We start from the raw sequence: 115,343 nt of genomic DNA, 5'->3' as shown, positions 1-115,343 counted from the left end.
CATGGCAAACGAACCTACTTATGGTAACGGCAAGATCTGTTACATCGAAATCCCCGCCAACGATATTGCCGTATCATCGGCTTTTTTTGAAAAAACATTTGGCTGGCAAATCCGGACTAACAACGAGGGTTTTGCATCTTTTGATGACGGCGTTGGCGAGGTAAGCGGCATGTGGGTAACCGGGCGGGAGCCAATGACAACGGCAGGCCTGCTTATTTCCATTATGGTTGATGATGCGGAAGCTACGCTTTTGGCCATAGCAGCCAACGGCGGAACGGTGACCCAACCCATAGGAAAAGATTTCCCGGAGATCACCGCCCACTTTACCGACCCGGCGGGGAATTTATGGGGGATTTATCAGCATAGGGGATAGGAGTTAGGATGCTTAGAAGAGGTTTTTTTTGACGCGGAAGCTTCAATACAACCATTTCTTTTCATCATCTGCACATTTGAAATCTGAAATTTGCACATTTGCACATGCGTTTCGATATCATTTCTGTTTTGCCCGGCTTGCTGGAAAGCCCATTTGCACACTCCATTTTGCAACGTGCCCAAAAAAAGGGCATAGCCGAAATTAATGTGCACAACCTGCGCGATTACTCTACCAGCAAACAAAAAAGCGTGGATGATTACCCCTACGGTGGTGGCAGTGGCATGGTGATGACCATCCCTCCGTTTGCAGCCTGTATTGAAAAGCTGAAAGCTGAAAGGGAGTATGACGAGGTGATATTTATGTCGCCTGATGGCGAGCGGCTTAACCAGGCTATTGCTAACCAGCTATCCAGCAAAGGCAACATTATTATTTTATGCGGACATTATAAAGGGATTGATCAGCGCATCCGTGATATTTATGTTACCCGTGAGATTTCAATCGGCGATTATGTGCTGTCGGGTGGCGAGCTACCAGCTGCCGTTTTGGTGGATGCCATTGTACGATTGATCCCCGGTGTGTTAAGCGATGAAACGTCGGCCCTATCCGACTCGTTCCAGGACGATATGCTTGATGCCCCTGTATATACCCGCCCTGCCGATTGGAATGGCTACAAGGTGCCTGATATCCTGCTAAGCGGGAATACCCCCGAAATTGAAAAATGGCGGTTTGAGCAGGCTTTGGAACGAACTAAAACCCGCAGGCCTGATTTGTTGGAGTGAGTTGGTGAGTAGTTGATTGGGTGAGTGGTGGTTTAGTTTTTACCATTTTATCATCCTGTCAGCAAAGCCAGCCAATCAACCAAAAACCATTCACTTTCCCTAAATTAGATTGCAACCAAATGATGCCTATTGCATTACAGGGATGTTGCAACTATGAACCCCAACCAGGAAGCCCAGCTTATTGAACAATGCCGAACGGAACCGGCTGCTTTTGGGCAGGTGTTTGATGTGTGGTACAAACCTGTGTTTGGTTATGTTATGCGCCGTACCGGCGATTATGATCTTTCAAAAGATATTGCCGCCGAAACTTTTTTAAAGGCTTTCCTCAAAATTGGTAATTTTCAGTGGCGGGGTATTCGCTTGTCGTCCTGGTTGTATCGGATTGCCACCAATGAGCTTAATCAATATTATCGCAGTAGTAAGTACAAACCCCAATCGTTACAGCAGTTGCTGGAGAACCCCCAGATGGAGAAGCTGCTTCATGAAAATGCGGAGAACGAGCGGGAAATAATGGAGCAGGAAATTAAAGCCTACAATGATTATAACGTAATACGCCAAAACCTGCTTAAGCTTGATGTTAAGTACCAGGAAGTGGTGGCGCTGCGCTATTTTGAACAAAAAACCAATACCGAGATCAGCGAGATCCTGGGGAAAAATGAAGGAACGGTAAAATCATTATTGTCCCGCGGCCTGGAAAAATTAAGAAACATGTTGTAGCAATGCAACCAAAATCAATTAATGCATTATAAATGTAATTAACATGAAAAATAACGATGATTTTTTACAGCAAATGGAAAACTTAAAAGTACCGGATGTAAACCCTTCCCAACATCAAAATACGGTGAAAATGGCCATCATGAATGCGGAGCGTTCGGCGGCACTTGGGGTTTGGTTGGTGGCAGTGCCCTGCTATTTTTTATTATGCGTTTTTATGTTCTACTTTTTTCACCTCAGGATGGGATGGTTCGCGGCCATGTTTACCTTAATGTCTGGCCTTGCAAAAACTCCTTTTATAGATTTCCTGGGACCAATAGTATTGTTTTTTCTGCCTATCATCTGCATTATTATTAATGTACTATCCATTTTGCATGTACAGGTTCGGCACATTGATCCCAGCCGGCGTAAGGTAAAGGAGCTCAGCATCACCCTGAAAATAAAACGCTGGAATATTTTGCTCATACTGATCAGCCTGGCTATCGTGTTTGTTTTTATAAGTTATGTTATGACAGAAAGCATCTCCATTAACAATTAAAATCATGAAATTAAACTGGTTCACCCGCAAAGGAATTATTTACCTTCCTGCAGCTGTTGCAGGCTGGGTAATATTGGTTATTGCATTTGCCTATGCTGTTTATACATTTATTGATATAGACAAGCGCTCACATTCGGTAAGCGATACGCTCATTAACTTTGTATTTAATCTGCTTATTATTGGTTTGGTGTACACCCTGGTAGCCTACTTTACCGAAAAAAGGACAGAGGCGGAGATTTTAGAAGAATAATTATATTTGGAAGCAGGTTTGCCAATAATGGAAATGAACGGCTCGCAGAATCAATATAATCACCATCAAATTGTTAACAAAATACAAATTGTGGAAATTTTTAAAATAGACTTTCATTTATAAAAAATAATCCCTATAATTGCAATCCGATTTTTACGGGCTAAAAATCGCTTTAAGAGCTAAAAATCATGGATTTAGTAAAATTTGTTGAAGAGCAATCAATAGAAAAAAGACAGTTTCCTTCCTTTAAGGCTGGTGATACTGTAAGTGTGCATTATAAAATCAGAGAAGGAAACAAAGAACGTATCCAGGTTTACCAGGGTGTTGTTATACAACGTAACAGTGCAGGTAACTCAGAGACATTTACCGTTCGTAAAGTTTCTAATGGTATAGGTGTTGAGCGTATCTTCCCTATTAACTCTCCAAACATTGATAAAATTGAAGTGAACAGTCACGGTAAAGTGCGTCGCTCTAAATTGTACTATCTGCGTGCCCTTACCGGTAAAGCAGCTCGTATCAAATCAAAAAGAGTTTAATTACCCTTCCTCTTTTTTAAGAGGGCATACAAAAGCTTTTAAAAAGGCCTTTTCTGATTTATCGGGAAAGGCCTTTTTAATGGTGAAAATTAGAATATGCTGCTTTTGTAAACTTGCCACGCTGTGTAGGGATTTTCTATGGGGAGTGATTTGTGGTGCTTATGAATGACGTTTGATAGATACGGTGTTGGGTTGCTAAGACATGGTTGTTTTTAAGTGTATAAAAACGCATTCTCATAGCTTGTAAGGCCTCTGTTTCCGTAGTTTGTGTACCCCACAAACCTCTATGCCACATTAGTTGGGCAGCTGTTTGTGAAGACACAAGCAGATGGAATGGAAAGTCGGTTGAGTTTATTTAACTTCTTGATATTAAGAATCTTATTCCATAATTTTAGTTATTAAAATTGATGGCTATGGAATTTTTTAAATTATTTCAGGAAATTACTATAGGGCCATACTTTTTTGTATGGATAGGTTCATTAATTGGGCATGTTTTGTCTTTATATGACAAAAGCTTTCAAGGCTCTAAGGTGTTTTTGCGAGGGGTAATACCAAATCAATCAGATACCTTTTACAATAGGTTAGATTTTATTGTTTTACCGATCATCGGTACAATCCTTGCAGTAGTGCTCATATCTCCGAATGATCCCAAAACAGGTGTTTTTTCTGGTCTTAGTTGGTCAGGCTCCCTATTGGCTATGCTTAAACGTAATCCATCTAATGTAATTAATAATTCATTATAATTATGAAATTACAAGCATTAACAGTGTTGCTAATTATTGTCTTCCTGGCAATTGTAGCGTATATTTTCTTCAAAATAGGCGCCCTTAGCAATAATTTAAAGGAGTCATCAACGGCGGAAAATAAGCTAAAGAAGTACTTCCCGGCGATAATAAGTATAAGCATTCTGGTTTTAGTGTTTGGAGGATCTCTTTATTTCGAGCAAAAAGATGCCGAAAGCAAAAAAGAACTTAACGTACTACTAAAGAACAATATCCCAGGCAAAACAATCTACTTATCAACGGCTACAGATTCCCAGAATCTCGCTACTAACTTTAATCGTATTAAAAAGACCGTTGATAGTAATTATCATGTTGCTGCCGCATTAAACCAATACGTATCATCAACTAATACTTTTAAAAAGGTTGATCCCGGGTTTAAAGATTCTGTTAAATCAACCTTTAAAAGTATTACGAAGAAAAAGGCCTCGATTGATAGCATTCAACGTTTTATTGCAAAACCACAAAAAAGCGGCTATGCATACTATGGGATATATAGTAATGGAAAGTGGTCCGAACAAAATTTTATAACGGAAAATGGTAGTGATTTTCCGGAACGAGGCCAATTAGTCAAATGCATTGTACCTACAAATATCAGAAAGGGAGAAATTCAGTATGTTCCAGGCAAAGGATGGGTTAATCAACCCTGGGTAGGAGGTATTAATAAAGACCAGGTTATTAAAGTTGATAGCGTTATACGCATTGTAAATAATGAAAATTTTATCTGGATTAAGTTCTGATATATAACTCTCTCGAATGAAATTAAGCTGCAATCTAAAATCAAATCGATATGCTTAATGGTGGTTTCCTAAGTATTAAATATTTCACCAACAAAAAAGGCCCCGGTAAACCGGAGCCTCACTAATTCTATTATACGTCAGCTAACCTTAGTTAAGATATTTTGTAATATCGTCTGATAATGGGGTAGTTTGTGACCTGAAGCGGTGGATCAGTTTACCGTTCTCATCTACCAGGAATTTTTCGAAGTTCCATTTAATGTCACCTGTAAACTCTGGGTTTGGTGCTGTTGTAAGGTATTGGAACAATGGATCGATATCCAGCCCTAATACACTTACTTTGCCACTCATAGGGAAAGTAACATTAAAGTTTTCTTTACAAAAGGTTTTGATGTCCTGGTTGGTGCCAGGTTCCTGTCCGCCAAAATTGTTTGCAGGGAAGCCAACTACTACCAGTTTGCCTTTGTATTTCTCGGCAAGGGCTTCCAGATCTTTGTACTGCTTGGTAAAGCCACATTTGGAGGCTGTATTTACAATAAGTACTTTTTTGCCTTTGTATTTGGCAAGTGAAAAGTTTTCGCCATCGATAGATTTAAGTTTGAAATCATAAACCGAGGATGGTGCCGACATTAAAAAGAAGGCGAATATTAACGTAATTAGTTTCATGGTATAAATAATTGATGATTAAAGAAATATCTAAGTAAAATTAGCTAATAAAACTTCTCTTAGCCAAATACTCGTCCTCTTTCTGCGTCATTTTTTTCTTTGTAACAACACTTTTATCTGTGTAGCCTAAAAGATGCAACGCGCCATGGATAATTACCCGGTGAAGTTCCTCTGTTTCGGTTATGCCAAACTTCGCGGCGTTCTCGCGGATGCGCTCAACAGATATAAAAATATCGCCAACTATATCTCCTTCAACCTCGCTGTTATCAAAGGTAATGATATCGGTATAGGTGTCATGATCAAGGTATTGCTGGTTGAGGGGCAGCAGGTATGCATCTGAACAGAATACGTAGGTAAGCTCTTTTAGTTTAAAACCCTCGGCGGTAATAGTATCTTTTATCCATTGCCTTACCTTGGCTTTATCTTTTAATTTATAGCTGATATCTTCTTCGAAAAACTGGATAGTAGGCATTATATTTTAAAATGTAGTTCAATTTCGTTGCCGGCTGTATTAAAAATGCATTGATCGGCAAGGTGTTTTATGATGAACACGCCACGGCCGGTAAGGCTTTCCAGGTTCTCGGGAGCTGTTGGATCGGCCAGGTGATTATAGTCAAAGCCTTCGCCCTCGTCGGTAACTGTCCATATAATGCGCTTTAAGTCAACCTCGGCGTTAATGATTACCTTTTTTGACATATCCAGTTTGTTACCATGTATTATGGCATTAATAGCAGCTTCGTTTAAGCAGGTCATCATATTGGCGAAAGTATCCTCGGCAACATGATATTTGTCAGCAATCTCTTCTATCAGCGCCTCAAGCTGCGTTATGCTCTCCGGGTTTGACGGTAGCTGTAACGTGTATAATTCGCCGGTTTGAACATTTGCCTGTTCCATGTTATTTGGCATTAAGTTGATCAAAGTAAGATTTTATTTTTTGCTTGTAATACAAATTAAGTGCCGGAGATACTGTTCTTATCTGTTCTGTCTGTTTTGCTCTCTGCTGCTGATAATCCTGCAGTGCTTTTATGTACCCCGGTGGTATATCTTTACCGTTATGGCTTTCTCTTTGCTGATCCTGCTCGCGTTCCTGTTGTGCCTTCTCAGCTTCCAATAATCGGCTCTGAATTTGTTGTTGCCTTTTCAGCGCTTCATCTGTAATCTTCCTGTTTACGAGATCATGCTCAGTTTGTTCCATTTCTTTCGAAATTTTATCTAAATTTCCTAAACCGCCCTTTCCGTCCTTGTTTTCTTCACGATTTATTTGCTCTAACTGCTGCCGTATCATCTGCTGCTGGCGGGCCATACGGGCCAGTTGCTCGCTCATATTACCCTGGTTTCCTTGCTGGCCTTTGCCCTGGTTGCCTTGCTGTTGCATCTGCTCGCGCGCTTTTTGCATGTTTTGATTTAACTGCTGCTGCATTTTTGATAGCTGAGACATTGATTGGGGTTTTCCTTTGCCGCCCTTGCCTTTATTCATCATTTTTTGCAGCTGGTCCAATGCTTCGCTCAACATCAAGGCCAGGTTGTTCATGGATGTCATGGCGTATTGCTGGTTGCGGTTGGCTTCGGCAGTACGCCGGTCGCCAAGGTTATCCAGCGCCTGATCTATGTGGGTATTGATACTGCTGATCTCCTGGTTTACGGTTGATTGAATTTGGGGAATGCGCCTGCTGAGTGCATATAAACTGTCTTCGGCTGTTTTTAAGTTATCCTTAATATCCTTTTGGCTTTGCGAAAGGGAAATATAAGATGGATCTGTTGGGTTGGTGCTTTTTAATGTTTGCATTAGCTTCTCCTGGTTAAAAGAGCTGTTCACCAGATTTTTTAGTAGCTCGCGCAGTTGCTGGGCGTCAATAGCATTTTCCTTGCTCTCGCCTTCCTCATCCTGCTGCTGTAGCTTGCCGGCCAGTTGCTGCATTTCTTTAGCGGCCTGCTGTTGTGCTTTGCTTGCCTTGCTCTTATTATTCTTTTGCAGGTCGCCGGCACTTTGATCCATTTGTTGCTCTATACTTTTGGTTTCCTTTTCGGGGTTTTGGAAGTCGTTTTTATGCTCGGCCTGCTCATTTGTTTTCTGCAGATCATCAAGCCCTTTTTTAACCTCCTCAAAATCGTTTTTTAGCTTATCCTGTTCCTGCTGTAATTGCTGCTGATTGGCGCCTTGCTGGTTTGTTTTTTCGGATAGTTTTTGTTCTTTATCTGCCAGCTTGTTAAGTTGATCTATCTGCTGATTGAGCTTTTGATCAAACTCCAGCTTTTTGTAAAGCTCCAGCATACGGTCGAGCTCTTTTTTTAACGATTTATTATCCATCTGCATTTTAGATAGCTCATCCCGAGTGGCATCTTTTTGCTGCTCATTCAATAGCTGCTGCAGATTTTTAAGTAGTTCTTTTGTTTTTTGATCCAGCACGTTGTTAAACAAGTCTTCAATTTGTTTTTGCTTGTCTAATATCTCGTCATTTTGTTGTTGGTTTTCCTGGCGGTTATATAGGTTTTTCTTGTTGTCGTCCTTAATTTCCTTTACGAGGTCTTCCAAATCCTTACGCTTTTGCATCAGGTCTTCCACTTGTTTCTTTTCATCAAAAGAGAGGGTGTTTTTATTAAGCAGTAATTGATTCAGCTTTTGTGAATCATGCTCAATCTGCCCTGCCAGCTTAATGGCCGACTGCATTTTTTGTTTGATAGCTTGTGTGCCCGCGTTTAACTGCTTATTTATCTCCTCGGCGTCGGGAACATTCAGTGTACGCTCGGCGGTGCGGGCTTTTTTAGGTCCGGTTACGGCATCATTATCGGCCACCTCGAAATAATAGGTCACCCTATCGCCGGGATTGATCCCCATGTCCTTTAAATTCCAGAAATAAAAGAAATCGGCCTGTGTTTGTGTCATGTCCGCCTCCACGCGTTTTATAAACGTTTTTGGGTTGTTGTTATTGCCGGACGGCTGGACAGTATAGTGGAATGTTAAAGCCGAAAATCCATGGTCATCCTGTATTTTCCCATTGAAATACAACGACTTCAAGCTAACCGAATCCGGTTTCTCCGCAACGCTGATTGCGGGCACCTCATCCATAATTACATTGATGTGATACGTGGCCGAATCGCTATGGTTTACCTGTGTATTTACGGGGCTAAGCTTATAAATGGCATTTTTGAAAACCTTTTCGCTATGTTCAAAAAAGTCGGTGCCTGAGGGGGCAACCTGGCGGGGAACATTGTTCATTAAAAACTGTAACCCGGTTGCATATTGGGTGTGCAGCAGCCATTTAATATTGGTGCCTGCGGGTATTACAAGGTCGCCGGCGTTTACTAAGGTTTCATTTTTTTTACGCAGATAGGCAGGATAACTCAGCTCCACATCAAAATGCAATAAAGCAGGCTTCTGATTTACTTTAATCTCATAGAGTTCTGACGTAAAGCCGTTCCCGATAAGTTTGAACCGGGTACTTTGCTGAAGATTTGTGAACAGATAATGAAAGCGGCTATTGGTTTCTTTATCCAGCTTAAAGGTATTGCCGGCGGTTTCTACATATATATCGGCAGGCAGTTTATCGCCATCGAGTTTTAAATCGAGCTTAAGATCATCACCCTGAACAACAGCTAATGTTTTATTGAGCACGTTGAATTTAAAGGGTGCCACCGGTACAAAATATTCATCGTGCCTGATCAGTCTTTTTGTGCTTTCGGTTAAAACAGAGGGCGCGGCAAGTGCTATGATGATGATAACAGCAACCGGGGCTAATATCCATTTTAAATATTTAGTGTTTTCGCGGATGTTGATAGCCGATGGAAAGCTTACCGGTTTTAATGATTCTATCTTTTGATCGATACTCGCCTCGATAAGCGCGCTGTGGTTGGCATCGGCAGTTGCTAATTTTTTAAGTTGAAGGGTGTTGAGCAGCTTATCGTTTACATCATGAAAATGCCTGCCAATAATTTCCGCGGCCTCATCGTGCGTTAATGATTTGCCTAATTTAACCCATGATAACAATGGCGGTAATATTAGCCAGCATATTAAACCAATATTAAGGGTGATGAAAAAATAAAAAAGGATGGTTCGGAAAAGTATGTTAAAGTTGCCAAAATATTCGCTGAGTGTGATAACAACGTATGCCGTAAACAAACCGGCTCCTAAAAATATTAATCCGCGCAAAAAATTATTGAAATAATACTTTCTTATAAAGATGTTTATCTTTCCAATTAGCAATTCATAATTTTCAGCAGACTTCATAATTCAGTGCTAAAGTACCAAATACACAATTAAACGAAAAAGGTTGGGTAAACTGTATTTGTCAAGGGTGTTAAGATAAAAAAACCAATTGTATTATCTGCAGCCCATATAATATTTAACAATACTGTGTTAAAATACCGACAATCGATTCAGCAATTAATGCTGAACGCGAATGTAAGTTTAAATAAAAAGAAGATGCTATGTGGCTAAATATCAAAGCTATTTGAAAGAAGATGCCATCACATTTGATTATCTGCTTTGAATTCACCAAACAAATTATATATTTGCACCCCAATCAAGATTAATCGGGATGTAGCGTAGCCCGGTATCGCGCCACATTTGGGATGTGGAGGCCGCAGGTTCGAATCCTGCCATCCCGACAAAAGCGATACCAACCAGTATCAAAAAGCCTTTAAATCATAGATTTAAAGGCTTTTTGATTTATTCCAGCCCAATATATTCAAGTTATATCAAAGAAAATTGTGCTACCTCATAAACAGGCAGTTACGATATAAAATAGCTGCCTTTCTTTTTTCTGTTAACGTATTGTTAACGGTTCTTAGTCGTTTCTTTGGCTTAGTTAAATTTGCGAATAAATAGTGGAATTGCAAAAGATTATCAGGTAGTTATCTGATATGAATCGTCGCCAAGATCAGCGGTTATTGCAGCTTAATTTTGGAATTGGTTTTTCCGGTTTTGCACATTTTTGCAACGTTATCTAATGTAATCATCGAACGCCTCGCCGCCAGTCCACTCAAGCCCTTGCGCCAAGGAGTAGTATTTTCCCCCCCCCTCCAACGTAACAAAACTACCGAGGCTTTTATGTGCAAAATAATCATTCTCAAACGTTACTTCAGCCAACAACATCAACTTCTTGCTATCTTTAGTTTTCTTTCTCAATTCCAAACATATTATATGAACGAACAAGTGCAAACCATTAGTAACGAACAAAAAGAAACATGGAACAAAGTGGCCCATAGCTGGAGAAAATGGGATGAATTTACAATGAACTTTTTAAAGCCAATGGGCGCTGCGATTATAAAAGCGCTGGATGTAAAAACAAAAGATGTAACGCTGGATATTGCATCGGGTACAGGCGAGCCTGCATTTTCAATTGCAGCGATAGCAAAAGGCGGCAAAGTGTATGCGACCGATCTGTCTGAAGAAATGCTTGTCATTGCACAGGCTTATGCGCAGGAACGGGATATAAATAATGTCGAATTTAAAGTGGCGGATGTATCCAGCCTTCCATTCAGTGACGATTTTTTTGATAAAATAAGTTGCCGGATGGGTTTTATGTTTTTCCCTGATATGCAATTGGCGGCAAAAGAGATATTTCGTGTTTGTAGAAATGGTGGAAAAATGGCGGTCAGTGTTTGGGCTGGAGCAGAAAAGAATGATTGGTATACCACAATGACGAAAGCTTTATCAAAACATATTGAAATGCCACGACCGCCCGTAAATGCACCAGGTATGTTTCGGTGTGCCGCACCCGGTTTAATGAAACAGTTGTTTGAGGACGCCGGTTTTAAAAACGTAAATGAAGAAACTATTTTCAGCACAGTAGATTTTGGAACTGCAGAAAATTATTGGCTGAACAGAACGGAAATGTCTGAGTCAGTGGTGCAGTTATTAAGCACCCTGAGTGAAGAAGCGCGTAAAAAAATAAAAGCTGATTTGCTGGCAGATTGCAATGGCACGCTAACCGACGGAAGGCTTATAATGAATTGTTCTTCCCTGATTATATCGGCTGAAAAATGAAAATTGTCAGAACATAAGAAATTGCCTGACATCACAACACGGGATCATATTACTCGATTCAGTTAGTATGTTTTTGACATTTTTCGCATCCTCTAAAAAGTTCGAGAATTGTCCAATTCCGTCTACGGATGGTAGGTAGCCCGAATAGGACTAATCTCGAATCGCCTAATTGATTCAATACGTTTTTTATCAGCCATTTAAATAAGCAAAACCGGTTCGAGATTATGTTAATCTCCTCGATAATTTTCATCAAAAGCCGGTTAATTGCTGTAGCGCTGGGCGGTATTCGAGAATACCCTATAGTCCCTGATTTCTAACAAATTTTTATTATCGCGTAGCCTTCGCCGGGCGGTAATCTTTCCAAAGCCACTCCAGGGCTTCGGGAAGTGTTTGCTGTTTTACTTTATAATCAACATGCCGGGCGTTGCGGGCAAAAATAAACTGGTATTGATAGCCTTTAGCGGCAAGTACTTTTGCCATGTTTTCATTTGCAAGCACCCAATCGTGCATATCGTCGCGCATGATGTTTGGATTAAAAAGGTCCTGATCGCCTACCTCCATCCAGATGCGCAATGGCTTAGGTTTACTTTTCGAGATGATGTGTTCATGAAATCCCCAGGCGCCCTGCGGTGTTTCGGGATTCCAGGGCCATTGCTGGTTTATATAGGTACCAGAGTAGGTGAGCACACGGTGATACCATTCCGGGTGGTACCATGCCATGATCAGGGCGCATGATCCGCCCGAACTACCACCCATGGTAGCACGCCCTGCAGGGTCTTTGGTTAGTTGTACGTGGCATTTGCTTTCTACCAGGGGCAGTATTTCATGTTCAACAAATTCGGCGTATACACCGCTCATCGTATCGTATTCCAGGCCCCGTTCACTGCCTTGTGCATCCCCGCTGCCGTTGCCGATAGAGATGCCGATCATTGCCGGTAACTTGCCTTCGGCAATCAGGTTGTTTAATGCTGTGAAAAGCAAGTCGTCTGGCCCATCGGCCCCAACAATGAACGGTGCTGCAGTACCTGCTACATACTGTTTGGGAACATACACGGCCACCTGGCGGATGTAGTGAGCCGGATGGCTTGTAGTGACGATCAACTTTGCAGGGTTTGCCGGATCTGCCGTGCCAAATGTATTTGGTTCCCGGGCAATGCCGGGATAAATCCGGCTATCCATCGAATCTATGGTAAAGCGGTAAACGGTCCCTTGCGATACATCAATTTGTACCATCGATTCCGGTGCAGGATTATGTGTGGGGCCGATAATAAAATTTCCATTGGAGTCGGGCGAAGGAATGGCGCCATCCGGTAATTCCCTGGCCGATACATAACCGGGCGTATGCGGGTCGCGAATTGGTACCTGGGCCATTGCCGGGTTTAAATTCCATATCATATGGCACAATATACTGAGCGCTATGGTGCGATTAATTATTTTGGTTAGTTTCATTTATTTTGATTTGGGGTAGGTGATCTTTATGCCTGCGTTTTAAATTTAGGATTTATAGCTGCGGCATCAAAATAGGGGATTAATTTTATTTTTGACCGAAAGGCTCTTGAAAGGGTGCCTGGAACGGGCGGGGATTAAATTCGTAAATTAGTCCAATAGCTTCTTCAAATTCTGCAAAAAAGTGCTTCGATAATTCTCCTGCCATCCCGAGTATGCCACAAAAACTCCTGTAAATCATTGATATGCAGGTGTTTTTGGTTTTAACGAAATGTTGTTTACAATAAACGCTGCCCGAAGGTCAGCAAATTGTTATCAGGGTCAAGAATAGAGAACTCTTTTTGTTGCCAGAGTTTATGCTCCAACTTGGTGCTGTTAACGTTTTGGCTTCTGGCAAAATTGTAAAACTCCTCTATATCATCGGTACGGATATATACCTGCCCATAGTTTTCTTTTGGATCAAGGTCTTTAAATTCAAAAAAGTGAATTTGGATGCTATCTTTTTGTACCATAAGGTAACCATCGTAGTCGGCACTACCAAATTCCTGAAATCCCAATTTGTTTAAATAAAAATCCCTGGTAATGGCTTTATCGCGCATTGGTAGTTTCGGATTGATGTCTGTAAGCATATTGATTAGAATTTAACGGGCATTACGAGAGTCAAATGTAGATTAACAACTTGTGAATAGCAAGTTGTTAATCTACTCCGTGCCGCAGACATAGATTTTATCGATAGATATATTCCTTTCATCGACACTTGTACTCATTTAATTGCGGTTATGGTATGTTCGCAGCGCAAAAAAGGCGAAGCCCTTATTGTGATAAGGTTTAGGTAAAGTCCTCCGAGCTGCGATAGCAAGGGGGGCTTTTTTACTTCAATACCACGCCTTCCTTAATTAGCAATATTTTCAATCGATTGTCATCGTACATGTCTTCATTGCGGCTAATCAGGAAAATACTTCGGCGGACACTGTTAAATAAAACAGCATTGATATGACGCTACACTGGAAATAATTCGGCAATTTGTAATTATGAGGATTTAAATTTAAATAGCGTATTGATTATTCTCATATAAGTTTAATTAATATCCAATATCTATAATAGAGTTATAGCCATTTTTCGCCGTTTAAGAGGCATTTTATAATTTTAATAATAGTATTTTCACATTAATAAAAATTCATTTACAGTTGATTGATGTTCTGATCAATTTACTTTTTTAATCCTTTATTGCTAAACCACATCTTGTTATCATAAAACGAATGTGTTTAAATGGGTTGTTCTCATGTTTTCGGGGTGATAACAGCAATGCATAGTGATCGCTTTAAGCGATGTTCAAAGTTATATACACAATTACCTGTTGCCATGAATAAAGGACCGTCTGAGGAGCTTATAATTGCGAATAAAGAATTGCTGTTTCAAAATGGTGAAAAAGAAAAGCGCGCAGCCGAATTAATAATAGCAAATGATGAGTTGGCTTTTCAGAACTCTGAAAAAGAAAAACGGGCCAATGAGCTGGCAATTGCGAATAAAGAGTTAGCGTTTCAAAACTCTGAGAAAGAGAATCGTGCAAGAGAATTGATTATAGCCAATAAAGAGTTGGCTTTTCAAAACTCTGAAAAGGAGAATAGGGCCGCGGAACTTATTATAGCAAATAATGAACTTAAGTTTCAAAACCGGGAAAAACAAGATCGCGCGGATGAGTTAATCATTGCTAATAAAGAGCTCGCTTTTCAAAATTCTGAAAAAGAAAAGCGGGCCGCTGAACTCATCATAGCCAATGAAGAGCTTGTATTCCAAAACCAGGAAAAACAGAAGCGTGCCGATGAACTGATTGTTGCCAACCGTGAGCTGGTGGTTCAAAATGATGAAAAACAAAAAAAGGCCGAGGAGTTAACAAGAGCTTACGACAAAATAAAAAGTACAGAAGTTTTTTTAAAGGAATACATCCAGGGGCTCGAAGAAATGATGTTTATGACACATCATAAAGTAAGGCAACCTGTAGCAAATATATTGGGAATTGCGCAAATGCTTTCTCAATTTATAAGCTCTCCAGCCACATTAAAAAAGCTAATAGGTTATATGGAGGTATCCGCTTTGATTCTTGACGATTTTACAAAAGAGCTTACTTCTTTTATTGAAAACCTTGAAAAAAAGGGAAAAAATAATAAAGGTTGATTTTAAATAAATACTTATCAAAAAGCAGGGGAGGTTTTCCTACATCCTAAATCTTAAAGAAACAGATCTTCCTAAAGCCTGCGCTAATTCAGGATCGATCAGCGGCCCGTCGCCTTGTTGGATCCACACGCTGCGCTCATCTTTTTGAAGGGTGATCTTTTCCCCATTCAACAAAATTTCAAGCTCGCTTGTGCCCTTGTTTATTGGCGATGTATTGATCTGATACACGTGGTCGGTATCATTGTATGTTATTCTTAGTGGCAGTCCCATCTTTGTCTTCTCTCCGGGTAAATATACAAATCCAATATCCTAAAAAAATAAAAAGATGTAATAAACGTACCTTTTTGTGTGTAAGGTATTGCTAAACAGTTGATTAAAGTAAATTATAAAAATGGCGAAAATTAGGCTGCAAGCAGGTATTCAACCTTTTCTAACAGGTTATTTGCGTCAAAAGGTTTGTGCAATACGTCGTTTGGAGCGCCTTTTTGTGATAAAGAGGAATCAATATCATCACCGCCCGAGCAGATGATTACCGGTATGTTACTGGTATTCCTGTTCAGCTTTATCAGCTTACATATATCCAGATCACTCATGCCCGGGAACAAGGCGTCAAGAATAACCAGGTCAGGGTGGGTACTCCTGATATCGTTAAATATGTTATGCCAATCGTTATATGATACCACATCGTAACCATTGCTGGTTAAAATATAGGTCATTACCTCTATCATAAGCTCGTTGTCATCAACAATAAAAATTTTCTTCGCCATATTCTATTCAATCCCTTCGGCTTAAAGTAGTGCAAAGTGCATGCCATTGATTAACTTACAGTTAAAGCCATTTTCAACAGTATGTAATGTGTATGGTTTAGTGTATGATTTATTACGATTAACAAGAAATACAGTTGAATTTTCGGGCTTAAATAAATCAGTTTTCTTACATTTGGCTGAATAAAAATGATTTAGCGGAGCATAATGGATATTGTTAATATAAAGAAACTGGCTAAGGAGCTTAATATATCTACTTCAACCATTTCGAGGGCATTTAATGGCAGCCCTGATATTAACAAGGATACCAAAGAACGTATTCTGGCCTTTGCCAAAGAGCATAATTTTTTACCCAACCATTACGCCAGTAACCTGCGTGATAAAAAAACCAAGACCATTGCAGTTATAGTCCCCGAAATAGCCAACGACTTTTTTTCACAGGCCATAAACGGCATTGAAGAGGTCGCCCGTAAAAAAGGTTTTTATATTTTACTTTATCGTACCGATGATGTTTTTGAAAAGGAAGTATCATTTGTAAATTATTTAAATAACGGCAAGGTTGATGGCATCATCATGTCGGTATCGGGCGAGGCTAACGATCATAACTACCTGCGTCAGCTGGAGTCGAAAAATGTACCTGTTGTTTTTTTTGATAGGGTTTATGAGGATATTGATGCCGCTAAAGTAACCACTAATGACTATGATAGCAGTTTTGCAGCCACAGAACACCTGCTACAAACCGGCTGCCGTAGGGTAGCTTACCTGGTGGTAAATAAAAGTATATCAATAGGGCAGGTGCGGATGCAGGGTTATATGGATGCCTTAAAAAAGCACGATGTTGCTTTTGATGACGAGCTTGTAATAGATTGCAGTAATGACGAAAAAGTAAATTATAAGATATTAACCAAAGTGCTGCAGGAAATTAAACCTGATGGCATTTTTAGTTCCGTTGAACGCCTGGCCTTCGCTACTTATTATGTTTGTAATGACCTGGGAATATCTATTCCCGGAGACTTGAAGATGATTAGCTTTTCGAGCCTGGGCATAGCGCCCTTATTGAGCCCGGCATTATCAACCATTACACAACCAGCTTATGAAATGGGTATAAAAGCGGCCACGCTGCTATTTGAGGCCCTGGAGCAGAAAACATCAAACCTTAAACGGCACATTGTTTTAAAGTCGAAACTGTTTATCAGGAAGAGTTCGGGAGGAGAAAAGTGAGTAGTTGATTAGGTGAGTGGTAAAGTAGTTGCCTGTATGAAGGTTTAACCTAATCAACTACTCACCTAATCAACCATTCATCAATTATACGTGAATAAACAATTCACTTTTTGGCCTGCGTACTTTAATCATTTTGCTATAAACATCATCTTCTGCGCGGAAACCAACAGCAGCGATAACCGAAGTAGTTAATCCTTTTTCTTTCAAACCCAATATTTCATCAAATTGTGCTGCGTCAAAACCTTCCATAGGGGCTGCATCAATTCCTAATTCGGCGGCTTCTGAAACCAATACACCTAAAGCGATGTAAGTTTGTTTGTGCGACCAGGCCAATTTTTGGTCATCGGTACGGCTGCTTAATGTTCCTAAAATCATTTGCTCAAAACCTTCAAGGCTTGCACGGTCAACACTGCGGGTATCGGCAACAAGATCGATAAACTTTTTACCAAAGGCTTCATCTAATGTTGTTAACGAGGCAAAAACAAACAATGCAGATGCATCGGTGATCTGGGCTTGGTTATAACCAGCCGCACGTAATTTTGCCCTGGTTTCCGGATCCTGAACAACAATAACTTTAAATGATTGCAGGCCTAACGATGAGGGAGCAAGCTGGATAGCGCTTTGTAACTGATCTAACTGTTCAGTACTTATTTTTTTAGATGGGTCGAATTTTTTAATAGCGGCCCTCTTTTGTAATTTTTCTACTAATGACATGATTTTATTAATTGCTTAAACAAAAATAGATGTTTAAACATTTAAATAAGTCATGCTATCGTAAACTAAAGCTGAGCCTTATCTTTCAGTTCCTGCTCCTTGTCTTTTTCTTCCTGCTTTAACCTGCGCTTTTCTACCCGGATATCTTTGCGGGTTTTACCAGCAGTGTCAATATGCTCTTCTCTGTTCTTATAATCCAGCTTAAGGGACTCAATTTGTTCTTTTAATTTTTCTTTGGCGGTTTTTTCCTTTTGCTTTTCCTTTTCTTCCTGTTTCTGGGCGGTTGTATCCTTCTTGCCAAATAAACGTTGCAGAAAGTTAGGTTTTTTCACGGGCTCTTCAATTACCGGCAAAACTTCATTGTCATCTCCGCCCTGTTTCATCAGGCTATCTGCTTTTGCGGTATCAATTGGCGCAATGGTTTGCCTCAAGCCCTCCCGCAGGCGTACACCATAAAAGCCATAAGCGCTGGTATCACGTTGTGTAAGCCCTTTGCCAGCCATTAGCCTGCCTATCAGGTTAAAGTAGCCATGGAGTCCCGGCCGCAGCGTTCCATCGGGTTGAAAGGCGTATAAACCACCTTTAGGGTATGGTACAATACTGGCCAGGAAAATACTTTCGCCCAGGTTGAGCTCAGATGGCGATTTGCCAAAGTAAAAATGCGATGCCTCTGATATGCCATATATATTGCGGCCCCATTCAATAATGTTAAGATAAACCTCCAGCATCCTGTTCTTGTTCATGATGTGGTTGTTTTCAATCATCCAAACAATCAGGATCTCCTCAATTTTACGGGCGAGGGTTTTTTCGCGGCTTAAAAAAGCGTTTTTAACCAATTGCATGGAAATGCCGCTACCGCCGCGTTTAAATTTCTTTGTCTTAAAGTCGGTGGCCAATGATTTGCGGAAAGCTTCCTCAACAAAGCCGTGGTTGGTATAAAAGGATGGATCCTCTGCCGTCATCACCGCGTTGCGTAGATCGGGGGCGATTTCATTAAGGGGAGTAAACTCCGGGTTCTCGGGGCCAATCAGGTGCGGAGCCATTGGTTTTCCCTTTTCATAGGGCGTGTGTACAAAAGGGCTGTTCAGCTTGGTTAAATCTGTTTTGCCATATTTCACAATTCTGAAACCATCCTTACTCAGCCGCGAATCAAACTGGAGGTCATCTGGTTTTGATGAATCCATGTAAAAGTTCATGGCGTAATTTAGTTTACCTGCAACCTCTATCCCGTCTAAAGCGTCAAACATTCCATGGGGGAAGGCATCAAAAATATCGGTGGCATTAAGCCAGCCTGTATTTATTTTAAGCTCATAAATTTTAACAGGGTTAAGCGTGTATTTGATAAATGGCCTGGCAGTTAGCTTTTTAATATGTATCATGGATGAGCTATCAACAGATACATAATTACTACCTACAAAAACGTTGGCATCAATGGCTGCGTCAGGAAACACAATATCGCCCGATGATAACGCCGGGTGGTTAATCAATAAATTATGAACCGCCCATGAGCCGTATATTTTAGTTTCGCCGCCGCCATGTTCAACCTTGGTTAGTTTGGTGCTTATGGTATCGAAATTTAACTTAAGCTTTAGCTTTTTCTCAATGATGGGCAGTTCAACCTTGGTGCCATCTGCGTAAAGCTTTACATCTATATTTTTATCTGATGGGTGCATTTTGCCATCAATATGCCAGGTTGCCGCGCCATTATCAACGTCAATGGTCGATTTAAGATTTCCATCTTTAATGATCGCCGTTTTTGCAAGCAGTTTTACCTTGTTGCTGTCATCCTTAAAGCTTATTGAAAAATTATTGAGTGTTAAGTTATCCGGTATTTTGTATAATACTTCGTTAACCAGATTATTAGCCAGTACGCTCAGATCTACTTTTTGTGTTGTTGATGTGGTATCTCTTTTCTTTTTAAACAGAAAATCGAAATTTTTCACTCCTTTTATGCTGGTAAGGTTGATGAATCCATCTTGTAATAAAACATCAGATAATTTTATCTCGCCTATAACCAGGGGCATTAATTTAACACTTACTACAAGATTTTTAATATTAAGCAGGCTATCACGCTGTTCTGGTACTATGCTGACATCTGAAAAGGATACCGTGCTGGTGCCGGTAAAATGGGCCGAACCTATTTTTACATCTAAATTATAATCGCGCTTTGCTTTTGCAGTAGCTTTGTCAATAGCGCTTTTAAGCAGGGCTTCGCGTTTTGAATAGGCAACATATCCGCCTATAATAAATATAAGTAATAAGGGGATCAGGATAAATGCGGCAATACGTATATATTTAGGGTTGAGGCGCTTCATGTGTAAATTTTTCCAAAACTAAACTAATTCTTATCCCCTGCAAACGGTTGTTTATGCAAATTGTTTCCCTGGCAACCACAAAACAATCACCTGTTTTTATAAATTTGTGCGTAATAATATGATAATCACTAAAGAACAAGTTTTACAAGCACTGGGTAATGTTGAAGAGCCAGATCTGAAAAAAGACCTGGTTACCCTCAACATGATACAGGATATACATATTGATGGTAACAATGTTAACTTCTCTGTTATATTAACAACACCGGCTTGCCCGCTAAAAGCATTAATAGAAAATGCCTGCCGTAATGCTATCGCTTACTTTATAAGTAAGGAAGCTGTGGTAAGTATTAACATGACCTCGAGAGTTACTACTCAGAAAAACACAGGCGTGCCCGGGGTTAAAAATATTATCGCTGTAGCATCGGGTAAAGGCGGTGTAGGTAAATCAACCGTTGCGGTAAACCTTGCTCTTGGCCTTGCACATGCTGGGGCAAAAGTAGGGTTGATAGATGCCGATATTTACGGGCCATCAATACCCATTATGTTTGGCCTGGAAGGTGTTCGTCCGCAGGCCAGTGTTGTGGATGGTAAAACCCGTATCGAACCTATTCAGAAATACGGTATCAAGTTATTATCGATAGGCTTTTTTACCGATCCTAACCAACCGGTGCCATGGCGCGGTCCGATGGTATCAACAGCGGTTAAACAATTATTTAATGATGCTGATTGGGGCGAACTGGATTACCTGGTAATTGATCTTCCGCCGGGAACGGGCGATATTCATATCACTGTTACGCAAACATTCCCGGTTACCGGGGCTGTTATTGTAACAACGCCGCAAAATGTTGCGCTGGCAGATGCTAAAAAGGGGATAGGGATGTTTATGATGCCTGCCATTAATGTACCTATATTGGGAGTGGTTGAAAACATGTCGTACTTTACGCCTGCCGAGCTTCCGGATAACAAATATTATATTTTTGGCAAAGGCGGAGGGCAAAAGCTGGCTCAGCAACTGGATGTTCCGTTTTTAGGGGAGATTCCGTTGATTAAAAGTATCAGTGATTCTGGTGATGCCGGTACTCCCGCAATATTGGAAGAAAATGGTGCGATGACTGCTGCTTTCATAAATATGGCACAGCGAGTGGCCCAGCAGGTAGCTATTTCAAATGCAAAGGCATTGGGAAATGAAGCCATAGTGAGTTAGAATAAAATAGCCGCTGACAATATATGAAGGGGCAAAAATGCTGATATTTGTATGGCATAGCATGCAAATATTGGAAGATAGATTATAGCAAATTATTAATAACTTTACTTTAGTTATAAATTAGTAAAAATGAGTTTATTAAGTCAGGTTGAAACAGCTTTAGATACAATTCGTCCGTATTTGGAAGCTGATGGCGGGAATGTTTCTGTTGAAGAGATCACCCCTGAGGGTGTTGTTAAATTGAAGTTGTTAGGTTCATGCGGATCATGCCCTATGAGCATCATGACCCTTAAAGCGGGTATTGAAGAGGCAATTAAAAAGGCAGTACCTGAAATTACTTCAATTGAAGCTATAAACCTTACAGATATTGATGATCCTAACGCTGTACTGCCAGAAAATTTAAGATAGTGTTAAGTATTGTTAAATGCTGTTTATATTTACTGCATTAACGTATTTTTGAGCAATGTTTTGAAACCTTTCCCCGTTATTAAAACAATAAATGGCGGAAAAGAGACAGGTATATGAAATATTTAGTTGTTATATTTTTATTGTTTGCATCGGCAGCTACATTTGCGCAAAGCCACAATGAAAGGCCGGTTGTGCAATTTACGGGTGTTGTACATAATGCTGATAGCGCGAGCGTTATTGTGCCTTATGTTACCATTACCAACACATCATCTCATAACCAGGTTAACTTAAGCAACTATAAAGGCTATTTTTCTTTTGTGGCGCATGAGCAGGATACCTTGCGCTTTACCTGCGTAGGCTATGGACCCGTTGCTGTTGTGATACCCGCCAATCTTTCCGGTAAAAGTTATACCCTGCAGGTGGGCCTAATACCACAAATTATTAACCTGCCGGCATTTCATGTATTTCCGTGGGCTACTACAGATGAATTCAGGAAAGATTTTTTAGCAATAAAACTTGCAGATGATGACCTGGAAATAGCACGTAAAAATATCAGTAAAGCAACTCTTAGCGCTCTGTATAATACCCTGCCAAGAGACGCCCAGGAAATTCAATCGGCAAACGCGCAAAGTATGCATACCAGCATCCTCAATTCGCACTCGTTAACGCCAAACCCTTTGCTAAACCCGCTTGCCTGGGGAAGCCTGATCAAACAAATATCTGACGCGGATAGTAAGTAGGCTTTAAAATTTATTTGTTCTTCAGGAATAGGAATGTAAAAAGGCCCGTCGGTAATTAAATTCGAGGGCCTTCATATTTTTTAGCGGCCTTTTTTAACCGCCGGGAATTTCATTTTGTAGTCAACGTTAACTACACCCCTTGAAATGTCTTTCAGTCTTTTCTCAATTAGCCGTTTGCGCAGGGGGCTCAACTTATCTGTAAATAGTTTTCCTTCAATATGATCGTATTCATGCTGGATAATGCGTGCAGCCATACCTCTAAAGGTTTCCTCATGGTGCTTCCAGTTTTCATCGTAGTAGGATATCTTCACTACCGGTTTGCGGTAAACATCCTCGCGGATATCAGGAATACTAAGGCATCCCTCGTTAAAGCCCCATTCTTCGCCGCTTTCTTCTATAATATCGGCATTCATAAATACCTTTTTAAAATCTTTCAGCTCCGGCTCTTCATCGTCAAAAACAGTAGCATCAACCACAAATAAACGCATAGACATACCAATCTGCGGCGCAGCCAGGCCAACACCACGGGCAGCATACATGGTCTCGAACATGTTATTTACAAGTTCTTTTATGTGAGGATATTCTTCCGGCTCAAAAGCGGTAGCTTTTTTTCTTAAAACAGGGTCTCCGTAAGCGATGATAGGGTACTTCATTTTGCAAAAATACAGGTTTATTATTTAGGCTCAAACTTCAATGTAATTAGCCTGTCATTATCAAATATTTCGTTGCTTATTTCCAGCAATTGATCGGCCGTTACTGCATTTATTTTAGCGAAAATCTCCTCTAAGGTTTCAATATGGTTAAAATCGAGCAGGCTTTTGGCCATGGATATAATCAGGCTGAGCCGGTTTTCTTCTGCCAATGCAATCTGGCCAATAAATTTTTGCTTGGCCTGGTGTAATTGTAAGGTGCCCAGCTTTTGTTCGCGCAGCTTTTTTAATTCTTTATGAACAAGTTTTGCCGCTTTCTCTGCCTTTTCAGTGTCGGTTCCAAAATAGATAGAAAAGATACCGGTATCAGTAAAAGGGGTATAGTTAGATTCGATGGTGTAGGCAATGCCATACTTCTCACGGATCTCTAAATTAAGCCGACTGCTCATTCCCATTCCACCCAACAGGTTGTTTAGCAACAGTAATCCATTTTTATATTGGTGCGATGAAGCGTAAGCCTGGTTACCTATAATGCAATGCGTTTGCGAAATTGGTTTTTTAACTATAAGGAGGCCGCTTTTATTATCTTGTGGTTTTATCCTGTTTTTTTGCGGCTGATGTGCCTCAATGCTGGCAAAGTATTTTTCGGCCAGCTTAACAACTTTTTTAAATTCATAATTTCCATGTACAGCAAATATCATTTCGGATGTACTGTAGTTGGCTTTAATAAAAGCACGCATATCGCCACTATTCATCCGACCTACGGTTTCGGGCGTGCCTAAAATATTCTTGCCGATGGGCTCATCTTTAAATAGCAACTCTTCAAAATCATCCTGGATAGCTTCTTCGGGCTGATCAAGGTAGGAGGCAATTTCATCAAGGATAACGCCCCGTTCCTTTTCCTGTTCGTCCTCCGGGAAGGTGGAATGGAACAGGATATCCTCAAAGAGGTCTATAGCACGTTCCAAATGCTGGTTTAGCAGCGAGGCATGTATACAGGTATATTCTTTGGTCGTATATGCGTTTAAATCTGCACCCACCAATTCCAACCTGTTTAAAATTTGGTTGGTGTTGCGCCTTTCGGTTTCCTTAAACAATAAATGCTCAATAAAATGAGCAAGGCCTTCCTGCTGGTTTTCTTCATCGCGCGAGCCGGCGTTTACTATAAAGCAACAGTGCGTTATGGCAAAGGGCGATGGCTTAAACAAAATGCGAATGCCATTGGGTAAGGTATGGGCCTGGTAGTCGATCATATGGAGGTGCAAAGATAACGTTATATATGTTACAATTATTTTACGCATGATTTGTTAGTGATTTTAGTACTTTAGTATGTTGAAGCAACAGCGTAAAGCATTAAAACGATACTTGTTATTACATATACCCCTTAAAACAGATCAATGAAAATTAAAATTGCAGACCTTGAGTTTGAGCCCCTGATTAACGCCGAAACAATTGAAGAACGCGTAAAAACGATAGGTTTACAGCTAAATTCCGACTTTGAAAACAGTGTACCCGTAATTGTTGGTGTACTTAACGGCAGCTTTTTATTTATAGCCGACCTTATAAAACAAATATCTATCCCCTGCGAAATCGCCTTTACTAAACTCGCCTCATACTATGGCGGCACCACAAGCCAGCTTAAAATTCGCGACGATATAGATTTGATAGTTGATATAAAAGGCCGCGACGTGCTTATTATTGAGGATATTGTTGATACAGGCAATACCCTGCACTACCTTATTGATAAACTTAAACAGCGCGAGCCGGCATCTATTAAAGTGTGTTCGCTACTTCTTAAACCCGCCGCCCTGCAAAAAAACATAGACGAGCTTAAATATGTAGGCTTCGAGATTGAGAACGAATTTGTGGTAGGCTATGGCCTTGATTATCAGGAAATGGGCAGGAATTTGAGAGATATTTATAAGAAGGTGGATTGATAGGATTTCGGAATTAGGATGTTTGATTTTGATTTGCAAAATGAAGTATAGAGTTGATTTCTTAAGTTCTTGTTTGCTATCCTTTTTATGTTTAACACATACCTGCATTGCGCAATCAAGGGAAGATGTGCGGTTACCTCTGCACATCACCCAGACAAAAATTTACACGTCAATAAAAAAGTTTGTCCCCAAAGACTATTTGGTTCTTGACCAGGTAGATGGGGACCTTAATTCCGACGGATTGCCCGACAAAATCATTGTTCTTAAGCAAAAAAAAGAAGTAACAGAAGAGGAGAAAAGGCCTCTTTTGTTGTTGATAAAGCAAAAGGATGGGGCATTTAAAAAAGTTGCGGAAAATGATAATATCGTGTTATCTGCCGGCGATGGCGGCGTACATGGGGATCCTTATTATGGCATTAGCATAAAAAAAGGTTTTTTCTCGGTTGAACGCTTTGGTGGAAGCGGTTGGCGATGGAATCAGGTAATAACCTTTAAATACAATAGCAAGGTAAATAACTGGTATTTGTATAAAACAGGAAATGAATATTGGCACTATAGCGATACTAAAAAAGTAGAAGGAGAATACAGGACTCAAAAGGATTTTGGGGTAGTTTTATTTGCGGATTACATTAATGAACAAAGAGACGGTGATTAACTAAAAAGCCGGAAAACTCCAAAAAAAGTATAGCTAATTACGCTCCAACCAACCCCGCCATCTCATTCAAAAACAGCAAGGCCTGGTCAATGCTATGTACACCTTCAACGCTAAGGCGCAAAGTGTTTTTAACTTCTTTTAAATTGGTGCGGCGTGGGTTGCCTTGCACAAAAGCCAATACGTTATGGAAGGCCTCTGTTTCAAAATACGTTGATTGCTGGTCGGTTATAAAGTAGCCGCGTAATACATTCTTTTTTAAGGAGATCTTTTCAAATCCAATAGCTTTGCCCATCCATTGCAGGCGCATGGTATTCAGCAAATCATGTACCTGTGGCGGTATCGGCCCAAAACGATCATGCAACTGCTGCTGAAAGGCGGATAATTCAACTTCGGATTCCAGCTTGGATAGTTCGGTGTACAGGTTATATCGCTCGGCTATATTGGTTACGTATTCATCAGGAATTAATATCTCCTGGTCGGTATCTATTTGGGTAAAGGAAATGTACGGCCTTGGCTTATCATCGGGGAACACGCCTTTAAACTCATCATCCTTTAATTCCTGGATAGCTTCATCCAATATCTTGTGGTACATTTCAAAGCCTATTTCGGCAATAAAGCCACTTTGCTCGGCACCAAGCAGGTTTCCGCTGCCGCGGATGTCAAGATCGCGCATGGCTACGTTAAAGCCGCTGCCCAGGTCGCTAAACTCTTCAATGGCGCTCAGGCGCTTGCGGGCCTCGCTGGTGAGCGTTGACAATGGAGGGCTCAACAGGTAGCAATAGGCTTTTTTGTTGCTCCTGCCCACGCGTCCGCGCATTTGGTGCAGATCGCTCAGGCCAAACATGTGGGCGTAGTTAATGATGATGGTATTAGCGTTCGGAATATCCAGGCCGGCTTCAATAATAGTGGTGGCTACCAACACATCATATTCATGATTTACAAACTTCAGCATCACATCTTCCAGCGCATCGCCTTCTAACTGTCCGTGGGCAATCCCAATGCGGGCTTTTGGCACCAGTTTGCGGATCATTCCGCCCAGCTGCGGCAGATCGGCAACGCGGTTGTGAATAAAGAAGATCTGCCCGTCGCGCTCAATCTCAAACTCAACAGCCTCTTTTATAAGCTTATCATTAAACACATGCAGCTCGGTAACTACAGGCTGCCTGTTTGGCGGAGGCGTTGATATAATAGAAAGGTCGCGTGCACCCATCAGCGAGAAATGCAGCGTACGGGGTATAGGTGTAGCGGTAAGCGTAAGCGTATCTACATTGGCGCGCATTTGTTTCAGCTTCTCTTTGGTTGATACGCCAAACTTCTGCTCTTCGTCAATGATCATCAACCCCAGATCCTTAAACTTTACATCCTTACTCACCAGGCGGTGTGTGCCTATAATGATATCTACCTTGCCATCCTTCAGCTTATCTAAGGTATCCTTGATCTGTCTGCTGGTTTTAAACCGGTTGATGTAATCAATATTGGCCGGGAAGCCTTTTAGTCTATCGGTAAATGTTTTGTAATGCTGGGCTGCTAAAATAGTGGTAGGCACTAATATGGCTACCTGTTTGCTATCGGCAACGGCCTTAAATGCCGCGCGAATGGCAACCTCTGTTTTACCAAAGCCCACGTCGCCACATATCAGCCTATCCATAGGATGCGGCGATTCCATATCCTTTTTAAAATCGGCAGTAGCTTTTTCCTGGTCTGGGGTATCCTCATAAATGAAGGATGCTTCAAGTTCGGTTTGCAGGTAACTATCGGGCGAAAAGGCATTGCCATGCTGTGCTTTACGCAGCGCATAAAGCTTGATCAGATCGCGGGCGATGTCCTTAACTTTTTTTTTTGTAGTTTTTTTAAGTCTCTCCCAGGTATCGGTACCCAATTTGTTCATTTTGGGTACAGTACCCTCCTTACCGCTGTATTTGGAAATGCGGTTAAGCGAGTTGATGTTTACGTAAAGCAAATCGTTATCGGCATATATCAACCGGATCATTTCCTGTTGTTTGCCATTAACTTCCACTTTTTCCAGGCCGGCGTATTTGCCAATGCCATGGTCAATATGGGTTACGTAATCGCCGGGTTTAAGGTCGCGCAGTTCTTTCAGGGTGATAGCCTGCGAACGCTGGTAACCTTTTTTGAGCTTATATTTATAATAACGATCAAAAATCTGGTGGTCAGTATAGCAGGCCAGTTTTTGCTCCTGGTCCACAAACCCTTCCCTTATCGAAATGCTTACCGGGGTAAATTTTGCTGTTTTATCCAGGTCATCCAAAATGGCATAAAGCCTTTCTACCTGCCTGGAAGAGTCGGTAAGGATAAAGTTTTGAATTTTCTCCGTCTCGTTATTTTTAAAATTATGGATAAGCAGCGTAAAATCTTTATTAAAAGATGGCTGCGGACGCATATCAAAATTGATGGCTGCGCTTGGCTGATAAAAAAATTGTTTACCAAATTCAACAACCGGGAAATCATGCAGCTGATCGGCAATCAGTTTCTCGTCTGTAAAGCCAAATTTAGGGTCTATCCAATCCGGGTTCTGCGTTTTTTCATCAGCAGATAGCGCCTTCCACAAATTGGTTGCCTTTTTAAAACCGCTTTGGATAATATCCAGCGTAAACTGCACATCTTTTATCCAAATCTGCGTGCCTGCATCTACATATTCTAACAGGGAAATATTACTTTCTGTTAAAAATTTAGATTGCACATTGGGCACAATAGTGATGGTTTTTACCTGCTCAACAGATAGCTGGCTTTCAATCTCGAAGGTGCGGATAGATTCAATAAAATCGCCAAAGAACTCTACACGGTAGGGCAGGTTGTGCGAAAAAGAGAAAATATCAACAATGCCGCCTCTTACAGAAAACTGGCCTGGTTCGTAAACAAAGTCAACCCGGTCAAAATCGTATTCAATTAAAAACTCATTAATAAAATCGATACTTAGCTTATTGCTAACGGCAATTTCAAGTGTGTTTTTTTCAAGGGATGCCCGGTCTATCACCTTTTCGGCAAGTGCTTCGGGGTAGGTAACAATCAGCTGACCAAACTCAGACGAATGGTTAAGCTCATTCAATACTTCGGCACGGGCAAGCACGTTGCTGCTATCGGGCTGGGTAAATTCAAATGGCTTGCGGTATGATGAGGGGAAAAGTAACACCTCTTTACCGGTGAGGTTCTCCAGGTCGGCCTGGAAATAGCCGGCCTCTTCGCGTTCGGGCAATACAAACACCATGTGTTTGTGCTGTAAAAAATACAATGCTACCGCCATGGCCGCATCACTTGACCCGACTAAACCACGAAGTTGTACCCTTGGATTTTTGGAAGCATTAAGCGCGGTGGCCAATGCCTTAATCCGGTCATCAACTTTATATCTATCTAATATATCACGGATGTTCAAACTGCTGCAAATGTACGCAAAAAAGCCCTTTTTAATAAATCCTTATAAATTGTATAAATCAATGCAAACAATATGCAGATTTAATTACTTTTTAATTATAAATTCAAGGAATATTTCCTCGGAATTCGACCTAAATTTTCAACTAAAATTAAATCATCATGAAGAATGCAGTTTTATGGGGTGGCTTTATCGGCGTATTAAGTATTATCTGGATGTTTGTTTCGCATTCCATGGGGGTAACGCCGCTTAAGGATACCGTGGCCCCATTTGAATATTTTTCGGTCCTGATCCCTGCGGCCGGGTTGTTTATTGGCATCTGGAGCTATCGTAAAACCGATTGTAAAGGCCAGATGGGCTTTTTAGAAGCATTGATACAAAGCTTTAAGATACTAATTGCCGGGGGGGCAATAACCGTTTTTGGGGCTATATTGTATTTTAGCTACGTGTCAACAGACAATACCTTGCGTGACTTCTCGGGCCGCATATTCGGGGCATTGCTGGTTGGTGTATTATTGGCGTTTGCAGTATCTTTACTGTTCACCAATAAATCAAATAAAGTTGATTAAACAGCTTTTTTCAAAATACTTTGAGCTTGCTTTTTGGATAACCGCGATGTTGTGCCTGGCTTTTACTTCGCCGCAGGCCACATCGCATTTTACTTTATGCCCATTAAAATTATTGGGCGTAACCTGGTGCCCCGGCTGTGGCCTGGGGCATTCTATCATCTACCTGTGTCACGGGCAAATTAAAAACTCCCTTCATGCCCATTGGCTGGGCATACCTGCGGTACTGGTAATTTTTCACCGGATATATGTGTTAGGTAGCCTCCGCTTTTTTTCTTCAACGCAGAAAAAGTTCATCCGATAGCACAGGTTTTTATCTTGATTCCTGACGCTAATCTCTTGATTCTATTTTCACCGCCAAAACTCAGTATTTCACCGACTTGTTTCCCCCGCTAACCTATAAGGCGTAGGTGTTTATGGTGTGTAGGCATACCTTTATATCATAAAACAAACACAAACTTAATCTTTAACAAGATGGACTCTTACCCAAACCCATATATGATGTTCGACGGCGTAACTCCCGAAGAATTTGCCTTTTTACAACAGGCCACAGCATCACTGAATGAAAATCAGATAAAATATTTTATGAGCATTTACTACGGCAAACGCAGAAATCCCCAGGATTTAATGTTGGCTACCTTATTGGGTTTTGTAGGTGCAGCCGGCGTTCAACGTTTTCTTACCGATCAGATAGGTATGGGATTGCTATACTTTTTCACCGCCGGCTTTTGCTTTATCGGTACCATTGTTGATTTGATCAACTATAAAAACATCGCCAACGAATACAATCAAAAAATGGCTTTTGAAAGTTTCAACATCGTTAAAATGAGCAACTAAGATCCCCATCGAGGGCTTCAGTTTCAACTATATATACAATGAAAAAATCCACCTTCTGTTATGGGGTGGATTTTTTGTTTTTCAAAAAGGCCTATCAGAGCTTCGCGGGCTCGCCATGACAGGCCTTTTTGAAATTAATTTTCTTGATACTTACTTTTGACTCTTTTCTCTACTTTCCCATGGCTTTATCCCTTACCGCCTTAAATTCCGAACCGGGTTTCCAACCGGGGAAGGTAGTTTCGTTACCCAGTTTTGTACCTACCCTGAAAAGGATATCGGCTATCTGGGCCATGCCAGTAGCGTCCATATCGCTGCTGTAGTTATCTGCCTGCTGGTGATAGCGCAGCTCGCCATATTCTTTTTGCTTATCGGCACCGTAGCTTGCTCCCTGCGTTTTGCTGATACTGCCATTGTTGATATCAAGCGCGGGTACGCCAAGTTTGGCAAAGTTAAAATGATCTGAGCGGTAATAACTTCCAGAACCCGGTGTCCGGTCGCCAACTACGGTTAGCCCATCCTGTTTGGCAAAATCGGCTACATAATCTTCCAGGTCGTTTTGGCCTTTTCCGGTTATGGCAATATCTTTGGTTTCGCCATAGCTGCCCAGAGCATCCATATTGAGGTCGGCCACAGTTTTATTGAGTGGGTAAACCGGGTGGGTTGCGTAATATTCTGAACCCAGCAAGCCCTGTTCTTCGCCGGTCACGGCAAGAAAAACAATAGACCGCTGTGGCTTTTCCTTTGCGTTTTTAAATGCTTTGGCTACGGTTATGATAGCGGCAACACCGCTTGCATTATCAACCGCACCGTTGTAAATGCTGTCGCCTTTGGCATCCGGCTTGCCAACACCAAGGTGGTCCCAGTGGGCAGTATATAATATATATTCATTAGGCCTTGCGCTACCTTTTAGGGTGCCTATAACATTACGCGATGTGGAATATTTTAATTTATTGCTGATGCTTAAAGAAATATCCCGGTTTAAGGGGATGGCCTTAAATCCTTTTTGGCGGGCAATGGCGCGGATATCGCCGGTTACACCTGCATCTGCCAGGAGTTTTTTAGCGGCATCCTCGCTCATCCAGCCTTCTACCTTACAACGGGACATGTGCTTGTCGTTTTGCTGCAGGTAAAGTTTTGCACCTGTGAAACTGTTTTGAACTACCTTCCAGCCATAGCTTGCCGGGGCTGTTTGGTGCACAATGATCACACCGGCGGCTCCTTGCCGGGCGGCCTCCTCATATTTGTATGTCCAGCGGCCATAATAGGTCATGGTATCACCTTTGAAAAAGTCGGAATGGCCAGACTTAAATCCCGGATCATTAACCAGCACAATTACAGTTTTACCTTTTACATCTAATCCTGCGTAATCATTCCATCCATATTCTGGTGCAACAACACCATAGCCGGCAAATATCAATGGCGACTTTTTTAGTTCGAGCGCATTTACTTCCTGGCGGGTTGAAGCTACAAAATCAGTAGTGGCATGCAGGCTCATTGGTGTTTTGCCGCCGCTGATCTCCATGGTTTCTGAGGGTGTGCTGGTGATCTCTACCATCGGCACATCCTGAAAATAACTGCCATTATTGCCCGGCTCTAATCCGGCTTTTTTAAACTCAGAAGAGATGTATGCAACCGCCTTGTTTTCACCCTCGGTAAAGGGTTTGCGGCCCATTAATGAATCGGCTGCTAATACAGCAATTTGTGCTTTAATTTCATCGGGAGTTATCGCCTTTTCTGCTTCCTTAGTTTTGGTGTCCTGGCTGCAGCCTGTAAACAAAGCCCCGCCGGTTAGCAGTAAAAAACAAATATGTTTGATGTTCATGAGTGTTGTGTTTTTTCAAATGTAAGTAAATGGAGGCTCATTGTGCAACAGGCCAACTCATGGTTTGATGTTGTACTTTTTAACAATATCGGGGTAAACGTCTATCAAAGGGTTTGATTTTCCGTCGCGGTCAAATATCTGCTCCCAGGTACTTAATGGTTCCCAAATGAATGAACCAATACCCTTGCCGCCCGGAACGGTAAAGGCAATATCATTAACTTCTTTTTTTAGCTGGGTATACTCCGCAACCATAATCTGCTTGTTGTAACGTTTGGACAAATCGGCCATGTTGGCGTTCAGGTCATCGGGTGTACCGTGCCATTTGGGATAATAAGATAAGCCAATTACATCAAAGGGCAAATTACGCGCGGTCATATTATCCATAAAAAAGCGCGATTCGAGGCTTTGTCCGCCCAAAGCAATGTGCACCATAATTATGGTTTTTGGGCTAATTGCTTTAACTCCTTTTGTTCCCGCATAAATCAGCTGAGCCAAACTATCCAGGTTGTTGATCTGCCCATCGGGCCATATCATACCGTGGTTTATTTCGTTACCAACCTGTACCATATCGGGCGTGGTGCCCTGGTCCTTCAGTTGCTGCATCACCATGGTGGTGTAATCCTCAACAGATTTTTTAAGGGTTGTAAAATCCTGGCCAACCCATGCTGCTGGTTTGTTTTGCTGCTGCGGATCGGCCCAATAATCGCTGTAATGAAAATCGAGCAAGAGTTTCATGCCTGCGGCGTTAACCCGTTTGGCCATTTGTTTGGTATGTTCCAGGTCGCAAAAGCCTTTATTGGGTGAGTAGCCTTTGGGGCCGGCAGGGTCATTAAATATCCTCAAACGGATATAGTTAAAACCATGCTCCTTTAGTATCTGAATCGCATCCTTTTCAACTCCCTTATCACTGAACCTGACGCCTTTGGCTTCCAGTTCGGGCAAGAAAGATATATCAGCTCCTAATATTTTATCTTTTACCGTTTTGGCTATGTATTTGTCATTAGTGACTTTATGGGGCACGCCTGGCTGCACCGTATGGATCTCGGTTGAGCCCGCCCATAAGCTATCGGATTTTGCCTCAAATTTTATATGGCCAAGTGTGCGTCCGGCTATCACCTTAACCCAAAGCAGGCCGTTTTTTAAATTTGCCTGAGCTGCGGTATCAGCGATTTTAGCTGTCGCATCTTTTTTATCCAGGGTAGTGATTGCCGCAATATGGGCATCCCCCTGAACCGAAAACCGGATAAGATTGCCTGCCGTTTTTACTTCATTGCCTTTGCTATCAATTACTACCACCTTTATCATGACATCATCGGTGCCGTTGGCCAGCATGGTGGTTTTATAGGGAGTGATCTGAACTTCGGCCGGTTGACCAGCTGGCTTTACGGCTCTGCGACGCTGAGCGGAGGCTGTTGAAACAACAAGCAGCAGGGCTATTACGGTAATACAATTGAAGAAATGCTTTTGCATAGAAATATAGTTGATTGCCTAAAGGTAGCGGTTTTATTGTGCGCCTTACAATTGAGAGAGGTAGCATGAACAACATCGCCGAATTTTTACAATTCAAATAACGGATGATCCAAGGCAAGCAATTGGTGGTTTTTTAGTCTTTTTCCGTTGGATGGGGGCGGGGGAAACTGTTTTTTAAATGGGGCCTGCTCAGTAAAATTATTCGCCATGCTATTTCTGCACTTAGCAATGCGGTTATAGCAAAACCTGCCGCTGTTAACGCTTTTGGCGTGGAAGAAAGCGCGCCACCCAATGCCACACCATAAACTATAAAAGGTAACAAAAGCACAAGGCAGAGGCCCGTTATGCTTAATGGGATACGGAAAGGCCTTTTTTTATCCGGCTCCTTTATACGTAGCTGTACCAGGGCGATGTACTCTAATGACAAACCAGCGCCATAAACGGTAACATCTATAATGAGCAGATCGGCAAAGGTCCAAAGAATCATGAAGCTTACCACCAATGAACAAATAATGATGGATACATAGGGTGTTTTGAAGCGTTTGTGCAGCTTGTTAAGGCCGGCTGGCAGTAAATGATCCTCGGCCATTACCTGGGGCACGCGTGATACTGATAATAATACCGCTGCATAAATACCCAGCGTACTCGCCATGCCTCCAATGGCAATTGCCACGCCAAGCCACTTCCCGGCAATAAGCACACCTAAAGCAGGGAAACCATTGTTTGTTAAAGTATCGTGATTGATGCCCGATTGCTGGGCTATCCAGGTGATAAAAAAGTAAACAACAATAACCAGGGCAAAGGCGATAAACATAGATACCAGGTAGGAGCGCACCGGTTTTTCAACCTCCTCGGCGTAGGTGGTAATGTTATCCCATCCCAGGCAATTCCACATTACAGTGTACAAAGCCATACCAAACGATGGAAATGTGAGCCCCTTTAATGATGGGGCAGGGATGGTTAATGGCCCCGAGTGGTGGTGGATTGCCAAAACAATTAAAATTAGCACGGGGGCCAATACTACAGCGCTTAAAAACAGGCTTACTTTTCCAACGGGCACTATACCCAGTATATTTAACCCTGCTGATGCCCAGATGATGAGCAGGCAAACCGGTACCTGGTACTGCAGTAAAACCGGGTAAAAAAATGAAGCGTATTGTACAAAAAGTACGGGGTATATGGCCAGATCCACAAAAGTGTAAAGCCAGGTCCACCATCCCTCGTAAAACCCCCAGCGCGTGCCTAATGCATATTTTACCCACTTATAATAGCCGCCAGTTACCGGCATCATGCTGTTGAGTTCCAATACGGTGAAAATGGCGGGCACATCCCATAAAAGAGGGGTGAGCAGCAGTATGACCAATGCGGCGTGGTCGCCGGCATAAGTTAAAAGCGGCTCCAAACCATAAGGCCCGCCGGATACGGTGAAGAAGATAACAGCAACAAGCTGTACAGGCCTTATCTTTCTTAATGCAGCGGGTGATGGCATAAGGTATAAAAATATAACTTAAGCGGTAATTATTGAAGTTTTGTAAATTTTATTTAAAATGGGCTGAGCCGGAAGCCCTTCAACGCCCTATTCTAGCAATGGCGTTTCGCGAAATTTTGCCTATTATACTGGAAGGGGCATGCCATTTAAAAGATTTGTCATCCTGAACGATAGTGAAGGATCTAATCGCAGACTTTACAGGGCGAAGAAGCACGGCGAACAGCAGATCCTTCACTATCGTTCAGGATGACAAAAGGTTTTACCCCGGCGGATACTATTATTAGTCTTCTAAATAAACGTCCAATAAACCCTCAGGTAAATCGATGTAGATTTCTCCGGCATCGATATCAATTCCTTTAATTATTTCTAAATTAAGCGGGAACAGAACTTCTTTGTTTTTGTATTGAACAGTAGCTATCAACTGCTGCGGATATTCCTGTACCTGGATGATCTCGCCCAGTTCGCCATGAGTTTCATCAATGGCAATAAAACCTTCCACATCATTCAGGGTGAACTCTGCTTTTTTCTTTTTTGGTTTCAGCTTATTGGGTAAGTATATATCCCTTTTTACCATCAGGGCAGCTTTTTCAATGGTATCCACATCCTCCAAATACAAATAAGCATTGCTTTTTTGAAGGTATTTAATGGATTGCACAAAATAAGGAATCATTTTGCCCGCCATATCAATAAAAACGGCATCAAACTTAATGGCATCAAGGTTGTCAAAATCTACATAGATCTGCATTTCACCTTTCAGTCCTTTGGTTTTTAATATACTGCCAACCCTGAAACAATCTTCGGTCTTCATAAAAAAAATCGTTATTAAACAATAATGGCGAAGAACCTATTGTGAGGTTGCTTCGCCATTGTAGAGAATCAAGATGTAAGAATCAAAATCGAAGCTTTGCAGCTATATTGATTCCCGATTCTTATTTCTTGCTTCTTTAATGAATTATTCTGCGCTTTCAGCATCAGCAGCCGGAGCTTCTTCGTCAGCCGGAGCTTCAACTTCTTCGGCAACAGGAGCATTTTTAGCAGCAATTGCAGCAGCTTTTTCTTCCTTCTTTTTAGCCTCAGCAGCCAAAGCAGCTTGACGTGCTTCGTCTTTTGCAGATGTTAAGCTGGTTTTTTTACCGGTGATTTTTCCTTCTTTCAGATCAGTCCACTCAGCAAATTTTGCAGCAGCTTGTTCTTCAGTTAAAGCACCTTTTTTTACACCACCTTCTAAGTGTTTTTTGTACAGTACACCTTTGTATGAAAGGATAGCACGACAAGTATCAGTAGGCTGGGCACCTGTGTTAACCCACTCTAAAGTTTTGTCGAAATTAATGTCGATAGTTGCAGGGTTGGTGTTTGGGTTGTATGAACCTAAACGCTCAATAAAACGACCGTCGCGAGGAGCGCGGGCATCTGCTACTACGATGTAGTAAAAAGGTTTTCCTTTTTTACCGTGTCTTTGCAGTCTGATCTTAGTTGCCATTTCTTTATTTTATGTATTCAACATGTCCCCGGAGTTCTTTCTGCGGGGATGCAAAGGTATAAATTATTCTTAACAATTTAAAAGCCTTACAATTAATTATTATTTGGGTTTTGTTTCAATAAAAAAAATTGCAATTTGAGCCGCATGAGCATCATCAGGAAACCACGTATCGCAATTGATATGGACGAGGTATTGGCAGATACCATTGATAAATTTATCGAACTATATAAAGAGCGCCATCAAACAGAAGTATTGCTGACCGATATGCATGGCAAGGAATTTGGAGAAACATTGCCGCCGCATCTTATTAGTTCTGTAAGAGAGTATGTTAACGAAAAGGGTTTTTTTCGGGACCTGAAAGTGATGCCGGGCAGCCAGGAAGTGGTGAAAGCCCTTATGGAAAAATATGATGTGTTTATAGCATCGGCGGCTATGGAGTTTAAATATTCGCTTGAGGATAAACATGAGTGGCTGGAAGAGCATTTTCCATTTATATCATGGACCAATATTATTTTTTGCGGCCATAAAGTACTGGATGTGGATATCATGATTGATGACCGGATAAAAAACTTTGTTACTTTTAAGGGGCGAAAGCTGCTGTATACATCACCGCACAACTTATTGGTAGATGGTTTTGAAAGGGTTAATAACTGGGAGGAAGTTGCCGCTAAATTATTAAATGTGTAGCGTTTAGCCGTTTTATCTTTATATGGTATAGCGGGTTGTTTGATTGTGGATAATACTTTTACAGGACAACATAGACATGCCGACCGGATCAAAAAAGAAACGGGCTCTGTTATAATCAGGGCCCGTTTCTTTTTAAGTTACATTGATAGAATTTCCACCAACTTTAACAGGTTGGGGTTAATGTCTACATGGTGTTTAATGGCGTGTTCAAAAGGAGTGTAGGCAATTTCGTTGTGGATTATGCCAATCATTTCGTTGCGATGACCATCTCTTAATGCTTCAACGGCGGCAGCACCTACGCGGCTTGCCAATACTCTATCCATACAGCTTGGTGCACCACCGCGTTGGATGTGACCCAATATGGATATGCGGGTGTCATAATTCGGGAATCGTTCCTGCACCAGGCGACCAACTTCAAATGCGCCACCGGCTTCTTCACCTTCGGCAACTATTACTATCCTGGAGGTTTTATCTTTACGGCCGTTTTGGAGGCGGTTAAATAAACCTTCCATGCCGCCCTTGCTTTCCGGAATCAAAATAGCTTCTGCACCGGCTGCGATACCTGTACGTAAAGCAATAAGCCCCGAGTCGCGGCCCATTACTTCAATAATGAATAATCTATCGTGTGATTCTGCTGTATCCCGAATCTTATCCACAGCTTCAACAACTGTATTAATAGCTGTATCATAACCTATGGTAAAATCGGTACCCATTAAATCATTATCGATGGTGCCGGGCAGGCCAATGATAGGTATATCGTACTCTGCTCCAAATACTTTGGCGCCGGTGAATGTACCATCGCCGCCAATACCTATGAGGGCATCAACATTATGTTTTTTTAACTGTTCAAAGGCTTGTTGACGGCCTTCGGCCGATCTGAAGTTATCGCAGCGTGCGGTTTTTAAAATAGTACCCCCGCGTTGTATGATGTTTGAAACCGATTTGCGGTTCATAGGTATAAAATCGCCCCTGGTCATTCCTTCATAACCACGACGGATGCCTGTAACATCAATACCATAATATATAGCTGTACGTACAACCGCCCTGATGGCAGCGTTCATCCCCGGGGAGTCTCCACCTGAAGTATAAAGTCCGATATTTTTAATCTGCGTCATTTTTTATCCTGATATGGTTGGCTTAACCCTACCTTAAAAAATTGAATAATTTAATTAGTGTTGTTAAAAACTTGCCGGTATATAAAAAACGCGGCAAACTTTTAAAAGTTGCCGCGAATTTACACTTAATTTTTATATGCCGTGTTACTTTTTGTAAGCCGCGATGCCGCTATCTAAAAATTTAAGATACCTATCTATGTGGTAATCGGCGTTATAATGTGGTAAAGCTGTTCCGTTTTTATCAGCCATTTCCTTGCCATCGCTATCAAGAATTACATATAACGGCTGCGAATTTGAGTTGAAGCGACTTGCTTCCAATTCGCTCCATTTGTCGCCAATGGAAGTTATCTTTTTAAAATTGTAAGTTGATGTATACTGATCTTTAATATCTAAAGCTGCTTTATCATCTACCACAAGTTGTAAAAGGATAAAGTCGTTCTGTAGCTTTTTAAATACTACCGGGTCCGACCATACGTTGGCTTCCATATTGCGGCAATTAACGCAGGCAAAGCCCGTAAAATCAATCAATATTGGCTTGTGCAACTCTTTTGAAACCTGTAGTGCCTGGTCATAATCATACCATGGCGCCAGGCCTTTTATTGCAAGGGCCGAATAGTTTGCCGCGTATTTTCGTTCTTTACCGTCTTGGTTTGCTGTTGTTGCAGTAGCGCCGCCCCCCGGTATTGGCGAAAGATCAAAGTCTTGTGTGCCTATTGGTGGTAAAAAGGCCCCGATAGATTTGAGCGGAGCACCCCACAACCCCGGAATCATATAAACAACGAATGCAAATGCAATTATTGATAAAAATAACCTTGGGATAGATAGATACGGTGTATCACTATCATGCGAAAATCTAATTTTGCCCAACAGGTAAAGCCCTATCATTAAACCAATAACTATCCAAAGGGATAAAAACACTTCCCTGTCAAACCAATGCCAATGATAGGCCAGGTCAACGTTCGATAAGAATTTTAGAGCGAAAGCGAGTTCAAGAAATCCTAAAACAACCTTCACGCTATTAAGCCAGCCGCCAGATTTTGGCAGGCTTTTAAGTGCAGATGGAAATAAAGCAAATATTGTAAATGGCAAGGCCAACGCGAGCGAAAACCCAAACATTCCCATTGCGGGTCCAAGCCTGTCGCCTTTTGAAGCTGCATCAACCAGTAAAGTACCAATTATTGGCCCGGTACATGAAAATGAAACCACCACCAGGGTTGATGCCATGAAGAAGATACCGGTAAGGCCCCCTTTGTCAGAATTTTCATCCAGCTTGTTGGCTAATGAGCTGGGTAGCGTAATTTCAAACGCGCCCAGAAATGATATCCCAAATACAATGAGCAGCAGGAAGAAAAAGATATTAAATATACCGTTAGTAGCCAGTTCATTAAGTGCACTTGACCCAAAAATGATAGAGATCAGTAAGCCAAGCGTTACATAAATTACAATGATAGATACCCCATAAATAAGTGACTGCATGATGGCCTTGCTTCGGCTGCCGCTCTTTTTGGTAAAAAAGCTTACAGTTAATGGCAACAGCGGGTAAATGCAGGGCAGGATAACCGCGGTAAAGCCGCCGATAAGCCCCTCAATAAATATCTGCCAAAGTGTTTTGGCTTTCTCGGGCTTTGGCGCGTCATGCTTAACAACGGGTTTGGCAGCTACCACCTTGGCGGCAGAGTCGGCCGCTTTTTTCCTGATAGCGATACTATCGGCGGCGGTTGGTATATTGGTAAACTGGATATCGCCGGTTGATACTGTTGTATCCTTGCCTCCTTTTTGAGCTGCATAAACAGGCTTTGGAGCGTTTATGCCAAATATAATGAGTAAGGTTACTACAGCTATAGATGTAGGCAACCAGTTGATCTTGCTAAATATTTTCATTGATGTACCAGGGGGAAGTGTTTATTTGCCTAATGGGATGGTAAAGTCAACATCTTCTGGTGGCAGGCATTTTTTATCGTTACAGGTCATGTATGTTAGTTTGCCTGTTACATTGGTTGCCGCAGCCGATTTAAGGCTGATTTTTTGCTGAAAAACAACTTCTTTTTCAAAATAGCTAACATTCATGTTGAAAGCTTTCTCAAACTTAGATATAGGAGTTGGTTCGGCGGTTTTGCCGTTTGTGGCGTAAAGCTTTGATGGGGCAAACTCAAAAGAGGTTTTTATAGGGCCGCCATCGCCAACATTAAGGGAGTAAATATGCCAGCCCGGTTGTATAGTCGCTTTTAAAAATACAATAGCCTCTTTGCTATTTAGTTTTTTAGCAGCATATGACCACCTTACCGGCGATTCAATCTGTGCATAGGCTCCGGCGCAAATAACCAGCGCCACAATCATCAACAATAATTTTTTCATTTATTACTTATTTAAAAATTCAATTTGTTTTAAACTAAACTCATGTTGGCCGCTATTATTTTCAACAACAAGCAAACCCTCATCTTTTACATTAATAATGGTCCCTTTAAAAACCTCACCGTTTGACCGAAAATCCTTTGCCTCGTTTAACCAGTATAGTCGGTTTAAATAGGTGTTCCTTACAAAAGAAAACTTACCGGCCTTTAAGTTAAGGTAGTAAGCCTCAATGTGACCGCAAATTTCAGATAATAAAGCTCGTAAATCATAATCTTTATGTAAGATTTGTTTTACAGAAATAGCATTACCGGCCCCGGGTTCAAAACTTTCCTGGTTTATGTTGAGGCCAATGCCAATTATGGCACTTTTTATTTTGTCGCTTTGCAAGTTAGTTTCTATTAAAATACCGCCAAGCTTACGGTCTTCATAATAAATGTCGTTTGGCCATTTTATTTTTAATTTATCGCCAAGCATCGGTTTAAGGGCCTCATAAACGCCAAGGCTTACTACGCGTGTAAGGTCAAACTGCTTAGAAACGGGTAAAAATGAGGGCGTTAGCAATATGCTGAACGTAAGGTTTTTGCCGGGCTCGCTGTGCCATTTGTTTTGCTGCTGGCCCCGGCCTGCATATTGGCTTTCTGCCATAATGACCGTACCTTCGGGCAATGGCTTGGAATTTGACAGTAATGTTTTAAGGAAAGTGTTGGTTGAATCAACTTCTTTAATTGTTACCAAATTTTGACCAACAAATAATCCCGAAAATATGTTATTTTGCAAAGTGTAATAATTTTTAACCCAAAAACGTTCAAAACTAATTCTTTTTGATGGTAAAAAATAAAAAGGTAAATCAATCAACCTATATTTCTGAATTGGCTATACATGGTATACAGGAAAAAAAGGGAAATGAAATAGTAAGGTTAGACCTTCGTAACTTAAATAGTTCGGTAACAGATTACTTTGTAGTTTGCCATGCCGACTCAACCACACAGGTTAAAGCTATAGCGAATAGCGTTGAAGACGAAATTTTTAAAGCTACCCAACAAGAGCCATGGCGCAAGGAAGGGCTGGAATATGGCGAATGGATACTGCTTGACTATGTGGATGTTGTGGTTCACATTTTCAGAACCGACAAGCGCGAGTTTTATGGCGTTGAGGAATTATGGGGGGATGCAGAAATTAAATATTACAAAAGCGCTTAATTGCTGGTCACATAAAGGCCCGTGGAAGCGTCATGCTAATAATTATGTATTTTAAATTATAGATATTAAGTTTGGCTCGTAACAAAGAAATGAAAGATAATAAAGATAATAAATCAGAAAGTCCGAAACCGATAAGGAAGATTCTAAATAAAAAAACAACTCCTAAACCACCTAAGTTTAACATTATGTGGATTTATGGTATTATTGTTTTGGCGTTCCTGTTGGCGTCTACCTTGTTAGGCGGAGATAATGGTGCGCGAATCACCTATCAGGATTTTGAAACTAACATGCTGAAGCAGCATGATGTTGACAGAATAATTGCGTACAAAAGCGGTGATTTAATAATTGCCGAGGTTTATATTAAGAAGGAAAGCCTGAGTAAACAGCGTTATGTTTCTGATAGTGGAAAACAACAGCATTTATTTAGCGCTTCAAACAATGGTCCTCAGTATACTTTTACTGATGATTCATACGAGAGCTTAAAAAAATCTATTGCCGCTGTAGAAAGCACAGATCCTACAGCTCCCAAAATTTCGGTTGAGCTTCAACAGGGTCGCGAAAGCCTTTTATCTAACTGGTTAGTACAGGGAGTTATTATGGTGATCTTGTTTGCCGCTGTTTGGATATTCATTATGCGCCGTATGTCTGGTGGTTCAGGCGGTGGCCCGGGCGGACAAATTTTCAACATCGGTAAATCAAAAGCTACCCTGTTTGATAAAGAAGCTCAGGTTTCGGTTACGTTTAACGATGTTGCCGGTCTTGAGGAAGCCAAACAAGAGGTAATGGAGATTGTAGATTTCCTGAAAAACCCTAAAAAATATACCAATCTGGGTGGTAAAATACCTAAAGGCGCATTGCTGGTAGGCTCACCTGGTACAGGTAAAACCTTATTGGCTAAAGCTGTGGCTGGTGAAGCGCAGGTGCCATTCTTCTCCCTTTCGGGTTCAGATTTTGTGGAGATGTTTGTAGGGGTGGGTGCATCACGTGTTCGTGATTTATTCCGCCAGGCTAAAGATAAAGCCCCTTGTATCATATTTATTGATGAGATTGATGCCATTGGCCGTGCCCGTGGTAAAAACAATATTGTTGGTGGTAATGATGAGCGCGAAAATACATTGAACCAGTTATTGGTGGAGATGGATGGTTTCGGTACCGATTCTGGTATAATTATTCTTGCTGCAACCAACCGTCCGGATGTATTGGATTCTGCATTATTGCGCCCGGGACGTTTTGACAGGCAGGTATCAATTGATAAACCGGATTTGATAGGCCGTGAGCAGATCTTTAAGGTTCACTTGAAGCCTATTAAGCTTAATGAGGGTGTTGATGCTAAAAAATTATCAGCACAAACACCAGGTTTTGCCGGCGCCGAAATTGCCAATGTTTGTAACGAGGCTGCCCTGATTGCCGCCCGTAAAAATAAAGAATCGGTAGATATGACCGATTTCCAGGATGCCATTGACCGTGTGATTGGTGGTTTGGAGAAAAAGAACAAAATTATATCGCCCGAAGAAAAACGTATTGTGGCTTACCACGAAGCAGGCCATGCTATTGCAGGCTGGTTCCTGGAGCATGCCGATCCGTTGGTTAAAGTATCTATAGTGCCAAGGGGTGTAGCAGCATTGGGTTATGCTCAATATCTGCCAAAAGAGCAGTTTTTGTACACTACCGAGCAATTGTTAGATGAAATGAGTGTTTCTATGGGTGGCCGGGTTGCTGAAGACATCGTTTTTGGAAAAATTTCGACCGGAGCCTTGAGCGATTTGGAACGTATTACCAAGCTTGCTTATGCCATGACTAAAATTTATGGTATGAATGGCAATGTAGGTAACGTGTCCTTCTATGATCCGCAGGGAGAGTACCAGTTTAATAAACCATATTCAGATACAACTGCTGAAATGATTGACAACGAAGTACGTAAACTGGTTGATGAGGTTTATCAAAAAACCAAAGGATTGTTGAACGAAAAACGCGAAGGTTTAGAAAAAATAGCTCAGAAACTGTTAGAAAAAGAGGTATTATTCCAAAGTGATCTGGAAGAGATATTAGGAAAACGCCCATTTGACGAACGAACCACTTATGATAAATTTGTAAATGGTGAAGCTGCTATGAATCCTGATGTTGATAACAACGCTATCCCTGAAACGGTAACCAATCCTGAGTTATCAAGGATTGACGGGCAGGATCCAAAAGTTTAATAAAAACAACATTATAAAAAAGCCATCAGCCAAGCTGGTGGCTTTCCTTTTTTTACTATGAGGGATATCACCACATCAAAAGAAAAACTGCTTAAAAAGATCCGGAAGGCACTGCTGGAAAAAAGGGACAATCCGTACCCTCAACTGGAAGACCTGCCACTTTACGCAAACGATGAGGAGATACCCGAAGTTGTTTTTGCAGAGCAATTTACTGCTGTTAACGGGCAGTTTATTTTTTGCGAAGATGAAATGCAATTCATAGAAACACTGCTTACCCTGGCCGAAGAAAGAAACTGGCGTAAAATATATTGCTGGGAGCCCGGCTTACAGGAAATACTCACCCGTTTTGAATATCCGTTTTACGAAACCGACAAAGATTTTGACCAGGCCGACGTTGGCTTTACCTTTTGCGAAGCTTTAATAGCACGTAACGGGAGTATTTTGCTATCAAACGGTAATATGGCCGGCAGGCGGTTAAGCATCTATCCTCCTGTACATATTGTGCTGGCTTACACATCACAAATGGTAATGGATATTAAAGACGGGTTTAAGCTTCTTAAAAGTAAATATGGTAATCAATTGCCATCCATGATCAGCAACGTGACGGGTCCAAGCCGCACAGCCGATATTGAGAAAACTCTGGTACTTGGCGCACATGGCCCAAAAGAGTTGTTTGTGTTTTTATTGGATGATTCTCAGGAAGGGTAAACCCAGCGGCTTAAGGTCTATTTAAATTCACTAAGCTAAATCAACTCATCGAGTTTACATTCCTCCAATACAATCCGGTTACTTTTCTTTTTATCATCGTACTCCCATTTTATTAATCTTATAAAACCGTCTGCTATCTCGATGCCGGTTATATCCCCATCATCAAAACAACAGCAGCCGCTGTTAAAATAATAAGGTTTATAGGCGCTAAAATCGGGTACTACATCGCCTTTTAAATTCCTGTTGGTTATTTGTTTTTCAATTTCGGCAACTGCAGCTGTGTGGTTTGTTTTTTTTGCCCTTGCCATTTCATCATATAACCTTTCAAGGTGAGTGAGGGATTTGAAAACCGGCTGGTGAGTATGGCCGGTAATGAGCAGGGTGTTATTTCGCTCTGCAGCCCATTCATACATGATCCGGTTGTGATCTGTTTTTAGCTGATCATTATTGGCCGGTGTATTGAGGTTGATTTTTAGATAGGCCTGGAATGGGGCCCAGATGTCTGATACAAACAACCAGTTGCCGTCACTTTGCAAATCGCCCTGGTGGCCGTGGGTAAGGTATATATTTAGCGGTTTTTCATTTACACTGGTTTGTAATATTGCACCCTCATAAATTTTTACCAGCTGTCCGTATACTTGCAGCAAGCCAACTCCGGCCAGTGGGTCGTTACCCCAATAAAGGTCATGATTGCCAAATATTTTGAGGAAAGCATTGCGGTTTATAAAGTGCTTTTCGCTTTCAAAAGTAGCTTTGTTATGCTTTTTTATGGTGATGAAAAGGTTTTCCCAAAGCTCTTCACTATCGCCCAGGTTAATATAAAAGAATTGTTGTTCCTCGTAATAGTTGAGCGCTGTAAGATAATTTTTCTCGGCAAGGGCAAAAATATCCATGTCGTCGCGCGCGCCTTTATGCTGATCGGAAAAGATGATAAATTTATCTTTAAGGGAATCAAAGGGAATTACCAGCCCTTTTTTTCCTGGTTTGGTAATGATGTTTTTATATAGGCGGCTTAAGGCCTTGTCAACCCGTTTCTTATCGGGTCTTGACGATAGTCTGTCGGCAAGTTTGGCTACAGGTTGGGTTAATAGTTTTTGCAAAAATTTGCGCATGGATTTTTAACAGAAGATAAAACTTTTTGTGTTATAATTGAGTAAAAGTGCGTGGTCATTTTTTTAACTAATCCCAATTAAATATGAAGACTATTGATTTAACTATTGCGAAACAAATGGTAGAACGGTATGAAACTGCCCGGAAAAAACTGATTGATGGTACCTATAGCATTAATGATACCAAATCTATCTGGTTTGATGTTGCAGCCTTTAAAGATTTTGTGAATAATCTGCCGGCAGAAACAACAGGTGTAAGGGTTTACCTGGCTGCTTATGATGAAAAACAAACTAAAGCACCCAGCCAAACAACCGTAGTTTTTATCGGAACTGTAAATAACGGAAGTGGTGATACAGATGCTATTTTAGATAGTAGTGTACTTACCACAGGATTAGAAGCTGTGAACCTAGGAAAGGAATGCCCTCCTATTTGCCCTTGATTTGGTAACTAATTAAATTTTAACATTTAATATTGATGACAATTTTAAAAAAGTGTTTAAGGATGAACTATTTTAGCATTTATATTTAAAAGGCCATCAATATTGAATGTTATATCATATTTATCTTATATCCTTACCCATAACTTTTATTGTTTGCTTATACGCTTATAAACAGCTTGCCGGCAATTTTAAATGGTTTCTTCCTTATTTTGCATTTGTAATTGTTTATGAATTGGCCAATTTTTTTAACTGGCTTATGATTAAGCATAGCAATGCGTGGTGTAATAATTTATGGGGAATGGTAGAGTTTGTGCTCTTTGCTAATTTTCTCAGCTCTCTTGATAATAGGGTATCATATAAAAAAAAGGTACATATACTTATTGCTGTTATACTACTGCTTTCATTTACTGATATTTTTTTTATTCAGGGATTTTGGAAAAGATGTACGGTCGCTGTCGTATTGCAGGACATGTTTATTTTATCATTGATTTGCAATTATTACTACAACTTGTTTGAAGAGGCCCGGGAGCACTTGGTGCTTTTAAGGCATCCGCCGTTTTTGGTTACTACAGGGTTGCTTTTTTATTTTCTTTCAACTGTTTTTTATTATTCATGCTTTAGTTATATGGTATTTAAAAACAACTATCATTTTTATATTTTGGCAAGTAGTATTGCTGGGATTTCAAACCTGTTGCTCAACTCACTTTTGATTTATGCTTTTTTATGTTTTTCGAAAACTGAGAGGCTATCTTTATAATAATTGTAGACACCCCGTAACATGTTTTTGCAACCTGATTTTTCTAAAAAAACAGAGCGATTGGATAAAAAATTTTAGCATTTATATTTAAAAGGTCATCAATGTTGACATTATACTACATCTACCTTATTTCATTACCGATAACATTTGCTTTTAGCCTGTACGCTTACAAAAAAATGGACAGCAATTTTAAATGGTTTGTTCCATTTTTTGCATTTGTAATTGTTTATGAATTTGCGAATCTGTTAAACTGGCTGATGATTAATCATACCAATTCCTGGTGCAGTAACATCGAAGAAATAATAGAGTTTATCCTTTATACTTATTTAATGACGTCGCTTGTAAAAAGAGTATTGTATAAAAAAAAAGTATACACACTTGCTACTATCGTAATACTGCTTTCCTTGATTGATATGGCATTTATTCAGGGAATTTGGAGGTTGAATACCATGGCAATTGTATTGCAGGCTTTATTTATTTTAAGTTTAATTTGTATTTACTATTACAATTTGTTGGAAGAGGCAGAGGAGGGTTTGGTTCTTCTAAAGCATCCACCGTTTTTAGTTGCTACAGGCTTGCTTTTTTATTTTCTTTCAAAGAGTGTTTTTATGTCATGCTTTAGCTTTATGATTTATAAAAACAATTATCATTTTTATATTCTGGCGGCCACCATTCCAGGGCTTTCAAACTTGTTGCTCAACTCACTTTTAATTTACGCCTTTTTATGCTTTTCAAAGACAAAGAAGTCAGCGGCACTGTCCCAATATTAGCTTTTGCGTAATAGTATTTATATTTAAAAGGTCATCAATGCTGACATTATACTACATCTACCTTATATCCTTGCCGATAACATTTGCTTTTAGCTTGTACGCTTACAAAAAAATGGACAGCAATTTTAAATGGTTTGTACCCTATTTTGGGTGTGTAAGTGTTTATGAATTTGCGAATCTGTTTAACTTGCTGATGATTAATCATACCGACTCCTGGTGCGCTAACATCATGGAATTAATAGATTTTATTCTTTTTACTTATTTAATGACGTCACTTGCAAAAAGAGCATCTTATAAAAAAAAAGTATATCTATTTGCTGGTATTGTAATACTCTTTTCCTTTATTGATATGTTTTTTGTTCAGGGAATGTGGAAGTTGAATACAATTGCAATGGTATTACAGGCCCTGTTTATTTTAACCTTAATTTACAACTATTATCACGATTTGTTGAAAGAAGCAACGGAGGGTTTAGTACTTTTAAAGCACCCGCCGTTTTTAGTTGTTACGGGCTTGCTTTTTTATTTTCTTTCAAAGAGTCTTTTTTATTCTTGTTATAGCTACATGGTATATAAAAACAATTATCATTTTTACATGCTGGCGGCAACTATTCCAGGGCTTTCAAACTTGTTGCTCAACTCAATTTTAATTTACGCCTTTTTATGCTTTTCAAAGACGAAGAAGTTATCCTTATAATAATTGCAGGTACTGCATTATTGTTATTATTAGGTTTTTTTATGGTTGGTTTTTTATTGATGTTTCAAAAAAAACAGAATAAAAACGCACTTGAAAAAGCCGAGTTAAAATCCTCTTTTAAGCAGGAACTGCTAAAAACCCGCCTGGAGATACAGGAAGAAACATTGAACTATGTAAGCCGGGAAATGCATGATAATATCACCCAGGTTTTATCGTTCGTAAAACTTAACCTTGGCCTGTTGGGCAATAAGCTGGATGGGGTGGAGAAGGTAAGTTTGAATGATAACCGGGAACTTATTTCACAAACCATTACCGATCTGCGTAATCTGTCAAAAAGTTTAAGTTTTGAGCACATCAGCGCATTGGGTCTGGTAAAAACATTGGAGATGGAGGCCATCCGTGTTAACAAAAGCGGGCTTATCCATATGGATGTAATAGTGGAGGGAGAAGTGTACAGCCTGGGCGAGCAACGGGAGCTGGTTTTGTTCAGAATATTCCAGGAAGCTCTAAATAACGTGTTGAAACATGCAGACGCAGCAAACATTAAAATTGGTTTGTATTATAATACACAAATGTTTAATTTAACCATCGAAGATGATGGTGTTGGTTTCCAACCCGAATTGCTTAGTGACAAGAGCGGATCTGGATTGCGTAACATGACAAACAGGGCGGGTTTAATTGGTGCTGAGGCTGTTATAAACAGCTCGCCCAAAAAAGGCTGTTCTATTAAGCTATCGTTAAACCCCCAGGTACAAGAAATTTATGCTAACGGAACCCATTCAAATAGCCCTGGTTGACGATCATCGCCTTTTTAGGAGTGGCATGGCGGCGCTGATAGGTAGCTTTAATGGTTATAATATACTGTTTGAGGCCGCGCACGGCAAGGAGCTGATAGACAATATTGCCGGTGGACATATCCCGGATATTGTTTTGCTCGATATCAATATGCCCGTGATGGACGGAATATCAACTGCGCAATGGCTTAAAAAATATCATCCCTCTATCAGGGTAATCATTTTATCGATGTTTGAGGATGCCGAGAAGGTGCTTACGATGGTAAGGGCCGGTGTAAAGGGCTACCTTTTAAAAGATTCTGAACCCGATGAGTTTGAAAGGGCATTAACTAAAGTTGCAGAAGGCGATCTGTATTATCCTGATTTTGTTACCAAGCACCTGCTTCATAATTTTAATTCTGATAAGGCCGCGCAAGTAAAACTGAACCCGCGCGAAATTGAGTTTTTACGGCTCACCAGTACGGAGCTTACCTACAAGGAAATTGCAGATACCATGTGCATCAGCGTGCGTACTGTTGATAGTTACCGCGACCAGCTGTTTGAAAAACTACAAATAAAGAGCCGTGTAGGCCTGGTTTTGTACAGCATAAAAAACAAGCTGGTTGATTTGTAATTTGCTAAATTAATTAGCAAATTTGCCATATGGCACAAGAGGATGGCTCTGGCTTTTTCAAAGGCAGGGGCGCGCAGGTTAATACGCAAAATAAGTTTCTGAAAAATAAATATGTGGCCGACCATATTGAAGGGATCGACGAGCCCTTGCTTGAAAATAGCTCAACCCAGCTTTTTGAAGAAACACCCAAAAAGATAGTAAGCGAATCTAACAGTCCGGATCTAAGCCACATGTACTCCTTAAATCCTTACCAGGGTTGTGAGCATGGCTGCATTTATTGTTACGCCCGTAATAGCCATGAATACTATGGTTTTAGCGCCGGTTTGGATTTTGAGCGGAAGATAATCATCAAGCGCAATGCCCCCGAATTGCTTGAGCAATATTTTAATAAAAAGAACTATAAGCCGGTATGTATCATGCTATCTGGCAATACGGATTGTTATCAGCCTGTTGAACGTAAATTGCAGATAACACGGCAGCTTCTGGAGGTGTTTTTGCAATATAAAAACCCCGTAAGTATCATCACCAAAAACAATGTAATTCTGCGCGATCTTGATATTCTTACAGAACTTGCCGCGATGAACCTGGTGCATGTAAATATTTCTATAACATCACTAAATGAACAGCTTCGGCAAAAATTAGAACCGCGTACTATAACGGCCACCGGGCGATTGGCTGTTGTGCAGAAACTCTCAGAAAATGGCATCCCCGTGAGGGTTATGGCAGCCCCGATAATTCCCGGATTGAATAGTAATGAAGTGCCTAACATCATTAAGGCTGCTGCCGATAGGGGAGCATTAGCTGCAGGCTTTACCATTGTGCGCCTCAATGGAAGTATCGCCGAGATATTTAGCGACTGGATTTACAAAGCCTTTCCTGATAAAGCAGAGAAGGTGCTCAACATGATTCGCGAGTGTCACGACGGGCAGCTAAATGATAGCGATTTTGGGCGTAGAATGAGCGGCGGGGGTAAGGTGGCAGAATCTATCCACCAGATGTTTAGAATGGCCTGTAATCGCTTTATGGCGGGCAGGGAGATGCCAGAATATGATTACAGCTTATTTGTGCCGAAGAAGGGAAAGCAGATCAGTATGTTTTGAGAATGGCGGGCTATGTCGCCTAAAATGAAGTATGTATTTTTTTCTTGATGGCGTATAAATCTAACAGAACTCCAATCCCCACCCCAACTGTATAACATAGCAGATCGCTCCATAAAAAACCTTCGCCTAAAACCAGCTTGCCAAAAATGGTATGCCGCAATTCGTTTATCCAGGGTGCTTTATAAAGCTGGCTAAATTCTATGGCGTAGCAAAACAGCAAGCTTGCTATGATGATAAATTTTAATTCCTTATTGATGAACAGGAAGCGCACGATAAAATAAACCATCAGCGCCCAAAGGATATCACCAATAAACAGAGGGATAGATTCAAAATGCCGGGAAAGCAGCCCAATGATTATGGTAGCTATAGTGAGGATAAAATAGGTTAGCCTTAACTTACTCATGAAAATTTGCTTCACAAAAAAAGGCACCGTTTCGGGTACCTTTTTTAAATTTTAAAGACTATTGCTTATGCGTTCTCTGCTTCTAAAGCCATTTGCTCATCAACAAGGATGCGTCCGCAATGCTCGCAAACGATGATCTTTTTACGTTGACGGATATCAGACTGGCGCTGAGGCGGGATCTGGTTAAAACAACCTGAACATGAATCGCGCTGAATAGTTACAACTGCTAATCCGTTTTTTGCATTTTGACGCAAGCGGTTGTAAGCAGTTAATAAACGCTCTTCGATATTTGGAGTAGCCTTTTCTGCTTGTGCTACAAGGTCGTTCTCTTCTTTTTCAGTCTCGGCAGTAATAACACCTAACTCATCCTTTTTAGCGTCAAGATCGCTCTTGCGTGCTTCCAGATCAGCAAGCGCTTTTTCATATACCTGGGTTTTTGAAGATATTTCAAAACCAAATTCCCGTATCTTTTTCTCGCTTACCTGTATATCTAATCCCTGTATCTCAATTTCTTTTGATATGGCATCGTACTCACGGTTGTTCTTAACTTCGTTAAGTTGCGCTTCGTATTTTTTGATATTTGCCTGAGCATCCTTGATCAGGTTTTTGCGGGTTACTATTTCATCCTCCACATCATCCAGCTCATATTTGATTTTCTGTATGCGGGTTTCAAGACCAGCAACATCATCTTCCAAGTCGGCAACTTCCATTGGCAGTTCACCCCTTACCTGGCGAATCCTATCAATTTTGGTGTGGATGGTTTGGAGTTCGTATAAAGCTTTAAGCTTTTGTTCTACGGTTTGTTCCATTAAATAAAATATTTGACGGGGTTTGTATTTACTTCTGTTAAACGGACGGCAAAGATAGGGAATTTTTTTCTAATTATATCATACATTAATTGCACCGTAAATTGTTCACTTTCAAAGTGTCCGATGTCGGCTATCACTATTTTTCCTTCGGCATCAAAAAACTCATGATACTTGTAGTCGGCAGTGATAAAAATGTCGGCTCCGGCGGCTATGGCATGCTTCAGCAAAAAGCCTCCAGCACCGCCGCAAACCGCTACTTTTCTAATCGGCTTGCCTGTAAAAGCGGTATGCCTTATTACATGAGTGCGCATTTTATCTTTTATATGAAACAGGAAAGATTCCTGGTTCTGCGGCACTTCCAGTTCGCCTATCATGCCCGAGCCTACTTGCTGGTTTTGGTTAGTTAAGCTATAAAGGTCGTAAGCTACTTCCTCATATGGATGAGCAAGTATCAACGCCATGATAATCTTACTCTCCAGGTTGGCCGGATAAATGGTTTGGATGCAAACTTCGCTTTCATGGTGACGCTTGCCTGGCTCGCCCACGTGGGGTACTGTAAGTTCATTGCCTTTAAAAGTTCCGGTTCCTTCGGCATTGAAGCTTACTTCGCTATAGTTGCCAATATTGCCTGCGCCGGCTGCAAATAAAGCCTCGCGCACAGCATCTGCATGGCTGTGAGGTACAAAGGTGACCAGTTTTTTAAGCAGGTTGTGTTTGGGTGCCAGTATACGGCAGTTTTTTAAGCCCAAGGTATCGCAAATGCGGGTGTTAACCCCTGTCATCACGTTATCCAGGTTGGTGTGAATAGCATATATGGCTATGCGGTTGCGGATGGCTTTCTCCACCACGCGTTCTACATACGTTTTACCATTAAACTTTTTTAACCCTTTAAAAACGATAGGATGATGCGATATAATTACCTGGCTGCCGGTAGCGATAGCCTCATCAACCACGGCCTCGGTGCAATCTAACGAAAGCAGCGCCTGTGTTATTTCCTGATCGGGGTTACCTACAATTAGGCCGGCGTTGTCATAATCTTCCTGGTAAACCAGTGGCGCAAGGCTTTCAAGGTAGGCGGTAAGGGTGGATAATTTCATGAATAAGTATTAGCTATAATATGGCCTGGGTTAATTATTGGGTTAACATAGCCATACGGTGGCTTTCATAAGCCATATTTTTATTATACTCTAATGTAAGCGATTTATTGTTTATCAAATCAACAATAGTACCTATAAAGCAAAAGCCGCCTGTAAAAAGATATAGTAAACCCATACCAATTTGGCCCAGTACAAAACGTTGCACACCTGCAATCACAATAAAGCCAAGTAGGGTAAATAACAATATTTCCTGTGCGTTTTTGCGTTTGCTGGTATAAACCATGTAAAAATACTTTGTTTGATTTTCATTTAGTCCGGCGGTGGCTTGTTGCAAAAAGCCCATCTCCTCGGGCGTCATATCCTGAAAATTCATATAAGGATCTTTGTACATGTTCATATTGAATAGGTTTTTGATTTAAGTTGTTCCAAATTTAATTATTTTATGATAAAAACAATATGCTAATTGCGTGCTTGAACAGTTCCCGTTTATAAAGTTAGGGCTTAAAATTTTTGTTACTTTTGTGGTTATTGATAACTGTTGTTTATGAGCGAAGAAAGATCACTGAACTTTATAGAGGAAATTGTTGAAGAAGATATAGCCGCCGGCAAAAACGATGGCAGGGTATTAACCCGTTTCCCGCCCGAGCCTAATGGCTACCTGCATATTGGGCATGCCAAATCCATTTGTTTAAATTTTGGCCTGGCTCAAAAATATAACGGTAAAACCAACCTGCGCTTTGACGATACCAATCCCGTTAAAGAGGATGTGGAGTATGTTGACAGTATTAAAGAAGATGTAAAATGGCTTGGCTTTGAATGGGCAGAAGAGCTATATGCTTCTGACTATTTTGATAAGATATATGAATTTGCCGTTGCCCTCATCAAAAGAGGGTTGGCGTATGTTGATGACAGTAGCGCCGAGGAAATAGCTGCACAAAAAGGTACACCAACCGAACCGGGTACACCTAACCAGTACCGCAGCAGGTCTGTTGAGGAAAACCTGCAGTTGTTTGCCGATATGAAAGCAGGTAAATACCCCGATGGCGCCAAGGTGCTGCGTGCCAAGCTTGATCTGGCTGCACCAAACATGCATCTGCGTGATCCTTTGATGTACCGTATTAAGCATGCCCATCATCACCGTACCGGCGATGCCTGGTGCATTTACCCTATGTATGATTTCGCGCACGGTCAATCGGATGCGATTGAACATATAACCCACTCTCTTTGTACGCTGGAGTTTATACCTCACCGTCCTTTGTATGATTGGTTTATTGATCAGCTGGGCATCTTTCCGTCAAAGCAATACGAATTTGCCCGTTTAAATCTTAACTACACTGTAATGAGCAAGCGCAAGCTGCTGCAGCTGGTTACAGAAGGGCACGTAGAAAGCTGGGACGACCCACGCATGCCTACCATTAGTGGTTTGCGTCGCCGGGGTTATACGCCTGCAAGTATCCGTGAGTTTTGCGAACGCATCGGCGTAGCCAAACGCGAGAATATGATTGATGTTGGCCTCCTGGAGTTCTGTATCCGCGAAGACCTGAATAAAACCGCATGGCGCCGTATGGCCGTGCTTGATCCTATAAAATGTATCCTTACCAACTATCCGGAAGGTGAAGTAGAAACCATGCACGGTGAAAACAATCCTGAAGCTGAGGATGGTGATGGCAGTCGCGAGTTTCCGTTTAGCCGCGAGTTGTGGATAGAGCGTGAGGACTTTATGGAAGTGCCGCCTAAGAAATTTTTCCGGTTAGGGGTTGGACTGATGGTGAGGTTGAAGAACGCCTACATCATCCGTTGTGACGACTTTGTGAAGGATGCTGATGGCAATGTAACCGAGATCCATTGCAGCTATCTGCCCGAGTCAAAATCAGGGAATGATACCAGCGGCATTAATGTTAAGGGAACTATTCATTGGGTAAGCGTGCCACACGCCAAAACCGCCGAGGTAAGGCTTTACGACCGTTTATTCCAGGTGGAGAACCCGCAAAGTGAGGATGGTGACTTTAAAGATTACCTTAACCCCAACAGTTTGCATATAATACAAACCGTTTACATTGAACCCGACCTGGCTAACGCCAAACCCGGAACACCTGTACAATTCATGCGGAAAGGTTATTTTACCCTGGATAAATATTCCACTGCCGATAAGCTGGTATTTAACCGCACCGTAACATTAAAGGACGGGTGGGTGAAAAAATAAAAGCCCCCCAGCCCCCTAAAGGGGGAGTTAAAAAATATATCAGCCCGGCACAAAATGCCGGGCTTTTTTTGGGGCCCACGCAAATCAAAGGCTCCCCCTTTAGGGGGCTGGGGGGCTAATACTTCCTATACACATTATACAATACGTTCAAATCCAGCTGGGTCATGGTGGGGCTGTCTTCTACCTGTACAAAGTGGCGTTTAAAGGCTGTTATGGCGGCAGGCAGGTTGCTGGTATCATAACCTATCAGGCGCAGGGCCGTGGCATAGTCAAAGTTGTCGGGCGGGAGTTCAAGCAGATCGTCGCTCCAGTAGCCGAAACCTTTTTGGGCTAGCAGTTTCCAGGGGAATAGCGGACCGGGGTCTGGTTTACGGGCTGGGGCAATATCCTGGTGGCCTATAAAGTTGGCAGCAGGAATATTATAAGCCTTTTTAAGTTGAGCCAGCAGCGCCAGCAGACTTTTTACCTGTACATCATTAAAGGGCTCGTGGCCATTGTTATCAATCTCGATACCGATGGAGCAGCTATTCATATCGCTGATGCTGGCCCATTTGCTGATACCGGCCTGCCAGGCACGCAGGTAATCGTTAAGCATGTGGTATACTTTGCCATCCTTGCCTACCACATAGTGGGCGCTCACCTGGGGTTTAACCAGGGTAAAGGTTTTAAGGGTTTGTTTGGCCGAATCCTGGGCGGTATAGTGGATTATTACATAGTTGGGCTTGCGGGCATTAAAGTTCACGGTACCTACCCACTCGCTGGGGATGGCGGCACCTAGGCTATCAACCAGCATGGCGGGCTGCTCGAGGGCTATTACTTTTAATACCGAATCTGTTTGGTGTTTATATACCTTGTTGGTGAAGGCGTATGGCCCTTTGGGCGAACAGGAACTGAGGGTTGCCAGTACGGCTAAAGCAAGTATGGAGTATACGGTAATTTTCATAGGCGATGATGCTTAAGTGCTAAAGTAAGCAAATAACCATTCAGGCAGAAAAGTGTTCTGGTGGGGGTGTTCGGTTTTGTGGGGGGATAGGGGGATTTTGGACTGGGCTAAAATTTATTAGGTTAATAATCAATAAATTGAATGTTCGGTTGTTTTTGAGGTGGATATTATAGGTGTTGATTATCAGTTACTTATATTTTTTAAATATTTTGCCCGAACACGGCCGAACAGCAGCCTTTTAAAAATCCGAACACTGACAGGTTCTTGTCAGTAGTTTTAAAATGGTTAATGGGGATTGTTACCTGCACCGTTATGCGTAATATCAGAAAAATGCAAATGCCATCACCCCGAAAAAAATTAGCCAACAAAGCGGCCCCATAAGGCATCCGGTCGGTTAAATACGGTTGGGGGTGTTTCCTGGATAGCGGCATTAAAAGTTCTGGAATTTCCGGAACTGCAGTGGATCACCTTTTTCATAGCGCCGTTTGCCACTTCGGATACGATGCCTACGTGACCAATTTTACTGCCAGCGCCGTAAACTACTATGCAGCCCGGCTGGGGTACGGTAATTCTTTCAAAAATACCCGATGAACTATTTACATCGTCGACCATGGAATCGGTAAAGATCCAGCCGCCATACTTTTTATAAAACGGAATGGTTGTTTGGCGCGAAAGATGAAGCACCCAGCAAACAAAACCGCTGCAATCGCACAGGCCATCACGTGAGGGAAGTGCATCCCCCGGGAACATGCCGCCACTGCCCAACTTATACAAAATGGGCGAATTGACCACCTTGCGGGCACGGGCAATCAAATCTGATATAGCTAAAGGCATATCAAATGGGGCGTTAGCAGGTACATCCTGCATATTGGGCACGTTAATAACCTGGCCAACCGCAATTTGGTTGATGTTGGTGATCTGCGGGTTGAGCGCCATCAGGGCACTCACCGGGATGCTCTGTTTGCCGGCAATCTTGCCGAGTGTATCGCCGGCTTTAATGGTGTATTGCATAGGTGTTTTAAGGTTATGCGTTTAAAAATACAGGGACCTATAAAGTATGAATAATACTTCGGGCTTGCTAAATGCAGGTTAGCTGCCCGATTTCAAATCTTTAGAGTTTTCGGCAATCTTGTTATTGGTTACCCAGCCTATTACATCTTCACTTGCATTACCATTGGTTGTTAAAAATACGTCCTGACAATAAGCGTTTTTCTCAATCAGGGCCTGTGCCTGCCTTAAATTGGCATTTATATCGATGTATTGCGCCCCATTCAACAAATAACCTTTAACATCGTCAGATCCACAGGTTACCATATCATTTACGGTTGCATTAGCTATAGGTATGTTTAAGGTGGCGGTGGTTGATATCTCTGTTATGAATTTTTCAAATGTGCTTTGGTGAATAATGTAAAGCAGTTTTTTACCATTAAATAGGGGGAGCCTGGTTATTTTATTTTCTTTCATAAAGGCTATGGCATCTAAAATTTTAATGCTGGCCAGTTGATCTACCGGTCCGGTATTCGCTGTTGCTGCCGCGGCTGTTTTTTCGGCAGCTTTACTATCGGCGTCTGTTTTGGCTGCCTGGGCTGTTACAACAGCTGCATTCGCGTCTGTTACTACAGTAGCTGCTGTTGTTGCCGCGGCATTTGCAGCATCTAAAGCAGTAGCGGCATCAGCTGCAGCTGTTTGGGCTGCTGCCAGGGCGGCAGGGTCGGCTTTAATTGCAGGGTCGTCGAGGGCGGCATCGGCGGCTGTTTTAGCCGCGGCCGCAGCTGCAGCGTTGCTTGTAGCGGTTTGTGCATCCTGTACCGCCTGATCCGCTGCCGCTTTGGCATTGGTTAAGGCTTCGTCGGCGGCTTTGGCGGCTTCCTGCGCTTCGTCGGCCGCGTTATCTTCTACAGGCGCGGTAGAGGTAAGTGGAAAAGGCTTGATTTTTTCAAACGGAATCATCACATCCTTACATTTGGTCGACTCCAGTTTTTGTGCAGGACTAATCTGCTCAAACAGCTTTTTAACACCATCATTAGCAGCCTGGAAATTTGCTTTTGAAAAGTAAAACGCTATTACGGTACCCATCCATGTGCCCCATAATGGCAGCAATGCAGTAAATACATATTGGATGACCTGAATTTTTTTATCAATAAATTTCAAGTTATCCTCACTGGTCATACTCTGTTGTGGTGTTACAAGAAATATATAAACAAGGGTTATCAGGCCTAGGCCTATGGTGCCGTAAATAGAGAACCTGGTGATATTACGGGCAATGTTTTCGCGCGAAGCAATGTCGCTTTTATCTTTAGATGCGTCGGATGTGTCGTCGGTTGCCATAGGTTGTTTTGGTTAGGTTATCGTATGGTTTAATAGGTTGATATTTAGTACCTTAATGCAATTTGTTTAAAATAAACCCCATTTCAAATAGTTATTTATAGTCATTTTTTGGAAAAACGGTGTGATTTTGAGCGCATTAGGGGCGCTGCAAAGGTATACCCGGGGAGATGCTGTAAATGGGACTGGTGTGTTTATGCTTAACAAGTGTCTCAGAAAATGTCGATTCGATAGAGCAAAGGGAGGAATAGGGGGGAGCGAAAGAGAAACAATTTCTCGAGCGTAGCGAAAAATCTTCTACACCCTGCATAGTTGGCCGCATGTTGTATAAGATTCCTCCTCGTACCTCGTTCGGAATGACAACGTGTTTATAATGCAAGGCGGGAAATATCGAATTGCTACAAAGCTTTTGCTCCTCTGGAGCAGGGCGCTCGATTTACACTAAATAATAGCAGGTAAGGGCCACCGAACCGACGGCTCCATTAATCAATATATCCAATTTGTGTTTTTTACCCTGCTTGTAAAATCCGGTAGATTGATGGTTGAGTTCGCGGCCTCATCGGTATACCCAACATTTTCAAACTCGTGCCAGGTGGGGTCAATCTCATCGGTAAAAGTTTCTGAACGCAGATTGGGCAGGTGCCAATCCCCGGTGTAGAACCAGGTTTGGTCAATCAGTTTGGATTGGATGAGGGCGGATAATTCTGCAAGATCAATGTTGCCCGGGTTGGCGAAGATTACCGAAGCATATATTTTGTAATTGCCGGCATCGCGGTACAGGTAATTGAATCGGATGTTCGCCATGCCGCAATTTAGTCGGATGGGTTGGGGTTGGCAATCGGAGATAAGTGAACTTATTTGCTTGCGAAAACCTCGTTGTGCATTTGCAGAAATTCAGCTTTAGGATAAAATTTACGCGGCTCGATGAGGGGCTTACCATCGTAATCTATAAAGTTTTGTTTGATGGATGGTACATCTTTACAAGTATAAAATTGAGGCGAAATTTTGATCTTGAAATCTCGGGTAACGGTGATCATGTGCTTATCAAATGCCCTATCATGCAAGGCGTTTAAGGCAAAGCCGTTTTGTGGATTCAGGCGGTTGTTCTCGTCTTTGCTCCATGGTGCTATGTGGCTGGCTACCAATAAGCCGGGCATTCCAATACCCGTAATACAGCATTGATTGTTATAATTTGATAATACTACGTCTCTGAAAATGGATTGGTTTAGCCGAACTTTAACGGTTCTGGTGGCTTCCCTTCCTTCCGTTTCTTCGTAGTCATCTAAATTGATGTTGTAAAGTTTTTCTATAGTTGTCTGTTTCTTTTGGGCAAGCAGTATTTCGCCCTCCATGTACTTAGCATCCCAATTGTGCATGTATTCACTCCAAACTTCTTTATCCAGCTTGCTGGCATTGCCCATGCCTTTAATGCCGCGTTGCTGTAAAACGGGATCCAAACTGGCAAAGTTCACCAACTTTAAAGCTACGGCGCCAGGCTTCCTGTCAATCAAATTTGCTAAAGCTTTAACCTGTGGATTGCCTTGATGGATTTGGCCAAAAAGCAATTTGCTATATAAATTGATGGCTAAGGTAAGTTCATCTTTGGTCCAAAGCACTTGGCCTTCTTTCATGGGTGGTTTAAGTAATGATTTACAATAGGCATATCTGCATCTGCCCAGTCCAAAGCTAACAATTCATCTGTATGCAGCCACTTAAATTGGGCGTGTTCCTTTAATATTATTTCGCCATTGATATGCTCACAAATAAAGGGAATAAGTTCAATAGTTATTTTAGGGTAAATATGGGTGTTGGATGGTAAGGCTTGTATTATCTTGATTTCAATATTTAATTCTTCCTTAATTTCCCTGATTAAGCAACCTTCTGCCGTTTCTTCGGGTTCTATCTTACCGCCGGGAAACTCCCATTTTAAAGGCAGGCTCATGGCTTGGCTGCGTTGGGCTGCCAGTACGCAGTTTTGATTGTTGACGATGAGGGCACAGGTTACTTTAATCACGGGTTGTTATTTCGACCCTCTAAAATACACGTATCTATTGATATTAAAGATTGCTTAATTAATGTAAGTATAAATGCTGTTAACAATTCTTCTCAGTACATACATAGTATGTTAGTGAAGGCCTACAAATTTGTTTTTAATGATAAAAGTTATACATTTAGAACAATATATAACCATAAACACTATCACTATGCCAATTACAAATTCTGAATTAGAAGAGTTTGATGATATTTACAGTACGGAGGAAGAGATTATAGAAATCCCAAAAGCTGTTAGAAAAATTACCACCCAAGCTTACGATAAGAGCGTCTCGGATTTAGTGAGAATGATAGAAGACGGAGACATTAACTTGAACCCCGAATATCAAAGGAATTACATTTGGGATAATAAGAAAGCATCGATGTTAGTTGAATCGATCATTCTAAATGTTCCGATCCCGGTTGTGTATGTTTCTCAGGAAGAAGATGATTCTTGGACGGTCATTGATGGTCTTCAGAGATTAAATTCTCTTAAACGTTTTTTTGACAGAGACTTTCGGTTATCTGGCTTAGAAATACTTAGTGACTTGAATAAGAGCGACGCTAAGACGCTTAACCCAAAGGCATTAAGAATACTTAAGAATGGATTGCTTCGAATTATAGTTATTTCACATGATTCAAATGAAGAGATTAAATACGATGTCTTTATGAGATTAAACAGGGGATCGGTGAGGCTAAATGAACAAGAACTGCGTAATTGTCTATATAGGGGGACTTTTAATGAAATGCTAAAAGAGTGCTCAAAAAACGCTCAATTTTTAACATTGCTTAAATTAAACGAACCACATATCCGAATGATGGATTGTGAATTAATCTTGAGGTATATTGCCGTAAGTAATAGCTGGAATATCCAAGAAGATTATATCGACAACTATACAGGACGAATGAAAAACTTTATGAATGATTTTATGCTTTCTATGCAAAATGCAACAGAAGCAAATATCGAGGAATTTAAAATAGATTTTAATTCAACAGTAAATAAGGTTTTAACAGTATTTGGGGATAAGGCTTTTAGAAGAGTTCATGAGGATGGAGTTTATGAAACTAGTTTAAATCGTGCGATAATGGACGTCTTAATGGTTTCTTGTAAGCATTTTTCCCTTCCTCAGTTGATACAACATCAGGGGGTAATTGTAAATAGATTTAAGGATTTAGTAACAAAAGATCAGTTATTTAAAGATAGTATTACGATTGGGACGTCAGATAAAAAAGTGATTAATTATAGACTTAAGCGTTGGTATAAAGAGTTGGAATTAATTTTAAACTAAGCCTTATGTCTTTAGAATTTGAGGCTGTAGAAGATTTTCAAGATGCCTGCCACGAGGTCGACTTGCTCATCTATTATTCCAAACGCAATGGTAAGGATCTTAGAAAATATGCAACATTTAATAAGGCTGCTATAGTATTGTTATGTGCAAAGTTTGAAGCATTTTTTGAAAGCTTTTTAGAGGAGTATGCGTTTTTTCATTTAAACATTTCAAGCAACCATAGTTTGGACAGATCATTATATAACCATTTGGTGGACTGTATTCTTAACAATATAGAATTTTATAAAGGCAAGCAAGATAAGCGAAAAGACTTTATAAATAAGTTAGAGGTTTTATGCGGAGCTGTAGAGATAAGACCGATTAATAGTTACCAGATAGATCCTAAGCTCAAATTTGGCAAGCATGGCCAAAATGAAATTCAACGTTTACTTAAAGCGTTCGGATTCTCTGAATATTCAACAAAAGACGATGTTAAGTCATTTTTTATAACCTTTAATTCATTAAATAGCATCAGAAATAACATAATCCATGAAGATGCTACGCCGTCACTTACCCATCAAAATGTTAAATCTTACTTAGATGCAGTTAAATTGTTTATAGATGGGTTGGTGTTAGTTGCAATTGACAAAATGGAGATAGCTATATAGCTAATGGTACCTTGTATAAAAACCTTGCGTACCAAAAGTTCGGGCTTGGTATCCTTACTTTTAATTCGCGACATGTTATAACTGCGGGTTTCTTTTGAATGTACATCTGCCATATTGTAAAATTAAACAAGCTGACAAAAGCAATAGTTTTAAAAAACGGGGAGTGAGCTGTTTGCGATTGCTTCGGCTTTATCATAACGTATTCAGGTTCAAACCATGTACCCGGCTCTGTATACTGGCAACGACTCACCCCGCCGGTCCGCCCTTCGCGGACGGCGGCCCTCTCTTCGGCTTCGCCGAAAAGAGGGCCAAAAAGACCATTTTTAATTTTCAGTTCCCTCTTTCCAACGAAGTTGAAGAGAGGGTGACAAGCGCAGCGAAGTCGGGTGAGTCGTAGCCTTGGTTCGTTTACGCTATTTAGCCACAAACCAAGCCGCTTATTTCAATTGTTCGGCGTTTATCTTTCCGATCTGGAGATTTAGCGTCAGGAAGTCGAAAAAGTTCCAGGCAGCGGTAATTTGTTGGTTTACGATGCGGGTTATGGATGTGCCCGAAAATTTAACAGGGGCATTGGTTGGTTTATAATTAGCGGTGAAGGTGCAAATGGCGGTTGCGTAGTCGCCATCAACAAAAACCTCGTGCACATCGATGTGGATGTTTTCATAATTGGCATTAAAAAAGCGGTGCACTTCTTTAAAACCGTCGGAGCCGATAACGGGTTCCTCGCCCAATCCTAATGCGTTGCATTCGGGATGTAACATTTCGCTGATCAGGGCTTCGTTGTTGTTGTTCCAAACTTCGTTATACCAACGAAGTACAAACTCTGTGTGTTCTTCTTTTAACGACATATCGGCATTAGGTTTATTGCTACGCTAAGTTATGTAATTGTTTAAAATTCAACAAATTAACTTATTTTTTTTATGCTTGCTCATGCCGAGACGTCTGTTGCATTAAGGATAGGAGTGGATACCGGCCCCGCGCTTAAAGCCCGCGCAGTATGAACGGATAGCCTGACCGCCTCTATCGGCGGGAATGCCCCGGAAGGGAGTAAGGATTTTTGGAGCAAGGAGTAAGGATTTTTTTTGAACGAAGGATTAAGGGAGTAAGAATAATAGACTTACAAAAAAGCTTTTGTCATCCTGAACGATTTGAAGGATCTGTTATTCGCCATGCTTCCTTGCCCTGTAAAGTCTGCGAATAGATCCTTCGTTCCTACTCATGACGTATTGGATTTTGGGGCGTGTGGGCCTGTCAGTCTGAGCCTGTCGAAGACTCGTGCGGAGAGGCCTTTGCCCGCTATCCTTCTACAGGCTCAGGATGACAGCCATTTTTGTTACATCATTTTCCCCTTCAGAGGCCACCGGATTTTACAACTCAGGATGACAAATCGTTCAGGATGACAAATCTTTTTAAATGTTATTCGCCATGCTTATTCGCCTGGTAAAGTTTGCGAATAGATCCTTCACTGCGTTCAGGATGACAAATCTTTTTAAACAGGATGACAAATCATTTAAACGTCCTTCGCCCCAATACCTAATTCACCACCAATGCTAACCGATCATCGGCAAAGGTGTTGCCTTGTTTTACGTCGCCGGTTTCGTAGCCTTTTTTAAACCAGTACATGCGTTGGGCGCTGGTGCCGTGGGTAAAGCTGTCGGGCTCAACGTGGCCCTGGGTTTGTTGTTGCAGGCGGTCGTCACCGATGGCGTTGGCAGCGTTCAGGGCGTCTTTGATATCTTTCTCATCGATCACTTTTTTCATGCTTTGCTCGTAATGGGCCCATACGCCGGCATAAAAGTCGGCCTGCAGTTCCAGCTTTACCGAGAGTTTGTTGTATTCGCGCTGACTGAGGCGATTGCGGGCCTGGTCCATTTTGGCGCTTACACCCAGCAGGTTTTGCACATGGTGACCCACCTCATGCGCTATCACGTAAGCCTGGGCAAAGTCGCCGGCGGCGCCGAAACGGTTTTTAAGTTCGTCGTAAAAAGAAAGGTCGATGTACACACGGGCATCACCGGGGCAATAAAATGGTCCGGTGGCCGAACTGGCATTGCCACATGCCGATTGTACAGCATCGGTAAACAGCACCACTTTAGGGTCCTGGTACTGGCGGCCCATATCTGCAAAAAGCTTACCCCAAATGTCTTCGGTATCTTTAAGCACTACGCGCACAAATTTTTTGCCGTTGTCTTCGGGCGCATTGGGGTCCTGTTTCTGCTGTTCGGTTTGCTGGGGTTGGTTGCTGCTTACCTGGTTAAGCACCTGTGAGGGATCGATGCCGGTAAAAAAATAAATTGCGGCGGCTATTAAGCCTACAATACCGCCACCCACTGCCAACCCGCGACCACCGCCGCTGCCACGTTGATCTTCTACATTATCGCTTTCGCCCCTGCCAAACCACTGCATAGTTTTATGATTTTTTTAAAGGGTTAACAATATGGCTAAGGAAAATGTTTGCGCCCTGGCCGACATCGCTTAGCTTGTCACCCTCTCTTCGCCTTTGGCGGAAAGAGGGGATTTTTTGATTTGTGGAATTGAAATAAATTAAAAATAAAAACCGACCTTCCCCTCTTTCCGGCGAAGCCGAAGAGAGGGGTGCCGCGCAAAGCGCTGGCGGGGTGAGTCGTCTGCGCAATGCGGGCCTGCTACAAGTTCTGCTTTATTTTAGTTAAAACAGGTTTAATATCATTTAAAATTTCATCGTTTTCAAACCTCAAAATGTTAAGTCCCAATGCTGATAATATTTCATCGCGATTTTTATCATAGTCCTTTTTTAAATTGTGAATAGGGCCATCTGCTTCTATCACCAACTTAGCTTCATGACAATAAAAATCCGGAATATAATAAATGTTTCCTTTAATGGTTGACTGAACAGAAATGGGGTATTGCCGTAAAAACTTTTTGTTAAATAAACTTCTGTTCCTTAAGTGTTTCCACAATGTCTTTTCGGCGGGTGTTTCCAGTTGTCGTAATTCTCTGCATAGTTCAGTGATAGAAGGCATGCATAAAAATAATAAATAGTTCTTGAATCGACTCACCCGACGTCGCTGCGCTCGTCACCCTCTCTTCGCCTTCGGCGGAAAGAGGGGATTTTGATTTGCATGTGTTTGACTCACCCGACATCGCTGCGCTTGTCACCCTCTCTTAACCTGCGGTGGAAAGAGGGGATTTGATTTGTGTGTGAATCGACTCACCCGACGTCGCTTCGCTTGTCACCCTCTCTTCGCCTTTGGCGGAAAGAGGGGATTTTTTGATTTGTGGAATTGAAATAAATTAAAAATAAAAACCGTCCTTCCCCTCTTTCCGGCGAAGCCGAAGAGAGGGGTGCCGCGCAAAGCGCTGGCGGGGTGAGTCGTCTGCGGTTTGCTGTCAACCCTCAAAAAAAATGTCATTCTGTATTCAGAATGACAAAAGATTATACGAAATGCCCTTTCAGGAAGGCTGCGATATTTTCTTATTTTATCTCAAAAACAGCATTGATCTGCAGGCTGATTTTGATCTTTTTAAAGTCGATATCTGAGGGTGGAGCATCTGCGGTGGCTGTTTTAAACATCATGGTGTTATAGGCACGTGGCTGCGGGAAGCTGCTGTTATCGCTTTCGGTAATGTTAAGCACATCGCCCAGTTTGTTGCCCAGGCCGGCCAGCAGGAATGAAGCTTTGTCGCGGGCCGAGATTAGGGCTTTCAGTTTCAGCTCATTCTTCAGGTCGTTGATTTTGGAATAGTCGTAGCTGTCAATATTGGTTGACATGATACCTTTAGGATCAATTTTAGATACGATTTGGTTAAACTTATTCAGATCGCGGATGCGCAGACCGTATTGTTTGCCGGCTAAAAAGTCGGGAGTTTTTTTCTTTTGGTAGATGTTGTTCCAGGCAGATACGTTGTTCACGGTAAAATCGGTAGCGGGGATGCCGGCCTCTTTAACGGCTTTTTCCAGCTGACTTTCCAGGTCGCTGATCTGGATGTGTTTTTTACCGTCCATATATTCCTGTAAAGAAATGGTAACGTTGATAATATCGGGGGTAACTTCCTGCTCGGCAATGCCGGTAACTTCTATTTTGCGGCGCAGATCAACAGCCTGCGCAAAGGCGCCATAAGTAAATGTTAACAGGGTTGCAAGGATAAATAGCTTCTTCATGTGTGATGTATGATTTTTTTGTATGTTATGACTAAGGTAACGTACTAATAGTTTAATGTGTAACAGGCAGCACCAATTATTTACAACCGCGTTACTAATTGCTTTAAGAAAAATGAAGTGCTTTTGTTTGATAAAACGCGGTATTACTTAGACGTTGTTAAAACCCTTTGGCCTTTTTAATAGTTATAAGTGTTTAAAAATACGTTGGTTATGAGGTCGATATGGAAAGGGTCAATTGGGTTTGGATTGGTGAACATTCCTGTAAAACTATTTTCGGCGGTGCAAACATCATCGCTTGATTTTGATATGCTGGATGGGCGCGATCATGCGCGGATCCGTTTTCAGCGGGTTAATGAGCGTACGCATAAGGAGGTGCCTTACGATAAAATTGTAAAAGGCTATAAGCTGAACGATGATTATGTGATTATGGAGGATCAGGATTTTGAGGATGCCGCGCCCGAAAAAAGCAAGGTGATAGAGATTGAAAGCTTTGTAGACATTGCCGACGTAAACCCTATGTTTTACGAAACATCCTACTACACCGAACCCGATACCAAAAACAATAAAGCCTACGCCCTATTATTAAAAGCGCTCATCCAATCAAAAAAAGCTGGCCTGGCCCGTTTTGTGCTGCGCAGTACCGAGAGCCTGTGCATTGTACACCCGGTTGAACATGTGCTGGTGGTTACGCGGATCCGCTTCGGGCAGGAAATACGTGGTACGGAGGATTTGAACATTGGTGATGATGTTACCGTGAGCAAAAAGGAGCTCGACGTGGGCCTAGCCCTCATCAATCAGTACGCCGAAGATTTTGATGTATCTAAATTTAAGGATGAATATAATGACGAACTGCTGAAGATCATCAAAGCAAAATCAAAGGGCAAGCGGGCAACGGTCAAGAAACTTAAACCGCATAAAGCCAGCAGCGATGATCTGTATGATCAGCTGTTGAGTAGTTTAAAAACGAAGAAGGCTTAGGCGGGGGTGTGCAGATGCTTTAATCTCTTGTATTCCTGCGTAAAGTGTCTGTTAATGAATTGTATAGACAGGGTCCTGTTTTCTATACAGCTTTAAATATTGAAAACTACATGCTTCTTGCTTAAAACAGGAGCAAGCAGCGCATTTTCTTTCGTAATAATTAATATTTATGATAAAAAGGGAAATTTGGCATCCCCTTTGTATTTCTTTAATCATCATTAAAACTTCAAAACATATTTACTATGGCAACTACAAAAACAGCTGAACAAACAATGGACGTTCAGGAATCAGCCTTGAATGAATTATTTTTGGATGAGTTAAAAGACATTTACTGGGCCGAAAAACACCTGGCAAAAGCATTACCCAAAATGGCAAAAGCGGCAACTTCTGATAAGTTACGCGCCGCTATCGAAAATCACTTATCAGAAACCGAGCACCAGATAACGCGCCTGGAAGATGCCTTTGCATCAATAGGCGAAAAAGTTGCCGGCGTAAAATGCGAGGCCATGGCCGGTTTGCTAAAAGAGGCCGAAGAAATTATTTCTGAAACCGAAAAACACAGCCAAACCCGTGACGTGGGCATCATCTCGGCCGCTCAAAAAATTGAGCACTACGAAATTGCCTCCTACGGAACCCTAAAAACACTTGCCTCCGTATTGGGTTATGGCGAAGCTGCGGAGTTATTTGACTCGACCCTGCAGGAAGAAAAAACCTGCGACAGCCTGCTTACACAAATAGCCCAGGCGGGTATTAACAAAGGGGCAAAAACGGAGAAGGCGTAAGCCGTTTCAAACACCATCCCGGCACAGTTGGTTTAACTTTTATAAAACAAAATGCTGCTAACGGATATTATATATACATCTATCTATGAAATCATTAACTAAAAACAAATTATCATGAACTCATTATTGTATATAATCGCCGTTATCTTATTAGTTGGTTGGGCCATCGGGGTGTTTTTTACCACTGTAGGCAGCCTGATCCATGTATTACTGGTGATTGCTATTATTGCCGTATTACTGGGTATCATCAGGAGACCAACAGCTATTTAAGTAGAAGAAAAATATAGTTTTTATGCCCGTCCCTGCCTGCAGGGCGGGCTTTTTTTTGTTAAAACCCTACGTAGGCTAATACCGTTGCCTGTTTCTTGCTTCCGTTGGCATCTGTAATAACCAAAGCGCCTTTACGGTACAGGGTTAGCCCTTCCCAGTTATTTTTATACCCGGGGAAAGTGGCCACCTGTTGCCATTTGCTGCCTTTTACGTTATTGAGCTTTACAATGCGGGCATAAGTGGTTTTTGATGATTTTAAATAGCCGGCATCTTTAACCAAACTATCGCGCAGGTTAGGGATAGTGTTTTTTATATTTTCTTCCTGATGATTAAATTTATCGTTATCCAGGTAATATTTATAATCACCGTTCCAGAAATAGTTGATGCCGTAGATAGCGTCTTTTGCATCGGCGGTAATGTCAGTGATCCTGAAATATAGCTGTGGGGCCTTAATCACTTCCGGTTGTTTGGCAAAGGAGGTATCAATTAAGTATCCCTGCCCACCGGCGGGCATTCCGTTATATTCGTAATAAGCCAGCAGTTTATTTTCTTTGGGCAGCCAGGTTACGGCTTCAAAGCCGGCGTTGTTAATCAGCTCGGGGCGTTTGAGGTTGATGATGTGCTGCGGGTCGATAATTATTTGGTTATTAATGGTATCAAGCCGGGCTTTGAGCAGGTAGCAGTTTGGGGATTTATCGTCGGTTTCGATAGATAGGAACACAGTGTTGTTTACGATGCTTATCGCCTCAAAACCCTCATATTCATCCGCTACGTTATCGGGCAGTTTATCCAGGTTTAGCACTTTCAGGGTTTTATAGGCTGATAGTGCGGAGTCTTTACCATCAACCACGCGGCCAATGCTATCGGTAAGTAAACTGTAGATCAAAAACTCACCCTTTAAATTATCTTTTTTAATCAGTGTTTTATGGTCGCCATATTGTGGCAGCAGGTAAACCCGGTTGCCGTAAGTGCACATGCCCGAATACTCTTCGCCTACGCCATCAATGGCTTTGGGCAAGGGTATGGTTTTATATGTATTTTGACTGTAAACCCGGGCACAGCAACAGGCAATTACAGCAAGCAGTAAAATGAATCTTTTTTTCATGTGGATAATATGGATACAAAACTAAATATACGGTTTTTAGCTTGGGCGGGGTGCGTGTTGCGGGGATCGTGTTGCGTGGGGCGGGTGGCGTGTTCCGAGGATCGGGAAGTAGGGGTTGAGTCTTCTCCGCCATGCCGGCATTTGCGGATATATCGCCGATTGAAACACGAACGGCGCAACTCGCCACCCGCCACCCGCAACTCGAACCCCGATCCCCGACACCGATAAAAACCTATATTTACAGCTAACACTAAAACATTTAACAAAATTTAACATTTAAACGTGGAATTTTTTTAGCAGAAAAAAGTTTGTGTGTTTAAGTTTGCTTTCGAAATAAAAAAGGGTTCATGGAAGAATTAAATATCAATACCGAAAATGTTTCATCGGGCGCTGTTACCGGTAGCACATCGTATTCAACCGATATCAGGGCGCTGAACGAAATGATACAAAAGGAAAGTGCCTTTATCGATCTGCTTAAAATGGAGATGGATAAAGTGATCATTGGGCAAAAATATATGGTTGAACGTTTGCTGATCGGTTTACTGGCCGATGGGCATATCTTGCTGGAAGGTGTACCGGGTTTGGCAAAAACCTTAGCCATCAACACGCTGGCCAAATGTATCCAGGTTGATTACAGCCGGATCCAGTTCACCCCCGATTTGTTACCTGCCGATTTAGTGGGTACAATGATCTATAACCAAAAAAAGGAAGAGTTCATTGTTCGTAAAGGTCCGTTGTTCTCCAACTTCATCCTTGCTGATGAGATCAACCGTGCGCCTGCCAAAGTGCAGAGTGCCCTGTTAGAGGCCATGCAGGAACGCCAGGTTACTATCGGCGATAATACCTTCCCGCTGCCAAATCCATTTTTGGTACTGGCAACCCAAAATCCTATTGAGCAGGAGGGTACTTACCCGCTGCCCGAGGCACAGGTTGACCGTTTTATGCTGAAAGTGGTGATCACCTACCCGGATAAGGAAGAAGAAAAGAAAATTATCCGCGCCAATATATTACCGGGCGGTATGCTGAAGCCATCGCCAATCATTAAGCCCGAAGAGATTGTTCGTGCACGTAAGATCGTTCGCGAGGTATATATGGACGAGAAGATTGAGCAATACATTATTGATATTGTTTTCGCTACCCGTTTCCCCGAGCAGTTTAAACTGGCGCATTATAAAAATCTCATCACTTTTGGCGCGTCGCCAAGGGCGAGTATCAACCTGGCTTTGGCTGCCAAGGCTTACGCCTTCATCAAACGCCGTGGTTATGTGATACCAGAGGATGTGCGTGCTATTTGCCACGATGTATTGCGTCACCGTATAGGTTTAAGCTACGAGGCCGAGGCGGAGAACATCACCAGCGAAAATATTATTACCGGGATTTTGAACGCGGTAGAAGTACCGTAAGGAGTATTCTCAGGGGAGGGCGAAAGAAAGATCTTATACGATAGGCAAGGCCGGACGTAAAGTTCGCAGAGCAGGGCGCATAAGGTTTCTCAAATCGTTCGGAATGACATTTTTGTTTGATTTAAAAAATTGCTAATAAAAGTCCTCGCCTTTTAGGGGAGGATTTAGGAGGAGCCAATGGCTAAGGATACCAAAGAACTGCTAAAAAAGGTAAGGAAGATAGAGATAAAAACCAGGGGATTAAGTAACCACTTATTCTCGGGCGAGTATCATTCAGCTTTCAAGGGGCGGGGTATGGCCTTTAGCGAGGTGCGCGAGTACCAGCTTGGCGATGAGATCCGTACCATTGACTGGAACGTTACCGCCCGCTTTAACCACCCTTATGTAAAAGTGTTTGATGAAGAGCGCGAGCTTACCGTTATGCTGATGATGGATGTGAGCGGATCAGAAAACTTTGGTACCCAAACTCAGCAAAAGCAGGATCTGGCTACCGAGCTTTGCGCGGTGCTTGCCTTTTCGGCCATCCAAAACAATGATAAAGTGGGTGTGATATTTTTTAGCGATAAAATAGAAAAGTTCATTCCGCCAAAAAAAGGGCGTACCCATATCCTGATGATCATCAGGGAACTGATAGATTTTAAACCCGAAAATAAAGGCACCAACGTTGCCGTCGCGCTTAAGTATTTTACCAGCGTTATCAAAAAGAAATGCACGGCCTTTATACTTTCAGATTTTATTAGTCCGGGTTTTGAGGATGAGCTGAAGATTGCCAATAAAAAACATGATATTATTGCCTTGAGGCTTTATGATAAACACGAAGAGGAGTTTCCAAACCTGGGCCTTATCCCGATGAAGGACGAAGAAACAGGCGAGCTACTTTGGGTAAATACAGCCGATGAGCATGTGCGCCAGGCTTTTAAGGCCGACGGACTAAAAAGAAACGGAATGCTGAAAGAAACCTTTAAAAGATCGGGTGTTGATTTTACCAGCGTGGGTACCCATGAATCATACGTAAAACCATTAATGACACTATTTAAAAAGCGGGAAGGCCGGAGATGATCAAGTGTTTTAAATATTCCCTGGTACTATTGCTTACAGGTGCTTTTTACAATGCCTTTGCCCAAACGCCGCAAGCGGGAGCAAAGCTGGATAAGGCCACAATACTCCTGGGCGAGCAAACCAAGCTGCACCTCAGCATCAAATTTGATGTGAAGGATAAGGTGGAGTTTCCGGCACTGGCAGATTCTATTGCCGGGAAGATCCAGATTGTAAGCAGCAAAACTGATACCCTGTTTGATAAGGGCGATGTAAGTATAGAAACCATTCATAAAAGCTATACTATTACCGGCTTTGATAGCGGCGCGTATGTAATACCATCCTATGCGTTTAAAACAACAACAGGTCCGGTTTTTACACAAGCTTTAACCATTATGGTACAGCCGGTAGCGGTTGATACTACCAAAGCCTTTTATGATATAAAGCAGCCGCTTGCCATAAAATATTCATTTATGGATTGGCTGCGCGATAACTGGCCATGGGTTGTTGGCACCTTGCTGGCCATTTTAATTATTGCCGGTATTGTATACTACATTAAAACAAGGCCTAAAAAAGTAATCATTATTGAGCCGCCTAAACCTAAGGTGCCGGCCCATATCACCGCATTGCAAAAACTGCAGGAGCTGCGCGATAAAAAGCTATGGCAACAGGAACAGGTGAAGCAGTTTTACATCGAACTGAGCGAGGTGATCAGGGAATACCTGGAAAACAGGTATGCTATCACAGCGCATGAGCAAACATCTGAGGAGATTTTTGCCAGTTTAAGGTTCATGGATATTACCGAGGAGAACAAGAACGCGCTTCGCCAGATGCTTATTCTTGCCGATTTGGTGAAATTTGCGAAGGAGAAACCATTGCCTTTTGAAAATGAGCAAACCATGGATAATGCCATCAGCTTTGTAAACAAAACACAACAGGCATATCAGCCACAAACAGATAAACAAGAGGGGAACAAATGAGCTGGTTTAAAGGAATAGAATTTGCCCATCCCGAATTTTTCTGGTTGTTTATCAGCATACCCCTTATGGTTGGCTGGTACATCTGGAAGCAAAGGCAGCTGCAGGGTAACCTAAGCGTGCCTACCTTAAAGGGATTCACCATCATAAAAAAAAGCATGCTGCCCAAATTCAGGCATTATGCTATTGTGCTGCGTTGTTTGGCTGTGGCTGCATTGGTTGTAGCGCTGGCAAGGCCACAATCATCATTAAGCTGGCAAAATAGTACTACCGAAGGAATAGATATCGTTATTGCATCAGATATTTCGGGCAGTATGCTGGCCGAGGATTTTAAGCCCAACCGCTTAGAGGCTGGTAAGGAAATAGCTATTGATTTTATAAAAGGCCGCCCGGATGATCGTATTGGTTTGGTGGTTTTTAGCGGCGAAAGCTTTACCCAATGCCCGCTTACTATTGATCATAGTGTGCTTATTAATATGTACGCTGATATTAAAAACGGGATGATTACCGATGGTACCGCCATAGGGATGGGCCTGGCAACAGCTGTTAACAGGCTAAGAGGGAGCGAGGCCAAAAGTAAGGTTGTAATATTGCTAACCGATGGTTCAAATAATTCCGGCTCGATACCGCCTATAACCGCGGCCGAAATTGCTAAACAATTTAAGGTAAGAGTCTATACCGTAGGTTTGGGTACCAACGGTTTTGCGCCATACCCGGTACAAACCCCAATGGGGGTACAATACCAGCGCATGCCGGTAGTTATTGATGAGGTCACGTTATCAAAAATTGCCAGTATTACGGGCGGTAAATATTTCAGGGCTACCAATAACGCGACGCTAAAGGATATATACACACAAATAGATAAGCTGGAGAAAGCCAAAATTGATGTTACCCAGTACCGCAAAAAAACCGAAATGTTTTTGCCTTGGGCCATCATCGCGCTGGTTTTATTATCGCTTGAATTTATATTAAAAAACACCCTGTTCAGAGGGGCTTTAACTTAATAGATGTTACGTTTTGCACATATAGAATATTTATGGGGATTGGTCATTGTGCCGGTGTTCATCATCCTGTTTTTAACAGTGAGCATCTGGAAAAAGAGGGCCATCTCCTCACTTGGAGATAAAAATGTGGTTAAGTTAATGATGCCGCAGGTTTCTTTGTCAAGACCGTGGTGGAAGTTCACTTTCTTTTTGGTTGCCTATGCGGCATTAATAGTAGGGATAGCCGACCCACAGATAGGCTCAAAAACCGAAGAAGTGAAACGCAAAGGCGCCGACCTGATGATACTGCTTGATGTATCAAACAGTATGCTTGCGCAGGATCTGGCACCTAACAGGCTGGAGAACGCCAAACGCGCCATTGCCCAGCTTGTTGATCGTTTGCATAATGACAGGATTGGTATTATTGTATTTGCCGGCCAGGCTTATGTGCAGCTGCCTATCACCACAGATTACTCCGCAGCAAAGCTATTCCTCAATACTATTAATACCGATATGGTGCCCACGCAGGGTACAGCCATTGGGGCGGCAATAGACCTGGGTATGCAGTCGTTTGATTTTAAGAATGGAACAGGTAAGGCCATGATCATTATTACCGATGGCGAAAACCATGAAGATAACGCGGTTGAGGCGGCTACTAATGCCCGGCGCAGGGATGTATCTGTAAATGTGGTTGGCGTTGGCTCGCAGGAGGGCGCACCAATACCGGTTTATGAAAACGGTCGCCCGGTAGGTTTCCATACAGATAGTGTGGGCCAGCAGGTGATAAGTAAGCTTAACGAGGATATGGGTAAGGAAATAGCTACAGCCGGTGGTGGGGTGTATGTAAGGGCCAATAATACCAATAGCGGCCTGGGCATTGTGATGGATGAGATTGGCAAATTGCAACGCAAAACTTTGGATACCAAATCATTTAAAGATTTTGAAGATAGGTTTCAGTTTTTCCTGAGCATCGCTTTTGTATTGCTGCTGGCAGAGTTTTTTATATCAAACCGTAAAAACATGCGGTTGAGCGGGATAAAATTATTTGAAGTAAAGAAGTCATGAAGCAATTGATTATAGTTGTATTATTAGTACTGCAGGCTTCATTCCTTTTTGCCCAGCAGGAAAAAAAGTACATTAAAAAAGGTAACGAGCTTTACCAGGAAAAGAATTATAAAGAGGCCGAAGAAAACTATCGTAAATCTGTTGGTAAAACCGCTAAAACGGTTGAAGGTAACTTTAACCTGGGCGATGCCCTGTACAAACAAAAGAAATTTGATGAAGCCCAGCAGCAATTCAGTAAAATAGCATCTACATCAACCAATAAACAGGTTTTGGCAAATGCTTATCATAATTTAGGCAATTCCCTGTTAGAGAAGAAAAAGCTGGAAGAAAGTATTGCCGCTTATAAAAAGTCGTTGCTGAATAATCCAACCGACGATCAAACCCGTTACAACCTGTCATACGCCCAAAAAATGTTGAAAAAGCAGCAGGACGATAAAAAGAAACAGGATAAAAAGAACGATAAGAATAAGGACAAGAAGAATAAAGACGATAAGAACAAGGATAACAAGAACGATAAGGATAAAGACAAAAAAGATCAGGATAAGAAGGATCAGGATAAAAAAGACCAGGACAAGAAAGATCAGGATAAAAAAGATCAGGATAAGCAAAACCAACCCCAGCCCAACAATGTATCAAAAGATGATGCCGAGCGGATGCTGGAAGCCCTGAACAATGATGAAAAACAAACGCAGGATAAGCTAAAAAATAAAAAGCTGAAAGGCGCAAGGGTAAAAATATCCAAAGACTGGTAGGCCCTATATTTATAACAAATGAAGCTAAAGTATTATATATCGTTCCTATTGCTGTTTTGCACCGGTGTGCTTTTTGCTGCCGATATAAGATTTACCGCATCGGTTAGTAAAACCGAAGTGGGCACAACAGAGCAGTTTGAAGTTACCTTTAGCTTAAGTGGTAATGGCGATAGGTTTACGCCACCGGCTTTTAACGGCTTTTTGGTGGTATCGGGCCCTAACGTGTCTCAAAGTATGAGCGTTATCAACGGCGCGTCGTCATCAAGCATGGCTTATAGTTATGAGCTCGTAGCCGTTAAACCGGGTACTTATACTATTGGGCCGGCTACTATAGTTGTTAACGGTAAAACGCTAAGCACACAGCCCATAAAAATAAAGGTAGTTAAAGGCACAACAGCAGCTTCGGCCCAACAAGCAGCCGCTGCACAACAACAGCAGCAACAACGGGCAGGAGGAGGGATTCAAAGTATCACATCGGGCCGGTCAAAGGATATTACCAAAGATCTGTTCATCAGGGCTGATGTTAATAAAACCAACGCCTACATTGGCGAGCAGCTTACCCTAAGCTACCGCCTGTACACACGCGTGGCGCTGGTGGGTAACGAACTGGAAAAAATGTCGGACCTGAATGGTTTTTACAGCCAGGAAATTAAAAGCGCCGACCCTACCGCTGTTCACTGGCGCATTGAAACCATAAAAGGGGTAAAATATAATGTAACCGAGATTAAGCAGAATATACTGTTTCCTGAGCATGCCGGTAATATTACAATCGACCCCATGATCATGAATTTTGTAGTGCGCGAAACTGCACCATCTGCCGATCCGTTCGATAATTTTTTCGGCGGTGGCAGCTTTAACGATGTTAAGTACAAGATTAAAAGTATCCCCGCGATTATCCACGTAAAACCACTTCCGGAAGCGGGTAAGCCAGCTGGTTTTGGCGGCGCGGTTGGTCGGTTCAGTATCCATACATCGGTAGATAAAAGTGAGCTGAAAGCTAATGAGCCGCTTAATTATAAGATAACCATAAGCGGCAAAGGAAACCTGAAGCTTTTGAAACCAATGGCGCCCGAGTTTCCGGCTGATTTTGAAAAGTACGACCCCAAAGTAACCGATACCATTACCGATAATGAAAACGGTGAATCGGGAACACGTGTTTACACCTACCTGCTGATACCAAGGCATGGTGGCAGTTTTAATATCGACCCTGTCAAATTCTCTTACTTTGATCTTTCGGCAGGTAAATATGTATCTGTACAAACCAAAGGTTTCCCGATAAAGGTTGCCAAGGGCGCCACAGAAAATAACGTAACCTCATTGGGCGATGCCGATAAACAGGACGTTAAATTACTGAATAAGGATATCCGCTATATTAAAACGGATGCCGACAATATTGCCAAAATTGGAGATGGTTTTTATGGCTCGCCATTATATTATTTTCTGTTGATTTTGGGCCCGCTATCGTTTGCCGGTGCGCTTGTTTACGGCAAATGGTACGAAGTGAGCAACAGTGATATAGTTAAAGTAAAAAGCCGTAAGGCTGGTAGAATTGCAGCCAAACACCTGGCCAGCGCCAAAGCGCAGCTAACGGCCAATAATAAAACTGCCTTTTACGAAAACGTGTTTAGAGGTTTGTATGGTTACCTGAGCGATAAGCTGAACATTGCAGCCGCCGATCTGAACCGCGAAAAAATTGCCACTGAACTAAAGGCCCGGTCTTTGGATGACACGAGCATCAACGAGTTGCTGGAAACCTTAGATTTGTGCGATATGGCCCGTTATGCGCCGGTTTCGGGTATTTCGGAACAACAGATGTTTGATAGGGCAAAAAACATGATCAATAACATTGAAGATAAAATATAACATGCTGAAGCGTTGTATATACCTGTTGCTCCTCATTGTATCGCCATTACTGGCTTTTAGTAATAACGATGCAACTGCTTTATTTAAGAAGGGGAACGACCTGTACCAAAAAACAAAATATAAGGAGGCTACAGCTATCTATCAAAAAATGGTGGATGACGGTTACCAATCGGCTGCCTTATATTTTAACTTAGGGAACACTTACTACAAAACCGGCGATATAGCCCCGGCTTTGCTATACTACGAAAAAGCGCGCAAGCTATCCCCGGGCGATGAGGATATCCGGGTTAATATTCAATTGGCTAATTCAAAAACTTCGGACAAAATTGACGAGGTGCCTGAATTTTTTATTCGCAAATGGTGGCATGGCTTTTTACTCGCTTTCTCCGCAAATATGCTGGCAGTACTCAGCGTATCACTTTTATTGGCGGCATCCGCTCTGCTTATTCTTTACCGTTTTACAGGCTCGGTAGGCATAAAAAAAGCATCGTTCTATTTGGCTACCGTATTATTGATCGTTGGGATCAGCGCTATCTTTATCTCCGGGCGGCAAGCCTATTATTTTGAGGCACATCATGAAGCCATTATTTTTAGCTCATCGGTAACCGTTAAAAGCGCGCCTGCAACTTCATCCAAAAACGTGTTTGTATTGCACGAAGGTACCAAGGTTAACATACTTGGAAGCAATAACAACTGGGTAAAAATTCGCCTGGCGAATGGCAACGAAGGCTGGATTGGTACCGGGGATGCAAAGGAGATATAAGCTCTTAGATACCGATCGTCATGCCGAATTTATTTCGGCATCCCATAGGACATGTCGACTCCATGCTACAGACTTAGCATGTGGGGTGCCGAAATAAATTCGGCATGACCCCGAGGCCACCCGGAAAGAGCAACAATTACGAGCTAATTAATAACTATACACCTTCACTCCACTCTCCAGCAAATTCATTACATCCTCTTCAGTGCCTGTGAATGGTCCGGATGATTCAATTTTGAAGCTGGCCATCGCGGCAGCAAACTCACCTGCCTGCTGAAATGATGAACCTTTTATGCGTTGATATAAATAGCCGGCCATATAGGTATCGCCACAGCCTGTAGCATCAACAACCGCGGTTGGGGTATAGGCCGGAATATTGTAAAAAACGCCATCGGTATAAACAACAGAGCCCATACTGCCCAAGGTAATTACTACTTCTTTAACACCCCAGTCGGCTAAAATGCGGGCGCCTTCAAAAATATCATTGCTGCCGGTAAGTACTTCAGTTTCGTACTCGTTGGCCTTCAGGATATCAACATAGCGTAAAGCCTCGCGTTTATCCGCCCAGTCAACCGCTACCACGTTGGTACCTTCAACTTTGCGCAAATAACCCTGCACATCTAAAGAAACACGACCACGGCTATGCAGCTCTTTGATGAGCTCAACAGGCATATCATCGGCCAGCAGCGGACCCAGGTGGAATATCTTAGCATCTATTTGCTGTAATTGCTCAACAGTAAAAGGATTGGCCTTTTGCAGCACCCGTTGGGTACGGTGGTCCTGGTTCTCAGAATAAATGTTTTCAAAATAAACAGAAAGACCGCCTACTGATGCATTTACTTTAATGCCTTTGGCGCGCATTTTTTCAACAACAACCATTTCGCTTTGGGCAAGGGTGGTTACCAGCGTATAGTTAACATCCATATTACGGATGGCATTTGAAAAATAAAAGGAAGTGCCACCGGCCATGTGTGCAACCGCGCGCGGTGTTACCACTTTATCTAATGTAATATGCCCTACGCAACAGATATCGTACATGCTTTTTTGTTTATTTTGAATGAGCCCTAACCAACCAGGAGCAAACCGCAAAGGTATGTAATATCAATGTTTAATTAATGTAAGGTTTTTAATACAGATAGAAAAATAAGGGCAGCTTAGTCTTTAAACGATATAGTGAATTTAGCACCCATGTTTAGCTTGCTTTCAAGTGCTATTTGCCCACCCAGGCTAATAATGTGGTTATATACAAGGTAAAGCCCTATACCTTTGCTATCATGGTGATGATGAAATTTTTGGTGGAAGCCAAAAACTTTATCTTTTACATTTTCCATATCGAAGCCCAGCCCGTTATCGGCAAATATTACCTGTTTGATGCCATTATTAACTCTTGAAGTAATGGTAATAACCGGAGGAACTTCCGGGCGGGCATATTTCAGGGAGTTGGTAATGAGGTTTAAAAAGATGCTTTCCAGGTAAGCTTTATTAAAGTTGATGGTAGCGACGGCGCTAAAATTAATATTTATGGTAACGTTTGAATGCTGCAGCAGTGAACTTAGCGAATGTAATACCGTATTTAATGACTCGTTAAGATCAAGTTCTTCTACATGCACGTTTAAGCTGTCTTTCAAACTCAAAGCATCTACATAATTATTTAACGTATCCTTCAGGCTTTCTGTAGCTAATTTCAACATGCCTATAAATTCAATAGTTTCCGCATCCTGGATCTTGGAAACATCCATGAGTTTAAATACGGATAATAAATTACCCACCGGCGATCGCAGATCATGCGATGTAGTATAGGTTAATTGTTTAAGGTCGTTGTTTATTTTAGTTAGATTAGTTATCAGCGCGTTGCGTTCTTCCTCTTGCTTTTTTTTATGGGTGATGTTTTTGGCAATGGCAAAAACCAGTTGCTCGCTGTCAACCGGCATCGATGTCCAGGCGAGCCAAACTATTTTGCCGCTTTTGGTAATATACCGGTTCTCGAAATTTAACAGGGGAATATCATGCGTAAGGTTATCCCTTTTTTTAGATGTGATATCGCGGTCTTCGGGATGTACAAAATCGTTTATCGGGCTGGCAAAAAGTTCTTCATTGGTGTATTCCAGTACAGTTGATACCGCAGTATTTATCTTTTTAAAATATCCATCGTAACCGGCAATGCAAAAAAGGTCAGCCGATAATTCAAAAAAGCGCTCGAAATTAAAATCCTTGTTCCCGATACCAAAACTATTCATGAGAGCCTGTTTATTACAGCTATCAGGGGTATATAGCTATTAGTGCAGTTTGGTTATACGGGGATGCGAAAAAAATGTTCATAACAATTGTGAAGAAAGAATTTAATACCGGGGTAAATTGTAACCGGGGCAGATGCCTAAATTTAAACATTGAATTTTCCGGTCCGGTATTTTGATAACGGCATAGCCTGAAAAAATAAAAGCCTCCCAACCTTGCGCCGGGAGACTTTCAACCTAAACCTTATCACAATTAAACCGGTAAGATTACCAGTTCATATATGGTTATACAATTACTATACCAAAGTTTATTTCTTAATGATTTTTTTACAAAAAGTTATTTAAAGTGCTTAAAAATAAATATTTATGATGTGTGAGTGTAATTAACTAATAAGCACTGTTTGTTTTGTAGTACACCATTTAACACACTTTATGCGTGTTTTGCAGTGTTTTTTCTGCGCAGGTAACTATCAGTTAAAAACAAAGCCAGCACCACATCAAATACCAAAAACCATTTAAATACCTGGCTGCTAAAAATACTGCCAGCGCTTGGTAGTTTTATACCTGCCGGCAGGTTAACTTTTACATTAGCCGCCGGAAAAGAAAAATGGATATTGGCTATAGTAAATACTAACAAAGCCAGTATGGTAAACACAAAGAAAGCGCCCACGCCAATGATAATGCGCTTATCAATAGCCGCTTTTAACGGCTGGCGTGCATTTTCTGTTCGGATAGTTTCCATTACATTATAGGTAAAGGCCATTGAGGGTTCATCAAGTTCCATGCTTGCAAACTCCTGGTTTAGCAACAGTAGTTCCTGGTATTTTTGGCTGTACACCTCATCCTGCTCAATAAGCCTGGCAATGGCGTCCTGCTCGGCTGGGGTGCAGGTGCCATCAATGTAATTCCAGAGTTTTTCTTCTATGGTGTTCATATCAATTCTTTAACCTCATGTTTTAAATTACGCTCCAGCTTCTCTTTCAAACGCTGGCGCGCCCTAAATAGTTTTACCTTAACCGTATTAGCCTCCATTCCCAGTGTTTGGGCAATTTCTTCTAAAGATTGCTCGCCCTTGTAAAATAAGGTGATAATGGTGGCATCATCGGGTAACAATTGCTCAATGGCCTGGTTCAGGTAAAATGATCGCGATTTATTTTCCACGTTATCGGCATCATAAGCCGACTCGTGGTTTTCTACCTGTATATAAGTACCCTCGTCATCTATTGAATCTGTGGCTACCCTTTTTTTCCTTAAAAATGTCATAGCTGTATGGTATACAATAGTATACAGCCATGTTGTAAATTTTGATTGCCCCTGGTACGCAGCCAGCGAGCGATATGCTTTTATAAAGCAATCCTGTGCAATTTCCTCAGCATCCTCCCGGCTTTTAGAAAAACGCATAGCCAGCGTAAATACAAAACGCTGGTGCCGCTTAACCAGGTCGGCATACGCCGACTGGTTGCCAGCCAGTGTCTGTTCTATAAGATCGATATCTGAAAGCTTGCTTTGCATGTGTTACAACCTCTATGACTACCGGGCTTTTATTTAGGTTACACCAAGATAAGGAAATATGTGCGGATGTGCAGATTTCAGATGTGCAGATAATGTTGTAAAAACCGAATCTTGCTGTAAATGGAGAAGGTCCGATATGCTTATGCCTTTTTTTCTCAACGGGGATCAAAAATCTGCACATCTGAAATCTGAAATTTGCACATCTGCATATTTGCACATCCGAGGCTCCGCCTTAATTTCTCCTGTTGAATAAAAACGAAGCGTAGTAAACCAGCGTAGCCAATGCGCTTATAGCGGCAACAACATAGGTCATGGCGGCCCACCATAGGGCATCTTTAGCCAGCTCCAGTTCTTCGCTTGTTTGTATAATGCTATAATTGTTGCTAAGCCAGGCCAGCGCGCGGCGGCTTGCATCAAACTCAACAGGCAGGGTAACAAAACTAAAAAAGGTAACCAATGCCAATGCGGCAACGCCCACCGCCAGTACAATAGGGTTATGGGCAAAAAACAGCAGCATTACACCAATGAACAATGTCCACTGGGTTAAGGTTGATGCCACATTGATAATCGGTACCATAGCCGAGCGGAAGCTCAACCAGCCATACGCCTGTGCATGCTGTACCGCGTGGCCGCATTCATGAGCGGCAACCGCGGCGGCGGCTATGCTCCGGCTGTAATAAACATCCTGACTCAGGTTAACTGTTTTTGTTTCGGGGTTGTAATGATCGCTCAGCTGCCCTTCCACACACAATACCTGCACATCAAATATGCCATGGGCGCGCAGCATCTTTACCGCTACCTCCTGGCCCGAAAGACCGGATAGCAGGCCGATCTCTGAATACTGTTTAAATTTACTTTTAAATCGCCACTGCACAATAAAACTCACTACGGCAATCAAAATCATCAATAGCCAGGCCGAATTATAGCTTATGTATCCAATAATTAACGATAAGTGATTCATATATTAAGTCAAAATTAAAAAGTCAAAATACCTTAATTCTCCACCGTCATTGCGAGGTACGAAGCAATCTCTTTGCTATACAGAGCGGACTGTGCAGGGCAGATCTGCCTGTGTAGAGATTGCTTCGTACCTCGCAATGACGTGTTCGCAAATAGTCTTTCAAGAACTCAATCTATATTACGTAACTTCAAGTACATGTATAACTACTCACAGTCAAAAATTATTCCGTTTCGTTGTTCATGTCAAAAGTAAATTCCCATTTGCAAGGCTTTTGAATTTGAATTTTTACTTTTGACTTAACATGTATTCATACTGGGAGCGTACCGCGTTTATTGACAATGCCGATGTGATCATCGTTGGTAGTGGTCTTGTTGGCTTAAGTGCCGCTTTGCATTTAAAAAAGCAGCAACCTGCTTTAAAGGTATTGGTTTTGGAGCGGGGCTTTTTACCATCAGGGGCCAGTACTAAAAACGCTGGTTTTGCCTGTTTTGGTACAGTGAGCGAACAAATTGAAGTAATAAACCGCTCATCAGAAGCCGAGGCTATGCGGCTGGTAGAGTATAAGTGGCGCGGCCTGCAGCGCTTAAGGCAAAACCTTGGCGATGCCCATATTGACTATCATCAATATGGTGGCCACGAGTTATTTATGGAGGATGAGGCCGAAGCTGCCAAAAAGGCTTTCGACCAGGTAGAAAACCTCAATAAACTATTAAAACAGGCTATAGGGGAGGCTGACATTTATGCAGTAGCTGATGAAAAAATTGCAGATTTTGGCTTTAATAAGGTAAGTCACATGATCTACAATCCGTTTGAGGGCCAGATACATACCGGTAAAATGATGCGTGCCTTATTATATAAGGTATACGAGTTGGGCGTACTGGTGCTAAACAATGTGGAGATCACTGCCATTGAACAGGAAGGCAAACACATCAGCCTGCAAACCACTCAAGGCGCTTTTAAAGCAGGAAAAGTAATCCTGGCCACCAATGCATTTGCCAGCCAGTTATATCCCGAGCTGAATGTTATTCCGGGCAGGGGGCAGGTATTGATCACCCGGCCGGTACCGGGTTTGAAGCTGAAGGGAACTTATCATTTTAACGATGGCTATTACTACTTCCGTAATATTGATAACCGGGTATTATTCGGCGGCGGCCGCAACCTGGATTATAAAGCCGAAGAAACCTGGGACTTTGGGCATACAGATGTTGTAAAGGAAAAATTAGTTAGCTATTTGAAAGATGTGATCCTGCCGAATCAGGAAGTGGAAATTGACTATTGGTGGAGCGGCATCATGGGTTTCGGCGAAGAGCTAAGCCCGATAGTAAAAGAAGTAAAGCCCGGTATTTTTTGCGCGGTTAGATGCAATGGCATGGGCGTGGCTATGGGAAGTTTAGTGGGAGAGGAAGTGGCGGAGCTGGTGATAGCTAATTGAAAGATTTGTCATGCTGAACGGAGTGAAGCATCTATTCACAGACTGTACAGGGCGAAGAAGCATGGTGAATAACAAATCCTTCACTCCGTTCCTGGATGACAAAAGGGATTATTTGCAAATCGTAATGTAGGAACGAAGTAATCAATCCTCCCTGTAAAGTTCGCGATTGCCACGCTGCGCTCGCAATGACATATAGGAGATATTACTTGATCTATATACTTAAAACAGCTCCACCAAACGTTCCAAAGCCATCCCTCTTGAGCCTTTGATCAGGATAGTTGAGCCGGTGATAGGGTTAGCTTTTAAGCCGGCAATGGCATCCTCGGCGGTAACATAAAATTGAGTTTTTTCGATTGTGGATTGTCGATGGTCCATGGATTGGGCAGCTGCAACAAAGTCTTTCCCTATAAAAATCCGTTCATCAACAGCTGTATCCAATGCTTTTTGCATTACTGAGGTATGTTCCACAGCTGATTCGGGACCCATCTCAAACATATCGCCCAGGATAAGTACTTTGCGGTTGGCTTCAAGCTTGCCGATGTTTTCTATAGCTACAAACATGCTGCTTGGGTTGGCATTGTAGTAATCACAAATAAGCGTGTTGGTAGCCGTTTTAACAATTTGCGACCGGTTGTTTGTAGGTTGGTAGCCTTCAATCCCGGCATTGATCTCTGCGGCTGATAATTTAAAATAGGTGCCGATTGTTATAGCCGCCAATATATTATGCAGGTTATAAGCCCCGGTAAGCTGGGTTTTTACTTTATAATTATCGCCCGTTTTATTGTTGGTCCACGCTAAAGTAAGCAGGGGCGAGTTTTCTATTAACTCACCACTAACCAGGTCGTCAACAGTGTTAGTTCCATAATAAACCACGTTATGCAATTGGCGTGCGTCTGCCATTTCAATTAAGGTATTATCGTCGCTATTGATGAAAACAGCAGTATCCGACTTTCGGACTTTCGGACTTTCGGACTCCAAAAAATAATCATACAATTCTCCTTTGCCCTTTTTTACACCCTCGATACCTCCAAAGCCTTCCAGGTGTGCCTTCCCTACATTAGTAATTAAGCCGTGGCTTGGTTGCGCAATGCTGCAAAGCAATTCAATTTCTTTTTGGTGATTGGCGCCCATTTCAATAACCGCCACCTGGTGCGAGGCATCTATAGTTAAAATGGTAAGTGGTACACCTATATGGTTATTTAAATTGCCTTGTGTGGCCTGGGTTTTAAAGTGTTGAGATAGTACAGCGTTGATCAGCTCCTTGGTGGTGGTTTTACCGTTGGTGCCGGTAAGTCCTATAACGGGAATATTTAATTGCCTGCGATGATAGCGAGCCAGATCCTGCAGGGTAGTTAGCACATCTGCCACCAATAAATATTTATCGCCCAACTGATATTCGGGATTATCTATCACAGCATAAGCTGCACCGGCTTCAATTGCTTTCGCGGCAAAGGTGTTTGCATCAAATTTATCACCCTTTAGCGCAAAAAAGAGACTGCCCGTACCTATGCGGCGGGTATCGGTACTGATAGCAGGGTGTTGCAGGTATAGCTGGTATAGTTGTTGGGTAGTGGTCATACTTAATCTGAACGCTTGATGGCGTTTGTATAACAAAGTTAAATTATTTCGTTTTTGTTCATCCAGCTTATTACGGCTTTAATTTCGCCGTAGCTGTAATCATCGCCCAAAATTTGTTTTAATGGCGATAACATCTCGCGGCCATAACTCTCCACGGCATCTTTAATAACGGGGATTTTTTCCTGGGATACGATTTCCAGGATATCTATTTCGCCCGATTCAATAAAATGGCTCAAATGACCTTCAATGGTCATGGGGGATAAGCCACGGGCGGCTGCAATTTCGGTTATACCTTTACCCTGGCGATACATGGTAAACGTTTCGGTACGGGTATCATTGGTTTTGCGTGTTTTCGGCGTCCGTTCTGCTTTTTGGGTTTTGGCCTTGCGTTCGCGTTTGGGCGATTTATAGGCTATCTTGGATTCCAGTCCTTTTTCTTTACAATAATCCTTAACCGGCTGTAATAATTCCCGGCCGTAACGGGCCAGTTTAATATCGCCAAAACCCGAGATTAAACGCAGCTCATCTAAGCTATGCGGCAGGAAGGTGGCCATTTCTAACAAGGTAGCATCAGATACAATGATGTAGGCTGGTACATTTTCTAACCGGGCAATATCGTTGCGTACGCTCTTTAAGCGGCTCAGCAGTTCGCTTTCATGCGGCGGCGCCTGCTCGTGGGTATGGGTTTCTTCTACTACCTCACTTTCAATAAATTCAACCTTTTGCAGACCTTTTAATACGGCAGCGCTTTTATGAGTTAGTTTTACTATAGGGTAACCGTCATCGGTAATGTGCAGGTAATCCATGGTGATCAGCTCGCGGATGTAGCGTTGCCAGTCGGGTTTGCTAATATCGGCACCAATGCCATAGGTTTTTAGCAGCTTATGCTCGTCGCGGATCTTTTCGGTTTTTGATCCGCGTAAAAAATCAATCACATAATTAACTCCAAAACGCTCATTTAACCTGGCCACTGCCGATAGTGCTTTTTGGGCTATCAGCGTACCATCAAAACGCTTAAACTCTGTTAAGCAAAAATCACATGAGCCGCAATTGGGCGGAAAAGCCTCATCAAAATAATTCATGAGGTACTGCCTTCTGCAAGCCTGCAGCTGGCAATATTTCACCATATCGTTCAGCTTGTTAAGCATGATACGGCTTTGGGCTTCGTTACCTTCAATGCGGGCAAAGTGCTGCAGCTTGCCTGCATCTCCCGGCGAATACAGTAGTAACGCCTCTGATGGCAGTCCATCGCGCCCGGCCCGGCCTGTTTCCTGGTAATAGCCCTCAATGTTTTTAGGCAGATCAATATGCACTACGTAACGCACGTTTGATTTATTGATGCCCATCCCGAAGGCAATGGTTGCCACAATGATCTTTACATCATCGCGTAAAAAAGCTTCCTGGTTCTTGACTTTTACCTCGTTGCTTAAGCCGGCGTGGTAGGCTTCGGCGGCAAAGCCCTCATCCTTAAGGTCGGCAGCCAGCTCCTCGGTTGATTTGCGCGACAAGCAGTATATAATGCCCGATTCGTCTGGTCGCTCATTCAAAAAAGCAATAAGCTGTTTAAAGCTGTTTTTTTTGGGGATAACCCGGTAAGTAATATTGGCCCGGTTAAAGGAGGATACAAATACCGCGGGTTTATGGAGATTTAATTTCTCCAGTATGTCTTTTTGGGTGAGCTTATCGGCAGTAGCGGTAAGTGCGATGACCGGCACATTGGGGAACTCGTTTTTTAGCTGTGCAAGCATCAGGTATTCTGGCCTGAAATCATGCCCCCATGACGAGATGCAATGCGCTTCGTCAATAGCTATTTGTACTACTGGCAGGGTCTTTAAAAAGGTGATCATTTTATTATCGCCGCCAAACAGTCGTTCGGGAGCTAAATAAAGCAGTTTTATCTGATTGTTTCTGAGTTGCTCAACCAATCGCCTTTGTTCATCGGGTTTTTGGGCCGAATTTAAAAATGCTGCCGGGATGCCACTAACATTCAGGCTATCAACCTGGTCTTTCATTAAAGCTATAAGTGGCGATATTACAATGGTAAGTCCGTTCAATAATACCGCGGGCAACTGGTAGCATAATGATTTACCACCGCCGGTTGGCATCAGCGCCATTACGTCCTGCTTGTTTAATACATGCTGAATAATAGCCTCCTGCTGGTGCCTGAACGCGCTATAACCAAAATACTTTTGCAGGGCCTGTAATGGGAGCATATTTAGATGTGCAGATTTCAAATTTTAGATGTGCAAATTACGAATTATAAGGCAGCTTGCTAAAATTTTTAGATTTTTTGTCTTGCCTGTAGTCTATCAATAATATAAAGTATCCAGGTAACAATGCAGTATTTTCGTATTCCTGGTTTGCCATTTAATTAGCTTAATATCAAAGGAGTTTTTTATCTTGAGCACAGAATCGCCATTTTGAATAATGGGAGAGGATCGTAAATCTGAATTGTTTAAACGTGTATTATAGTCTTTTAAATGAAATTCTGTTCCATTCACATGTATATATAAAGTTGACTTATCGTCGATTTTCAAGCTATCAACTTTGCCATTAAAATCCCACAAGAACACTTCATGTCGATGGATTCGGGCATAATCCTTAAATCCAAAATAGGCATAAATAAAAAAGCATCCCGCCAAAACACATAGTAAAATATAGAATTTTCTATACCTTTTGTTAAAACGTGCATCGTTCCAGTCAGTCATTTTGTGTTTTAATCAAAAATACACCACTCCGCTCATATTGTAACAATCAGCACATCTGCAATCTCGTATATCCGCACATTTGAAATAAATTCGCATATTAGCGTATCTCTTATCCTACACATATATTATGTTAAAAAAACATCTACTCCTTTTTGTTTTTGTCAGCTTTTTCTTTTCGGCCTTTGCCCAAAAAATACAATCGCCCGAAGAGTTCCTGGGTTATAAGCCGGGCGAACAGTTTACCCCGCATTACCGCATTGTTGAATACTTTAAATACATAGCCCAGGCATCTAAAAATGTAAAGCTGCAACAGTTTGGCACCACTAACGAAGGCAGGCCATTGCTGGCTATGTTCATCGCATCAGACGAGAACATTGGCAGGCTGGAAGAGATCCGTCATAATAACTTACGTGTGGCCGGGATAGAAAGCGGCCCCCTGCTGGCCAATGTGCCTGTAATTACCTGGTTAAGCTATAACGTACATGGTAATGAGCCGGCATCAAGCGAAGCAGCTATGTGGACCTTGTATGACCTGGTTGATCCGGCTAATACAACTACGCAGGCCTGGCTTAAAAATACGTTGGTTGTTATTGACCCCTGCTTAAACCCGGATGGGCGCGACAGGTATGTTAATTTTTATAATTCTGTACATGGTATTGTGCCCGATGCCAACCCAACATCGCGCGAGCATGCCGAACCATGGCCGGGTGGCAGGGTAAACCATTATTATTTTGACCTTAACCGCGATTGGGCATGGCAGCAGCAAAAGGAAACGCAGGCCCGTGTAGGTTTATTTAACCAATGGTTGCCGCAGGTGCATGTGGATTATCACGAGCAGGGATACAATGCCCCTTATTACTTTGCCCCCGCAGCAGAGCCATATCATAAAGATATTACGCAATGGCAGCGCGATTTCCAGGTTACCATTGGTAAAAACAACGCTAAATATTTTGACCAAAACGGTTGGATGTATTTTACCAAATACGAGTTCGACTTGCTTTACCCATCATACGGCGATACCTATCCCTTATATAACGGTTCAATAGGGATGACGTATGAGCAGGGGGGAATCAGCGCCGGTTTGGCGGTTGTTACCCGCAGCGGCGATACGCTTACATTGGTACAGCGTGTGGCCCATCACCATGCAACCGGCTTAAGTACTATAGAAACAGCATCGGCTAATGCGCAAAAGCTGAAAGATGAGTTCAAAAAGTTTTTTGATAATAGTCGGGCCAATCCTCCGGGCGAGTACAAAACCTATGTTATTAAAAACGATAACAATAATAAAATAAACGCCATGGCCAAATTGCTTGCCCGCAACGGTATTCAGTATGGTTTTGGATTAGGTAATAAGGCGGTAACGGGGTATGATTATATAACAGGTAAAACTGAGCAATATAATGTAGGGCCTAATGACCTGGTGGTAAACGCCTATCAGCCTAAAGCGGTGTTGCTGCATGTGTTGCTGGAGCCCAGGACTTTTATCCCGGATTCAAACACTTATGATATTACAGCATGGTCATTACCTTACGCCTTTGGTTTAAAGGCCTATGGTGTTAAAGAATCATTTAAACCGGCAAGTGCCGAATGGAGCATTGTGGCGCCCAAGCCTTTGGTAAATACACATGCGTATGCCTATGTATCGGCATGGCAATCTGTTGGCGATGTAAAATTTCTGGCTGCTTTGCTTAAAAAGAAGGTAAAGGTGCGTTACTCCGAAAAACCATTTGACGCGGCCGGTAAGCATTTTGCACCTGGATCATTATTAATAACCCGATCAGGAAATGACCGTGCCGATTTTGACCAGGCAGTTACCCAAACGGCGGCCGAGCTTAACCAGGAGGTTACGCCGCTGTCATCAGGGTTTGTTGATAAAGGATCAGACCTTGGCTCTGACGCGGTAAGGTATATTCGCCAGCCTAAAATTATGCTGGTTGCCGGCGATGGAGTAAACTCCGAAGCGATGGGAGAGGTATGGCACTTGTTTGAAGCACAGTTGGGTTATCCCATTAGCCTGGTTAGATACCAGGATATTGGCCGCACCCGTTTAGCCGATTTTGATGTGGCAATTTTTCCTGACGGCAGGTACGATGATTTCCCATCCGAGAAACTACAGAACTGGGTTCGCGATGGTGGGAAGCTTATAGCGGTAGATAATGCTGTAGCGTTACTGGTTGATAAGAAAGGGTTCCTGATAAAAAAGAAAGACGATAAAAAAGATGATAAGGATAAAGACAAAACCGTTAAAATATATGGTGACCGCGATCGTGACGCCATCCGTGGTATGATTCCCGGCGCCATTTTTAAACTTAACCTTGATAACACCCACCCGCTTGGTTTTGGTTTACCCAATTATTACTATTCATTAAAGCTTAACGATGATATATATGAGCTGTTTGGCGGCGAGGACGGCTGGAATGTTGGCACTATTAAAAAGGATAGCTATGTATCCGGCTTCGCGGGTGCGCAGGCCAAACAAAAGATCAATAATGGGCTGCTGCTTGGTGTTCAATCCATGGGCCGCGGGTCTGTAGTGTATATGGTTGACGATCCGTTGTTCCGCAGTTTTTGGGAAAACGGTAAGCTGCTGTTTTGCAACGCGGTGTTTATGGTAGGGCAGTAGAGCTAAGCCCCCCAGCCCCCTAAAGGGGGAGCTTTTTGATTTGCATGTTGGCAATTAGATAAGGACATATGTGACAAAAAGCCAAACGGCCTTGCTTAGTAATAAGCAAGGCCGTTTGGCTTTCAAGCTCCCCCTTTAGGGGGCTGGGGGGACCTAATTATTTCCCTTCACTCTTCCTTTTTCATCATCTGCGCCGCTGCGGTGTTCGCGCGATTTGATTGAGCTGTTGCCGAAGTTGTAAGTTAACGTAAGGCGACCCACACGGCTATCGTTCCTTTGTTTAATATCAAAGTTGTTGTTGAGCGCATGGCTGCTCAGGTCATTGCGGCGGATGTTGAAAACATCATCACAGGCCAGCTTAACATTAAGTTTCTTATCCATGAATGATTTGCTTACGCCCAAATCAACAGAATAGCGAGGCCTTATTTTATATATGCCGTAAGTTAATGGCGATTGGTAGTCGCCCATTACCTCTAAACGGTAGCCGGCAAATTTAAATGTTTGCGTTGTTCTGCCCTGGAAAGCTGCCCGGCCATCATTAAAATTGAAGCCTGCAAGCGTATCTGATTTAAAGCCGAGATAAAACCCGGTAAGGTTAACGTTGCCTTCCCACCATTTAGTAATGGTAAAGGGGGTGTTTATATTAATGTTATACCCGGTTTGTGTTTGCAGGTTTTGGTGAGTTTCAAATGTTTTTTGTCCTTCTGTAAGTATCAGCTCGGTAATGGCATCTGTAGTATGGCTGTAGCCAAGGCTTACATTTACAGTGTGGTTATAGGTATAATTAAACTCAAAGTTTTGTGTGTATTGTGGCTTAAGGAACGCGTTACCCTGCGAAAAGGTAATAGGGTCAAGGTAATAGATGAAGGGGTTAAGGTCATCATAACCCGGGCGGTCAATACGGCGGCTATAGGAGAAGCTGATCTCGTTTTTATCATTTAATGTGCGGTTGATAAACACACTTGGAAAAAAGTTTAAATAGCTGCGGGTTACCGGCGTGCTGCCTAATAAATTGCCGTTTGATTTGGTTTGTTCGGCGCGGAGGCCCAATTGGATAGATGCTTTTTTGAATTGTTTATTCAGGTTGATATAGCCCGCGGTAATTTTTTCGTCGTAAATAAAGCGATTGGTTCTGGAAGCATCAAGCCCATATAAATTGGTAATGCTATCCTGTTTTTGCGCCTGCAGGTCGTTATCGGTTTTTACATTACTGTATTTTGCACCAACTTCAAGCTTTATGGTTTTGGTTAAGGGTTTGGTATAATCAATCTTGGCTGTATATATAGTTATAGTTGATGGCGTTTGGTTGCTAAGGTTTAAAGGGGCATGCTGTTTGGTTCCATCTTGTTTAAAATAGTTTGTATAATAAAACGCGTTGGAGTTGTTTCTGAACTTGGAATAGTCAAGGTCGATACCTAACTCCTGTCCGCTGGTATCAATCTTAAGCCTGTCGTTAAGGTTAAGGGCAAAGTTTTTATAGGTTTGTTTTATTAAAGATGTAGTGCGCAATGATGAATCGGCAACGCCAAATTGTTTGCCAAAAATAGTAGATGTGCTGTTGTTGTCTGTACCGCCGTTGGAGTAGCCGCTTACCACAAAACCAATGGCATGTTTGGGGGTAAGATCATAATCGGCGCCCAGGCGATAGTTATTATAATGATTTGAGCCCGGCATGTGCGAATCCTGGTTAATATAGGTTTTATCCCCTTGTGCATCAGTAGCCACACGGTCAAGCAGCAAATCATGCCCCCGCTTGCTATCCCCACGACTAAAAGTGCCAAACACATTTAAATTACCATCTTTATGATTAAGGTTCAGGCTGCTGTTATCTCTCCAGTACTTGCCTTTGGCAGCACCAACAGTAATACTACCATTTGTACCCGACTGCGTATTCTTTTTTAGTTTGATATTAATGATACCCGAGTTGCCTGCTGCATCATATTTAGCCGATGGGTTGGTGATGATCTCGATAGATTTAATGGTATTGCCGTCTGTGGAGCGCAACAAGGTTGCCAACTGTGCGGCAGTTAGATAAGTGAGTTTGTCGTTAATCATTACGGTTACACCCTGTTTGCCTTTAAGGCTGATGTTATCATCTTTATCAACAGTAACGCCCGGGGCCCTGGCCAGTATCTCCATAGCGGTATTGCCTGCGGCAAGTACGCTGCCTTCCACATTCATTACTGTACGGTCAATCTTACGTTCAATCAAAGGTTTGCTAGCTGTGATACTAACTGTTTTTAAAGCGTTGGTACCTTGTTGCAGGTTTAAAACCGGTACCGATATGTGAGCCGATTTTTCGGTAACAGTAAAGGGTTGACTTATTGCTTTTGCATAGCCAACCACGGTAGCCTTTATCAGGTATTTGCCGGTTGGAACCTTATCAAAGGAATAAACACCGTTATCATTACTTAAAGCACCCTTCACTATGGTTGAATCTGATGCGTTGATGATGCTCACGCTGGCAAAATCAAGAGGTTTACCCTGGTCATTTACAAGGGAGCCGGATACTTTGGCGCTCCCGGTTTTGCCGGTTTGGCCAAAAGATACACCCCAGCTGATAACTACAAGCAGGAGGGTATATAATATATGATTGATTTTAGTTTTCATTTGTATGTTTTTAAAAAGTTTGGGCAATAAAAAGCCGTTAAGGAAAATGCTTCCTTTTAAAAATTGTGTAAATAAGTATGAGCTGTTTTGGCGTTTAGCCTTAGGGGTGGTTAGTAATTATAATGTATAAGCGGTTTGTTTCATAGTGTATCAGTTTAAGGGGCGATAGCGATGTTTTACCCTGATAGGCCCCGGTCTGTAATTTGTGTGCGTTTTTGTATAAGATGCACATTAGGGGTAATTGGTTACAGAGAAATTAAACTTTTTAATGCAGGGAAGATATTTTTAGCTATGTCTATAATGACAGCCTGGCCTAAAGGGCGGTTACTACCGGCTGAGATTAAAGCGGTTGAATTAGCAGGAGTTGGATTGGCGGCGTTGAATGTAATGCTGTAAAAAGGAATAATAAGCCCGCTAAATAATAGCAGGCTTATATATTTTATTAGTGTTCTCATGAGGTTGTAATTGAGCCGATTACTATTGACCGGAATTTTTGATGCTATCTACAAGCTCTTGTTTCCTGAGGCTATCAATAGTTGCTTGCGGAACAGGAGGGATTTTACACTCCAGGCCATTAGCCGTCATTACGAATACCGAACCATTAGGATTGGATGGCTTATTGCTTTGGCCGCAATCATATAGGTTAAAGCCCATGTTCCTGTCAAGCTTGCCATCAATAACCAGGGTAGCGTTCAAGGGAACCTTAAGGGTGATATAAACCTTTTGGCCGCGCCATTTTGATCCGGCCAATCTTTCCAAACGACGGTCGAATTTTAATACAGAATCTTTTTGCGTAAAACGATAGCTGATGTTTCTCGCATTGATCAGGGCATCTTCATCATCGCGGCCCCTTGCAATAAATGATTCAACCAGCACGGGTTGTGGTACATCGCTTTTTTCTACATTGATGTTCACTGGGTCTGTGGTGCCAAAATCATCGTTGCCATTAAAATCATCATCTAAAATTATCATGCCATTAAAACGCTCCTTGATACGCAGGCGGGTACTATCTTCATTGCTTAAATACTTGGCATCATTAAGTTGCAGGTAATAGGTGTTGTTGGGAGTTGCTTTAATGTTAACAGTCTTGCTCATTTTTGCGCCTTGCCTGAAATCGGCAGAAGCCCTTACACCGTAGTAAACAACAGCGCCCAAAGCGGCCAGCCATACGCACAATAGGGTGGTGCCAATGGTGCGGTTAAATGAGGAGTTTTTAAATAAGAAACCTATTATTACCAGTATAATTGAAAACAAAGGTATTGCCAGCAATAAAAAGCCCCCTGTAATAAATATCACACTGGTTTCCTGGTTAACAAAGTTAAACGGAGGGATATGGTATATATCTGTTTTGCCAAAGGCAATGAGCCCGACAACAGCAACAATAAGCGCTACAGCAAGACCGAAGCAAGCAAGTAAAATTGCGCCGGCTATCAATTTACCAATTAAACTGCCGGCTCCTCTTAAAAACACGCCCAGGTGATAAAAAAAATCGCTTATAAAATCACGGGTTTTGTAAACAAATGGCTTGGCTTCATGCTTAAAATTGTGCAGGTTTTCTTTTACGGTGCTCAATTCGTCTTCAAAGTTCTTTTTAAAGCCTTTCAAATCCTGTTTTTCACCTTTCATGGCCATCCTGTCGGCACGGGTGATTGCTTTGGGTACTACTATCCATAATATGGCATATAGGAAAAATCCGGTTCCTGCTACACAAAACGAAATAGCAAACGCCAGCCTTACCCAAACTGCCGGTATATCAAAATAATTGGCAATACCTGCTGCAACGCCGCTCACCAAATGATCGTCAGGGTCGCGGAAAAGCCTGCGGCGTTCCGTATTATAGGAGTAGGAATTGTTGCCCGGTGCTTTTGCATCGTTTTCGGCAAATTCAAAGTCCTCCACGGTGCCCATTTGCTCAACAACCAGGTTAACATCCTGCTCAACAATAACTTGTTTGCTTTGGCTTGCTAAAATCTCGTTAAACATTTCTGCAATTCGGTTTTCGATGTCGGTTGTGATCTCCAGACTGTCTTCCGAGGTAGAAAAATGACGCTTTACATCAGTCATGTAAAGTTTAAGTACGTCGTAAGCACCCTCTTCGATGTGAAAAACGGTACCGTTTATGTTAATTATGATTGTTTTGTTCATGATGCGTAATAATTTCAGGTTTTTTTATTTTCTGTCTCCAATGGCCGTTTGCACGGCATAAACTAATTCTTGCCAGGTTTTATCCAGCTGTTCCAGCACGTTTTTGCCCTCTTCAGATAGTACATAATACTTTCTCGGGGGGCCTGAAATCGACTCGACCCAATTGTAAGTGAGCAGGCCATTGTTTTTTAAACGGGTTAATAATGGGTACAGAGTACCCTCAACTACAAGCAGTTGGGCTTTCTTAAGTTCAGCAATTATGTCTGATGCATATGTTTCGCCCTTGGCTATAATGGAAAGAATGCAGTACTCCAGTATGCCCTTCCTCATTTGGGTTTGTGTGTTTTCAACGATCATAATACAAAGATATATGTTTTGGATTGTATTATGCAATACATAGTACTAAAATTATTAAATTTTATTATTAAACATGCTTTTTTTAAAAAAAAGTCATCTTTTTTAAGAAAATACTTGACTTTTTGATAACGTAACATTACTTTTAACATTAATTAACTATTAACTGATCTTATTATTAACAAAATGAAAAAACTTCTACTAGCAAGTTTGTGCTTTCTGTTGTTATGCCTAACGCAGGTTTATGCACAAAACCGTACAGTAACAGGTACGGTTACGGCCAAAGATGACGGCCTACCAATTCCGGGAGTATCAGTAAAGGTAAAGGGCACCTCCAGTGGTACCCAGACCAACGCTGCCGGAAAATTCTCTCTAAGCGTTCCTTCGAGCGCGGTACTTACTTTCTCTTTCATTGGTTACAACACCCAGGAAGTTTCAGTTGGTACAAAATCCTCATTTGATGTTGTGCTATTGAGCGCTAACAGCCAGTTGAATGAAGTTGTTGTAACTGCATTGGGTATCCAAAGGCAGGCAATATCTTTGGGTTACTCAACATCAAAGGTTTCTGGTAAAGATATTACCCAGGCAAAACCAATCAGTGTTATAAACGGCTTAACCGGTAAAGTATCGGGTTTGCAGGTTAACACTGTAAACAGCGGTTTATTTGCACCAACACGTGTAACTTTACGTGGTAACAGGTCATTAACCGGTAACAACCAACCTTTGTATGTAGTTGATGGTGCTATCTTCTATAGCGATATCAGCACACTTAACCCGGAAGACATTGCCGAAACCAACGTATTGAAAGGTTCAAGTGCGTCGGCTGTTTATGGTTCTGATGCATCAAACGGTGTAATCATCATCACTACTAAACACGGTGCTAAAGGAACTTCTTCATTAACGGTATCTTCTACAGTACAGGCTGAAAAAGTTTCTTACATTCCTGAGTATTCAGGCCGTTTTGGTGCCAATGGTGGTGAAAAAGAGGTTTTTGATTTTTCAGACCTTTCCTACTATATTCCTTACGAAAACCAAAGTTATGGTCCGGAATATAATGGAAAGTTAGTTCCGCTTGGCCGTCCGTTCCCTGATGGTTCTGTTGAAATGGTTCCTTACTCTGCTGTAAAAAATCAAAAGAAAGATTTTTTTGATACAGGTATTACAACCCAGCACAACTTCTCTTTTAACTCTGGTGATGAAACAGGTAGTTTCTACATGTCAGGCCAGGATGTAAAAAGTAAATCTGTTATGCCTAAAGATGAAGGCCGCAGAGATGTATTCCGTATAGGTGGTGATAAAAAATATGGTATATTTTCAACTCAATACTCTGTTGCTTATACTTACTTAACTACCAATAAAACCAACACCGGTACCGTTTATAATGACTTGTTAGAGTCTCCTCTTAATGTTCCTATAAGAGATCTGTTAGATCCTACAAGTAAATACGGTACTCCTGATTCTTATTATAATGATTATTATATCAGCCCGGGCCAGATGATTCAGCAACAAAGAAATTTGAACACTGAGAATCACATCCAGGCTAACTTGCAGTTAAATTTAAAATTAGCCAAATGGCTTAATGTATCTTACCGCACCTCTATTGATAACAATAGCACAAGGGGCGAGTATCATGATGCAGGTATCTCTTTCAGCGATTACACCCGTAACGTTGGCGAAAATATTTACTATCCAAATAATTCAGGTGGTATTGATACTATTGCTGATGCCGGTCATAAAGCAAGCGCAACAAACACCCTTCCACAATTCGGAACTTATAACTTGAACAACATTTTATACAGCTCTGATTTCCTTGTTGCATTTAATACCAAACTTCCACATGACTTTAAATTGAATGGTACCTTAGGTGTTGCTTATTTAGATAATAAGATCACTTATACCCCAATCAACAATGGTCCGTTAAACTTCTTGCCATATAACACTTCAAACTTTGCATCTGTTGCAAACGTTAACGGTCAGGCAGTTGCCCAGGCCCGTAAATTAGGTTACTTTGGTGAAGCAACCTTAGGTTATAAAACTTACGCGTTCTTACACGGATCATACAGAACGGATTTAGATACCAGGTTATCAAAAGCTAACAAATACATCCCTTATTATGATATCGATGGATCGGTAGTTTTAAGTGAGATCTTTAAATCTATAGCTGATAACGATTACCTTAACTTTATTAAAATACGTTACGCGCATTCATTAACAGGTAACGCTTCGCCTTTGGCTAACGGATCACAGTATATCGCTTTTGGTGCTTATTCAACTTTGCCAACCATTGCTTTGGCTGGTGGTTTCCCATACAGCGCAAGTGGTATCTCTGGTTATTCATTAAATACCAGGATTGCTAATCCTAACATCAAACCAGAAAAAGTTACTGAAGACGAAGTTGGTTTAGACCTGGGCTTCCTTAAAGACAGGTTAACTTTAACTGCTTCTGCTTACAAATCACATACTACTGATGGTATCGTTACTGCATCTATTTCACGTGCATCAGGTTTCGTGTCTGCGTTGTTAAATGCTGCTAATTCTGAAAATAAAGGTTTTGAGCTTGATTTGCATGGTACTGTGATTAAATCACAAGCTGTTACCTGGAATTTGGGTGTTAACTATACCAAGCAAAAAAGCAAGGTTAACAGTATAGTAGGTGGTGTTAAAGAACTACAAATCGGTAGCAGCATTAACGCAAACGGTGTACTTGTAAATTCAGCAAACCAGGCCTCATTTGCTATAGTTGATCAGCCTTATCCATCCCTTAAAGGTTATGACTGGAACCGTGATCCTGCTTCAGGAAAAGTAATTGTTGATGCCAATACTGGTTTACCAACAAGAGCTGCTACTCCAAGCATATTAGGTAACACAAACCCTACAGACCTTTTAGGTTTTACATCATCATTAACTTACAAAGGCTTTACTTTAAACTTAACGGTTGATTACAGAAGCGGTTACAAAGTATTTAGCCAAATTGGTAACACTTTGGATCACTCTGGTGTTGGTATTACTACTACACTTACTGGTCGTCAGCGTTTTGTTTTCCCGAACTCTGTTTACAAAAATGCAAGCGGAAGCTATGTTGATAACACCAACATCCTTACTCAGGATGGTAACTTCAACTTTTTCCCAACAACTTACTTAGGTGTTGATGCTAACTATGTAATTAGCGCGGCTGCCTGGAAATTAAGAGAAGCATCTTTGGGCTACTCATTCCCTAAAGCATGGTTAAGAGATTTTAAATTCATTAAAAACGTGAATGTGTCAGTTTCTGGTCGTAACTTGTTAATGTTCCGTCCATCAACTAACAAATGGAGCGATCCTGAGTTTAGCGAAGATACCAGCAACGCTGTTGGTAGAAGCTCTGTAAACCAAACTCCTCCAACCAGAATATTCAGCGGTACATTAGCTGTAACTTTTTAACAAAGAAATTGAAATGAAAATGAAAACGACAACAATATTTAAGCGAAAAGTAACCTTGGGTTTGCTTTTCACAGCTGTGATATTTACGGGTATAGTGGGATGTAAAAAGGGAACATTTGATATCAATGATGTAAACCCTAACGCGCCAGCCGCGGCGCCAGCTAAATATACGCTAAGCTCGGCATTGGTAGGTACTACCAATTTAGTACAGGGTGGTAACTCCGATGTTTTTGAAAACTGGATGGGTTACTGGACTCAAAGCGGTGGTTTTACTTCAAGTACCACTTATGTACTTTACCAGTTAACCAGCAACAACTTTACAGGTAACTTTGATAACGCTTATTTAAACTTATCAAACTATAACCTGTTAATAAAAACAGCAAGCAAGGATCCTACCCTGGCTTACTATAAGGCTATTGCAACCATCATGCAATCATACGTTTATCAACGTTTGGTTGATATGTATAACAGTGTGCCTTACTCACAGGCTTTAATTATTAACAGCACTTTTTCATACAAATATGATGAGCCTCAGTCTATCTATAACAGCATTACTGCTAAATTGGATTCGGCTGTTACAATAATTAATTCTAACCTTAACAACCCCTTGTCAACAGCTGTATTTCCGCTGAACTATGATGTAATGTTTGGAAAAGGTTTTACCGCTACAGATTCAAGAGGTAAAGACGAAATGCAAAACTGGATTAAGTTTGCCAATACATTGAAACTTAAACTTTACATGCGCCAAACAGAAAAAGGCAGCCCTGCTGTTGCCCCTGCAACTGCATTTAGCGGTTACACTGCCGCCAGCTTTTTACCTGCAGGTACAGATGCATCTGTAAATCCAGGTTATTCAAATGCTGCTGATAACCAGTTAAATCCGTTTTATTTAGATGTAATTGGAAATGCACAAGCTTCAAATGGTACCAATACCACTTACTGGCGTGCAAATTCATACGGTGTTAATTTTTACAAAAACAATAATGACCCCCGGTTAGGTTATATCTATATCCCAACTAAAGGTTCAGGTGGCGTAGCAACAGATCCTGCCATGGTTCAGGGCAGGGCTTATGGAAGCACAAGCGGTACAGAATCAAATACGGTAATTTCTGCTATATTAGGTACAGGTTACAATGCAGGTGGTACTACACCTAAAGGACCAGGCCAGGATGCTGTATTACTTCCAGCTTTTGAAAGCTTATTTTTACAGGCTGAAGCGATACAACGTGGTTATTTAACATACTCTACTGCTACAGAAGTATACAATGCGGCTGTTGCAGAATCATTCAGGTTTCTTGGTGTTGCAAATTCTGCTGCTGCTGCTGCTACTTACACCGGTCAGGCCAATAACTTAACAAACTACGGTACTTCACCAAATAAATTAACAACATTGATTACCCAAAAATGGGCAGCCTTAAATTCTGTTGATCCATTAGAGTCATACAGCGATTGGAGAAGATTAGGTATTCCAGCAGATCTTCCGGTTTCTATTTACCCAGGTAATACTGCAACTCACATCCCGTATCGTTTGCCTTACCCTGTTAATGAAACCACGCTTAACGGAGCCAATGTTCCAGCTGGTGGTTCGGGTACTGATGCTTTAACATCCAAAATATTCTGGATGAAATAAGCCTGGTGCTGATGTTAAATAAATAATTAATAAAACAGAAAGAAATGAAAAAATTAATCATACTATTAGGAGTCCTGACCGTCTCGCTTACGTCTTGCTTGAAAGACAAGCCGAACGTGGATTTTTCAAATATTGGCGCATTTGCCGAGATAGTACACTCTGGTACGCCATATTTTGGTGAATCAGCCATAACAGACGCTGGTGATACAATCACCAAAACCTACCAGGTAAACATTACAGGTGTTTACGCACCTACTAAAGATGTTACTGTATCTTTGGCAGTTGATAACAGTATAATTGCACCATACAATACTGCTAATCCTGCGGTTTTATATGATGCGCTTCCTGCAGGTTCTTTTGTATTGGGTACTACATCAGCTACTATAAAAGCTGGTACCAGATTGGCTAATTTTACTGTAACATTTTACAGAAACAAGTTAGATCCATCAAAAAGCTATATGCTTCCAATAAAAATTGTTAGCGCAAATGGCGTGGCTCTTAGTAATAACTTTAATATTAAATATTACCATTTCATCGGTAATGATTTTGCTGGAACATATAAGTACGATTATTCAAGGTATAATAATGGTGTTGGCCCAACAGGTGGACCTCCATCTACTGGTCCGACAGCGGGTGCTACAAGAGTGCTTTCACCAATCACTCCAACGCATTTCCAAATGACTACCGGTTATGCCAATAATAATGTATTATACGATGTTACGTTTACGAGAACTGTTACAGCCGGTGTGGTTAGTTATTCAAATTGGGCGGTTACAATTGATCCGGTTACATTAGCTGCTAACTTAGCGGGTGTATCAATTGTTCAGCAGCCTAAGTTTTTAACTTTAGATCCTGTAAACAAAACGTTCGAGATTCAGTTTATTGCCTTCAACGGTAGTGCTAACAGGTACATAGTTGATAAATATTATAAATAAAAAACAACGATTTTTTGTTGAAAGGGCTGCATTTATGCAGCCCTTTTTTTATGAAATATAATTAAGCATTTGATTTTGAATATGTTTAATTATATTTAACTTTAATACTTAATTATATTTGTAATGAAAAACTTAATCTTATCAACAATTTTTACATTGGCAGCTGCCCAGCTAACAATGGCTCAATCTATAACCGCATCCGGTACCGTAAAGAATGAAAAAGGACAGGCGATTGCATCTGCTTTGGTACAGGAGGAGGATGCAAAAACGGCCACTTATACAGATTCAACAGGATTTTTTACCATCCCGATAAAAAGCAACGCCACTATTGTAGTTTATGCTAAAGGATATAAAGATGAAAAAGTGAGCCCGAAGGAGAATTTGGTTGTGGTGCTTACACCCGGAAAATCTTCATTTAAGGCGCGTAATCTTAATGACCCTGATAAGATAACTACCACAATTCCAGATCAGAACATTACCCACGGTTTTACCTATTTTAATGTTTCAACTACCGGCTCCGGTGGTGCCTTATACAATATATCGCGTAAGGAAGACACAAAAGGTAGCCGGTATTTAGTGGAAAGCTGGGCAAAAGGATATGTAGTTGATAAAACAGGGGCGTCAATTAAGAATGATAACTATTCTTTTAACTATGATAAAATAAATGGTTCGCTTTTATTAACGCAGGATAAACGTGCCGCTGTTGATGTGGACAGGGACCGGATAAAAAGCTTTACTATTTACAATAAGCTCGATTTGCCCGAAACTTATGAGTTAATAACAAATATTGATCCTTCACACTATACCCAGGTATTATCAGACGGGAGTAAGTATAAGGTTTATAAGTTTACCAAAACTACCTTTGTAAAAGCTAATTACATAACTGATGGAATGACATCAAGCGGTAACCACTATGATGAATATGTTGATGAGCCTACCTATTATATACTTGATGTTAAAACCGCCGCGCTGCAAAAAATCGCTATCAAATCAAAAGCCATAAAGCAAGCTTTTCCTGCGGAGGCTGATAAAGTAAAAGCATTTTACAAGGAACATGCAGATGATGACATCGACGAAAACTTTTTGAAGAGCCTTGCCGATTCATTGAATTAACAAGTTTTAAAGACTATATTATAAAATGGACCGTTAGACTTTCTCTAATGGTCCATTTTTATTTCGTTTGTTTTAGAGGTATTTATAAAGATTTAAATGAAGAACATATTTGTAATAGCTATTGCATTATGCCTTGTAACAGGCGGGGCGTTAAAGGCTCAAACCGGCACAAATAGCATCTCGGCCACTGGTATTAACTCCGGTACCGGCATGGCTTATAATTTAACCAATAAAGAGGATACCAAAGGTAGCAGGTTCCTTTTTGACGTCTGGGCTAAAGGTAATGTAACGGATAGTAAGGGAAACGCCATAAATAGCGAAAATTATACTTTTAATTACGATAAAATTGGAGGGGCGCTGCTGTTAAGCCAGGATAAGCAAACGGCTATAGCGGTTGATAAAGAACACGCTAAAAGTTTTGTTATTTATGATAAAAATGATAGCCCGATGGCGTTTGAGTATGTGCCCGCCATTGATGCCACTCATTATTGCCAGGTTTGGGCAACAGGGGGTAAGTATAAAGTTTATAAGCTTACTAAAACCAGGTTTGTAAAATCGGATTATAAAAATGATGGGATCTCATCAAGCGGGAATAAATACGATGAATACATTGATGAAGCCACATATTATGTGGTTGATGCTAAAACATCTGCGCTACAAAAGATAAGTTTAAAAAGTAAAGCTATAAAACAGGTGTTTGCAGCCGATGCCGATAAGGTAATTACATTTTATAACGAACATAAAAGCGAGGACACTGATGAGGCTTTTCTTGCAAAGCTTGGCGCTTATTTAAATCAATAAGGATATCTATAAAGAACGCCGGCTAACAAACCGGCGTTCTTTGTAGATATTATTTTTTATCCACACTATATTTCCCCGGGCCAATAAAAATAAGGCCGGCAAACATAATGGCGTCTTCAATGGCGTGTGCAGCGTCGCCCAGGCCGGCTGTACGCAGTTGCAATAGCGCTGCAACAATAAGGTTGATTAGCAAGAACACACATGCTGGTCTAAAGGCAAGCCCAATGATGAGCAAGAAACCGCCTAATAGCTCGGTCACCGCCGCCAGTAATCCCCACATAACGGGTAAAAAATGAATGCCCACATATTTCATTGATTCGCCAAGCTGTTGCCAGCCTTTTACGCCACCCATAAGTTTGGGGTAACCATGATAAATAAACATGATGCCTAAACCTACACGGATGATTAATAGTCCTGTGTTTTTGTAATTGCCTAATTTGCTAAGTAGTGCCATATATAATAATATATTTTTAGTTTTTATTGCTCGATTTATTTTGTTAATTCTTTAATTGGATATTCTGATTCAGACAAACTGAACGTTTACCTGCTGGTCCTGTACATTTAATGCAACCTGGCGCCCTAATATTAAACTACAGTTATCGGGTATGTGCCCCGCCGGGAAATCAAAGCAAACCGGGTAATTATAACCCTGCACAATATCCATAATGATATCTGGTACGGTTTGCCCAAATGGAATATCGTTGTCTTTTATATCGGTAAAGCCACCTACAATTAAACCCGCAAGGTTTTTAAGCTTGCCGGCCCTTTCAAGGCAGCGCAGCATGCGGTCAATACTGTACAGGTATTCGCCCACATCCTCTATAAACAAAATCTTGCCACTATAGTCCATATCCGATGCTGAGCCAGAGATGGCGATCAATAATGATAGATTTCCGCCAATTAGTATTCCGGCACCTTCACTGGCCCGGTTGGAGGCGTGTGGTGGTAATTGATAGCTGAGTTGCTCGCCAAATAAAGCTTTACGCAAAGTATCCAATGACCGGGATGAGGCATCGGGGATATTTATGGGCATTTGCCCGTGAATGGTTTGCGCGCCATAATTGGCAAACAAATGCGCATGCAGTATGGTAATATCGCTAAAGCCAATAAGCCATTTAGGGTTTTGTGCAAACCGGCTAAAGTCAACCTTATCTATCATCCTGATGGTACCGTAGCCGCCGCGTGCCGCTATAATGGCCTTAATGCTATCGTCATCAATAAAACGTTGCAGGTCTTTTGCCCTCAATTCGTCGTCGCCCGCAAACTGGTGGTATGATGCATCAACAGTTTCGCCCAAAACAACCTCTAATCCCCATGACTGTAAAAGCGCGATAGCATCCGTCATCGGGTTAGGCAGTTTTTTGGCCGGGCAGGTGATCGCTATTTTATCGCCTTTTTTTAAGTAAGGCGGAAGCCCAGCGGTGTGTGTGGATGAAAGCGGGGAGGAAACTATAGGTGCTGGATTATCCATCGTCAATAATAATAAATTTTTTTTGGCATCCGTCTGCCGGACTTCATTGTGTTCGGTCTTTTCCGACTTAAATAATTTATCTTTGCCAATTATTTATAACGCCGCTTTTTAATGTCAGAACTCAACAAATATAAAAGATATACGGTTACATCGGCCTTACCTTATGCCAACGGACCCCTACACATTGGTCACCTTGCAGGCGCTTACCTGCCGGCCGATATTTTTGTAAGACACTTAAGGCTCAAAAAAAAGGATGTATTATATGTTTGCGGTTCGGACGAGCATGGCGCCGCCATTACCATAAAAGCAAAAAAGGAAGGCACCACACCGCAAGCCATCATTGATAAATACCATACCCAGATAAAAGAAAGTTTTGAACAGTTTGGGATAGCTTTTGATATTTATCACCGTACGTCATCACCAATACATCATGACCTATCGCAGGAGTTTTTTCTGAATTTATACGAGAAGGATGAGTTCATTGAAAAAATGAGCGAGCAATATTACGATGAGGATTACGGGCAGTTTTTAGCCGATCGCTATATTACCGGTACTTGCCCCAATTGCCATAATGAGAATGCTTACGGCGATCAGTGCGAAAGATGCGGTACATCATTAAACCCTACCGATCTGATTAACCCGGTATCTACTTTAAGTGGTAAAGCACCTGTTTTAAAGATGACCAAGCATTGGTACCTGCCGCTTGATAAATACCAGCCCTGGTTAGAGCAATGGATAGATACTAAAGAAGACAGTTGGAAAACGAACGTTTTTGGTCAGTGTAAATCATGGCTAAAATCGGGCCTGCAGCCACGCTCCATGACCCGCGACCTGGATTGGGGTATTGATGTACCATTGGAAGAAGCGCAGGGCAAGAAACTGTACGTTTGGATGGATGCGCCAATAGGCTATATCTCTGCCACCAAACAATGGGCTATTGATAATGATAAGGACTGGAAGCTATACTGGAAAAAGCAGGCCGATGAGCAGGATGATGCCTGTTTACTGCACTTTATTGGTAAGGATAACATTGTGTTCCATTGTATTATTTTCCCATCTATACTGCATGCACATGGCGAATATATTTTACCGCAAAATGTACCTGCCAATGAGTTTTTAAATTTAGAGGGCGATAAGCTTTCCACATCGCGTAACCACGCCGTTTGGCTGCACGAGTACCTGGAAGAATTCCCGGGCAAGCAGGACGAACTGCGCTATGTGCTTACCTCTATTTTACCAGAAACCAGCGACAGCGAATTTACCTGGAAAGATTACCAGGCCCGTATTAATAATGAGCTGGTAGCCATACTGGGTAATTTTGTTAACCGGGTTATGATACTGATGCATAAGTTTTACGGTGGCAAGATTGAAAGCACCACCGATAAAATTGAACTTAACGACGAATACCTGAATACAGAAATAGGCATTTGTTATGATGAGATAGAAAAAAACCTGGAAGCTTACCGCTATCGCCAGGCGTTGCAGGCTGTTATGGATATCGCCCGCCTGGGTAATCGTTACCTAACCGAAAAAGAGCCCTGGAAAACAATTAAAACCAATCCGGAAGATGCTAAGCAAGCGCTGCATAACTGTTTGTTTATAATTGGACACTTAACCGCGGCCGCGCAGCCGTTTTTGCCGGCAACTGCTAAAAAGATCATCGGCATGCTTAACTGGCCGGATGAAGTTATCCCTTACGACCAGGAGATATATTTTAATAACCGACATCAACTAAACCCATCTTCTTTATTATTTGAGAAGATAGAAGATGAGGTAATAGATCAACAGCTGCAAAAACTGTACGACAAAAAAGCTGCGGCAGCCCCGGTAAAAAGCATAGATGTACAACCCGCGAAGGACAATATCAACTATGAATCTTTTGCTACCATGGATATCCGCACGGGCACTATCCTGGCTGCAGAGAAGGTAGCCAAAACCAAAAAGCTGCTAAAGCTGACCATTGATACCGGCATTGATGAGCGTACGGTAGTATCTGGCATTGCCGAATATTATGAGCCGGAAGCCATTATTGGCCAAAAGGTAAGCATACTGGTAAACCTGGAACCACGTGAGATTAAAGGAATATTATCGCAAGGTATGATCCTGATGGCCGAGAACAGCGAAGGCAAACTAAGCTTCGTTGCGCCGGTGGATGATTTTCATAATGGAGCAGTGGTAAGGTAGAAATGCCGATTTTGGATTTAAAAATGGCGTTTTTTAGGCCGATAAAAATTTGCTGTTAAGGCATGTGATTTTTCAGGTATAATTTGCACCTTTGCAAGCTGATAAAGGATCCGCCCTTATCAGCTATAACGGTCCCGTAGTTCAACGGATAGAATAGGAGTTTCCTAAACTCTAGATATGAGTTCGATTCTCGTCGGGACCACTAAGAAAAGTAAAGCCTTTGGATGAAAATTCAGAGGCTTTTGTTTAAACAACTTTTATTCTTGATCTCTTTATTATTTTTATAATGAATCTGGCTATTAAATACACCAAAATAAGCGCCAGAATGGTGAATATTATAGGATAGTAGGATGGTAAGCCGGTCATTGTTCCCTGCCAGCCAATAAAATCCCACTTTCTATTACGGTATATCCATGTTTCTGTATAAAATATCTCGGCAACTAAAATGGATTTCAAGTAAAACTTTGCCCTCCCGGTGATAATCGACAGGTTCCCATAGTGCCTCACCTGCTTGTCGGATAATGTAACCGCTGCGCCTTTAAATTTTCCGAAGTTTTTCATCATTTCGATTTTATCCTCCAACACCCCATCCGCGTTGATGGTGATATAATCCTGTCCCACCATTTTGTTGGTGGCAGGTTTATCAGCAGTCAGTATCGCGTTAAACATTTCCGCTTCTTTACCGATGAGTACTTTTGTTAGTGAATCGGCATTTGCAGACAATTGTGCGAAGCATGGTTGTATAATTCCAGGAAGAAAAAGGACAATTATAACGAGTATCCTTTTGGCAAACAGAATAAATTCAGGCATGTTTTTAAGCTAAAAGATTTAGAAATAAGTACCACCATCAATGAGGCACTTGAGTTATGTGTGGATAAGTGCCTGATTATGAATGAAGATACGCTTTTTTTTCTATTATTATAAGTAAGTTACCCCTAAACTCTAGATATGAGTTCGATTCCCGTCGGGACCACTGAACTTCGGTACTACCGAACTTTACTCAATAAAACCCACTTATTTTTATAAGTGGGTTTTTGCTTTAAACTAGTTAAAGTAACAGCTTGATTATATTACGAATTGACTGAATAATTAAGTTGTATTTATACCCGGTATTTCATGTATCTGCATATACGGTAATTAAGCGCTAAACCTTAAAACGGGTAAGTAATACGAAGAATCGGGTAAGTCAGCTTTTACGATACTGCTCACCTTTGCTTAAACAAAAATCATAAAAATGAGCAAAACAATAATCATTACAGGAGCATCATCAGGCTTCGGCAGGGAAACAGCTAAAATATTTCAAAAACAAGGCTGGAACGTAGTTGCAACAATGCGTTCACCTGAAATCGAAAAGGAACTTAGTGAATTAGAAAACGTAGTGGTAACCCACTTAGATGTACAGGACACTGAATCCATTCAAAACTCTGTAAACAAAGCAATTCAACATTTTGGAAGCATTGATGTATTGCTAAACAATGCCGGCTACGGATTGATGGGTGTATTCGAATCCGCAACACCAGAACAAATTCAAAAGCAATACGCAGTTAATGTTTTTGGGCTGATGGATGTTACCCGTTCGGTTTTACCTCAAATGCGTCAGCAAGGCAGCGGCACTATCATTAATTTATCTTCATTTGGAGGTCAGGTTGGCCTGCCTTTCGGGAGTTTGTACAACAGCAGTAAATTTGCTGTGGAAGGTTTTTCAGAGTCGTTATCTCATGAACTTTCTGCGTTCGGCATATTCGTTAAAATCATTGAACCAGGCGGCGTAAATACTAATTTTCGTGGTGGCCTGGAAATGATCAAAAACGAAGTTCCCGAATACAATCCATTGATGGGCAACTTCTTTGGGCGCTATGCAGCGGCTACGGCGCATTTGCCGAAAGCAACTCCTGAAGATGTTGCGCAAAAGATTTTTGAGGCAGCAACAGACGATAAAGCACAATTACGTTACGTTATTGGTGAGGATGCCCAATTTTATATTGATACCAAATACCAAAACAGCGATTCTGATTTCATAAAAATAATGCGAGACCGTTTTGTAATTTAGTAGAGATTATGCAGGAAAAGTTTATTGATGTTCAAACCATCAGCGAAATTCACAATTTGTGGGGCTGTGATAAACCCCGTCATCCGCTGGTTACCGTAATCGATCTGACCAAACACCAATTTCGCGGAGACCGGAACGGGCTTATTTACCGGCTTGACTTTTATACCATTTTCTGCAAAAAATTTGATGGTGTGTTAGGCTATGGCCGGTCGTATTATGATTTTAGCGAAGGTTCGCTGATGTTCACTGCACCCGGCCAGGCAACCACACCCGTATCAACTCCAACCCTTGAAGAAGGATGGGCACTGTTCTTTCATCCCGACTTGATCCATCATTCCCCACTTGGTAAAAATATCGGGCAATATTCTTTTTTTAATTACGAAGCGAACGAAGCTTTGCATATTTCCGAAGAAGAAAAATTGGCCTTGCTTGACTGTGTGAGAAAGATAGAACAGGAATGTAGTCAGCATATTGATAAACATACGCAAACCTTGATCCAGAATAACATAGAAATGTTGCTGAATTACTGTAGTCGTTTCTACGATCGTCAATTTTACACCCGTGAGAAAGTGAATACCGATGTAGTACAGGCTTTCGAAAAATTATTGAAAGATCATTTTGCGCAGGACACGCTGATCAACAGCGGACTTCCGGGAGTGAAAAGTTTTGCTGAACAATTGCATCTGTCTCCAAATTATCTTTCAGATCTTTTACAAAAATTCACCGGGAAAACCACACAGGAACATATTCATTTACAATTAATCCATAAGGCAAAAGATCTACTGTGTAGTACCGGCAAGTCAGTTAGCGAAATAGCATATACGCTTGGCTTTGAGAATCCACCACATTTTACCCGTTTATTCAAACAAAAGACAGGCTACTCGCCAAGTGAATATCGCAGGTTAAATTAAATAACCATAACAAATTACTCTTAGAGCCATTGCTTATGTATAAAATTATAATAGGAGCATCAAAATTTACAGGCTCCGATATTCTGAGATTTAAAGAAAGAGGAGGTGTACGATGAAAGTACTTGTGTTTGGCGCAAATGGCAGGACGGGCAGATTGGTTGTAGAGCGCGCCATTGCGAATGGCCATGAGGTGAGTGTTTTGGCACGTAATATCCGCTTGTATCACCAAGCTGGCGTACGGGTAATAATGGGTGATGCGCTTAATGCAGAAGATGTGCTACGCGCCATGCAGCATCAAGATGCCGTTGTAGATTGTATTGGCGGAACAGCACCGTGGAAAAACCAGACGCTGGAACGAGATACGATGCAAAACATTGCGACCGCGATGAAGACATCAGGAACAAAAAGGCTGGTAGTGGTATCTGCGATGGGTGTGGCTGATAGTTCAAAACAGTCGCCATGGTGGTACCGATACCTGATGGTGCCAACGTTTTTACGAGGATCAACTGCGGACAAAACAGCTATGGAAGCTATTGTATATGAAAGTGAACTGGAATGGGTGATTGCCAGACCACCGGTTTTGACGGATGGATCATCGACAGGAAAAGTACATATATTGGGGGAAAGTGAAAAAGGTCACACGATTACAAGAGTCGACTTGGCGGTATGGCTAATTGAGCAATTGCAAAATAATACTTATGTAGGACAGGCAGTAGTAGTAGTAAACAGTTAACAGCGGTATTGTGCGGCCGAATACAGGTTTGTTAGTTTGAAACACTTCCCGTCCCCATATTTAAAATTTGTGTCTATTACGCCGTTAGGTCAATTAATAGCTGTAAATCCTCTATAAAATTATTGGAAATTGGAGCCTTTGAGACTACTAAATGACCCCATGTATGCTATGCATGGGAATAAAAATTAAAAGCCTTTAGATTTAAATCTGAAGGCTTTTTTGTTGAATTATTTATTTAGCTTAGATAAATAGTGGTTGTAACCTAAAATGAAACTTTATCTTTTATTTATATTGGTGATTTTTTTCTCGTGTCACAGGGGAAAACATGACGTTGAAAATGTCGTTCCGGGTGTGGATTTAAATATAAAGATAACCCAATTCAATCACGTGTTTTTATCAAGCAGCGCAGGGGCATATCTATTTAAAGACAACAAGCTCATTCATATTTTTTAAATAAGAATTAACGGCTAATAATATATTTTTTGTTATCCTCTAACCCCACCGCACAAAGCAAATCAGCCATAAAAGAGTTCGAGTTTTGTATCGTTGGGACCACAAAATGACCCATTATAAGGGAAAAACATGGAGAATAATTGTTTTGAAAGCCTCTAAACGGAAATCTGGAGCCTTTTTTTGTCGAGAGCGGTGCGGTGATAACACCGACCGCAAGCAAAACGAATATTATTTCCCGACAATTTTCTTGCGGTGTACAATTCCCCAACCTGAAAGTTCGCTGATGATGGTTTGCAGCGTATTGCCGTGCTCGGTCAATTCATATTGAATCGATATCGGTTGGGTGTCTAAAACTGTTCGTTTAACCAATTGATTTGTTTCCAATTCCTTTAATTCTTTACTCAGCATCCGGTTGGAAATCCCTTCTATATCATTCAAAATATCGGAGAATCGCCTTTTTTTGTAACAGCAAATGGATGAAATAATAGCGACTTTCCATTTCCCGTTCAACGCGTCCATGGCGTCCTGAACGGATCTCATTCTTTTCTTTTGTTCCTGTTGAAACTCTGTTATTTCGCACCTCATAATGTTACTTGGTTACACCGATGTTACTGTTATTTATCAGTACAAAGTTACTAAAAATAACCAATGTGGTCTACCTTTGTCGCTCAATCTTTAAAAAAAGAAATAATGAGTAAATTAAAAAACAAAGTAGCCGTGATTACAGGCGGCAATAGCGGTATTGGGTTTGGTATTGCTGAAGCATTTAAAAACGAAGGTGCTAAAGGAGTTATTGTCGGCAGAAATCAGAAAACTTTAGATAGTGCTGTGGCTCAGCTTGGCGATAATTTTATAGCCATAAATGCCGATGTAACGAACCTTGCCGACCTGGAAAGAGTGTTTGCAGCAACAGCTGAAAAATTTGGTAAAATAGATGTGATTGTAGCCAATGCTGGTGCTGGAGCTGTAGGAACTGTGGCAACTATTGGCGAAGCCGATTATGACAAGACAATGGATTTAAACCTGAAAAGTGTTTACTTCACTGTTCATAAAGCACTGCCCCATATGAATGATGGTGGTTCTATTATTCTTATCGGGTCAAATGCTGCACATCGGGCATATCCGTCATTTACGCTGTATGGTGCTGCAAAAGCGGCTGTGATCTTTTTTGCAAAAGCATTTTCAAGCGATCTTTTAGATAGAAAAATCAGAGCAAACGTAATAACACCAGGTACAACAGATACACCAGCATTTGAACAGTTTGTTCCCGCAGAACAAATTGAAGCTATAAAAAAACACTTTGCAGGTGAAATGCCGACAGGCAGGATTGGGCAACCTGCTGACATTGGTAAAACAGCGGTCTTCCTGGCCTCCGATGATTCTTCGTTTATGCTTGGTGCTGAACTCCTTGTTGATGGTGGTATGACCTATTTGGCTAAGTAATTAGCCCAACTGGCGCAGGTCTTATAACCCGTGCCAACTTGTTCAAGTTGGACTGACGAATTGTGGTCATAAATTTCAATACAATCTGCCTCATGGACGAAGGAAATCACAGTTTGATTATAAGTTTCTTTTAAATCCCTGTTCCTTCATGAGCAGGGATTTTTATTGTTTAAAATAACCTGCCAAAGATCTTAGTCTTTTATCCGGCAGCTTGATTAAATTGCGCATGATTATATTTTTGTACAATGTCCAATTTTGAAGCGTTTTTCGATTACATTCAAAAAATATCAGGCAAAGTGCTGTCAGAGGATGATAAGCATTTGTTGACAGCGCATTTCAAACCCAGAAAACTTCGAAAACGGCAATACTTTTTGCAGGAAGGAGACGTGTGCAAATATATCGGGTTTATTGTAAAAGGATCCGCCAGGACCTTTACGGTAGATGAAAAAGGACATGAACATATACTGAAATTGTCTGTAGAAAATTGGTGGCTGACAGATTTCGAAAGTTTTTACCGGTTAACGCCAACTCGCTTCAATATTGAGGCGCTGGAGGAACTGGAGATACTGCAATCAACCCACGCGGAAATTGAGGAGTTTTTGAAGCATATCCCTGCCTTTTCGGCGATGTCGAACGTGATCAGTCAAAACAACACCATTGCAGCCCAGAAAAGAATGCAGGCCATTAGTCATTCGGCTGAAGAGCGCTACGAAGAACTGATCAGCAATTATCCTCATTTTCTACAGCGGTTTCCGCAAAATATGATCGCTTCCTATCTTGGTTTATCGTCTGAAACTTTGAGCCGGATAAAGAAAAACGCCTTAAAATAGATCCTTTAGCGATTTCAGGCTTCGCTATCATTACAAATGCGCCTGTTAAATTGAATCGCCTGGAGATCTTCTTTCTCCTTGATATATAAACATCCGACTGATCAATGTTTGGATTGCGAGGGTAATTTGTCAATTACTTCTACCGGGGACTACAATTCGTGGTTTGCCAACGCTAT

Annotated in this window: 109 protein-coding genes and 2 tRNA genes; 57 read left to right on the top strand and 54 right to left on the bottom strand. The window is 41.7% G+C overall.

All coding sequences use genetic code 11. From position 1 onward, the window contains the following. Position 1 precedes the first annotated feature (1 nt). The 8 genes from AC1DYB_RS10485 to AC1DYB_RS10450 all read left to right on the top strand — a co-directional run bounded on the left by AC1DYB_RS10485 (position 2) and on the right by AC1DYB_RS10450 (position 4,709). Positions 2–373, top strand: coding sequence for a VOC family protein (locus AC1DYB_RS10485; protein ID WP_477434682.1), 372 nt, complete (start codon positions 2–4; stop codon positions 371–373). A 104-nt stretch (positions 374–477) separates the two neighbouring features. Beyond that, positions 478–1,152 carry a tRNA (guanosine(37)-N1)-methyltransferase TrmD gene (gene trmD, locus AC1DYB_RS10480; RefSeq protein WP_477434680.1) on the top strand — a complete coding sequence of 225 codons (675 nt, stop codon included), beginning with the start codon at positions 478–480 and terminating at the stop codon, positions 1,150–1,152. Between the two features lie 153 nt (positions 1,153–1,305). Continuing rightward, on the top strand, positions 1,306–1,869 hold the full coding sequence (locus AC1DYB_RS10475) for an RNA polymerase sigma factor (protein WP_477434678.1): 564 nt from the start codon (positions 1,306–1,308) through the stop codon (positions 1,867–1,869). A gap of 43 nt (positions 1,870–1,912) precedes the next feature. Further along, on the top strand, positions 1,913–2,404 hold the full coding sequence (locus tag AC1DYB_RS10470; RefSeq protein ID WP_477434676.1) for a hypothetical protein: 492 nt from the start codon (positions 1,913–1,915) through the stop codon (positions 2,402–2,404). A 4-nt stretch (positions 2,405–2,408) separates the two neighbouring features. Beyond that, on the top strand, positions 2,409–2,654 hold the full coding sequence (locus AC1DYB_RS10465; RefSeq protein WP_477434674.1) for a hypothetical protein: 246 nt from the start codon (positions 2,409–2,411) through the stop codon (positions 2,652–2,654). 188 nt (positions 2,655–2,842) lie between these two features. After that, on the top strand, positions 2,843–3,190 hold the full coding sequence (rplS, locus tag AC1DYB_RS10460; protein ID WP_295720757.1) for a 50S ribosomal protein L19: 348 nt from the start codon (positions 2,843–2,845) through the stop codon (positions 3,188–3,190). 413 nt (positions 3,191–3,603) lie between these two features. Next, on the top strand, positions 3,604–3,933 hold the full coding sequence (locus tag AC1DYB_RS10455; protein WP_295720758.1) for a hypothetical protein: 330 nt from the start codon (positions 3,604–3,606) through the stop codon (positions 3,931–3,933). A 2-nt stretch (positions 3,934–3,935) separates the two neighbouring features. Further along, positions 3,936–4,709, top strand: a complete 774-nt coding sequence (locus tag AC1DYB_RS10450; protein WP_477434672.1) for a hypothetical protein — start codon at positions 3,936–3,938, stop codon at positions 4,707–4,709. A gap of 147 nt (positions 4,710–4,856) precedes the next feature. Here AC1DYB_RS10450 and AC1DYB_RS10445 read toward each other — a convergent pair whose 3' ends face one another. From AC1DYB_RS10445 to AC1DYB_RS10430, 4 genes are read right to left on the bottom strand one after another with little or no spacing between them, the layout of a single operon-like run. Then, positions 4,857–5,372, bottom strand: a complete 516-nt coding sequence (locus AC1DYB_RS10445) for a glutathione peroxidase (RefSeq protein ID WP_295720760.1) — start codon at positions 5,370–5,372, stop codon at positions 4,857–4,859. 40 nt (positions 5,373–5,412) lie between these two features. Next, positions 5,413–5,844 (bottom strand): rRNA maturation RNase YbeY, encoded by a 432-nt coding sequence (gene ybeY, locus AC1DYB_RS10440; RefSeq protein WP_295720761.1) that lies wholly within the window; start codon positions 5,842–5,844, stop codon positions 5,413–5,415. Then, positions 5,844–6,266: an ATP-binding protein gene (locus AC1DYB_RS10435; protein ID WP_295720762.1), complete on the bottom strand. Its 423-nt coding sequence runs from the start codon at positions 6,264–6,266 to the stop codon at positions 5,844–5,846. The genes ybeY and AC1DYB_RS10435 overlap by 1 nt, the downstream gene beginning before the upstream one ends. A gap of 1 nt (position 6,267) precedes the next feature. Further along, complete coding sequence (locus AC1DYB_RS10430) at positions 6,268–9,597, bottom strand: DUF4175 family protein (protein WP_477434669.1); 3,330 nt, start codon at positions 9,595–9,597, stop codon at positions 6,268–6,270. A 306-nt stretch (positions 9,598–9,903) separates the two neighbouring features. Here AC1DYB_RS10430 and AC1DYB_RS10425 point away from each other — a divergent pair. Beyond that, a tRNA-Pro gene (locus AC1DYB_RS10425) sits at positions 9,904–9,977 on the top strand. Positions 9,978–10,272: 295 nt separating this feature from the next. Further along, a complete protein-coding gene (locus tag AC1DYB_RS10420; protein ID WP_477434667.1) occupies positions 10,273–11,358 on the top strand; it encodes a class I SAM-dependent methyltransferase in 1,086 nt (361 codons plus the stop codon). Positions 11,359–11,685: 327 nt separating this feature from the next. Here the strand turns inward: AC1DYB_RS10420 and AC1DYB_RS10415 are convergent, their stop codons facing one another. Further along, entirely contained in the window at positions 11,686–12,807 is a 1,122-nt protein-coding gene (locus AC1DYB_RS10415; RefSeq protein WP_477434665.1) for an alpha/beta hydrolase, read from the bottom strand. Between the two features lie 275 nt (positions 12,808–13,082). Next, positions 13,083–13,433, bottom strand: a complete 351-nt coding sequence (locus tag AC1DYB_RS10410; RefSeq protein ID WP_477434663.1) for a bleomycin resistance protein — start codon at positions 13,431–13,433, stop codon at positions 13,083–13,085. 733 nt (positions 13,434–14,166) lie between these two features. Between AC1DYB_RS10410 and AC1DYB_RS10405 the strand changes: the two genes are divergently transcribed. Next, positions 14,167–14,979 carry a diguanylate cyclase gene (locus tag AC1DYB_RS10405; RefSeq protein ID WP_477434661.1) on the top strand — a complete coding sequence of 271 codons (813 nt, stop codon included), beginning with the start codon at positions 14,167–14,169 and terminating at the stop codon, positions 14,977–14,979. A gap of 39 nt (positions 14,980–15,018) precedes the next feature. Here the strand turns inward: AC1DYB_RS10405 and AC1DYB_RS10400 are convergent, their stop codons facing one another. Then, on the bottom strand, positions 15,019–15,249 hold the full coding sequence (locus AC1DYB_RS10400; protein WP_295720770.1) for a hypothetical protein: 231 nt from the start codon (positions 15,247–15,249) through the stop codon (positions 15,019–15,021). A gap of 131 nt (positions 15,250–15,380) precedes the next feature. Then, on the bottom strand, positions 15,381–15,746 hold the full coding sequence (locus AC1DYB_RS10395) for a response regulator (RefSeq protein WP_295720771.1): 366 nt from the start codon (positions 15,744–15,746) through the stop codon (positions 15,381–15,383). Between the two features lie 204 nt (positions 15,747–15,950). Between AC1DYB_RS10395 and AC1DYB_RS10390 the strand changes: the two genes are divergently transcribed. Beyond that, positions 15,951–16,964, top strand: a complete 1,014-nt coding sequence (locus AC1DYB_RS10390) for a LacI family DNA-binding transcriptional regulator (RefSeq protein ID WP_295720772.1) — start codon at positions 15,951–15,953, stop codon at positions 16,962–16,964. An 84-nt stretch (positions 16,965–17,048) separates the two neighbouring features. Here AC1DYB_RS10390 and AC1DYB_RS10385 read toward each other — a convergent pair whose 3' ends face one another. Both AC1DYB_RS10385 and AC1DYB_RS10380 read right to left on the bottom strand, forming a co-directional pair. Then, complete coding sequence (locus AC1DYB_RS10385; RefSeq protein WP_295720773.1) at positions 17,049–17,678, bottom strand: nitroreductase family protein; 630 nt, start codon at positions 17,676–17,678, stop codon at positions 17,049–17,051. A gap of 65 nt (positions 17,679–17,743) precedes the next feature. Next, positions 17,744–19,993 carry a transglycosylase domain-containing protein gene (locus AC1DYB_RS10380; protein WP_477434658.1) on the bottom strand — a complete coding sequence of 750 codons (2,250 nt, stop codon included), beginning with the start codon at positions 19,991–19,993 and terminating at the stop codon, positions 17,744–17,746. Between the two features lie 118 nt (positions 19,994–20,111). Between AC1DYB_RS10380 and AC1DYB_RS10375 the strand changes: the two genes are divergently transcribed. From AC1DYB_RS10375 to AC1DYB_RS10365, 3 genes are all read left to right on the top strand, one after another. Next, positions 20,112–21,197, top strand: coding sequence for an Mrp/NBP35 family ATP-binding protein (locus AC1DYB_RS10375; protein ID WP_477434656.1), 1,086 nt, complete (start codon positions 20,112–20,114; stop codon positions 21,195–21,197). A gap of 129 nt (positions 21,198–21,326) precedes the next feature. Continuing rightward, positions 21,327–21,605 carry a NifU family protein gene (locus tag AC1DYB_RS10370; RefSeq protein WP_295720776.1) on the top strand — a complete coding sequence of 93 codons (279 nt, stop codon included), beginning with the start codon at positions 21,327–21,329 and terminating at the stop codon, positions 21,603–21,605. A gap of 113 nt (positions 21,606–21,718) precedes the next feature. Continuing rightward, the gene (locus AC1DYB_RS10365; protein ID WP_477390897.1) at positions 21,719–22,345 is read left to right on the top strand and encodes a hypothetical protein; all 627 of its coding nucleotides are present in this window, start codon (positions 21,719–21,721) and stop codon (positions 22,343–22,345) included. A gap of 80 nt (positions 22,346–22,425) precedes the next feature. On the opposite strand, the gene def is transcribed toward AC1DYB_RS10365, so the two are convergent. Both def and AC1DYB_RS10355 read right to left on the bottom strand, forming a co-directional pair. Beyond that, complete coding sequence (gene def, locus AC1DYB_RS10360; RefSeq protein WP_295720778.1) at positions 22,426–22,998, bottom strand: peptide deformylase; 573 nt, start codon at positions 22,996–22,998, stop codon at positions 22,426–22,428. A gap of 20 nt (positions 22,999–23,018) precedes the next feature. After that, positions 23,019–24,296, bottom strand: a complete 1,278-nt coding sequence (locus AC1DYB_RS10355; RefSeq protein ID WP_477434654.1) for a M16 family metallopeptidase — start codon at positions 24,294–24,296, stop codon at positions 23,019–23,021. Between the two features lie 96 nt (positions 24,297–24,392). On the opposite strand from AC1DYB_RS10355, the gene hpt reads away from it, so the two are divergent. Beyond that, positions 24,393–24,932 (top strand): hypoxanthine phosphoribosyltransferase, encoded by a 540-nt coding sequence (gene hpt, locus AC1DYB_RS10350; RefSeq protein ID WP_295720780.1) that lies wholly within the window; start codon positions 24,393–24,395, stop codon positions 24,930–24,932. A 40-nt stretch (positions 24,933–24,972) separates the two neighbouring features. Further along, positions 24,973–25,587 (top strand): hypothetical protein, encoded by a 615-nt coding sequence (locus AC1DYB_RS10345; RefSeq protein WP_477434652.1) that lies wholly within the window; start codon positions 24,973–24,975, stop codon positions 25,585–25,587. A gap of 37 nt (positions 25,588–25,624) precedes the next feature. On the opposite strand, the gene mfd is transcribed toward AC1DYB_RS10345, so the two are convergent. Then, positions 25,625–28,978: a transcription-repair coupling factor gene (gene mfd / locus AC1DYB_RS10340; protein WP_295721050.1), complete on the bottom strand. Its 3,354-nt coding sequence runs from the start codon at positions 28,976–28,978 to the stop codon at positions 25,625–25,627. 158 nt (positions 28,979–29,136) lie between these two features. Between mfd and AC1DYB_RS10335 the strand changes: the two genes are divergently transcribed. The 3 genes from AC1DYB_RS10335 to AC1DYB_RS10325 all read left to right on the top strand — a co-directional run bounded on the left by AC1DYB_RS10335 (position 29,137) and on the right by AC1DYB_RS10325 (position 30,378). Next, positions 29,137–29,544, top strand: coding sequence for a DUF4199 domain-containing protein (locus AC1DYB_RS10335; protein WP_295721051.1), 408 nt, complete (start codon positions 29,137–29,139; stop codon positions 29,542–29,544). Beyond that, entirely contained in the window at positions 29,537–29,845 is a 309-nt protein-coding gene (locus AC1DYB_RS10330) for a DUF2752 domain-containing protein (protein WP_477434649.1), read from the top strand. The genes AC1DYB_RS10335 and AC1DYB_RS10330 overlap by 8 nt, the downstream gene beginning before the upstream one ends. A 170-nt stretch (positions 29,846–30,015) precedes the next feature. After that, the gene (locus AC1DYB_RS10325; protein WP_295721052.1) at positions 30,016–30,378 is read left to right on the top strand and encodes a TM2 domain-containing protein; all 363 of its coding nucleotides are present in this window, start codon (positions 30,016–30,018) and stop codon (positions 30,376–30,378) included. Between the two features lie 169 nt (positions 30,379–30,547). On the opposite strand, the gene AC1DYB_RS10320 is transcribed toward AC1DYB_RS10325, so the two are convergent. The 5 genes from AC1DYB_RS10320 to AC1DYB_RS10300 form a co-directional block, all read right to left on the bottom strand. Then, positions 30,548–32,200: a M28 family metallopeptidase gene (locus AC1DYB_RS10320; protein WP_477434647.1), complete on the bottom strand. Its 1,653-nt coding sequence runs from the start codon at positions 32,198–32,200 to the stop codon at positions 30,548–30,550. A gap of 57 nt (positions 32,201–32,257) precedes the next feature. Further along, complete coding sequence (locus tag AC1DYB_RS10315) at positions 32,258–33,670, bottom strand: glycosyl hydrolase 53 family protein (RefSeq protein ID WP_477434645.1); 1,413 nt, start codon at positions 33,668–33,670, stop codon at positions 32,258–32,260. Positions 33,671–33,803: 133 nt separating this feature from the next. Next, positions 33,804–35,159 carry an APC family permease gene (locus tag AC1DYB_RS10310; RefSeq protein ID WP_477434643.1) on the bottom strand — a complete coding sequence of 452 codons (1,356 nt, stop codon included), beginning with the start codon at positions 35,157–35,159 and terminating at the stop codon, positions 33,804–33,806. Positions 35,160–35,439: 280 nt separating this feature from the next. After that, positions 35,440–35,967 (bottom strand): ribosome maturation factor RimM, encoded by a 528-nt coding sequence (gene rimM / locus AC1DYB_RS10305; protein WP_477434641.1) that lies wholly within the window; start codon positions 35,965–35,967, stop codon positions 35,440–35,442. Positions 35,968–36,111: 144 nt separating this feature from the next. Next, positions 36,112–36,639, bottom strand: a complete 528-nt coding sequence (locus AC1DYB_RS10300) for a 30S ribosomal protein S16 (RefSeq protein WP_477434639.1) — start codon at positions 36,637–36,639, stop codon at positions 36,112–36,114. A 144-nt stretch (positions 36,640–36,783) separates the two neighbouring features. Here AC1DYB_RS10300 and AC1DYB_RS10295 point away from each other — a divergent pair, with 144 nt between their 5' ends. Beyond that, a complete protein-coding gene (locus tag AC1DYB_RS10295) occupies positions 36,784–37,326 on the top strand; it encodes a 5' nucleotidase, NT5C type (RefSeq protein ID WP_477434637.1) in 543 nt (180 codons plus the stop codon). 137 nt (positions 37,327–37,463) lie between these two features. On the opposite strand, the gene pfkA is transcribed toward AC1DYB_RS10295, so the two are convergent. From pfkA to AC1DYB_RS10275, 4 genes are all read right to left on the bottom strand, one after another. After that, positions 37,464–38,441: a 6-phosphofructokinase gene (pfkA, locus tag AC1DYB_RS10290; protein ID WP_295721059.1), complete on the bottom strand. Its 978-nt coding sequence runs from the start codon at positions 38,439–38,441 to the stop codon at positions 37,464–37,466. A gap of 144 nt (positions 38,442–38,585) precedes the next feature. Next, positions 38,586–40,322, bottom strand: coding sequence for a protein-disulfide reductase DsbD family protein (locus AC1DYB_RS10285; protein WP_477434634.1), 1,737 nt, complete (start codon positions 40,320–40,322; stop codon positions 38,586–38,588). A 21-nt stretch (positions 40,323–40,343) separates the two neighbouring features. Beyond that, a complete protein-coding gene (locus tag AC1DYB_RS10280) occupies positions 40,344–40,796 on the bottom strand; it encodes a protein-disulfide reductase DsbD N-terminal domain-containing protein (RefSeq protein ID WP_295721061.1) in 453 nt (150 codons plus the stop codon). A gap of 3 nt (positions 40,797–40,799) precedes the next feature. After that, on the bottom strand, positions 40,800–41,570 hold the full coding sequence (locus tag AC1DYB_RS10275) for a biotin--[acetyl-CoA-carboxylase] ligase (RefSeq protein ID WP_477434632.1): 771 nt from the start codon (positions 41,568–41,570) through the stop codon (positions 40,800–40,802). Positions 41,571–41,617: 47 nt separating this feature from the next. Here AC1DYB_RS10275 and rsfS point away from each other — a divergent pair, with 47 nt between their 5' ends. The 3 genes from rsfS to AC1DYB_RS10260 all read left to right on the top strand — a co-directional run bounded on the left by rsfS (position 41,618) and on the right by AC1DYB_RS10260 (position 44,898). Further along, complete coding sequence (gene rsfS, locus AC1DYB_RS10270; protein WP_477390869.1) at positions 41,618–41,992, top strand: ribosome silencing factor; 375 nt, start codon at positions 41,618–41,620, stop codon at positions 41,990–41,992. 89 nt (positions 41,993–42,081) lie between these two features. Then, entirely contained in the window at positions 42,082–44,190 is a 2,109-nt protein-coding gene (gene ftsH / locus AC1DYB_RS10265) for an ATP-dependent zinc metalloprotease FtsH (protein ID WP_477390867.1), read from the top strand. Between the two features lie 57 nt (positions 44,191–44,247). After that, the gene (locus tag AC1DYB_RS10260; RefSeq protein ID WP_295721065.1) at positions 44,248–44,898 is read left to right on the top strand and encodes a LutC/YkgG family protein; all 651 of its coding nucleotides are present in this window, start codon (positions 44,248–44,250) and stop codon (positions 44,896–44,898) included. A gap of 35 nt (positions 44,899–44,933) precedes the next feature. On the opposite strand, the gene AC1DYB_RS10255 is transcribed toward AC1DYB_RS10260, so the two are convergent. After that, positions 44,934–46,010 carry a metallophosphoesterase gene (locus AC1DYB_RS10255; RefSeq protein WP_477434630.1) on the bottom strand — a complete coding sequence of 359 codons (1,077 nt, stop codon included), beginning with the start codon at positions 46,008–46,010 and terminating at the stop codon, positions 44,934–44,936. 83 nt (positions 46,011–46,093) lie between these two features. Between AC1DYB_RS10255 and AC1DYB_RS10250 the strand changes: the two genes are divergently transcribed. From AC1DYB_RS10250 to AC1DYB_RS10230, 5 genes are all read left to right on the top strand, one after another. Further along, the gene (locus tag AC1DYB_RS10250; RefSeq protein WP_477434628.1) at positions 46,094–46,447 is read left to right on the top strand and encodes a hypothetical protein; all 354 of its coding nucleotides are present in this window, start codon (positions 46,094–46,096) and stop codon (positions 46,445–46,447) included. Between the two features lie 1,086 nt (positions 46,448–47,533). Beyond that, positions 47,534–47,974 (top strand): hypothetical protein, encoded by a 441-nt coding sequence (locus tag AC1DYB_RS10245; protein ID WP_477434626.1) that lies wholly within the window; start codon positions 47,534–47,536, stop codon positions 47,972–47,974. Between the two features lie 660 nt (positions 47,975–48,634). Beyond that, a complete protein-coding gene (locus tag AC1DYB_RS10240; protein ID WP_477434624.1) occupies positions 48,635–49,465 on the top strand; it encodes a sensor histidine kinase in 831 nt (276 codons plus the stop codon). Further along, on the top strand, positions 49,431–50,075 hold the full coding sequence (locus AC1DYB_RS10235; protein WP_295721071.1) for a response regulator transcription factor: 645 nt from the start codon (positions 49,431–49,433) through the stop codon (positions 50,073–50,075). Before AC1DYB_RS10240 ends, AC1DYB_RS10235 begins: the two co-directional genes overlap by 35 nt. 29 nt (positions 50,076–50,104) lie before the next feature. Beyond that, positions 50,105–51,175: a PA0069 family radical SAM protein gene (locus AC1DYB_RS10230; protein WP_295721072.1), complete on the top strand. Its 1,071-nt coding sequence runs from the start codon at positions 50,105–50,107 to the stop codon at positions 51,173–51,175. Positions 51,176–51,194: 19 nt separating this feature from the next. Here AC1DYB_RS10230 and AC1DYB_RS10225 read toward each other — a convergent pair whose 3' ends face one another. The 4 genes from AC1DYB_RS10225 to AC1DYB_RS10210 all read right to left on the bottom strand — a co-directional run bounded on the left by AC1DYB_RS10225 (position 51,195) and on the right by AC1DYB_RS10210 (position 53,881). Continuing rightward, complete coding sequence (locus tag AC1DYB_RS10225) at positions 51,195–51,578, bottom strand: ribosomal maturation YjgA family protein (protein WP_477434621.1); 384 nt, start codon at positions 51,576–51,578, stop codon at positions 51,195–51,197. 65 nt (positions 51,579–51,643) lie between these two features. Beyond that, positions 51,644–52,387: a zinc ribbon domain-containing protein gene (locus AC1DYB_RS10220; RefSeq protein ID WP_477390853.1), complete on the bottom strand. Its 744-nt coding sequence runs from the start codon at positions 52,385–52,387 to the stop codon at positions 51,644–51,646. Further along, positions 52,387–53,484, bottom strand: coding sequence for a Nif3-like dinuclear metal center hexameric protein (locus AC1DYB_RS10215; RefSeq protein ID WP_477434619.1), 1,098 nt, complete (start codon positions 53,482–53,484; stop codon positions 52,387–52,389). Before AC1DYB_RS10215 ends, AC1DYB_RS10220 begins: the two co-directional genes overlap by 1 nt. Before the next feature lie 34 nt (positions 53,485–53,518). Next, a complete protein-coding gene (locus tag AC1DYB_RS10210; RefSeq protein WP_295721076.1) occupies positions 53,519–53,881 on the bottom strand; it encodes a TM2 domain-containing protein in 363 nt (120 codons plus the stop codon). Between the two features lie 147 nt (positions 53,882–54,028). Here AC1DYB_RS10210 and AC1DYB_RS10205 point away from each other — a divergent pair, with 147 nt between their 5' ends. Continuing rightward, the gene (locus AC1DYB_RS10205; protein WP_477434617.1) at positions 54,029–55,687 is read left to right on the top strand and encodes a glutamine--tRNA ligase/YqeY domain fusion protein; all 1,659 of its coding nucleotides are present in this window, start codon (positions 54,029–54,031) and stop codon (positions 55,685–55,687) included. Positions 55,688–55,802: 115 nt separating this feature from the next. Here the strand turns inward: AC1DYB_RS10205 and AC1DYB_RS10200 are convergent, their stop codons facing one another. The 6 genes from AC1DYB_RS10200 to AC1DYB_RS10175 form a co-directional block, all read right to left on the bottom strand. Next, positions 55,803–56,630 carry an N-acetylmuramoyl-L-alanine amidase gene (locus tag AC1DYB_RS10200; RefSeq protein WP_477434615.1) on the bottom strand — a complete coding sequence of 276 codons (828 nt, stop codon included), beginning with the start codon at positions 56,628–56,630 and terminating at the stop codon, positions 55,803–55,805. A 357-nt stretch (positions 56,631–56,987) separates the two neighbouring features. Beyond that, positions 56,988–57,641 (bottom strand): LysM peptidoglycan-binding domain-containing protein, encoded by a 654-nt coding sequence (locus AC1DYB_RS10195; protein ID WP_477390844.1) that lies wholly within the window; start codon positions 57,639–57,641, stop codon positions 56,988–56,990. 78 nt (positions 57,642–57,719) lie between these two features. Further along, positions 57,720–58,958 carry a hypothetical protein gene (locus AC1DYB_RS10190; RefSeq protein ID WP_477434613.1) on the bottom strand — a complete coding sequence of 413 codons (1,239 nt, stop codon included), beginning with the start codon at positions 58,956–58,958 and terminating at the stop codon, positions 57,720–57,722. A 483-nt stretch (positions 58,959–59,441) separates the two neighbouring features. After that, complete coding sequence (locus tag AC1DYB_RS10185; RefSeq protein WP_477434611.1) at positions 59,442–59,759, bottom strand: hypothetical protein; 318 nt, start codon at positions 59,757–59,759, stop codon at positions 59,442–59,444. 50 nt (positions 59,760–59,809) lie between these two features. After that, positions 59,810–60,586: an HNH endonuclease gene (locus AC1DYB_RS10180; RefSeq protein ID WP_477434609.1), complete on the bottom strand. Its 777-nt coding sequence runs from the start codon at positions 60,584–60,586 to the stop codon at positions 59,810–59,812. Continuing rightward, positions 60,583–60,969, bottom strand: coding sequence for a (deoxy)nucleoside triphosphate pyrophosphohydrolase (locus AC1DYB_RS10175; RefSeq protein ID WP_477434607.1), 387 nt, complete (start codon positions 60,967–60,969; stop codon positions 60,583–60,585). Before AC1DYB_RS10175 ends, AC1DYB_RS10180 begins: the two co-directional genes overlap by 4 nt. Before the next feature lie 190 nt (positions 60,970–61,159). Here AC1DYB_RS10175 and AC1DYB_RS10170 point away from each other — a divergent pair, with 190 nt between their 5' ends. Together AC1DYB_RS10170 and AC1DYB_RS10165 are read left to right on the top strand one after the other, a co-directional pair. Then, on the top strand, positions 61,160–62,275 hold the full coding sequence (locus AC1DYB_RS10170) for a GmrSD restriction endonuclease domain-containing protein (protein WP_477434605.1): 1,116 nt from the start codon (positions 61,160–61,162) through the stop codon (positions 62,273–62,275). Positions 62,276–62,280: 5 nt separating this feature from the next. Beyond that, positions 62,281–62,922 (top strand): HEPN domain-containing protein, encoded by a 642-nt coding sequence (locus tag AC1DYB_RS10165; RefSeq protein WP_477434603.1) that lies wholly within the window; start codon positions 62,281–62,283, stop codon positions 62,920–62,922. Here AC1DYB_RS10165 and AC1DYB_RS10160 read toward each other — a convergent pair. The 5 genes from AC1DYB_RS10160 to AC1DYB_RS10140 all read right to left on the bottom strand — a co-directional run bounded on the left by AC1DYB_RS10160 (position 62,847) and on the right by AC1DYB_RS10140 (position 67,063). Then, on the bottom strand, positions 62,847–63,035 hold the full coding sequence (locus AC1DYB_RS10160; protein ID WP_477434601.1) for a hypothetical protein: 189 nt from the start codon (positions 63,033–63,035) through the stop codon (positions 62,847–62,849). The two genes, AC1DYB_RS10165 and AC1DYB_RS10160, sit on opposite strands and share 76 nt — an antisense overlap. Before the next feature lie 324 nt (positions 63,036–63,359). Beyond that, on the bottom strand, positions 63,360–63,770 hold the full coding sequence (locus AC1DYB_RS10155; RefSeq protein ID WP_477390834.1) for an ester cyclase: 411 nt from the start codon (positions 63,768–63,770) through the stop codon (positions 63,360–63,362). Between the two features lie 685 nt (positions 63,771–64,455). Continuing rightward, positions 64,456–65,328: a KPN_02809 family neutral zinc metallopeptidase gene (gene ypfJ, locus AC1DYB_RS10150; RefSeq protein ID WP_477434599.1), complete on the bottom strand. Its 873-nt coding sequence runs from the start codon at positions 65,326–65,328 to the stop codon at positions 64,456–64,458. A gap of 239 nt (positions 65,329–65,567) precedes the next feature. After that, entirely contained in the window at positions 65,568–65,924 is a 357-nt protein-coding gene (locus AC1DYB_RS10145; RefSeq protein WP_477434597.1) for an endonuclease domain-containing protein, read from the bottom strand. Positions 65,925–66,376: 452 nt separating this feature from the next. Continuing rightward, positions 66,377–67,063, bottom strand: a complete 687-nt coding sequence (locus AC1DYB_RS10140) for an SIMPL domain-containing protein (protein ID WP_477434595.1) — start codon at positions 67,061–67,063, stop codon at positions 66,377–66,379. 210 nt (positions 67,064–67,273) lie between these two features. On the opposite strand from AC1DYB_RS10140, the gene ku reads away from it, so the two are divergent. The 3 genes from ku (at position 67,274) to AC1DYB_RS10125 (ending at position 69,093) form a co-directional block, all read left to right on the top strand. Beyond that, positions 67,274–68,041, top strand: coding sequence for a non-homologous end joining protein Ku (gene ku / locus AC1DYB_RS10135; RefSeq protein ID WP_295721090.1), 768 nt, complete (start codon positions 67,274–67,276; stop codon positions 68,039–68,041). Positions 68,042–68,283: 242 nt separating this feature from the next. After that, positions 68,284–68,823, top strand: coding sequence for a YciE/YciF ferroxidase family protein (locus AC1DYB_RS10130; protein WP_477434592.1), 540 nt, complete (start codon positions 68,284–68,286; stop codon positions 68,821–68,823). A gap of 114 nt (positions 68,824–68,937) precedes the next feature. Continuing rightward, a complete protein-coding gene (locus AC1DYB_RS10125; protein ID WP_295721092.1) occupies positions 68,938–69,093 on the top strand; it encodes a lmo0937 family membrane protein in 156 nt (51 codons plus the stop codon). Positions 69,094–69,151: 58 nt separating this feature from the next. On the opposite strand, the gene AC1DYB_RS10120 is transcribed toward AC1DYB_RS10125, so the two are convergent. Beyond that, complete coding sequence (locus tag AC1DYB_RS10120; RefSeq protein ID WP_477434589.1) at positions 69,152–70,198, bottom strand: hypothetical protein; 1,047 nt, start codon at positions 70,196–70,198, stop codon at positions 69,152–69,154. Positions 70,199–70,545: 347 nt separating this feature from the next. On the opposite strand from AC1DYB_RS10120, the gene AC1DYB_RS10115 reads away from it, so the two are divergent. The 8 genes from AC1DYB_RS10115 to AC1DYB_RS10080 all read left to right on the top strand — a co-directional run bounded on the left by AC1DYB_RS10115 (position 70,546) and on the right by AC1DYB_RS10080 (position 79,039). Further along, positions 70,546–71,601: an AAA family ATPase gene (locus AC1DYB_RS10115; protein WP_295721094.1), complete on the top strand. Its 1,056-nt coding sequence runs from the start codon at positions 70,546–70,548 to the stop codon at positions 71,599–71,601. Positions 71,602–71,778: 177 nt separating this feature from the next. Then, entirely contained in the window at positions 71,779–72,660 is an 882-nt protein-coding gene (locus AC1DYB_RS10110; RefSeq protein WP_477434587.1) for a DUF58 domain-containing protein, read from the top strand. Further along, positions 72,657–73,616 carry a hypothetical protein gene (locus tag AC1DYB_RS10105; protein WP_477434585.1) on the top strand — a complete coding sequence of 320 codons (960 nt, stop codon included), beginning with the start codon at positions 72,657–72,659 and terminating at the stop codon, positions 73,614–73,616. The genes AC1DYB_RS10110 and AC1DYB_RS10105 overlap by 4 nt, the downstream gene beginning before the upstream one ends. Further along, positions 73,613–74,617 (top strand): vWA domain-containing protein, encoded by a 1,005-nt coding sequence (locus AC1DYB_RS10100; protein WP_295721097.1) that lies wholly within the window; start codon positions 73,613–73,615, stop codon positions 74,615–74,617. The genes AC1DYB_RS10105 and AC1DYB_RS10100 overlap by 4 nt, the downstream gene beginning before the upstream one ends. A gap of 3 nt (positions 74,618–74,620) precedes the next feature. Next, positions 74,621–75,661, top strand: a complete 1,041-nt coding sequence (locus AC1DYB_RS10095; protein ID WP_477434582.1) for a vWA domain-containing protein — start codon at positions 74,621–74,623, stop codon at positions 75,659–75,661. Next, positions 75,658–76,413, top strand: a complete 756-nt coding sequence (locus tag AC1DYB_RS10090; protein ID WP_477434580.1) for a tetratricopeptide repeat protein — start codon at positions 75,658–75,660, stop codon at positions 76,411–76,413. Before AC1DYB_RS10095 ends, AC1DYB_RS10090 begins: the two co-directional genes overlap by 4 nt. A gap of 18 nt (positions 76,414–76,431) precedes the next feature. Next, positions 76,432–78,276 carry a BatD family protein gene (locus AC1DYB_RS10085; RefSeq protein WP_477434578.1) on the top strand — a complete coding sequence of 615 codons (1,845 nt, stop codon included), beginning with the start codon at positions 76,432–76,434 and terminating at the stop codon, positions 78,274–78,276. Between the two features lies 1 nt (position 78,277). Further along, positions 78,278–79,039, top strand: coding sequence for a tetratricopeptide repeat protein (locus tag AC1DYB_RS10080; protein WP_477434576.1), 762 nt, complete (start codon positions 78,278–78,280; stop codon positions 79,037–79,039). A gap of 147 nt (positions 79,040–79,186) precedes the next feature. Here AC1DYB_RS10080 and AC1DYB_RS10075 read toward each other — a convergent pair whose 3' ends face one another. From AC1DYB_RS10075 to AC1DYB_RS10055, 5 genes are all read right to left on the bottom strand, one after another. Then, a complete protein-coding gene (locus AC1DYB_RS10075; RefSeq protein ID WP_477434574.1) occupies positions 79,187–80,074 on the bottom strand; it encodes a PfkB family carbohydrate kinase in 888 nt (295 codons plus the stop codon). Between the two features lie 116 nt (positions 80,075–80,190). After that, positions 80,191–81,273: a PAS domain-containing sensor histidine kinase gene (locus AC1DYB_RS10070; protein WP_477434572.1), complete on the bottom strand. Its 1,083-nt coding sequence runs from the start codon at positions 81,271–81,273 to the stop codon at positions 80,191–80,193. 427 nt (positions 81,274–81,700) lie between these two features. Continuing rightward, entirely contained in the window at positions 81,701–82,204 is a 504-nt protein-coding gene (locus tag AC1DYB_RS10065) for an anti-sigma factor (RefSeq protein WP_477434570.1), read from the bottom strand. Next, a complete protein-coding gene (locus tag AC1DYB_RS10060; RefSeq protein WP_477434568.1) occupies positions 82,201–82,782 on the bottom strand; it encodes an RNA polymerase sigma factor in 582 nt (193 codons plus the stop codon). Before AC1DYB_RS10060 ends, AC1DYB_RS10065 begins: the two co-directional genes overlap by 4 nt. Positions 82,783–83,014: 232 nt before the next feature. Next, positions 83,015–83,743: a zinc metallopeptidase gene (locus tag AC1DYB_RS10055; RefSeq protein ID WP_477390796.1), complete on the bottom strand. Its 729-nt coding sequence runs from the start codon at positions 83,741–83,743 to the stop codon at positions 83,015–83,017. Between the two features lie 301 nt (positions 83,744–84,044). Between AC1DYB_RS10055 and AC1DYB_RS10050 the strand changes: the two genes are divergently transcribed. After that, positions 84,045–85,175, top strand: a complete 1,131-nt coding sequence (locus tag AC1DYB_RS10050; RefSeq protein ID WP_477434566.1) for an NAD(P)/FAD-dependent oxidoreductase — start codon at positions 84,045–84,047, stop codon at positions 85,173–85,175. 219 nt (positions 85,176–85,394) lie between these two features. On the opposite strand, the gene AC1DYB_RS10045 is transcribed toward AC1DYB_RS10050, so the two are convergent. Continuing rightward, a complete protein-coding gene (locus tag AC1DYB_RS10045) occupies positions 85,395–86,753 on the bottom strand; it encodes a UDP-N-acetylmuramoyl-tripeptide--D-alanyl-D-alanine ligase (RefSeq protein WP_477434564.1) in 1,359 nt (452 codons plus the stop codon). Between the two features lie 38 nt (positions 86,754–86,791). Then, a complete protein-coding gene (recQ, locus tag AC1DYB_RS10040) occupies positions 86,792–88,966 on the bottom strand; it encodes a DNA helicase RecQ (RefSeq protein WP_477434562.1) in 2,175 nt (724 codons plus the stop codon). 622 nt (positions 88,967–89,588) lie between these two features. On the opposite strand from recQ, the gene AC1DYB_RS10035 reads away from it, so the two are divergent. Next, positions 89,589–92,084, top strand: coding sequence for a M14 family metallopeptidase (locus AC1DYB_RS10035; RefSeq protein ID WP_477434560.1), 2,496 nt, complete (start codon positions 89,589–89,591; stop codon positions 92,082–92,084). A gap of 153 nt (positions 92,085–92,237) precedes the next feature. Here AC1DYB_RS10035 and AC1DYB_RS10030 read toward each other — a convergent pair whose 3' ends face one another. The 4 genes from AC1DYB_RS10030 to AC1DYB_RS10015 all read right to left on the bottom strand — a co-directional run bounded on the left by AC1DYB_RS10030 (position 92,238) and on the right by AC1DYB_RS10015 (position 97,196). Continuing rightward, positions 92,238–94,694: a TonB-dependent receptor domain-containing protein gene (locus AC1DYB_RS10030; RefSeq protein ID WP_477434558.1), complete on the bottom strand. Its 2,457-nt coding sequence runs from the start codon at positions 94,692–94,694 to the stop codon at positions 92,238–92,240. A gap of 245 nt (positions 94,695–94,939) precedes the next feature. Then, on the bottom strand, positions 94,940–95,149 hold the full coding sequence (locus AC1DYB_RS10025; RefSeq protein ID WP_477434556.1) for a hypothetical protein: 210 nt from the start codon (positions 95,147–95,149) through the stop codon (positions 94,940–94,942). A 22-nt stretch (positions 95,150–95,171) separates the two neighbouring features. Continuing rightward, positions 95,172–96,839 carry a PspC domain-containing protein gene (locus AC1DYB_RS10020; protein WP_477434554.1) on the bottom strand — a complete coding sequence of 556 codons (1,668 nt, stop codon included), beginning with the start codon at positions 96,837–96,839 and terminating at the stop codon, positions 95,172–95,174. A gap of 24 nt (positions 96,840–96,863) precedes the next feature. Then, positions 96,864–97,196 (bottom strand): PadR family transcriptional regulator, encoded by a 333-nt coding sequence (locus AC1DYB_RS10015; protein ID WP_295720482.1) that lies wholly within the window; start codon positions 97,194–97,196, stop codon positions 96,864–96,866. Between the two features lie 183 nt (positions 97,197–97,379). Between AC1DYB_RS10015 and AC1DYB_RS10010 the strand changes: the two genes are divergently transcribed. The 5 genes from AC1DYB_RS10010 (at position 97,380) to AC1DYB_RS09990 (ending at position 105,092) form a co-directional block, all read left to right on the top strand. After that, positions 97,380–100,613 (top strand): SusC/RagA family TonB-linked outer membrane protein, encoded by a 3,234-nt coding sequence (locus AC1DYB_RS10010; RefSeq protein ID WP_477434552.1) that lies wholly within the window; start codon positions 97,380–97,382, stop codon positions 100,611–100,613. A 19-nt stretch (positions 100,614–100,632) separates the two neighbouring features. Beyond that, positions 100,633–102,243: a SusD/RagB family nutrient-binding outer membrane lipoprotein gene (locus AC1DYB_RS10005; RefSeq protein WP_477434550.1), complete on the top strand. Its 1,611-nt coding sequence runs from the start codon at positions 100,633–100,635 to the stop codon at positions 102,241–102,243. A gap of 44 nt (positions 102,244–102,287) precedes the next feature. Further along, a complete protein-coding gene (locus AC1DYB_RS10000) occupies positions 102,288–103,178 on the top strand; it encodes a DUF1735 domain-containing protein (RefSeq protein WP_477434548.1) in 891 nt (296 codons plus the stop codon). A gap of 123 nt (positions 103,179–103,301) precedes the next feature. Continuing rightward, complete coding sequence (locus AC1DYB_RS09995) at positions 103,302–104,291, top strand: hypothetical protein (protein ID WP_477434546.1); 990 nt, start codon at positions 103,302–103,304, stop codon at positions 104,289–104,291. Positions 104,292–104,387: 96 nt separating this feature from the next. Next, positions 104,388–105,092 (top strand): hypothetical protein, encoded by a 705-nt coding sequence (locus AC1DYB_RS09990; protein ID WP_477434544.1) that lies wholly within the window; start codon positions 104,388–104,390, stop codon positions 105,090–105,092. Between the two features lie 49 nt (positions 105,093–105,141). Here the strand turns inward: AC1DYB_RS09990 and AC1DYB_RS09985 are convergent, their stop codons facing one another. Next, positions 105,142–105,546 carry a DoxX family protein gene (locus AC1DYB_RS09985; RefSeq protein WP_477434542.1) on the bottom strand — a complete coding sequence of 135 codons (405 nt, stop codon included), beginning with the start codon at positions 105,544–105,546 and terminating at the stop codon, positions 105,142–105,144. Positions 105,547–105,615: 69 nt separating this feature from the next. Further along, positions 105,616–106,563, bottom strand: a complete 948-nt coding sequence (locus AC1DYB_RS09980; RefSeq protein ID WP_477434540.1) for a S66 peptidase family protein — start codon at positions 106,561–106,563, stop codon at positions 105,616–105,618. A 111-nt stretch (positions 106,564–106,674) separates the two neighbouring features. Between AC1DYB_RS09980 and metG the strand changes: the two genes are divergently transcribed. Next, positions 106,675–108,747 (top strand): methionine--tRNA ligase, encoded by a 2,073-nt coding sequence (gene metG, locus AC1DYB_RS09975; RefSeq protein ID WP_477434538.1) that lies wholly within the window; start codon positions 106,675–106,677, stop codon positions 108,745–108,747. 130 nt (positions 108,748–108,877) lie between these two features. Beyond that, a tRNA-Arg gene (locus tag AC1DYB_RS09970) sits at positions 108,878–108,949 on the top strand. Positions 108,950–108,993: 44 nt separating this feature from the next. Here the strand turns inward: AC1DYB_RS09970 and AC1DYB_RS09965 are convergent. Then, positions 108,994–109,557, bottom strand: coding sequence for a nuclear transport factor 2 family protein (locus tag AC1DYB_RS09965; RefSeq protein WP_477434536.1), 564 nt, complete (start codon positions 109,555–109,557; stop codon positions 108,994–108,996). A 424-nt stretch (positions 109,558–109,981) separates the two neighbouring features. Between AC1DYB_RS09965 and AC1DYB_RS09960 the strand changes: the two genes are divergently transcribed. The 3 genes from AC1DYB_RS09960 to AC1DYB_RS09950 all read left to right on the top strand — a co-directional run bounded on the left by AC1DYB_RS09960 (position 109,982) and on the right by AC1DYB_RS09950 (position 112,441). Further along, positions 109,982–110,797, top strand: a complete 816-nt coding sequence (locus AC1DYB_RS09960; RefSeq protein WP_477434534.1) for an SDR family oxidoreductase — start codon at positions 109,982–109,984, stop codon at positions 110,795–110,797. Positions 110,798–110,805: 8 nt separating this feature from the next. Next, a complete protein-coding gene (locus AC1DYB_RS09955; protein ID WP_477434532.1) occupies positions 110,806–111,708 on the top strand; it encodes a helix-turn-helix domain-containing protein in 903 nt (300 codons plus the stop codon). A 112-nt stretch (positions 111,709–111,820) separates the two neighbouring features. Next, the gene (locus tag AC1DYB_RS09950) at positions 111,821–112,441 is read left to right on the top strand and encodes an NAD(P)-dependent oxidoreductase (RefSeq protein WP_477434530.1); all 621 of its coding nucleotides are present in this window, start codon (positions 111,821–111,823) and stop codon (positions 112,439–112,441) included. A gap of 681 nt (positions 112,442–113,122) precedes the next feature. On the opposite strand, the gene AC1DYB_RS09945 is transcribed toward AC1DYB_RS09950, so the two are convergent. Continuing rightward, the gene (locus tag AC1DYB_RS09945) at positions 113,123–113,479 is read right to left on the bottom strand and encodes a winged helix-turn-helix transcriptional regulator (protein WP_477434528.1); all 357 of its coding nucleotides are present in this window, start codon (positions 113,477–113,479) and stop codon (positions 113,123–113,125) included. A 63-nt stretch (positions 113,480–113,542) separates the two neighbouring features. Here AC1DYB_RS09945 and AC1DYB_RS09940 point away from each other — a divergent pair, with 63 nt between their 5' ends. Together AC1DYB_RS09940 and AC1DYB_RS09935 are read left to right on the top strand one after the other, a co-directional pair. Continuing rightward, positions 113,543–114,337, top strand: coding sequence for an SDR family NAD(P)-dependent oxidoreductase (locus AC1DYB_RS09940; protein WP_477434526.1), 795 nt, complete (start codon positions 113,543–113,545; stop codon positions 114,335–114,337). A 245-nt stretch (positions 114,338–114,582) separates the two neighbouring features. After that, positions 114,583–115,167, top strand: coding sequence for a Crp/Fnr family transcriptional regulator (locus AC1DYB_RS09935; RefSeq protein WP_477434524.1), 585 nt, complete (start codon positions 114,583–114,585; stop codon positions 115,165–115,167). The last annotated feature ends 176 nt before the right edge of the window (positions 115,168–115,343 follow it).

The organism is Mucilaginibacter sp. P2_A4 (genome assembly GCF_056405015.1).
Note: the sequence above shows the minus strand (reverse complement) of the source record. Positions and strands in the feature narration are given on the sequence as shown.

Bases quoted from the DNA above. Each gene is read 5' to 3' on its own strand.
- AC1DYB_RS10485 (WP_477434682.1), top strand. From the start codon at position 2: ATGGCAAACGAACCTACTTATGGTAACGGCAAGATCTGTTACATCGAA.
- trmD (WP_477434680.1), top strand. From the start codon at position 478: ATGCGTTTCGATATCATTTCTGTTTTGCCCGGCTTGCTGGAAAGCCCA.
- AC1DYB_RS10475 (WP_477434678.1), top strand. From the start codon at position 1,306: ATGAACCCCAACCAGGAAGCCCAGCTTATTGAACAATGCCGAACGGAA.
- AC1DYB_RS10470 (WP_477434676.1), top strand. From the start codon at position 1,913: ATGAAAAATAACGATGATTTTTTACAGCAAATGGAAAACTTAAAAGTA.
- AC1DYB_RS10465 (WP_477434674.1), top strand. From the start codon at position 2,409: ATGAAATTAAACTGGTTCACCCGCAAAGGAATTATTTACCTTCCTGCA.
- rplS (WP_295720757.1), top strand. From the start codon at position 2,843: ATGGATTTAGTAAAATTTGTTGAAGAGCAATCAATAGAAAAAAGACAG.
- AC1DYB_RS10455 (WP_295720758.1), top strand. From the start codon at position 3,604: ATGGAATTTTTTAAATTATTTCAGGAAATTACTATAGGGCCATACTTT.
- AC1DYB_RS10450 (WP_477434672.1), top strand. From the start codon at position 3,936: ATGAAATTACAAGCATTAACAGTGTTGCTAATTATTGTCTTCCTGGCA.
- AC1DYB_RS10445 (WP_295720760.1), bottom strand. From the start codon at position 5,372: ATGAAACTAATTACGTTAATATTCGCCTTCTTTTTAATGTCGGCACCA.
- ybeY (WP_295720761.1), bottom strand. From the start codon at position 5,844: ATGCCTACTATCCAGTTTTTCGAAGAAGATATCAGCTATAAATTAAAA.
- AC1DYB_RS10435 (WP_295720762.1), bottom strand. From the start codon at position 6,266: ATGGAACAGGCAAATGTTCAAACCGGCGAATTATACACGTTACAGCTA.
- AC1DYB_RS10430 (WP_477434669.1), bottom strand. From the start codon at position 9,597: ATGAAGTCTGCTGAAAATTATGAATTGCTAATTGGAAAGATAAACATC.
- AC1DYB_RS10415 (WP_477434665.1), bottom strand. From the start codon at position 12,807: ATGAAACTAACCAAAATAATTAATCGCACCATAGCGCTCAGTATATTG.
- AC1DYB_RS10410 (WP_477434663.1), bottom strand. From the start codon at position 13,433: ATGCTTACAGACATCAATCCGAAACTACCAATGCGCGATAAAGCCATT.
- AC1DYB_RS10405 (WP_477434661.1), top strand. From the start codon at position 14,167: ATGAATAAAGGACCGTCTGAGGAGCTTATAATTGCGAATAAAGAATTG.
- AC1DYB_RS10400 (WP_295720770.1), bottom strand. From the start codon at position 15,249: ATGGGACTGCCACTAAGAATAACATACAATGATACCGACCACGTGTAT.
- AC1DYB_RS10395 (WP_295720771.1), bottom strand. From the start codon at position 15,746: ATGGCGAAGAAAATTTTTATTGTTGATGACAACGAGCTTATGATAGAG.
- AC1DYB_RS10390 (WP_295720772.1), top strand. From the start codon at position 15,951: ATGGATATTGTTAATATAAAGAAACTGGCTAAGGAGCTTAATATATCT.
- AC1DYB_RS10385 (WP_295720773.1), bottom strand. From the start codon at position 17,678: ATGTCATTAGTAGAAAAATTACAAAAGAGGGCCGCTATTAAAAAATTC.
- AC1DYB_RS10380 (WP_477434658.1), bottom strand. From the start codon at position 19,993: ATGAAGCGCCTCAACCCTAAATATATACGTATTGCCGCATTTATCCTG.
- AC1DYB_RS10375 (WP_477434656.1), top strand. From the start codon at position 20,112: ATGATAATCACTAAAGAACAAGTTTTACAAGCACTGGGTAATGTTGAA.
- AC1DYB_RS10370 (WP_295720776.1), top strand. From the start codon at position 21,327: ATGAGTTTATTAAGTCAGGTTGAAACAGCTTTAGATACAATTCGTCCG.
- AC1DYB_RS10365 (WP_477390897.1), top strand. From the start codon at position 21,719: ATGAAATATTTAGTTGTTATATTTTTATTGTTTGCATCGGCAGCTACA.
- def (WP_295720778.1), bottom strand. From the start codon at position 22,998: ATGAAGTACCCTATCATCGCTTACGGAGACCCTGTTTTAAGAAAAAAA.
- AC1DYB_RS10355 (WP_477434654.1), bottom strand. From the start codon at position 24,296: ATGCGTAAAATAATTGTAACATATATAACGTTATCTTTGCACCTCCAT.
- hpt (WP_295720780.1), top strand. From the start codon at position 24,393: ATGAAAATTAAAATTGCAGACCTTGAGTTTGAGCCCCTGATTAACGCC.
- AC1DYB_RS10345 (WP_477434652.1), top strand. From the start codon at position 24,973: ATGAAGTATAGAGTTGATTTCTTAAGTTCTTGTTTGCTATCCTTTTTA.
- AC1DYB_RS10335 (WP_295721051.1), top strand. From the start codon at position 29,137: ATGAAGAATGCAGTTTTATGGGGTGGCTTTATCGGCGTATTAAGTATT.
- AC1DYB_RS10325 (WP_295721052.1), top strand. From the start codon at position 30,016: ATGGACTCTTACCCAAACCCATATATGATGTTCGACGGCGTAACTCCC.
- AC1DYB_RS10320 (WP_477434647.1), bottom strand. From the start codon at position 32,200: ATGAACATCAAACATATTTGTTTTTTACTGCTAACCGGCGGGGCTTTG.
- AC1DYB_RS10315 (WP_477434645.1), bottom strand. From the start codon at position 33,670: ATGCAAAAGCATTTCTTCAATTGTATTACCGTAATAGCCCTGCTGCTT.
- AC1DYB_RS10310 (WP_477434643.1), bottom strand. From the start codon at position 35,159: ATGCCATCACCCGCTGCATTAAGAAAGATAAGGCCTGTACAGCTTGTT.
- rimM (WP_477434641.1), bottom strand. From the start codon at position 35,967: ATGAAGACCGAAGATTGTTTCAGGGTTGGCAGTATATTAAAAACCAAA.
- AC1DYB_RS10300 (WP_477434639.1), bottom strand. From the start codon at position 36,639: ATGGCAACTAAGATCAGACTGCAAAGACACGGTAAAAAAGGAAAACCT.
- AC1DYB_RS10295 (WP_477434637.1), top strand. From the start codon at position 36,784: ATGAGCATCATCAGGAAACCACGTATCGCAATTGATATGGACGAGGTA.
- pfkA (WP_295721059.1), bottom strand. From the start codon at position 38,441: ATGACGCAGATTAAAAATATCGGACTTTATACTTCAGGTGGAGACTCC.
- AC1DYB_RS10285 (WP_477434634.1), bottom strand. From the start codon at position 40,322: ATGAAAATATTTAGCAAGATCAACTGGTTGCCTACATCTATAGCTGTA.
- AC1DYB_RS10280 (WP_295721061.1), bottom strand. From the start codon at position 40,796: ATGAAAAAATTATTGTTGATGATTGTGGCGCTGGTTATTTGCGCCGGA.
- rsfS (WP_477390869.1), top strand. From the start codon at position 41,618: ATGGTAAAAAATAAAAAGGTAAATCAATCAACCTATATTTCTGAATTG.
- ftsH (WP_477390867.1), top strand. From the start codon at position 42,082: ATGAAAGATAATAAAGATAATAAATCAGAAAGTCCGAAACCGATAAGG.
- AC1DYB_RS10260 (WP_295721065.1), top strand. From the start codon at position 44,248: ATGAGGGATATCACCACATCAAAAGAAAAACTGCTTAAAAAGATCCGG.
- AC1DYB_RS10255 (WP_477434630.1), bottom strand. From the start codon at position 46,010: ATGCGCAAATTTTTGCAAAAACTATTAACCCAACCTGTAGCCAAACTT.
- AC1DYB_RS10250 (WP_477434628.1), top strand. From the start codon at position 46,094: ATGAAGACTATTGATTTAACTATTGCGAAACAAATGGTAGAACGGTAT.
- AC1DYB_RS10245 (WP_477434626.1), top strand. From the start codon at position 47,534: ATGACGTCGCTTGTAAAAAGAGTATTGTATAAAAAAAAAGTATACACA.
- AC1DYB_RS10240 (WP_477434624.1), top strand. From the start codon at position 48,635: ATGCTTTTCAAAGACGAAGAAGTTATCCTTATAATAATTGCAGGTACT.
- AC1DYB_RS10235 (WP_295721071.1), top strand. From the start codon at position 49,431: ATGCTAACGGAACCCATTCAAATAGCCCTGGTTGACGATCATCGCCTT.
- AC1DYB_RS10230 (WP_295721072.1), top strand. From the start codon at position 50,105: ATGGCACAAGAGGATGGCTCTGGCTTTTTCAAAGGCAGGGGCGCGCAG.
- AC1DYB_RS10225 (WP_477434621.1), bottom strand. From the start codon at position 51,578: ATGAGTAAGTTAAGGCTAACCTATTTTATCCTCACTATAGCTACCATA.
- AC1DYB_RS10220 (WP_477390853.1), bottom strand. From the start codon at position 52,387: ATGGAACAAACCGTAGAACAAAAGCTTAAAGCTTTATACGAACTCCAA.
- AC1DYB_RS10215 (WP_477434619.1), bottom strand. From the start codon at position 53,484: ATGAAATTATCCACCCTTACCGCCTACCTTGAAAGCCTTGCGCCACTG.
- AC1DYB_RS10210 (WP_295721076.1), bottom strand. From the start codon at position 53,881: ATGAACATGTACAAAGATCCTTATATGAATTTTCAGGATATGACGCCC.
- AC1DYB_RS10205 (WP_477434617.1), top strand. From the start codon at position 54,029: ATGAGCGAAGAAAGATCACTGAACTTTATAGAGGAAATTGTTGAAGAA.
- AC1DYB_RS10200 (WP_477434615.1), bottom strand. From the start codon at position 56,630: ATGAAAATTACCGTATACTCCATACTTGCTTTAGCCGTACTGGCAACC.
- AC1DYB_RS10195 (WP_477390844.1), bottom strand. From the start codon at position 57,641: ATGCAATACACCATTAAAGCCGGCGATACACTCGGCAAGATTGCCGGC.
- AC1DYB_RS10190 (WP_477434613.1), bottom strand. From the start codon at position 58,958: ATGGCAACCGACGACACATCCGACGCATCTAAAGATAAAAGCGACATT.
- AC1DYB_RS10185 (WP_477434611.1), bottom strand. From the start codon at position 59,759: ATGGCGAACATCCGATTCAATTACCTGTACCGCGATGCCGGCAATTAC.
- AC1DYB_RS10180 (WP_477434609.1), bottom strand. From the start codon at position 60,586: ATGAAAGAAGGCCAAGTGCTTTGGACCAAAGATGAACTTACCTTAGCC.
- AC1DYB_RS10170 (WP_477434605.1), top strand. From the start codon at position 61,160: ATGCCAATTACAAATTCTGAATTAGAAGAGTTTGATGATATTTACAGT.
- AC1DYB_RS10165 (WP_477434603.1), top strand. From the start codon at position 62,281: ATGTCTTTAGAATTTGAGGCTGTAGAAGATTTTCAAGATGCCTGCCAC.
- AC1DYB_RS10160 (WP_477434601.1), bottom strand. From the start codon at position 63,035: ATGGCAGATGTACATTCAAAAGAAACCCGCAGTTATAACATGTCGCGA.
- AC1DYB_RS10155 (WP_477390834.1), bottom strand. From the start codon at position 63,770: ATGTCGTTAAAAGAAGAACACACAGAGTTTGTACTTCGTTGGTATAAC.
- ypfJ (WP_477434599.1), bottom strand. From the start codon at position 65,328: ATGCAGTGGTTTGGCAGGGGCGAAAGCGATAATGTAGAAGATCAACGT.
- AC1DYB_RS10145 (WP_477434597.1), bottom strand. From the start codon at position 65,924: ATGCCTTCTATCACTGAACTATGCAGAGAATTACGACAACTGGAAACA.
- AC1DYB_RS10140 (WP_477434595.1), bottom strand. From the start codon at position 67,063: ATGAAGAAGCTATTTATCCTTGCAACCCTGTTAACATTTACTTATGGC.
- ku (WP_295721090.1), top strand. From the start codon at position 67,274: ATGAGGTCGATATGGAAAGGGTCAATTGGGTTTGGATTGGTGAACATT.
- AC1DYB_RS10130 (WP_477434592.1), top strand. From the start codon at position 68,284: ATGGCAACTACAAAAACAGCTGAACAAACAATGGACGTTCAGGAATCA.
- AC1DYB_RS10125 (WP_295721092.1), top strand. From the start codon at position 68,938: ATGAACTCATTATTGTATATAATCGCCGTTATCTTATTAGTTGGTTGG.
- AC1DYB_RS10120 (WP_477434589.1), bottom strand. From the start codon at position 70,198: ATGAAAAAAAGATTCATTTTACTGCTTGCTGTAATTGCCTGTTGCTGT.
- AC1DYB_RS10115 (WP_295721094.1), top strand. From the start codon at position 70,546: ATGGAAGAATTAAATATCAATACCGAAAATGTTTCATCGGGCGCTGTT.
- AC1DYB_RS10110 (WP_477434587.1), top strand. From the start codon at position 71,779: ATGGCTAAGGATACCAAAGAACTGCTAAAAAAGGTAAGGAAGATAGAG.
- AC1DYB_RS10105 (WP_477434585.1), top strand. From the start codon at position 72,657: ATGATCAAGTGTTTTAAATATTCCCTGGTACTATTGCTTACAGGTGCT.
- AC1DYB_RS10100 (WP_295721097.1), top strand. From the start codon at position 73,613: ATGAGCTGGTTTAAAGGAATAGAATTTGCCCATCCCGAATTTTTCTGG.
- AC1DYB_RS10095 (WP_477434582.1), top strand. From the start codon at position 74,621: ATGTTACGTTTTGCACATATAGAATATTTATGGGGATTGGTCATTGTG.
- AC1DYB_RS10090 (WP_477434580.1), top strand. From the start codon at position 75,658: ATGAAGCAATTGATTATAGTTGTATTATTAGTACTGCAGGCTTCATTC.
- AC1DYB_RS10085 (WP_477434578.1), top strand. From the start codon at position 76,432: ATGAAGCTAAAGTATTATATATCGTTCCTATTGCTGTTTTGCACCGGT.
- AC1DYB_RS10080 (WP_477434576.1), top strand. From the start codon at position 78,278: ATGCTGAAGCGTTGTATATACCTGTTGCTCCTCATTGTATCGCCATTA.
- AC1DYB_RS10075 (WP_477434574.1), bottom strand. From the start codon at position 80,074: ATGTACGATATCTGTTGCGTAGGGCATATTACATTAGATAAAGTGGTA.
- AC1DYB_RS10070 (WP_477434572.1), bottom strand. From the start codon at position 81,273: ATGAATAGTTTTGGTATCGGGAACAAGGATTTTAATTTCGAGCGCTTT.
- AC1DYB_RS10065 (WP_477434570.1), bottom strand. From the start codon at position 82,204: ATGAACACCATAGAAGAAAAACTCTGGAATTACATTGATGGCACCTGC.
- AC1DYB_RS10060 (WP_477434568.1), bottom strand. From the start codon at position 82,782: ATGCAAAGCAAGCTTTCAGATATCGATCTTATAGAACAGACACTGGCT.
- AC1DYB_RS10055 (WP_477390796.1), bottom strand. From the start codon at position 83,743: ATGAATCACTTATCGTTAATTATTGGATACATAAGCTATAATTCGGCC.
- AC1DYB_RS10050 (WP_477434566.1), top strand. From the start codon at position 84,045: ATGTATTCATACTGGGAGCGTACCGCGTTTATTGACAATGCCGATGTG.
- AC1DYB_RS10045 (WP_477434564.1), bottom strand. From the start codon at position 86,753: ATGACCACTACCCAACAACTATACCAGCTATACCTGCAACACCCTGCT.
- recQ (WP_477434562.1), bottom strand. From the start codon at position 88,966: ATGCTCCCATTACAGGCCCTGCAAAAGTATTTTGGTTATAGCGCGTTC.
- AC1DYB_RS10035 (WP_477434560.1), top strand. From the start codon at position 89,589: ATGTTAAAAAAACATCTACTCCTTTTTGTTTTTGTCAGCTTTTTCTTT.
- AC1DYB_RS10030 (WP_477434558.1), bottom strand. From the start codon at position 94,694: ATGAAAACTAAAATCAATCATATATTATATACCCTCCTGCTTGTAGTT.
- AC1DYB_RS10025 (WP_477434556.1), bottom strand. From the start codon at position 95,149: ATGAGAACACTAATAAAATATATAAGCCTGCTATTATTTAGCGGGCTT.
- AC1DYB_RS10020 (WP_477434554.1), bottom strand. From the start codon at position 96,839: ATGAACAAAACAATCATAATTAACATAAACGGTACCGTTTTTCACATC.
- AC1DYB_RS10015 (WP_295720482.1), bottom strand. From the start codon at position 97,196: ATGATCGTTGAAAACACACAAACCCAAATGAGGAAGGGCATACTGGAG.
- AC1DYB_RS10010 (WP_477434552.1), top strand. From the start codon at position 97,380: ATGAAAAAACTTCTACTAGCAAGTTTGTGCTTTCTGTTGTTATGCCTA.
- AC1DYB_RS10005 (WP_477434550.1), top strand. From the start codon at position 100,633: ATGAAAACGACAACAATATTTAAGCGAAAAGTAACCTTGGGTTTGCTT.
- AC1DYB_RS10000 (WP_477434548.1), top strand. From the start codon at position 102,288: ATGAAAAAATTAATCATACTATTAGGAGTCCTGACCGTCTCGCTTACG.
- AC1DYB_RS09995 (WP_477434546.1), top strand. From the start codon at position 103,302: ATGAAAAACTTAATCTTATCAACAATTTTTACATTGGCAGCTGCCCAG.
- AC1DYB_RS09990 (WP_477434544.1), top strand. From the start codon at position 104,388: ATGAAGAACATATTTGTAATAGCTATTGCATTATGCCTTGTAACAGGC.
- AC1DYB_RS09985 (WP_477434542.1), bottom strand. From the start codon at position 105,546: ATGGCACTACTTAGCAAATTAGGCAATTACAAAAACACAGGACTATTA.
- AC1DYB_RS09980 (WP_477434540.1), bottom strand. From the start codon at position 106,563: ATGGATAATCCAGCACCTATAGTTTCCTCCCCGCTTTCATCCACACAC.
- metG (WP_477434538.1), top strand. From the start codon at position 106,675: ATGTCAGAACTCAACAAATATAAAAGATATACGGTTACATCGGCCTTA.
- AC1DYB_RS09965 (WP_477434536.1), bottom strand. From the start codon at position 109,557: ATGCCTGAATTTATTCTGTTTGCCAAAAGGATACTCGTTATAATTGTC.
- AC1DYB_RS09960 (WP_477434534.1), top strand. From the start codon at position 109,982: ATGAGCAAAACAATAATCATTACAGGAGCATCATCAGGCTTCGGCAGG.
- AC1DYB_RS09955 (WP_477434532.1), top strand. From the start codon at position 110,806: ATGCAGGAAAAGTTTATTGATGTTCAAACCATCAGCGAAATTCACAAT.
- AC1DYB_RS09950 (WP_477434530.1), top strand. From the start codon at position 111,821: ATGAAAGTACTTGTGTTTGGCGCAAATGGCAGGACGGGCAGATTGGTT.
- AC1DYB_RS09945 (WP_477434528.1), bottom strand. From the start codon at position 113,479: ATGAGGTGCGAAATAACAGAGTTTCAACAGGAACAAAAGAAAAGAATG.
- AC1DYB_RS09940 (WP_477434526.1), top strand. From the start codon at position 113,543: ATGTGGTCTACCTTTGTCGCTCAATCTTTAAAAAAAGAAATAATGAGT.
- AC1DYB_RS09935 (WP_477434524.1), top strand. From the start codon at position 114,583: ATGTCCAATTTTGAAGCGTTTTTCGATTACATTCAAAAAATATCAGGC.